Origin of the sequence: Ktedonobacter robiniae (genome assembly GCF_016587375.1) — a bacterium.
GTDB lineage: Bacteria > Chloroflexota > Ktedonobacteria > Ktedonobacterales > Ktedonobacteraceae > Ktedonobacter > Ktedonobacter robiniae.
On sequence record NZ_BNJG01000003.1, the window covers coordinates 1495096 to 1610438 of the forward strand.

Here is a 115343-nt window from a genome sequence, read left to right on the forward strand (position 1 = left end):
CGCCAACGGCGAAAATTATTGGTCAAACAATGCGAGATGCTCAGAATACGCTGTTGCACCAGGGGGTGGTGCTGGTAGCGCTTAAGCGCGACGGATCTATATTGAGCACTCCTACACAGCGCCTGGTCATCACCAGGGGAGATAGCGTGGTCGTTATTGGCAAGTTAGCGCAGATAACCGCCTTTTGCCACAAACACATGGGAGCAGCCCAGAAGCAGGTATTCCAGGAGGAGTAGCCAACCAGTTTTTCGCAGCTTGACAAACGCATCCATTACTAGTTATGATATTTATGTTGATTTTATTGATCAACAATATCATATTAAAGGGCAAGGACGTGTCGCGTTTCTGCCTATCGGTGTAACGGCTAAGATCTTATTCCGAAACCTCCCCATTCGGGGACACGGCAACGTCACTGGCATGCCTAGGGCTTCCCCATTCGGGGACAAGCGCGCTCAGGGTTTCGGATAAGTAGTAAGCGAAAGGAGTAAGGATGCGCTTCTCCCTCTTCTATAATTTTGATGTCCACCCTGAGCAGGTGACAACGACACTCTATCAGGAGGTCGAGGCTCAGGCGATTGCTGCGGATATATCGGGTTTTGATGCTATCTGGCTGGCGGAGCACCATTTTGCAGCCTATGGGCGTATGCCCTCGTCGCTACTGTACCTGGCCCATCTCAGCGGTTTAACGCAACATATTGAACTGGGGACAGCGGTTGTGGAGGCGTCTTTGTATAATCCCTTGCGCCTGGCCGAGGATGTGGCGCTCTTAGATGAGCTTTCTGGTGGGCGCCTCCGCCTGGGGATTGGTTCAGGGAGTGCGAGGAAGAGCGAAGAGTTCGCCCAATTTGGTGTTCCTCTGGAAGAGAAAACCTCGCGTATGCTTGAGATCGCGGAGACCTTGCGTCAGGCCTTTGATGAAAGGCGTATTGACTTTCAAGGGCGTCATTATCAGTATCGCGATGTCAGCTTGCAGCCTCAATCGCGTCGCGCCGCCTCACAACTTCTCTGGCTCGCGGCCAATGGTTCGACCGCCAGGATTGCGGGCCAGCAGGGATATGGTTTGCTTGTGCCCAGGGTCGGCCAGTTCGAGCAGCATAGGCAATTGATTACTGACTATCGCCAGGTGCTTGCTGGCAAGCGGGGACATGTCTCGGTATTGCGCTTTGTCTTTGTGGCTGAAACGCTTGAGGAGGCTCAGTTCCAGACTAACAAGGCGATTGCGCGCTATGCACAGTTTGACTGTGGTATTACCTGGGATGGACGGACAGATACCAGGGAGTATCAAGATATTTTGCAGCGCTTAAATGTCATCCTTGGTACTCCAGAGCAGGTGGCTCTACAACTACAAGCCTGCCAGGAACAGCTCTCGTTTGAGGAGATCATGTGCCAGGTGCATGCTGCGGGTATAGAGCATGAAGATGCCCTCAAATCGATCCAGTTATTGGGGCGAGAGGTTATTCCCAGCCTCCAGCCTACACCGCCTGTCCGTTCCCAATTGGAAGCAAGCGCAATCAAGCCAAAGAGGCAGAGCCTTCGTCCTAGGCAGCAGCAGCGCCTTTGGGCTTGAACTGAACTTGAATTGCTAGAAGACGCAAAGAGGGCCCATGTATGCAAGAGATCATGAGAGGAGGAGAGTAATGCGAACTATGTCGAGGCAAGTATCCCAGAAAAGAGTCCTCCTGGTAGCATCCGATATTAACTCTGGCTTTGGACTGTCTCAAGCCATTAAAGAGGCAACTCCCTACCAGGTGATCTTTGCGATCAACGTCCTCCAGGCCCTCAAAATTCTGGCGGCGGTCCAACCTCATCTCGTACTGGTAGATGAGCAGCTACAGGGCATAGATGGTGCAAGCTTTATTGACCATATCCACTCATTACTGCCTAAGCAAGGGGTTCCGGTCGTGCTGCTCACAAAAAACTGCTCTCAATATCCTCCCTTTATCGTGAGCGCGACCACGCTCAATATGGCCTGCGATCAAGACTTTCTGGTCCACCATTTGCAGCATGTCCTGGAATATACTCTTGCAATACCACCTCTCAAAGGGTAAAGAAGAATGGTGCCCGAATTTGACAGTAAGCTGTGGCGCATGGTACGGTTTGAACAAGCCACTATAAGGAGGATATTTTATATGCGTTTGCTTACTTTTCAATCGCCCGCCGGGCCACGTTTGGGTATCCAGACCACACGAGGCGTTGTGGATGTCGTGGTCGCGCGCGAGCAGCTGTTTGCGCACTCGACGGAATTTGTGCCAGATACCATTGAGGAGGTATTTGCCACAGGCGAGCGAGGCCTTGCGGCCTTGCGCCATCTGCTCAAGGTAGTAGAGGCTCAGGAGCAGCCGGGGACGTGGCTGCTGGCTGAAGAGTCCCTCCAGTATGGCCTCTGTGTGCCGCGCACTGGCAAGATCATCTGTGTTGGTCTTAACTACAGGCGCCACGCGGCTGAATCGGGCATGGCGGTCCCTGAGAGTCCGGTGCTCTTCCCCAAGTATGCCAATAGCTTCGCCGCCAGCGGTGAGGAGGTTCCCTTACCCGGGAATGCCGTTCAGTATGATTACGAGGCGGAGTTGGCCGTGGTCATTGGGCGGCAGACGCGCTTTGTCGGCGTCGAAGAGGCCCTCTCTTCGGTCCTGGGCTACTGCAATGCCAACGATCTGAGTGCGCGCGAACTCCAGTTCCGCACTAGCCAGTGGCTGCTGGGTAAAGCCCTTGATAAGTTTCTACCCGTGGGTCCCTACCTGGTCACAGCCGATGAAGTCGGTGATCCCCAGCGCCTGGGTATTCGCTGTTGGCTTAATGGAGAGCTGTGCCAGGATTCTACGACCGCCGACATGATCTTCCCCGTGGCCTATATCATTAGTTACTTAAGCCAGTATCTTACGCTGGAACCTGGCGATGTGGTCAGCACCGGCACGCCTGAGGGAGTGCTTATGGGTAAGCAAGATCCACAGTGGCTCAAGCCCGGAGACGAGGTCATTGTTGAGATCGAGAAGCTTGGTCGCCTGGTAAATAGCATGCGCTAATACTCATCCATAAGCATCGAAGTGAATAAATCTGGTCATGCCATTGTTGTGTATCTTTAGAGAAATTGTATCTGAAAAAGACAAAGAAGGATATACATAGATGGCACTACCCCTCTCTGTGCTTGACCTCTCGCCGGTTGAGGCAGGTTCAAATAGCCGCGAGGCACTCCAGAACACCCTCAAACTGGCCCAGCTCACGGATCGGCTGGGATATACGCGCTACTGGCTTGCCGAGCATCATAATAGCAGCATGCTCGCCAGCTCATCCCCTGAGATCATGATTGGACACGTGGCCCAGGTTACCAGGCATATTCGTGTTGGCTCTGGTGGCGTCATGCTACCGAATCACTCACCCCTCAAGGTGGCGGAGAATTTCCGTATTCTGGAGGCACTCCATCCTGGACGTATCGATCTGGGGATTGGGCGCGCGCCCGGCACGGATGGTAAAACGGCGCTGGCGCTACGTCGCTCACGGGCCGCGCTGGGAGCCGATGATTTTCCCGAACAGCTGGCTGAGCTACTGGCCTATGCCGACGAGGGCGAAGAGCTTCCAGCGGGCTATCCCTTTAAGTCAGTCAAGGCGGTTCCCACTGATGTCCCCCTCCCACCCATCTGGCTGCTTGGGTCAAGTGACTATAGCGCGCAGGCCGCGGCCTCGCTTGGCGTTGGCTTCGCCTTTGCGCACCACATCAATCCCGCTTTTGCTGTGCCCGCAATCCAGATGTACCGCGAGCTATTTACGCCCTCTGAACGCTTGCAGGAAGCCAGGGTTATTCTGACTACAACCGTCGTATGCGCGGAGACTGATGAGCAGGCACAGGAACTGTCTGACTCTATGGCGCTGGCCTGGGTGCGTTTGCGTACGGGGCGGCCTGCTCCCCTGCCCAGTCCGGAGGAGGTTCGAGCGTATCGCTATACCGCTATGGAGGAGGAAGTGGTGCGTGAGTATCGCTCGCGGCAGATGATTGGTCGTCCCGAGGTGATACGCGAGAAACTGCTGCGCCTGGTGGGTGAGACGGGTGCGGATGAACTGATGCTCTCTGCTATGGTGTATGGATATGCGAATCGGGCCAGAACATATGAACTGCTGGCCGAGGCCTTTGGACTCTCCGCACCAGTTACGGCAGAAGACGGCCTGACCTGGGAGTAATGCCCTATTTGAGGAGGCGTTGAATAAGGTCTTCTAACTCATCCAGATCAAAGGGCTTGGCGAGGATGGTTTCAACGTGAATGCCTTCGATAGCGCGAGCTGTGCTCACGGCACTGAGCATAATGATAGGAGGCAGGCTCTGCCTCCTATCAGAGGCCTCTTCCTGGAGGGCTTTGACAAAGTCAACCCCATTGAGGACTGGCATCATATAATCTGTAATGATGAGTAGTGGCCAGCGTTCAATGGCCAGCGAGAGCGCCTCCTGCCCATTGTAGGCTAGCACAGGTGTATACCCTAGTTCTGTAACAAACTCGGCTAGTGTCTCGGCAATAGCCACCTCATCATCGACAATGAGAATGGGTGATGTATCGGTTGCGAGATGAGCACGGCCCTGTAACGTCATACACTCCCCCTCTCTGAGGGGGGGCCTGGTAGATTGGCGAAAGGTAGCCAGAATGTCCACTTGCCTCCCTGGTGAGACCCGCTAGCGTGTCCAGGCCGCTCTCCTGAGGAGTCAGGACACGAACGCCTTCAGGCGAGGTAATGATAAATTCGCGCAAATTATGATCATGAGCCGAAAAGCGCATCTTGAGCACAGAGATGACACGATGCAGGCGGTTGTTGACCGCGAGGTGCTGTACCAGGATAACGTTTTCCGCCAGGATAGAAAGTGCGTCTGCGGAGAAATCCACGTCGGTTGAGACAGCCTTGGGGGACTCTTTGAGTGCGAGTAAGGTAATGTCTCTGGATCTTAACATCGCTAGCAGCGCTGCCAGGTAGTTGGAGACGCGATCCTTGCCACTACTCTCTATCACGGCGCGTTCGAGTTCGGCTATGCTGTCAATGACGACGCGTCGTATGTTGTTCTCACTGAGTATGTTGAGCATGGTTGTCGCAACCTGGTCAGGATCAACTTCAACAGGTTCCCAGCGCTGCAATGTCAGGCCGCCACCAGGAGCCAGGGCTGCTCGAAGTTGTTCACCGAGCTGAAAAGACTCCGCTTTGAGCAGAAGCTGTTCACGTGTCTCGCGGAAAGTGAGAAATAAGGCGTTCTCACCCTTTGGAATGCCTGAAAGCGCGAATTGGAGCGCGAGGAGTGTCTTGCCTGTCCCCAGGCTGCCAGTCAGGAGCGTACTGGTCTGGCGAGTCAGGCCTCCTCCCAAGAGCGTATCCAGTTCGAGAAGCCCAAAGGTGACGCGTTCCTTTTTGTGTTCCACGCTTTTCGTGTCGGAACGAGGAAGCTGATGGCTACAGGCTTCAAGGCGAGGATAAACCTGCACTCCATCCTCACTTAGCACCATACTATGTCGACCCAGCATTGGCGCGCGGCCACGTACTTTGAGTATTTCCAGGCTGCGGAAGGCGCGCGTCCCGTTAAGGATGAAATAGAGCCCAATAAGCAAATCGCCGGTGGTCATCTCGGGGAAGAGGGTTGGATCACGCGGATCAGCTTCTGTCGTGATGATCGTTGTCGTTCCGAGCAGGCTCAGGCGTGCGCCCAGGTCATACAACAACTGGCGGCTCGTAATAAAGTCTGGTTCCAGAGCACGAATTGCCTGAAAGCCGTCCAGAACGACCAGGTTTGCGCGCGTCTGCCGGACCGCAGCCACGATATCCTGCGCCGCAGGTGGTTTGCCCTGTGTCAGAAACTGCTGTATGCTAAAGATCTGTACCTCATTACCTACAAGCTCGGGGGCAAAGAAGTTATATGATTGGAGATGACCGAGCAACTTCGTTGTTGGCTCCGAAAGCGCCGTTAAAAGCAGCGCCTTCTGCCCGCGCTTGGCGGCGGCGAACGCGATCTGACTTGCCAGGGTGGTTTTGCCGCTGCCGGGTGAGCCAAGGATAATCGCGAGCGAGCCTTTGGGTAATCCTCCCCCTAACACTGTATCAAGCTGAGGTACGCCTGTTGCTTCAATCATGGTTGACGATGAAGACCAGGTTGGCGTTTGATCCGCATCGGATGATGGTGTACTCACATTTTCCTCTTCTATCATTGCTTGCTACTTGTTAGTATGACACAAAATGTTTGCATTTGACCAGTGTTAATGGCCTACCTCCCAGCTAACTGTTTTCGCTAGTAATGGCGACTATTAGACCCGCCAGCAGTGCCACGCGTTTAGGAATGGGAGGAAGTTTTACATACTCTGTGGCGGTATGAGCACCCGAGCCAATTGCGCCTAACCCATCAATGCTTGGGCACCCTTCGTCCGCCGTCTTACAGCAGTCCGAGGCGCCGCCACGTGTCTCAGGGGCAAAGCGTGTATGCAGAATGTTTTCCGTGATAAACTGTATTTTCTCAGCCATGCCCAGGCTTGCCTCTGTTGCAGCCATAGGAACCATAGAGTCAGGCTCGCTGGTCAATGTTAATTGGACGTCTGGCACAAGCTGATTGCGTAATAATTCGCGCCAGCGTGCCTCGGCGTCGAAGCGGTCTTCAAGGTGCAGGAAGCGGATATCAAACATGATCTGGGCAAAGTCGGACACAATATTGGCGCGTGATCCTCCTTGAATAGGACCCGCGTTAATGGTAAAGCCTGGACGCCAGCCCATAAAGCTTTGGGCCTGGACAATCTGGTGAGCCAGTTCTAGAACTGCATTTCGGCCCTTCTCAGGGCTACTACCCGCGTGCGCCGCTCTGCCCTCGGCGGTAAGGCGATAATGCGCGCATCCCTTGCGCCTGGTCACCACGGTTCCAATGGCGCTTGCGCCTTCCAGCCCAAGTACATACGGTTTCTCATCACGAGCTATCTGCCGTACGAGGCTGGCCTGGTAGCGATTCGAGATCTCCTCGTCGGGCACAGATAAGAAGATCAGCTTCTTGAAATTCCTATAGTCATGTTGCTTGAGGATCTCCAGGGCATAGATCCCCTGAAGTAGCCCGGCCTTCATATCAACGGTCCCCGGACCATAGAATTTATCTTCATCAAGCTGCGTGCGTGTCTGGGCGGAACCTACGGGGTGGACGGTATCGTGGTGGCCAAGGAGGAGGCAGGTGGGAGCGTGAGGATTATCGCCCACAAGGGTGCCAATGAGCGCATTGCCTCGTGCATGTTCTACAATGGTTGTTTGCATCTCAAAGCGCTGGAGGAGAACCGCGAGCTGGTCCGCCATCGTATCCAGACCCTCTTTATGCTCGGAAGGGGAATCAATGAGCGTGAGCCTGTGCAGGTCTTCTGTGAAACGTGGTATCGCCTCTTGCATGTATGCCAGCCCATTTGTGACTACGGTCTGGATGGGATTTGAGGTATCAATGGCATAGCGGGTATCCAGGAAAAACGACTCCGATCTCTCCTCTGGCTGAAGCATGACAACCCCTTTTCACTTAAAAGCACAACAATTCATTAGCGGCTCAGGCATGATTAAGTGTAGCAGAGGATATACTACGATGCAAGAGAGTAGGATTGGGCGTCGCAAGATGTGAGTAAAGATATGGGCGTGGATTAGGGGCATTCGCCCGCAATCCACGCCCATATTTCTTACGCGTTCACCTGTTTGTCGAAGTTCTTGAAGAACTGGTCGAGCATGCCTTTAACGGCGGGCTTGACGATGAGTTCGGGAACAGCAGCGACCTTGCCCGAGAGGCTGGCGTTGGCGTTGTAACTAAGGAGAGTGGTCGCACCCTCTTCGGTCAGGTCGACGGAGCAGCGTGCGCTAACGCTGCCCAGGGAGCTCCGGGGCTCGGCGACAAGCACGAGGTGCGAAGGCTCTACGATATCCGTGGTTTGCAGGAAGACATCATATGAACCATTAAGAATCGCAAAATTGAGTGTGATATTTAGTTTAAGGTAGCGTCCATTGGGGAGATCGACATACTCTGCACTCTGGCAGTTAGGGATACTCTTCTTGAGTACTTCAGGGTTAAGGAGCGCGTTAAAGACGGTAGCACGCGGAGCTGGAATCCGCTGTTCTCCTGTGAAATCCATTCTTATCAATTCCTCGCAATAGATGATACTATATATTTTTGCAGAAAGCGGTTGGCTCTGATCGCCTCGCGCTTTACTTACATTTGCACTCTATTATATGTCTGAACATTTATTTTTATCAATGAGGATGCTAAATAGTACTGTCATAGAGGCAAGGGATGTGGTGGTTTGGCGGAGCCAAACCACCACATCCCTTGCCTCTATGACAGTAGCCGTCAAAGGTTGTGTAACTCGGGTGAATAGTGGGGCGTTCCTGGCGATGGATTCTTCTCCTCAAGATCACCGCTAAGATAGTGCTGGCAGACGGAGCCAACAATCTTGATGAGCTGCTCGTCAGAAATTGTGCTCAGGGCCTCGGTATGCAGCAAACTGCGCATAATATTGACGCCAATAAGCTGAGATAGAGCCAGTTCGGCGCGCAGGTACCCATCGGGTCCGCCAACCTGCTCTGCGATAGGTTGCAAGAATTGCTCGTTTAGAGCCTTGCGGAGGATATCAGAACTATCGTTGCTTGACGCAGAGCGGATCATAATGAGGAGCGGATCGCTGGCGTCCTGCTTGCTCCAATGTGATATATAGTGGTGAATCAGGCTATAACCCAGGCTCATTCCGTCTCCACCGGGAAGCCCACTACAGCCATCGCCTTTATCCAATGTAGCCAGGAAGAGATCTTCTTTTGAACCGAAGTAGCGAATGACCAGCGCGGGATCGATACCGGCTTTAGAGGCGATGTCGCGAATGGTGACGCGCTCATAGCTATCGTGCGCAAAGAGCGTGCGTGCCGCCTCTAAGATGGCCTGGCGTGTCGCGCCCGCGTCGCGCTCGCGACGACAACGACGAAAAGTTTTTTTAGCGGTATCTCGTAAACTCATCTCGACTCCTCATCTTCCTGGACCCGCATGTACCTCTAGCAACTACTCAGTCCCTCTATTTTCATTATCAATCATAACATAGTCAACAGGCGTTGACAAAATAGGATGAGATAGTTTATAGTTTTCTTAGTAAGTCAACAGGTGTTGACAAATGGATATAGTCGGGCCTGAGGGTCCGTAAAGAAGGGCGAATATTTATGTACTGGATTGCGCTTGTCTTGCAGGTATTATTGGGGCTGGCATTTCTCGCGGCTGGTTTCTCGAAGGTAACACATAATAAGCAGATGGTGGAGAACTTTCAGAACCACTATCACTATCCCCTCTGGTTCATGGTCCTGACCGGTGCGCTTGAAATTGTGGCTGCCCTGGGCTTGATTGCGGGCATCTGGGTACCGATTCTGGCTACATTGGGCGCGGCGCTCCTGGTCTGTATCATGTTGGGTGCGGTCCTGACGCATGTTCGCCTGAAGGACGCGATCTCTGGTATCGCTCCAGCGGCGGTCCTGCTCATACTGGCGGTTGCCTTGCTGGCTATTCATCACCCTTTGGCATAAATCAAGTGTTGTGGACGTTGTGGTCGTGGGAGAGCCAGGCCACAACGTTTAGCGATGCGTATCCGAGCGGCGCTCAAGGCGACGAGGGTGCAGGCGCTTCTTCTCCTCAGGAGATACACCATGTGACTCGTCAGCTTCCTGCTTGAGAAAGACCTTTTCCTCAAACTCCTCCAGCAATTTCTCACATTGTTCAATACTCTGTAAGGCCTCATCACGCCTGGCGGCTCCAAACCAGTCGCGCTCAACCGTGCGCTCATACCAGCGCCGAATTTTGTCGAGTTCCTGGCGAATCTCTTCGGCCTCGGCATAGGTAAAGTTCTGGCGAAAAGTCTCGAACTCGATCTCTTTCGTAAAATTTACCTGGCAGTTCTCGATGATCTCGTCGTATTGCAGGTTGCTTTGAGCCAGAAAGCCATCAATGATCTTCTGTTCCTCTTCTTCGGGTAAATTATTTAATGGGAACAGGTGATAGCTCCCTCCCAGTTCCGAGACACGCTCGCAGACCTTCTCCAGCGTCGCGAGCAGCGGCTCAGTATGGGGAAGGATACAAACGCTCTGTTGTAGGTAGAGCGCGCCAGTGCGTTTTAGCTCGCGCCAGATGCCGACGCGAGCTGCCGAAGGTTGGCTTGGTACCTGGTAGATGAGCAGAATATATTGATGAGAATCCACTTTTTCCCCTTTGGGATAAGGAAACGGTGGCGGCGGGCCATGCCCCCGCCACCGTTTCCACACTAAAACTTTAACCTTTAACGATGGCGGCTATACGCCTCGCGGCTCAGGGTAGCGATGAGCACGATCAGCGCGGCCAGGATGAGTATGAAGCCACTAAATGGTCGCAGCGCGGCTAACGCACTTACTGTGTAGATGAGCGCGAGGAGGATGAAGGCGATCAAGATTCCCACAAGGATAATCATATCGCCAACGATAAAATTATATACTGCTTTGATAGCATTGAGAATAGGTCTGAGTACAACCATGTTGCTTTGCCTCCACGTAATGAGAGAAGACTATGAGTGAGCAATGTTGGCGGGCGCGGCCAGTTGGCGCTGGCGTACACTCTTGAGCCAGAAGATGATTGCCAGCGAGGCGAGCAGGTAGAGCGCGGCCAGTATGATCAAGAAGGCGTCCGCGAACGGCCAGGCAAAGCCAAAGCCCTCGGCAGTCCAGAAGGTGCCGAAGGTCGTTAACATGATGCCAACCACAAATTTCAGCGTGTTCTCAGGTACCTTGGTCAACGGAGCCTTGATCAACACTCCAGCAAGGATGACCAGCAGACCCGCCGCGAGAGCTCCAATCGTGGCTGAGGCTATGCCTCCGATCCCTTGCTGAGTGACGGCGTTACTACCGAAGGTAATGACAATAAAGGCCACCTCAAGTCCCTCCAGGAAGACCGACTTGAAGGCCAGGGCGACGGCAGTAGGCTGCAAGCGCTGCGTAATGGCCTGCCCACTCGCCTTTAGCTCAGCCATGGTTTCCTCAAAGATAGCCTCCTCGTCATGAAGCGCCTTCAGCCCGCTATAGCGCAGCAAGGCTTTTTTGAGCCACTTCAAACCAAAGAGTATAAGAATACAGCCGACCGCCAGGCGTAGTGCGTCGAGTGGAACATACTGAACCAGGGTGACGCCAAAGATGGCCACGATAACGGCCAGGGCTGCCACCGCTGCCAGCGTGCCTACGATGGCACTGCGCCAGTTGATGGTGACACCGACGACAAGAACGATAGTGAAGGCCTCAACAAATTCAACCGCTGACGCCAGAAAGGCTGCGATAGTGATGGCCCATTGCATGAGTCAAATCCTCCTCGATAAGCTCCGAGTCTTTGCTTGCTCTGCGATAAAATCAACCAATTTTTCCGGGTAACAACGAGAAGCCAGGGGGCTTCTCTCTATCTATTATGTAACATGTTTTGATTTGTAGCAAGTGTTACACATGAAAGAGGAAGGAGTGTGGTGGAAAGACAGGCTTAGCCCTGTCTTTCCACCACACTCCTTCCTATAGGGTCCATACCAGCATGGACTGCTACCGGCGCTGAACTTTAATTGGGCCGACATTGGTACTCAGGTTGAGGCGCGCCAGGGGCGCATTCCCAACGATTTCGCTGCCGAAATCGTTATCTACCGTTCCCATATTGGTCTTTGCCTTCAGGGCGAAGGCGCTTGTCGAGGGAAGGGTGACATGAACCGTGCCTGCGTTGGTGTGCAGGCGGTAGTCGTACGCTCCACCTAACTCGCCATCGAAGTGGATCGTCCCCGCGTTGGTATCGACATTTGTGTTTCCCGCGAGCTTGACCCCCTCAAGATGAATCGTGCCTGCGTTACTGTGCAGGTCACTGCCTGTCTCAAGTATAGATTGAGAAACGTGAATGGAGCCAGCACTGGTTTTGGCCCTGGCATAACCTTGAATACCCTGTATATGGATGGCTCCGGCCTGGCTATCGAGATGTACCTGGCAGTGTTCGGGGACAAAGATATTCAGGTCCATGTGTCCCGATTTAATGCCCTGTGTGGCAATATTGCGGCTGACAATACTGATGTTGTCTCCCTCTTGCTGGCAATCGAGCACCAGATCTTCGTTTTTGCCAAGCACGCTGCTGATATGCTTGACGGCCTGAACCACGACTTTATCTCCCTCGCCGCGCTGAATACGAATTGGTCCCGCTGGATTATTAATATGGAGTGTGGCTTGTCCGGAGACGGCAAACTGTTGTGGATGCAATGGGGTAGCCCGGTCGAAGCCAAATTTGGCGATAGCAAAAGCAATAGCGATAATACCTATGAGGCCGAAGATTGAGCCAAAGGCACCCGAAAACAGGCCCTGTACGATGCTGGACAATATGACCAGGCCAATGATAAGCAAGACGATTTGCCCGGCTGAAAGGTTGCGCGCCCGGATGAAGGGAAATGCCTGCTGCCCCGCCTGCTGTCCCGTCTCCTGTGCGTATTCATTATAAGTGGAGGCTCCGTTATAGCCCTCCTGGTAGGCGCGCTCCTGACCCGATCCCTCCTCAGGATTGGCCTGCTCAGAGGCAGGCCTGTTATAGCGAGGGTAGGCCTCGTATGAAGCCTGAGGTTGCTCATAGGGATCATTATTGTAGATCTGTTGGCCGCCAGAGGATTGCTCCGGCGGCTGATACATAGATTCCTGGTTGCTCATTAGGATACCTCGCGAATGTCAATGCCGGCCTCAGAGGCGACGATGCGAAAATGCCTGGCCTGTGGGTATTTCTGCACTTTCTCCTGAATGACGCTGTCCAGGCGCTGCTCAATTTCTTGATCGCTCACACCTGGCTGTCCGCCGCAGTTGTTAATATGGGCCTGCCAGCCAAAGATGGTTGCCCCATGCTCCGCGGCATACTCCTCGCCCACGTTATTGGCCGCAGGCACGGCGGAGCCACCGGCATAGGACTCGTGCCAGTAGTCGTTGGAGCTAAGTCCGCTTGCGCGCTCAAAGGCAGCCCGCGTGGCGGCCACGAAGCGCTTATCCATACAGGTACGTAAGAAACCAAAGGTTTTGCTATCGCTCATACTCACTTTTCCTTTTCCATCTATATCGTATGCCTGGGGAATGTACCAGGTAGTAACTGTTCAGTCTGGGTACACTAAGATATACGTACGTTTGAGGGATTAGTCACATCAACATAGCAAGAGAGCCCCGACGAATCTGTCGGAGCTCTCTTGCTGGTTGTCTCCACCCCCAATGGATGTCTCCTGGAGGATGGATTTTAGTGCACTTAGTGCATCTATCGGGTCTAATGCATCAGGACCGGATTTGCGATCTCTTCGCTGCCCGCAACGGCCTCTTGCGTGGCCTGTCCCTGGCTGCTACCGCGTAGCGGCACCTCTTTGAGGAAGAACAGTAGAATGAAGCCAACGATGGTAAGCCCGAGCGAGATCAGGAAGAGGTTATGGATACCCAGCGCTAAGCCATCTTTGACGGCGCCCAGGATCTCGCCGTACACGGTCTTGCCTGCAGGGCCAAATTTGGCGAAGAACGCCTCTGTCTTCGTCTGAGCATCGGTCGAGAGCAGAATGTTAGGGTTATCAAAGCTAGAGAGAAGCTGATCACCCAGGCCGCCGGGAGCGCGGCCACCAATCATGTCGAAGAAGCTCTTCACATCGGTTGATAGCGCATTATGGAAGGCCGGCTTATAGGTGTTGAGCAAGACCGAGCCCAGGGCCGCGCTGGCAACCGAACCACCAATCTGGCGGAAGAAGGTCAACGACGAGGTGGCCTGGCCAATCTTTTTGGCTGAGACCGAGTTTTGCACGATCAGCGTATATAGCGACATGCCGAAGCCAAGGCCGAGGCCAAGCACGATCATGGCGATGATCAAATCTGCCTGTGTGGAGTTGACACCCAGGCGTAGCAACAGGAGCATACCGCCAACGGTGATGATCATGCCTACGAAGGCGATCCATTTGTAGCGGCCAAAGCGCGATACGAGCTGACCCGAAATGACGCTGGCAAGGATCAGTGAGAGCATCAGTGGCGCGAGCAGGAGACCGCTATTAGTGGCGCTGATGCCCAGCACGCCCTGCGCATAGAGCGGCAGGAAGAGGATGCAGCCAAACATCGCGATATTGGTGATCATAGTGATCGCTACCGAGACCGAAAAGACGCTGCTCTTGAACATGCTTGGCTCGATGATAGGCTGCGCGTCGCGCTTCTCAAGCGTGTGTTCATAGACGAAGAAGAGCGTCATGAAGACGAGCGCCACAGCGAAGAGCCCCAGGATCTGCCAGGAGAGCCAGTCGTATTCCTGCCCGGCCCAGGTCAGACCCAGCATCAGGGGAATGGTGCCCGCCATCAGGAGCGCCGCACCAATATAATCGATGCGTGTATCCTTACTCTTGGATCTTAGAGTAGGCATCAGGAAGATCAGTACCAACAGGGCAATGATGCCGATAGGCAGATTGACATAAAAGACCCAGCGCCAGGTTGAGTTATCCGTAATCCAGCCGCCGACCGTTGGCCCGAGGATGGAGGAGAGACCAAAGACGCCACCAGTCACGCCCTGCCACTTGCCGCGCTCGCGTGGTGAGAACAGATCACCCACGACGGCGATGGCGATAGGCATGAGGGCCGCCGCCCCCAGGCCCTGGAAGGCGCGGAAGGCGATCAACTGGTTCATTGACTGCGCGGCGCCACACATGACCGAGCCAGTCAGGAAGAGCACAATACCAATTAAAAAGATAGGTTTACGACCGAACTGGTCCGAGAGCTTGCCATAAATTGGCACCATGACTGTGGAGGCTAGCAGGTAGGCAGTCGTTACCCAGGTGTAGCGATCAAAGCCCTGTAACTCTGAGATGATGCGCGGCATCGCCGTCGCGACAATCGTCTGGTCCAGAGAGGCCAGCAGCATTACAAGCAGCACGCCAGCCATAGTGAGGAGCGTTTCGCGGCGGGTGAAGCGAGGTTGCTCTACATCTTGTACAGGGGACGAGGCTGTGGACTGCATCTCGTCATGAGTTATTGTTTCCATACATACCCTCATATCTATTCTATAGTTATTCCGGCTGATTTTGTGTCATACCATAAAAGCAGAGTATTTTTAATTGTTGTAGTAGCTCGTCTGGCGTTAGATCATGTTCCAGCAAGACGTGATCATGGGCGCGCGGTGAGAAGAGACTAAGCATCATGAAGAGCATGACGCGTGTCGAGACATCCGTGCGAAACTCGCCCACGGCCTTCCCTTCATCCAGCAGTTTACTCACTTTCGAGATCAGGCACTCCCACATTTCGCGAATTGAGCCGTTCTTCTCGTTTACCAGGCGCTTCAGATCGACGCCGGTGTAGGTCGAGGAAAGCAGTTTGGCGCGCCGACCATAGAGACCCTCATGCAGATAGGACATGATGTTCTCTAGCCTGACGCGCGGTGTCAGCTCTGCCTCTAGGATGGCATCAAAGCCTTGTAGAAACTTCTGCATATCACGCGCGAAAATGGTAGCGACCAACTCTTCCTTACTCGGAAAGTGCGTATAGATCGTACCCTTGGCGATACCAACGCGTGTAGCGATCTCGTCCATAGAAGTCTCGTAGTAGCCCTTCTCCTCCAGGACCTCCTCCGCGGTCTGTAATATCAGGTTCTCACGCTCCTGACGTTGTTTTTCTTTTAATGTGAGATGTGGTGTAGGTGTTTGCATAGGTCTATCCAGGTTTCACTGTGTCTTAGATCTTATTCCGAAACCCAACGTCACTGGCGTGCCTAGCGCTTCGCGCTCAGGGTTTTCGGAGAAGTAGTTCTCGGCTATTCAGACGCGTGAGTAATAGTCTGACCACAAAGATGGTTTTTGACCAGTTCATATTTTATGACTACATAGTCATTATTTTACGACAAGGTCACCAATCTGTCAAGAGGAGATTTTTTGCTTGTCAGCACAACCATTTGCCTGTATACTGAAAACTGCATTGGTATATTTAATGGTATTTGTTGGATTGTGAGCTGTAGTTATGGCCGAAGATTTTGAGATCCATCCTGTAGAAATCCACTTGCCTGGCTTGCTGAAAGTTCTGGGTGAACACCTCTATTCCCATCCCCGCGTTGCTGTTCGCGAACTGATCCAGAATGCGCATGACTCCTGCACGCGTCGTCGCCAGGAGGATGAACAACTAGCCGATGAATATGCGCCAAAGATTACTGTACGTATCGATCACGCTTCGCACCAGCTCTTGATAGAGGATAATGGCTCGGGCCTGACGCATAGCGAGATCAACACTTTTCTGGCAACCGTAGGTCGAGGCTATACGCGTGAGTTGCGTGAGCGCCTGGGGAGTGCCCAGCGTGAGGAGGCCCTGGAGTTGATTGGTATGTTTGGCCTGGGTCTGCTCTCTGCCTTTATGATTTCTTCACGCATCGAGATTACGACGCGCAGCTATCAGTCGCCTGAGGAGGCCTGGCGCTGGATTTCGGATGGCGGGCAGAGCTATGCCCTGCGTGCCGCGATGCGCGATGCCATTGGTACCACCGTTCGGCTCGACCTGCGCGAAGACGCCCTCTTCCTGCTGGACGCGAGCATCTTGCGCGAGGTGATAGGAGGCTATGCACAGTTCCTGCCTATCCCTATCACGCTTGGCGACGATCCCGAACCCATCAACCTGCATCCCGCGCCCTGGGCCGAGGAGCTTGAGGAGGGGCCAGGCCGTACCGCGCTCTATAGCGCCTGGGTGGAGGAGCGGGCTGGCTCACGCCCCCTGACAGTACTTCCACTGACAACTATTACTACCTCCGATGGGCGAAGCATTCCGCTGCATGGCGTGCTCTATGTGCCGCCGCGCTCGGTTATCTCGCTCCAGGAATACGGAGATGTGACCATCTATGTGCGCCATATGCTCATTACCGAGCAGGAGCGTGATCTCTTGCCCGCCTGGGCGCGCTTTGTCAGCGGTGTGATCGATTGTCCTGTACTCAATCCAACCGCCAGCCGTGAGTCGCTGCGCCATGACGAGACCTATACCGCGCTCCGCGAGGCGCTGGAGACGTTGCTGCTGGAGCATTTCTCCTACCTGGCTGAGAATGCGCCCTTCGATTGGTCAGCCATTGTGCAGGCCCATAATGACCTGATCAAGGGCTGGGCTGTGCGCTCGGTGGCGCTCTTTCACTATGTCTCGGAGTTGGTAACCTTTAAAACCAGCCGGGGTACGCTGACCATTCCCGAATATCTGCGCGAGAATCCAGGGCGTATCTTCTACTATGAGGACGATGATGGGGTCACGCAGGCCCTGGCCCTCTTTGAGGCCCGCCGCCTGGCCGTAGTGGACGCTCGCTGGTTCGCCGACGTGGCCTTCTTGAAGACCTATGGCCAGGTTTATGGCGTCCCAGTTGAGGAGCTGACGCCCGCCGCCAGTTATCTCTTTACCCCTGTAGAAGACTCTGAGCAGCAGTGGGAGGCCCTGGTAGCCGCCTGCCGCGCCGAGGATCTCCCGGTCAAACTTCTGGCTTATGAGCCTGAGCACTTGCCGATGATCCTGCTCTATCCGCCAGGTGCCGAGCGCCTGCGCCGCGCCCAGCAGAATATGGACCAGGGGCGCTTTGTTGGCCCCATTCGCTCGCTGGTGCGTGGCTATTTAAAGCGCCAGCAGGTCGATGATGCCGTACTCAAGGGTGTGCTCCATCTCAATGTACGCAACCCGCTCCTGCGGCGTGTGCGTGACCTGGGAGTGGAACATCCCCAGTTTCAACCCCTGGTGCGCATCCTGGTTGCCAATGCGCGTATGTTTGCTGGCCAGGGCCTCTCCGCTCACGACGCCATCACCTGTTTTGAGCAGATCAACGGGGCGCTCTCACAGCTGACGGGTCTCGATCTCGCTGCCTCAAATGCTGGCGTGCCCTTGAGCTCCTCCTTGCTCACTGAGCTGGGCCTGCATCCCGAGGCCGCCGGGCGCCTCTGTGCCGCCTGCGAAACTATTGAAGATCTGCTTGCAGCCGATGTGCCTACCCTGGCGGAGAGCACGCGTATTTCCCCGCTGATGCTGGAGACCATCCGCGAAGAGCTAAGCAAACAACCTGAAACCTACGACTCGGAGAAGGATAATTCAGATGGCTAAAGATCCCACCGATATCTGGGCCTGGACGCATGCAGACGAAGAGCGTTTCGCGGCGGAGGATGGTCCAAAGAAGACCATGATCCGCTACTACTACGAGTTCTGGCAACAGTATAAGAACGATGGCGATTCCGCCAACCTGGCGATCAACCAGGCCCTCGACATAGCGCGCTCAACGGGTGACCTGCGTTGGCAGCTTCACTTACGCCACTGGCGGCTCCAGCTCTGGCTGCACCAAAACAATGTCAAAAAGGCCTTGCCCGAGGCCGTGGATCTGCTGACGCTTGCGACCGATGAGCGCGTGCGCGATGTCCCGCAGCGGATTTGTGCCTATCATGATATCGTTGAATGCTATGTTGAGATGGATGCGGCTGGCTATTATGAGGAGATCGTCGAGAACTCGCAGCATATTCTGGCTCAACTTCCTAAGCGTCACTCCTGCGCGACCTGTGCGCGTCTACATATCGCCCAGGCCGCGGCAGATGCTGGGCGTGTTCCAGAGGCCGAGCTATGGCTGAAGCTCTGCGAGGCCAATATCACAGAGGAGCGCTATCCAGAGCTGGTCACTTCCTTTGGCAATAAGTACGAGGCGTTGGAGAAGTGGAAAGAGGCGGAGCGCTATTATCGCGAGTCCATGGATATAGCTCGCAAGCGCGAGAGCATGCCCGATTTTATGAACGCAGTATTAGGGCTGGCGCGTGCCAAGGTTGCCCAGGGCCAGTCTCAGGAGGCTGCCTCGCTGCTCGATAACGTACGCGGAAACCTCAAGTATCGTGGCTCTACTCCTCAACTTGCCCGGCTCTTAGAGGTTGAGGGCCACCTGGGACATGCCTTGAAGAACCCGCAACTTGCCGTCTCGTCCCTGACGCGCTCGGCGCGCATTAACCTGGACGTGGGCCGCTATCGTGCCGCGGCCCTGAATGCCTTAAGCGCCGTCGAAATTGCGCGTGCCTCCAACCTTAAGGAAAAAGAGAGCGAGGAGGCGCTTGAGATCGCGGCCCAGGCCGTAGGCTATATGCCGCCAGCCTCGCGCGATATCTATGAGCGCCTCGCCACGCTTGGTCGTGAACCCATACACGCACCCCTGGAGGAGCCGGGCGCGGTGCCTCTTACTCCTGAGCAAGAGGAGGAACGGCATGCGCGCAAGGAGCTTATGGCCCTGGAGGAGATGCTTCAGCAGAACATGGCATTGGGTGATGCCCGAGGTGTTGCTATCATTCTCTTCCGCCTCTCGCGCTGGTACTACGGCCACAAGGCCCAGCGCGCCGCCGTCGACTACCTGATCTGGAATGCCGCCCTGGAGCGCTGGCTCAAGCTTGCGAGCGAGCAGCGTGAGGATGCAGTAAGTGCGCTCTCAGGCATTCGCGAGGAACTTCCCGCTGGAACAGTCGATGCCGCCCTGGAGGCCGCAGCCGCCTCACTGCCCGAGCAGCTGAAGCCCTTGCTGGGAGAGCAGGTCTCGCCCGTACGCTGGTCCTGGCTCGTGCGCTGCGTTGGGCAGGAGGTACGCGGCGAACCCGTGCTGGAGGAGGAGCCAATCGAGAAAGATGCCGATGAAGGCTTCAACGACTGGCTCGAATATAACGCAGGTACTATCGCGCTTATGCTTCGTTTCTCCCAGAAAGCCAGCTCCAAGGAGCGTGAGCAGTGGGCAAGCGCGCTGGACCAGCAAGGGAACGCTATCTCAAAGCAGGCTCAGGAGCATCCCGTACAGGGCGAGGGTGCTGAGGAGCAGCTACAGGTAACGCTTGCGCTCATTAAGAGCCTCGCCGCCTTGAGTCGGGGAAGCACAGGCGAAGAAGCGCGTGCCCTCGCCCTGCCACCCTTTGACGGGCTTATTGACAGGATTGAGGCCATCTCAAAGTTGCCCATCTGGGAGATGCCCGGCTTCGCACCCCTCGATCTCATGGTCGAGCAGGCTGCACGCGACACTGTACGCGCCCTGACTCGTGTGGATGAGTACCGTAAGGAGCGCCTGCGCCGCCTGGCCTTCCGCCTGCAATTAATGCAATACGACCTGCTCGACGTGCCAGAAGCCGAGGAACTAGAACCCATCGCACACTTCCTCGAAGCCCTGCGCAAACTGCTCCTGAGCGATGGCAAGCGCCTCCCTAAATTTGACGAGCCGCTACCCGAACCCTTCAACGGCCTGCTCGCCGCTACCTTCAAATCCGCCCAGGCTCAAGGTGTGATTGATAACGAAAGCCCCCCCCACTCATAGCTGAGCCAAGGTGTGATTGATAACGAAAATCGCACACTCGTTCATACCTGAGTCAGAAGAGCCAGCGATATGTGGGCGATCAGCCCGCACATAGTTGGCTCTTCTTTATTCTTGCGAGCCACACAGTGGCGAGAATTCACTACACAAACAGGCAGTCGCGGTATTTTGCAAGGCTCCTGCGCGAGAAGAATGCAACAGAGTAACCCACATTGATCTTGGGGGACGAATCAAAGACGCAATGTGTCTTTCGTGAGCAGATCCAATGTATATCGTGAGTGACAACGCGCGCCAGTTCAATTTTTCTCAAAAAATGCGTTATGTTTGGAGGACTTTTGGCGACAGGTAAATAGATCTATGTTACTCTTCTATGAGAAAAATATGGAGACAGCCGTGCCCGAATATACACGAGATACCATCAATGGCCTTCTCTCCGCGCAGGAACACGCGCGGATTGTACGCCTGTGCGCCACTCTCTCTGGCCACCCTGACGCCGCAGAAGATCTCGCTCAGGAGACGTTGCTGGAAGCCTGGAAACATCTGCATGAATTGCGCGATGTCAGCAAACAGGCGCAGTGGCTCGCCGGAATTGCGCGCAATATCTGTCTACGCTGGAGGCGCCAGCGGGCCAAAGAACTGGCTCATCTGCCTCTCCCCTCCCCTCCAGGCGAGGTGGAGCAGCCAGCTTTAGAGGAGGTACTGGCTGACAGCTTTGATGTCGAGGTGGAACTTGAGCATAAAGAACTCGTGGAACTGTTGGACCGTGCCATGGCTCTTTTACCACCCGAGACGCGCACCTTGTTAATCAAGCGCTATGTTGAAGAATCTCCCCTGGCCGAGATAGCCGCGCGCCTGGGTACGAATACAGACACGGCAGCCATGCGTCTTCAACGTGGCAAGCTGGCCCTGCGCAGGGTTCTGACCAGGCACATGCAGCAGGAGATCGCTCCCTATACCTTCACAAGAAGCGGCATATGGGAAGAAACACGCATCTGGTGCACGCTCTGCGGTCGTCGTCGCCTGTTCGGTCAGATCCAGGCAGAGAGTGGCATTTTTACGCTGCGCTGCCCTGCATGCACTCCTGATGGCCAGAAAGTCTACAACTACAATAAGATACCGGGCTTACTCACAAGTATCAAGAGCTATAAGGTTGCTCTCAATCGGGTAATCACCTGGGCAAAGGGCTTTTATGGTCAGGCCATAACCCAACCCACGGTTGCCTGTATCTTCTGTGGCAAAGAGAACCACGTCCAGAGATTTGGCCCTGATACACTTCCCTCCTGGCTCGCCAGCAATAGCCGCTATGGTCTGCATATTCCCTGTTCCTATTGTGCATCGTCCTGCACAACGTTCCTTGAATATCTCCTGCTCATCTCGCAGGATGGCCAGCACTTTCTTACCACCCATCCACGCGTTCGGACCCTTCCGGAAACGCTTATCGAGGTCAACGGGCGCCCGGCTGCTGTGACGCGCATTGAGAGTGTGACCGATAACGCGGCGCTTGAGATTGTCTGCGCATTGGATACGTACGCCATTTTGCAGGTCCATGGAGGGCAGCAATGAACAATCTGGAGGTGGTGACAGAAATCTCACAGGAAAAGCCTGCGCCGCAGCGAGTCATGCCACTTTATGCGCTGTTTGCTGGCAATATCATTTCGTATGTTGGTAACGCTCTGACCGGCCTGGCAGTGCCCTGGTTTGTCCTCCAAACAACGGGGAGTGCAACGCAAACGGCGATGACTGCATTCTGTTCAGCGCTGCCAATGGTCCTCTCTTCGTTCTTTGGGGGCCTCCTTGTTGACCGACTGGGCTATAAGCGGACCAGCATCCTCAGCGACATCGCCAGCGGCGTGAGCGTTGGACTGGTGCCGCTCCTCTACCATACGCTAGGACTCCCTTTCTGGCTGCTCCTGCTGCTGGTTTTTCTGGGTGGCTTGCTCAAGGCACCAGGCATGAATGCGCGCGGGTCTCTTGTCCCCGATCTCGCACGCCTGGCGCGGATGAGGTTGGAGCGTACAAATGCCATTTCTGATGGCTTGAGCCGTGTCTCCAGCTTTCTCGGCGCTCCCCTTGCCGCCATACTGATAAGCTGGCTTGGCGCGAGCAATTTGCTCTGGTTCGATGCACTCTCATTCTTTGTTTCTTCGCTGCTTATCGGCCTGCTGGTCCCCTTTACCCCACCCATACTCGCAGGCTCGGATGCAAAAACCGGAGCCGCTTTGCATCATCTCTGCGAAGGCATCCGCTATATCTCTGGCAATTCGCTCGTGCTCTCGATCATTGTCACTGTCATGATAACGAATCTGCTGGATGCCAGTTTTGGTGCGGTTGTGGCCCCGGTGTATGTCAGGCAGGTCTTTCATAGCCCGCTGCCACTTGGCCTGCTGATGGGCGCTTTTGGGGGCGCTGCTTTTCTCGGGACGCTGATCTTTGGCGCTATCGGTCATACATGGCCGCGCCGCCTGACCTTTGGGATTGGCTTCACCATCGGTGGCGCGCTCCGCTTCTGGATTCTCCTGGTGCCAATCCTGCCCTTGTTGATTGCCTGTAACGCAGTGATGGGTTTTGCCATCGCTCCGGTGAATCCCCTCATCGACACGGTCGCACAGGAGATACTCCCGCAGGAGATGCGTGCACGGGTCTTTGGAGTGGCTTTCGCTGGTGCCATGATGGGTATTCCTCTTGGCGCATTTGTGGGTGGCTTTCTGATCAGCTGGCTTGGCCTCCAACAGACGTTGGTCCTTATGGGCACGTTCTATCTGATAGCAACACTCTCTTTTCTGGTGAACCCTGCTATGAAACAAATGGATCAGTCGAAAAAGGCATAACCTATGACCCAAAGCACCGTTTTTGAGCGAGTGTTCAAAAGCGGTGCTTTGGGTCATGAAAAGTAAGACGCTCCAAAACGGAGAAAGATAACTGCGAATTTACCAATACAGCGGCAACCAGAGACCCACATATGGAACACCCCACAAGGAGACGCACCAGTTCGTTGCGCATTGCGTGGGTTCGACAGGAAAGGCAGGAATGATGGAAACGAGAGAGGTGATGACGACACCACGGCTGGTGCCGCCAGGTCAACGTCAAGCACGGCAGGCGGCCAGGCAGGAGATTGTTCGACAGGTGGAGCTTGGGGCAACGGCCTCAGAGGCACGGAAGCGTTGCTCCGTTCCGATGCATCGTACCACCATGTACCGACTCCTCAAGCGTGTGGAGCGTGAAGGCGAGCACGCATTCGTCGAGAGGCGCCACGGCCACCTGTCAAACTGCGCGGGAACGTCCTCACGTGGATGTTGGATTACTGCCAGAACCACGCGTCTGCCGCAAGCCGCAAGATCCAACGCCTGGTAGCTGAACGCTTTGGTCTCTGTGTGAGTATCAGCCAACTGAACCGCGTGCGCGCCTCCTACAGGCTGAGCCGCCAAGCACCATCGCGAGAAAAAAGCCTAAAACAGGCGTCACCATTGCTTCTGGAACTCATGAACAGGCTGGTGGCTTGCTCTTGTTGGCAGCAGCCACCGAGACTGGGCTCCTGACACAGTTGGAACAGGCGTTGCTACCTCCTCTAGCCTCAGCGTGTCTTCCCCTGGCCAGCAGTGCAGCAGTCCGCCGACGCCTGCTGCTTACGCTCCTGTTTCTGGGAGCGATTGGTTTACAGCGCACCTGGGATCTGCGCGGCTATGCCGCCGACGGCTTGGCGCTCCTCACCGGGCGAATGCGCGCCTATGGGTATCGCTATACCGAAGCCTTCTTGTCGCAAGTCGCCCGTGCCGATGGAGCCGAACGCTTCACCGATGCCCTTGCCTGGTGGACCACGCACCTTTGGCATCCAATAGGTGAAACAGAAGAAGCCGAACATCCCTATGCGCTCACCTGCTATGTGGATGGACATCGCAAGCCCGTCTACATCGACGTGCTCCTTCCGCGCGGACTGATTGGACGGTTGGACGTCGTCCTGGGCTGCCGAGCGCTCCTGTTATTGCATGACGAGCAGGGCCATCCTCTGTTCGTGACCACCCACCGCGGAGATCAGCATTTAACAACGGGAGCTCCCGCGTTTCTGGCACGCTATGAGCAGCATGCAGCACACCGTCAGCTCACACGGATGATCGTGGATCGCGAAGGCATGACCACCGAATTCCTGGCGAGCTTGCACGCCGAGGGACGCAGCGTGGTCACGATCTTGCAGACGAATCAGTATCGAGACCTCTCTTCCTTTTCCGACGTGGGAACCTTTGTGCCGCTCAGCACAAACACGCATGGGCAGGTCATTCGCGAAGTAGCGTCGGCGCGCATTACCTTGCCACGCGAAGACCATCCTGACGCCCCGCTGCACTTACAGGTGGCACTCATCCGCGATTTGCGCCGTCTCGTTCCGGTTCAGCCTGATCCAGAGGAGGCAGAGCTCCCGCCACGTTGGGACACAGACCTGCCACCTGATGAGCGGACCTGGTGGTGCGAGGGCTGGCAAGCCACCGCCGCTCCGGCCAAAGAGACGACAGCCAAACTGATTCCCATTGTGACCATAGAAGAGACCGAGCCTATCGATGCGGTGGAACTCGCCCAGACTTACATTCATCGTTGGCCCGCCCAAGAAAATGTCATCAAGGATTATTTCCGGCCTCTGGGATTAGATACCAACCACGGGTTTGCGAAGGTGACGGTAGAGAACTCGGAGGTCGCCAAACGACGAACCCACCTGGAACAGCGCTTAACCCGCCTCAAGCAGTGGGCACAGAGCGCAGGGAAACACGAGGCTCAGGCCAGCCGACGACAGGAGCGGCTCCGAAAAACCTTCACGAGCCGCAGCAAGGAATTATACCAGGAGCTCTGGGCGTATCAGTGTACCCTGGAAGAGCAAGAGGTGGTCGATTACGTGCTGCGACGGGAGATCAAGGAGCGCAAAGCCGTCGCGGATGCCGAGTTAGAACAGCTCCGCGTCAAAGAATGGCGGGCGTATGGACGATGCAATGCTGAGTTCCGCAAACAGGAACGCTACTGCAAAGAACAACGAGAGGTCTTACATGCATTAGAAGAGATGAAAGCACAAGAGAAAACCATGTATGATTTGGATCACCGGAAGGATCAGGTCATGACCGTGTGTAAAGTAGCGGTGGCGAATCTGGCCATGTGGGTTCGTGATCATTATTTCCCGCCATCTTATGCGCAAGCCACCTGGAAACGCCTGCTCCCTTTCTTTCAGCTTGCCGGGACGATTACGCAGGACGCTCAGACGGTGCGAGTCGAACTGCGTCCATTCAACGATCGGGCACTCAATCGAGACCTGCTCGTTCTGTGTGAGCGGGTCAATCAAGCGTCACCTCGCCTGCCCGATGGGCGCCGCCTCTCGTTTACCATCCGGTCCTCGTGTTGCATTCTTGCTGAGCAGAGGATGGGTAAAATACCGTGACTCCCTGACAAAGTGTGATGGATAGCTATTACATACGCTATGAATGAGTATGCTCCACAATACGCTGGAGCATAGTCTCAACCTCTTCCAGAGGCAGCTCACGCATAATTCTGACTCGAGACTTCAATGCGTCATGCAGAACAGGATACATATTATTGGGCCGCCAGGTGAAGGTCGTAGTCTTCTCGCCAATTAGGAGAACTGGCATACCATCGAAGCGGGGAATCTCATAGAAGCTGGCAGAGCCGGGGAAGAAGGCAAAGGCGTTGAGTTCATAGCCCTCTTCATCCTGCTGTAGCGCGCCAGGATAGTAAAAGGCAAAGCGCTGCTCATCGCTTAGCTCCTCTGCTCGCTGATGATCCTCGGGCGCCAGGTCGCGATTCTGCGCGTAGCGCACGGCCTCGGGATCAACAGGCTTCGCGTTAAGGTAGCCAGGCCCCACATGTTCTAGAAGTGTATACTGCAACAAGGCATAGCAGTGATACATGCGGTCCTGCACACCCTCCAAACGCACCAGGAAGCCACGCTTATCCAGCGGATCGAGAATGAGCAATTCTTTATCATCCAACAGATTCAGCAGCTCTTTGATGTAAACCAGCGGATCATAGCGCTCACTCTGCTCCTCGCATAGCCTCCAGAGATCACTCACAAGCTCACGTATATCCTGGCGTTGCTGCCACTCTTTGCGCTTCTGCTTATCGCGTGAGAGCATCGTCATCGCCGCCAGGAGCGTAAAGTTCAGTGCATAGTGCGCCCGTGTGGCCTCCGGAAAGTGCAGGAAGAGCTCTTCACCGCTCAAATCACGACAGACTTTCCTATAGCTCAGTGCCTGCTGCAACTGGCGTAGCGTAAGCTCCAGGGCCGTCCCAATTGGGAGCGCAACGTCGCCGCCCCGCTCCACCAGCGAGCCACACAGCAGAGCCAGTGCCCCCGCGTGAAAGCCATCCACCTTGGTCAGCAACGGAGCTAGCTCGCGCAACGCCTCGTCAACATCCTGTATCGAACGAATAAAATAGTGCACCTCTTGTCTCGCGAACACCTCCTGGCCCGCCTGCATCTCTTTCAGATCGCTTGGCCGCTCCAGGAAAGCGATAAAGCGTTCCTTTTCCAGCATGAACATCCCTCTATCTAACTGTTTTTCCTCTATCGTACAACATACATACGTCCCACCACGCAAGAAGTAGGAAGTATGAGGGATAGAAAAAAGACCCTGAAGCATCTTCGCTTCAGGGTCCACATGAGGGTAGAGGAATCAGGAATAGTCTAGGGTATGACCACATTCTGGAGGACGATCGGGCCTTTTGTGTAGTCAAGCTCACTGGACTGCTGCACGTTGCTGGGTGTGAGCACATCCATGACCTTAGGTACCGTGGCGGGATCGACCGCGCAGTGGGGATCACTGCTTGCCGTCGCGCAGACGCCAAAGTTGTAGGGCTGGGGCGTCGAGGCGAAGCTGCGTGCCTGGTCAGGGCTGTAGCCGTCCTGCCCGGTCAAAGTGACCGTGAAGCCCCAGCCGGAGCCGGGCTGGCCCAGTGTTGCCTTGGGAACGCTGAAGGTGATGTAGCGTGAGATGGCATTGGCACTGATGTTGATCGTGCCCAACGTTGTCCCGCTAGCGTCGACGTAGCGTTGACCAAAGCCCTGGACCTCTAAGAGCTGGCTCCAGGACGCACCTGGATCGATGCTATAGTTACGCTGCGGATAGGCCGCCGAGGTCGAGGTCTGGCCGGCTCCAGGCTCGTGTACGTAGACGTCGATGAGCTGAGCGCCCAGCGGGCTGCCAAAGGTCGGCGTCAGATCGCGGACCTGCACCTTGAAGATGATGTTGGTGCCATCATCGTAGACGCGGAAGTCCTGCATATCATAAGCGCCTGGATGGAAGTCGCTGGCGGTCGGATAGGCGTAGTTGCCGGGACCGTTATCGTCGTTACTCGGGTCAGTCGTCTCAAAGAGAAGCTTGCCGGGCGTGAAGTCGTACACGATGCTGCGCGTATCATGGGCGGTCGCGCCATCTGGGCTCACTGCAACGATGTTGAGCACTGTGGTTCCGCCTATGACCGCAACTTGCAGTGAGAAGGAGCCATCCGCGCCTGCGGTTGTGCTATAGGTTGTGGTCGCGCTCTGCTGATCGGTGTTGGTGGCGGCAACATAGATCGTGTTGCCGGGTACGGTCGTACCGGTGACCGTGATGGGTGAGCCATTGACCGACGAGAGATTCTGCGGCGTGCTCACCGTGAGCGTGGTCTGACTAGTGTGATTGATAACGTAACGCTTGTAGGTGTTGTCGGGACGTTCAAGCTCCTTCTGCGCCGCCAGGTTGTTGAAGAGGCGCACATAGGAGGCCGAGGCCCAGGTTAGGGGAGCCGCCGAACCAGCGGGCTTCCCGTTCTGGAAGCCGATGGAGGCAACAGTGGGATCGGTCCCGTAGGGCGAGGCCGCCAGGTTGGGCTGCTCCCAGTCTTGCTCAGGGATCAGGCCTACGCCGGAGCCAAACTTACGCAGCGTGTCCAGCAGGGTCGCGGCACTATCGTAGTTGCCGCTTGATACATCGTACTCGCCGCGCTCCTCGGTCAGCAGCGGCCAGAGGTGTCCATTGCCCTGTCCGCTGGGCGCCCAGGGATGACCATCCTTAGAGCCGTCGCCATAGCCATCACCATTGTAGCGATACCAACCACTGCCGCTACTGGTATCAACCTTGATGGTCTTGTCAACGACGTTCAAAGAGTTTTGGATATCGCTATCGCTGGCGGGAAGCAGGCCCAGGCGAACCAGTTCCAGGAAGCCTGCGTCGATAACGGTCCGCTGATCCTGAGTGGGGCCACCATTGCCCAGGTTATAGCTGATGCTGGCATTGGGATCACCAGTCTTAGAGAGGCGGATAAAGTAGGGTTGATCCGAGAGCGAGCCATTGGTCGTCACAGTCCACTTCTTAATTGAGCGCTGCCAGTCGTCGGCCACGCCCAACCAGATTTTGGCGCTCTGTGTATCGCCATTTTTCAGCGCGATATCCGAGGCCGCGACCAGGCCTGTAATCTCGGCGGCAATCGTCGAGGGTGAGTAGCCACCCTGCTCCTCCCAGCGCTCCACGCCAAAGCTCGGACCGTGACTGATCACAAAATTGGCGGCAGGCTTGATATGTTGAGTATAGAGCGCGTCGTCAGTCATATTGAGCTGATAGGCCATCAGAATGGGGTAGCTGGCTTCATCGAGCTGGGTTCCGAAGGAGTCAGGCGCGGTCTTGCCGTTGAGCAGGCTATTGCGTGGCATTGAGCCATCAGCCTGCTGCTGGCGATCAAAGAGATAGTTGACCATCGCGCGCGCCGTCGCCAGATCTCCATCCACATAGAAGCCAGTCCAGGCCTCATAGAGGTCGCGCGCGAAGACCTCGCGATAAGAGCCAAAGTAGCTGTTATTGGGATCACCCGCCGAGACAGCCTGTCCCCAGGGAGAGGCCAGGCTGGCCACCACCGCGCCAGGATAGGTCTTATCCTCCGAGGCTTTGATCACATTCGCATTCAGATAATACTCTTCAAGCAACTGTTTATATTGGTCAGCGGAGAGGTGTGGTTGTTTGATTGCCCGAAGCTTTAGTTGGGCATCGTACTGCACCCATTGCAGGGTATATTGAGCCAGTATTTTATCAAAGTCGCGCTTCAGTGAACTCTCAGCAGCCTTGACTGCGTCGGCCTGGGTCTGCCCGAAGCCCAGGGTAAAAGTCAGGTTACTGCTATGTGAGAGATCAGCCTGTACGGTCTGAACGAGGTTGCCGTTGTTGGCATCCGTATAGAGCGCTGTCAGACTGTGCGACTTGTCCAACTGCGTCAATCCATCGCTCTGTCCATCTACAAAACCGCTGGTCGCCTGGGAGAAGGGCTGAGAGGCATCCAGCGCGCTATAGACCGGCACAGCATAGTCGCGGTTGGCGGCATTGGATTTTGTATTGGTATCGAAGGCGATAGGAACCTGGTGTCCGGTCGAGGTATCGATAGTACCGGAATCGCCTCCGCCGTTGGCAGAGCTGCCTCCACCATTGCCATTGATTGTGGCGTCGTAGCGCAGATAGAGTTTGTAGTCAGAGAGCTTCCCGGTCAGAGGCTGGAAGCGTAGGCGCATCACCACTGTATTGGCGTTGGGATCGGTCAGGTAATCGGTCACGAGGCGATACTTGCCGCTTTTGGCGGTCGCTGTCACGCGACAGGCCAGCTCAGGCCCACTGAGCGCCTGCACACTGTAGTTCATATCGCGTGTTTGCAAGTCCGTGAAGCTGCTGCCATCGGTCACGACGTATTGCAGCGTCTTAACATTGGTATTGTCGATGGTTGGATAATAGACATCGCTCAATACGCCATTGGCGAGCGTAAACCAGACCTTAGAGGTCGTATTGCGAGCGGTTCCCAGGCAGTCTTTGCGCGCCTGGTCAAAGTAGGAGAGCGCGCCTGGACCATCGGGCGCGGAAGAACTGGCGGCTTGAGCGGCCAGAGTTGCCCGTGTTCCCAGGCCAAGCAAGAGGAGCGCGAAGGCCAGACCCAGGAGGGTGCGCCAACGCGAGAAGCGCCGCGTGGGCGTGGCATCCATACCGGTTTTCTGCATTGAAAGCCAATCCTTTTTTGGAACTAAAATATTGATTGTCTACAGATCTAATGAGTACAGCATCTCTGTTTCGCCATCGAAACAGGGGTTTAATGAGCATTTTGAGTATAGCCAGCCATTGATGCGTGCCTTATAGAGCGCTTCAGCTAAACTATGTATTTCATATGGCAAGAGCATATAACACACGCAGAGCTGTAAATATTAGAGGAAGCAATATTTGTGCCAGAATGTGTGCTACACACAAGCGAGTAGGTAATAGAGTATGCAAAAAGGCAGGAATAGCCCTTTGAAGATAGTTTGCAAGTATACTATTGGTCATCAAACTAAAAGGCCTTAAGGTATTTAGGTTCGTGCCAGGCACAAGTGTGTTATCTGTGTAGCACACTTGTACTTGCATTTACACAGAATCTAGGGTTGTAAGAAAAAGGGCATTGCTTCACTTGCACCAGGTATATGAAATCCAAAAATGGGAGCTGTATATATATACATCGTTGCATATGTAAACAGTTCCTATTTACTTTTGAGGGAGGAATGGATTATTTTTAGGGAAAGAATTGTAGATGTGGTGGGAGGAATAGTATTGTGGATATGTTGCGGTGCGAGGTGTGTTTGCAGCAAATTGTGGTGGGGAATTGTGCTTGCTCCACAAGCACAGGAGTAGATAAGGATAGGCAGAGGCCCGCGCTAAGGCTAGATTTCGCGGGAGGCGATCTGTCGGGATGGCACGCTGAGGGCGAGGCCTTTCGCGGGCAGCCAGTGCGTGGCGACCGCTTTCGCGCGGGCCAGGTTAAGCCCAAACTTGTGCCGTTGGGCGGAGATTACTGGGATGGTCCATATCCCGTGGGTCAGCGGGGCGAGTACTGGATTAGCACGGAGGATTATTTAACGGGCACCCTGACTTCAGAGACATTTATCCTCGAAGCCTCTTCTCCCTGGTTTACCTGCCTGCTTGGTGGTAGCGATGTCAAAGACACCTGTAGCATCTCTCTCCTGATCAAGGCCAGCGAGAGTAATAGTTCCCGTCTGAGCAATAGCTATTCCAGAATTTATATAGCCAAAGAAAGCAGCGACTTCTTCCAGGTGTTTCAAGCTACGAGCCGTGGCCATGAGATGATGCGGAGAGTGGTCTTCTATGCCCAGGAGTTCGTGGGTGAGTGGGTCAGTGTGCGTATAAGCGATAGCTCGATCAGCGGGCATATTAATGTCGCTGATGTGCGCTTCTCGGCTGAGGCTCCGTTGACCTTGGAGACGGAGGCGGGCGAAATAGATCCCGATGCGCCTGTGTGGGGCTTCGCCGATCTGCATACGCATCCGATGGCGCACCTGGCCTTTGGGGGTGTTATCTTCTGGGGGCAGCCGGATGGCCCTGTAGATGAGGCCATGGCGAAGTGTGTGAAGGCTCATGGCATCGCCGGTACAGGCATCGCTGGTCGCCGCAGCAGCATTTTGATGTCCTTCTTTGAGCAGATTGGTTATGGCATAAATGTAGGGCACCTGGTTGGTGGCTATCCCCAGTTTGATGGTTGGCCACGCTTTACCACGCTTGTGCACCAGCAAATGTATATCGACTGGATACGGCGCGCTTTTGATGGTGGTCTACGCTTGCTGGTCGCGCACGCGGTCAATAATGAGATGCTGGCGAACAGCTACAATGGGCAGGAGCCATACGATGATAAAAGCGTGGTTGAGCGCCAGATCGAGGCCATGAAAGAACTGGCGGCCCGGCATCATGACTGGATGGAGATAGCCTATACGCCCGCCGAGGCGCGGCGGATTATTCACCAGAACAAACTGGCTATCGTGCTTGGTGTAGAAGTTGACTCGCTGGGGAACTGGAAGCAGCCGCAACTGCCCACGGAAGAGGAGATTAGTGCCTATCTTGCGCACCTTTATCATGATCTCGGCGTACGCCACCTCTTTCCTGTGCATATGGCGGATAATATCTTCTCAGGTTCGGCGATCTATTACGACCTCTTTAGCCTGGTCAATCATTATCTGCATAAAGACTATTTCGCGGTTGAGGATGGCAGTGCCTATGGCATAGAGTATCGCTTGCAGGAAGATCCGGGCCTGGCCATCGATATCGCGCGTGTGACGCAGGGCTACAACCCGCCTTATCGCCAGGTGAGTGGGGGCCATATGAATGGTAAGGGTTTGACTGACCTGGGACACTTCTTATTATGCCAGATGATGAGCCTGGGGATGCTCATAGAGATTGACCATATGTCTCATAAAGCTGTTGAAGCTACACTGGATCTGGTGGAGCAGTATGACTATCCCGTGGTCGCAGGACATACAGGCTTTCGCGAACTGGCTCTGAAGCGCAATGAAGAGACCGCCTGTAATCAGAAATGTGCCAGCGAAGGTCTGAAGACAGCCTTGCAGATAGAGCGTATCGCCAAACTTGGAGGTATCATAGGGCCACTTGCCTGCCAGGCCGATGTGCGCGAAGTCGGCGAGGTCATTCCCAGTTTACAGGGGAAGGTGCGCGGAGACTGCGCAGGCTCATCCAAGTCCTGGGCGCAGGCGTATCTCTACGCCGTCGAGAAAATGGGCGGACGTGGCGTTGGCTTTGGCACCGATACTAATGGGTTTGCCAAGTTTAACGCTCCGCGCTTTGGCCTGAACGCGAGCTACTTTCTGGACTATGATGTGCCGGGCATGGGGCGCGATTCCAGGCGCAGATCCTTGAGGAGAGAGCAGGTCGAGGCGCAGGAGAACGGCGTGCGCTATGATGAGTCTCTAGCTGATACTCATCACTACCGCTTTGAAGGCGTACTTGAGGGCGATGTCTATGATGGCTTACAGCGCGATGTCTGGCAGGCTATTGGCCTGTACAAAGCGGGCTGTGATCCCTGGAAAAGTCCGAATATTCTGAACCATTTTAATCGAGCGGTACACTTTGCGAAGGGTTTCTTCGCCCTGGATGATGTGCAATTAGAGCGGCCAGGCCTCCTCACTGGGAATGAGCCGTGGGAGCAACGCGTTGCCTTCCTGGTGAAAACGGGCCTGGAACCGGGGACGACGGAGCGCGATCCACAGCCAGTCCACGAGATGTACCCCAGGGTAATAGCTATCTGGCGGCGCTGGGAGCAGATGGAGGGAGATAATCCTCCTCTCAAGCGCTGTTATACGGGTGAGCGCGACTTTGATATTAATCTGGATGGCGTTGCGCACTATGGTCTGCTGCCAGATCTGCTCCAGGACCTGAAGAACGTTGGCCTGACGCATGAAGACCTGGTCCCCCTCTTCCGCTCGGCTGAGGATTACATACGAACATGGGAGAAGTGTGAGCGCCGAAGCCGGGCCATAGTTGAGAGCAAAGACAAATGGTGAATTGCTATCTGCCTATTGTGTAGTCATATCTCCAGCCACATTTCATACCTCTGCGAGTACGCAGCGGCGAGGTGCTTCAAACATTCGTAAAGGTAATCATTCTGTGATGATGATACGTGTCTCTTCTGAAGATAGAGCATAAGTGTGTCTGTTACAGAAGGAGACATTATGGATCTGGGTAAAGTAAACGTAGAACTCTGGGAGCGGAGAGTATCTGTAGGGTTAGGTGGGGCATTCGTTTTGGGTGGCATAGTACGCCGCTCCTGGGTTGGAGGGGTGCTAGGCCTGGCTCTGCTCTACCGGGGCCTTAGCGGGCATAGCTACCTCTATGAGCTACTCGGGATCAATACGGCGAACAGGCTCAAAGAGGCAGAAGCCAGGCTCACTGAGCTTGAGCGTTCGATTACCATTCAACGACCCGCTGAAGAGCTGTATCGGCTCTGGAGCGATCCATCTACGCTTTCAAAGATCATGGGAGATAGCGTGGAGGTTACCAGGGGACGGGCGACTATATGCACTGGCGCGTGAGTTTGCCCCTGGAGCGCCATCTGGAATGGGAGACGCATACCGTGGAGAGCCAGCCGGGACGGCTTTTACGCTGGCAATCACTTGAGGGCGCACCAATCTCAAATGATGGAATGATTAGTTTTCATCCTGCTCCCGCAGACTGGGGAACGGTTGCGACCCTGCGCTTTCGCTTTGACACGCCAGGCGGCTCAATTGGGAGCGGCGTGATACATACTCTGGGTATCATGCCAGATATGATCGTGGAGAAAGCGTTGAGGCGCTTTAAGAGCCTGGCCGAAACGGGTGAGATTCCAACACTTGAACACAATCCAGCGGCCCGCGCAACCGCTTACGCACATTAAGGAGAAGAAAGCTATGCGAGCACTCTGCTGGAATGGGGTCAATGATCTCCAGGTAGAGACAGTGCCCGATCCCGAGATTATTAATCCGCACGACGCCATTTTAAGGGTCTCTATGTCGACCACCTGTGGCTCAGATTTGCACTTCATTGATGGCTACATTCCGACAATGCGTAAGGGCGATGTCATCGGGCATGAGTTTATGGGCGAGGTGGTGGAGATTGGTCATGAGGTGAAGAAAGTAAAGAAGGGTGACCGCGTGGTTGTACCCTCCTTTATTGTCTGTGGCGCTTGCTGGTATTGCCAGCACGGCCTCTACTCGCTCTGCGATAATACGAATCCCAACGCCGAGCTTCAAGAGCCCGTGTTGGGCTATCCAACTGCTGGCATTTACGGTTATACTCACGCCTTTGGCGGCTATGCTGGCGCGCACGCCCAGTATATACGAGTGCCATATGCCGACAACGACTGCTTCCGTGTGCCCGAGGGCTTACGTGATGAGCAGGTCATCTTCCTCTCGGACGCCGTACCGACCGGTTTTATGGGGGCGGACTTCTGCAATATTCAGCCTGGAGATACGATCGCGGTCTGGGGCTGTGGTGGTGTAGGCCTTATGGCGATACAGAGCGCCTACCTCCTGGGGGCAGAGCGTGTCATTGGCATTGACCGCTTCCCGGAGAGATTGCAGATGGCGAAGGAAAAGGCTGGCGCTGAAACGATCAACTATACCGAGGTAGATAGCGTTCTCGAAGCGCTCAAGGAGATGACTGGGGGGCGTGGTCCTGATGGCTGCATCGATGCTGTGGGCATGGAGGCACATGGAACCGGGATAGATTATATATATGATCGTGCCAAGCAGGCGCTGCGTTTTCATACGGACCGGGGTGAGTCGCTACGCCAGGCAATCATGGCTTGTCGCAAGGGCGGAACACTCTCAATCCTCGGCGTGTATGGCCTGATGGATAAGTTTCCTATTGGGGTCATTATGAATAAGGGGCTGACGGTACGTAGCGCGCAACAGCACGGACAAAAGTACGTGCCACGCTTGCTGGACTATGTACAGAAGGGCCAGCTCGATCCCTCCTACCTGGCAACGCATCATTTCCCGCTGGAAGAGGCACCGGTTGGGTACGCTATATTCAAGCATAAGGAGGATGGTTGCGTACGAGCCGTCTTTAAGCCCTAGCATTAAATTGGGGGAGACCAACGCTGCTAAACATGCATCTACATATGATCCAGATGTAGACGCATGTTTAGCAGTGTCTATCTCTTCTCTTACTCAGGCTTGAGCCGAGTTCTGTGCCTGTTTTTTGTGGCGCTCTTTGCCTATGCCTTGCGCTTTCTATGTGATAAACACCAGCAATGCCAGGTGCTTAAGCAACTCCGCGTTGATTAATGGCTCCTCCTGGGAATAAATCTGAGTTACCGACGTGTTTTTTCATGGCAGAACAATTTATACAGCCATGAAAAAAAACAGAAGGAGCTTAGATATATGCAGTATCGTCGTCTTGGTAACACGGGTACAAAAGTGAGCAGCGTGGCATTGGGTGGTTGGATCAACTACGGTGAGGGGAAAACAGCTCAGGAGGCGGCACAGCAGGTTATCCGCACGGCGTATGAGAAGGGCATCAACTATTTTGATATCGCGGATGTTTATGGTCGTGGTGAGGCGGAGAAGGAGATGGGAGCGGTTCTGCGTGATTTCCCACGTCATACCCTGGTAATTGCCTCGAAGGTTTTCTGGCCCATGAGCAATGATGTGAATGATCGGGGGCTCTCGCGCAAACATATCATGGAAAGTGTGGAAAAGAGCCTGAAGCGCATTGGTACGGACTACATCGATATCTACTTCTGCCATCGCCCAGATCCAGAGACTCCGCTACTGGAGACGGCGCGTGCCATGGACGACCTGATTCACCAGGGTAAGGTGCTCTACTGGGGAACCTCTATGTGGGAAGGTTCACAGATCGCCGAGGTCTATCAACTTTGCGAACGCTACAACCTCTATGCACCAGTTGTCGAGCAGCCACAGTATTCCATGCTCGAGCGCGAGCGCGTTGAGCGCGAGATTCTGCCAATTATTGAGCCGCGTGGCATTGGCCTGGTTGCCTTCTCGCCCCTGGGTCAGGGCATGCTGACAGGTAAGTATGATAATGGTATTGATGAAGGTACACGCTTCCACCGCGAGACATGGGTACGCGATCGCTTCTTCAACGACGCCAACGTGTCTCGTGTACGCAAGCTCAAAGAGATTGCTGACGAGCTTGGCGCCAGCCGCGCGCAACTGGCACTGGCCTGGGTGCTGCGCAACTCAGGCGTAAGTAGTGCCATTATCGGCGCTACCCGTCCCGAGCAGGTCGAGGACAATGTTCAGGCCATCGACTTCGTCGAGAAACTCGGCGATGAGGTGCTCCAGCGCATTGACGCCATCCTCGCGTAGGCGGAGATGCGCTACTGACGTATGCGCTTACGCCCCCAGCGTAGGCGCATACGTCAGTAGCGCATCTCTATAATTTAATGGCTTTCCAATCGCGTAGGATCTGGTAGTGAACGGGAAAGGCGAGGGGTGGGAGCTCTTCCCAGGCAAAGAAAGCAAATTCGCTTACCTCTTCAGCCTGGATGGCTAAATGGCTGATCTGATTACCAGGCAGTTGCGCGTGAAATGCAGCCACGACGTTCGAGCCTTCCTCTCCACCATAAATACCAATCAACTTGTCTAACTGAATATCAATATTGGCTTCTTCCTTCGCTTCTCGAATGACCGCCTCCTGAACTGTCTCACCAAGCTCTATATAACCTCCACAAAAGTTCCATAGCCCTCTTGCTGGCTCTATATTGCGCTTGAGAAGCAATAGCTTTTCCTCGTATTCGATTACCACTAACGCGACTAACTTTGGCTGTGGATAGTGGACATACTGGCACTCTGGGCAGAAGAGGCGGCGAACATCATGTATCTCTTTCTCGATTAGGGCTGTTGCACAGTGTGGGCAATAGATAAATGTAAGTTGAGGCATACAGGTAGATACTCCTTGTTTGTATGTTGATAAGGTGGCAAGGATCGCTTCTAGATGACTACAGCCTCTTTGTGCGCTGGAGCTGTTCTAGCGCAAGCCCCTTGCCTGTATAAGCAGCAGGATCGTTTGGATCGAGAGCAATGGCCTGGTTATAAGCCACTAGAGCCTCTTCATAGCGCTGAAAATTGCTTAAGATATCCCCTTTATTGATATAAGCAATGGCATAGGTAGGATCGAGGGTGATAGCCTGATTGTAATTAATCAGAGCCTCTTCATGCCTTTGAAGACATTCTAATGCCACCCCTTTGTTGGCATAAACAATAGCAGCATCAGGATCGAGCGCGAGAGCCTTGTCATAGGCATCAAGAGCCTCTTCATATCTCTGAAGGTTTCTCAGGGCAAGTCCTTTGCCATTAAAGACATAGTCAGATGTAGGATTAAGGGCGATGGCCTGTTCATAGGCGTTGAGAGCTTCTTCATAGCGTTGAAGATTTCTTAGAGCATCCCCTTTGCTGGCATATGCATAGGTATTATCAGAATCAAAGGCCATGGCTTGCTCAAAGGCCGCGAGCGCCTCCTCATAGCGCTGAAGGAGGTAGAAGGCATCCCCTTTGCCATTAAAAGCGACAGCGTCATGAGGATCGAGAGCTATCGCCTGTTCAAAGGCAGCCAGTGCCTCTTCGTAACGCTTTACTTCAAGGAAATTTTTGCCCTCGTCTATCCACTGTTGCTTTGTTTCCCTGGCAGTTTGTCTTCCTTGAAAGGAATGTTCAATTGTTCCAGTTATAGGAAGGTGTATTGCTGTAGATTGTCGAATAGTCGATTGCACAAAGGGCTCGCATAGAGCAGCGAGAAAGGCCGAAATATTTGGGTAACGGTCAGCACGTTGCTTCGCCAGCGCTTGTAAAATAGCTGTTTCTGTTGCCGGGGGTATTTGCTGATTGTGTTCGCGCAGAGGTACAGGAGTTGCCGTCAGGTGTTGAAAACCCAGGGCAAAGATACCAGGTGCGGTAAATGGCACGTGTCCAGTGAGCAGCTCGTAAGCGATGCAAGCGAGAGCGTATTGATCGCTCTGTTTACTAATGACACTTTGAAATTGTTCTGGAGCCATGTAGGCAGGTGTACCGCTAATGTCTGCTATATGCTTACTATTGACCGTTGAGAGCATAATAGCAATGCCAAAATCGGCGAGCAGAGCCTCCTTGCGCTCATTAAAAAGAATATTTTCTGGTTTAAGATCTCGGTGAATGATTTGTTGATCGTGGGCATATTGCAACGCTTGCCCTATTTGTTGCAGGAGTGAAAGTGCCTGGGTAAGGGGAAGGAGCTGCTTCTGTTGCCTGAGGAGATAGCGCAAGGAACCGCCAGGAGCATAACGGGTGATCAGATATGGCTGGCTCTCGCTAAAGCCAAAGTCGAGCAAGGGCAAAATATGTGGGTGCTCAAGCTGAGCAAGAAAGTGGGCCTCTTGCGTAAAGTATTTTTGTTCAGTAGAAGATTCTAGATGTGTGTGCAGGAGTTTGATGGCTACTATTCTTCTTTTGAGATGGATATGCTCTGCTCTATAGACGCTCCCAAAAGAGCCGCCACTGATCCTTTCGGTAATTCGATAGTTTCCTATTATCTGGCCTATTTGCGTGCTGGTCTCCATAGTGGCCCACCTGCTTTTTTGAAAATTTATTTATCTCTTTGATATTATGCCTGCCCGATTGGATAATGTTCGTCAATGCATGGAGTGGGTGGCAAGGTGCTTGCGCGTCCCTCAGGGGAAAGCGGCCCAATCCGTGCAGGCGTACCCAGCGTGATCTCGGGCTAGACGTGACTGAAAGTAAAAGTTGCGCACTGTGTAACAATATCACGTAGATGTTGATAATTCTAGTCCAGAGCCTCTGCCTGCTAGATGCGTGTGCACGACTATACAGGAAATTGTGATATGCTGTGCTTTAAAAAACAAGCGGGAGGAAAGCAATGAAACGGAAGCGCGCAGATAGAGGCGATGGCTGGAAGCGTATCCGCAAACATCGGTTTGCGTTACAAGCAAGCGAGACAGAGGCTTTCCAGGGGCATGTGAGCCTGATCTATTTTGATGAGGTGCGAGAGCCACTATGGGTACCCTATGCCGGGCAGAGTATCTGCATAGTAGATGATGGCTACTCCTGGTTACAGATCTTTCCACAGAGTGCCAGGCATGCAGCCACAGTCATGTTTAATGCGCAAGGTGAGGCCGTGCAGTGGTATGTCGACATCTGCAAACGTACATTTATAGATGAGCAGGGGGTATTGTGGTACGAAGATCTGTACCTGGATATCATCTTTCTCCCAGGCGACAAGATTGAATTGATAGATGTTGATGAATTGGACGAGGCCCTGGAGCAGGGCGTTATTTCGGATGATGAGTATAACCTGGCCTGGAATGAGGCCAACGCGCTCTTGACCCAGATTAAAGAGGAGCGCTTTCCCCTGATGCCACTGGCTGAGCAGTATAGAGTTAGTTTGCTGGCGCAGATGCCTCTTGCAAGGGCTTGAGGGTTGCCACATAACTTCTCGCGCCTGCGGCGCTCGTCTGAGTAGTGTGATGCAGGTTGGCGACCTTCGGCCACCAACCTGCATCACACTACTCCATATCCATTTACACAAATATTGTTACGAAAGCTTGCAATTTGGTAAGAGGAAGTACATACTATAAATAGAAGTTGTAATACTTCTTTTCATATAAAAGAGTATGCGTTGTGAGAAGAGAGTAACAATACATTCTAACTATTGTTTCTCCCTATTGCGACTCTCTTCTTCTGGATGAAGGTGGTGGAAGAGTGGAAGATGCATTGAGCGAATCATTTGACCAGGATGTAGCCACAAATGAAGAAGATTTTATCATGACCATTTTCCCCCAGGCATCGGGTGGGCATCCTGAGCCGGGGCAGTCGCCTGGCAATGGGTATAGTCCGCAAAATACGAACACTCAGCCCAATTCTCCAGCCCCTAATGGCTATCCCGGCTATCCTAATTTTCCAGGTCATAATGGGTATCCAGGACCTCAGGGACCCGGCAGATATCCTGGCCCAAGACCGGGGCCGGGAGGGTATCCAGGACCCTACCGTGGCCCCTGGGGCTATCCCGGGCCGCAAGGACCTGGTTGGTATCCAGGCCCCTGGGGTTATCCAGGTCCTCAGTGGCCAAATGGCTCTCCTGGGTATCCACAACCAGGAGGGTATCCAGGACCTCAGGGACCAGGAGGTTATCCTGGCTATCCCGGGCAACAAGGCCCGAATGGTTATCCTGGCTATCCACAGCCAGGACCAGGAGGTTATCCCGGACAGCCAGCCCCTAATGGCTATCCCGGCTATCCCGGGCAACAGCAGTATCCTGGTTCTCCGCAACCGGGAGGGTACCCTGGACAGCCAGGACCTAATGGGTATCCCGGGCAGCCAGGCCAGAGTGGATACCCTGGTCAACAACCGGGACCTGGCCAGCAGTACCCGAATGGCAACCCTGGACAACAGCCAGGCCCCAATGGTCATCCTGGTTCTCCGCAATCGGGACCGGGTGGATATCCTGGTTCACAGACAAAACCACAGAGCCAACACCTGGCAGCGTCTTTGCCTCAGACCCCCTCATCGCCACCACCCGTGTCCCAGACGACTCCACCTCCGCCTCCGCCTCCGATGGTTACTGGAGCTGCAGGCTATGTCTTTAATACGGGACCACAGATTGTTGCTGTGCGGGGCGCGATTGTCTTCAACAACACTGGCCTGTTGACGGCGGGTATTGCGCATAGTACGACGACCAGCCCGGAGAAGATTGCTATTGCAAGTGCTGGACTCTACTTGATTCAGTTCTCGGTATCCGGCTTTGGTCCCAACCAGTTTAGTGTCTTCCTTAATGGAACGAGCGAGATTGTGGGGGCGACCTACGTTTCCGGCGATCAGTATCAGCAGAATACTGGCCTGGCGCTTGTGGTTCTGCCAGCCAATAGCTTCCTTACGCTGCAAAACCGCGCGGATAGCCAGGTATACCTGCAATTTCCTCAGGATGGGCAGCAGCCTTCCTTTGTGAACGCTTCGCTTTTTGTGCAGAAGTTTCCGTAGGAGTTTTGTAATAATGCGGCCCTGATCGTTGGAGACGACCAGGGCCGCATTACTATATTCCGTAGGAGAGTTCGCCTTCGATCAGAACGTCTTCGCCGATGGTCTGTATGTGTACTTGTTGGAGTTGTAGAGCCTCGCGCATGACGGCGAGTCCTTTTCCTCCAAGGGGCGAGAGTGCGGCCTCGCCTCCAACAAGCTTGGGGGCAATGAAGGCCGCGACATGGTCAATACGCTGCTGGTCGAAGGCGCTGCCCAACGTGCTGTTGCCGCCCTCGATGAGCACATGCATCACGCCCTTTTGGGCCAGGGCGGAGAGGGTCGATGTGAGATCCAACTGGCCGGTTTTGTTGCTGGCTACCTGAATGACCTCGACGCCAGTGTCGCGTAGCCGTTGTTGTTGCTCTACCGGGCAGTCTTCTCCCACGATAATGCATGTACCGCTCGCCAGGCCAGGCTGGAGCAGCTTGCTCTGCGCTGGTAGCGCCCCCTGGGAGGCCAGGACGACGCGCAAAGGCCCCTGACGGGGAGCGCGTGCATAGAGGCGCTCCTCGTCCGTGAGGCGTACTGTTAGCAGAGGATCGTCGGCGCGGACCGTGCCAGAGCCGACCAGGATAGCGTCCACGCGGTCACGCAGGTTATGAACCCAACGCCGGGCCGCTGGTCCACTGATCCAGTAGGCATCGCTACTGTGGGTCGAGATCTTGCCATCGAGGGTCATGGCCCATTTGGCGGTCACATAGGGGCGCTGCTGGCGTATAAAGGTGGCGAAAGGGCGGATGATCTCATCTGTCTCCTCGGCCCCGACGCCTACTGCCACCTCGATCCCAGCCTCGCGCAACTGCGCCAGGCCCTGTCCGCTGACCAGGGGATTGGGATCGAGTGAGCTGACGATGACGCGCCGAATGCCAGCGGCCAGGATGGCCCTGGTACAGGGTGGCGTGTGAATCGTGACGCAGCATGGCTCAAGTGTGACATAGAGGTCGGCCCCTCGTGCCAGTTCGCCCGCTTTGTTGAGGGCGTGTACCTCGGCGTGGGGTCCGTAAGGGGGCGAGGTTGCTCCCTGCCCTACGACGACGCCATCGCGCACCACCACGGCCCCTACGGGTGGGCGTGGTGCTGTACGTCCCTCAACCGAGTGCGCGTGAGCAATGGCCAGGCGCATCGCTTCCTGATCGTCCATGTCTTCCTCCTATGAATATTAAGCCTGCTGCCGCTACGTATAATTATAAGTTACAAAGAGGTGAATAAGCGACAGGGGAGGTTGCGGGCGTTGCCCGCAACCTCCCCTGTCGCTTATTCACCTCTTTAGATTTTCTCAATGGCAGCGATGCGCGTCTGGACGTCGCGAATGCGCTCCATATCGAACTTCTCTTTACGGTCAAAGGTATAGATGCCGTTCTGCTCCAGGTAGACGTCGGTGAGCTGAGTGTAGCAGTAACCGAACATCGCGGCATCATCCAGGAGGACGTCGCAGAGGCCCTTGAAGCGGTCATAGAACTCGTCGAGGGACCTGGGCGCGGCACCATAGCCCCAGCTATCTTTGCCTGGCTTAACCTCAGGGTTCCACCAGATGCCACCGAACTCGCTGACAAAGTACGGCTGGTTGCGATATGGGACGGAGATCTCTTGCTCGCGGTGGCGGTTAATGAAGGGCTTATTCTCCCCGGTTCCAGCGTGATTGGCTGCGAATTTGGCTGGGTCCTGCTCGTAGTCATGGCTATCGTAGATGTCAGTCTCGGGAACGCGGTGGCTGTAGCCAGAGGCGTCAAGGACCGGGCGCGTGCTATCCAGGGCCTTGGTGGCCAGGAACATCGCGCGGGTAACGTCATCGAGCACGGTGGTGCGGTCAGAGAGGACCTGCCAAGTCTCATTCAGGGGGCACCAACCCACGATCGAGGGGTGAGAGTAGTCGCGTTCAATCGCTTCTAGCCACTGGGTAACATAGGTCGTGCCAGGCTGCTGGTGATCATTCTCGCGTCCATACCCACCGCAGCCCCAATCGGGGAACTCGCCCCAGACCAGGTAGCCCAGGCGATCCGCATGGTAGAGGAAGCGCTCCTCAAAGACCTTCTGGTGGAGGCGCGCTCCATTAAAGCCAGCGGCCAGGCCGAGCTTGATGTCATGGACCAGGGCCTCATCGCTGGGTGCGGTCATGATACCATCGGGATAGTAGCCCTGGTCGAGCACCAGGCGCTGGAAAACGGTCTGGCCATTGATCTTGACGGCCTTGCCATCGATGGTCACGCTGCGCAGACCTGCGTAGCTGGTCGCGGAATCAACAGTCGTCTCTCCGTTGAGAAGTTCGATCTCCAGGTCATAGAGATAGGGAGACTGTGTGGACCAGTAGTGGAGGCGCTCCTCGGGAATAGGCAGCGTCACCTTGGGAGAGAAATCACGGTCGGCGGGCACACTCACGGTGCAGACCTCGCCCGCGCTATCTTTCAGGCGTACGCGCAGGGTTAAACCCGTGCCCAGGGCGCTCAGAGGCTGGGTCAGGTGGAAGCAGCCATGCGCCACATCGGGAGTAATGCGTGGGCGCTTGAGCGAGACGGCGGGGACTGGCTCCAGCCAGACCGTCTGCCAGATGCCGGTTGTGCGTGTGTATAGGCAGGAGTAGTTTTCATAGCGTTGGGACTGCTTGCCGCGTGGCTGGGGAGGCTGCGCGGTATCACGCGCACGCACAACAATAGTCACATCACTACCAGCCAGCCCAGAGGGGATCTCACAACTAAAGGGCGTGAAGCCGCCGCGATGACGAGCTACCTCGGTACCATTGACCCAGACAGTGGTATCGTAATCAACGGCCTGGAAGTGGAGTAACACGCGTTGCTCACCCCAGGAACTGGGAATGGTTAGGGTACGGCGATACCAGACTGCAGGCATGAAATCGGTGTTGCCGATGCCAGAGAGTTCGGACTCGGGGCAGAAGGGAACGAGGATGCGATTTTGTAGTTCACGCTGCACCAATCCGCGCTCAAGGCCGCTATCACCGGCGTCGATCTCAAACTGCCATTCACCATTGAGGTTAAGCCACTCAGAACGGACAAATTGAGGGCGAGGGTATTCTGGACGAGGTATGCTCATAGGATCTCTCCTTTGTGAAATCGAACTACAGTGTTTCTTCTTTATGGTAGAATACAGCGAAATGAGAGATGAGTCCATGAGTGAATTCCAAATAGACCTTTGTGAAACCCACATCATTGGGTCACATACACATGAGCAAATGGTGGGCAAGCAGGCATGCCAGGCCTTTGCTTTACATAGAATCGGCCTGGTAGGCATATCGCAAGCACAGGCACCATTCCGCTTTGTGCGCCAGCGACCGGCAACCAGCCAGGTGCTACTCTGTCTGGAGGGCTGGGGCATGATCCTGGTAGAAAACGAATGGCGGCGCTGCACACCTGGCACAGCCTATCTCACGCCGCCAGGAGCCTTACATGCCTATCACGCCGTCGAAGAGGTACCCTGGACTGTATGCTGGGTTGCCTATGATGACAGCCTTGAACAGGCAAGCGTTACAGGTGAGAGTCCACGCCAGGTACAGGTCGACCCGCAGCCCCTGGCCACCGTCATCGCGGGCCTCTACCGTGAGTATATGGACCAGGCGGAGCAGGTGGCCATGCAGCAATGGACCGAGCTTATCGCCCTGTATGCCCAGCGCATTATTGGTCCGGAGCGCCAGGAGCGGCGTTTGCAGCAGCTCTGGGAGACCGTGAATAACGATATCAGTAACGACTGGACCGGTGAGGAACTGGCGGCACGGCTGGGGATCAGCGGCGAACAGCTACGCCGTCTCTGTCAGCAGCAACTGGGCCAGAGCCCAATGAAGTACCTGGCCCTCTTACGCATGCGCCGCGCCATGGCCCTGCTTTCTAGCGACTCCTACAGCGTCGAGCAGGTCGCCTGGCGAATAGGCTATAATAACGCCTTCGCCTTTAGCACCGCCTTCAAACGCTATGTTGGCGTCTCCCCCTCCACCTACCGCGAGCAGATAAGGGGATCAGCGAGCCAGTGAGGGGTTGGCGGTGCGCATTTTTCAATCGCTTTTTCCAGTTCTCTATAAAGCCAGCCCCCTTTTTCTTCTTCCCAAGCTTCACGCAAATGCACCAGGGGCAGATAAAGTGAGGATCACAGATCTCCGTTGCCGCCTGGAAAAGTAAGCTGCTGAATAACCCCTCCTCCAGATCATGAAGGAGAGAGTCTAGCATACGAAGATCACGACGACGTGCTAGCCCAACCATTGCCTCTCCCCTGGCCTCAGCATCTTCATCCGTGAGGCGCACAAGTAGGGCTTCGCGTAGAGCGGGCGTGTCGGTCTCTGTCAGTGAGCCTAACCCAAATGTGGCCCAGTTGCGCACCTCTGCATCCATGTCTGTAGAGAGCTCAATCAACGTCTGAATGGCTAAATCATCCTCAAAACCGAGAAGGCCAAAGACGATGCCAGAGCGTACATGATCAGCGGGATGGTTTTTGAGAAGCGCGAGTGGCTTGATTGCCCGTGGATCATCGCGGTGCCCAAGCGCCACTGCGATAGAATTGAGTACATCTGGTTCCTGTTCCTGTTCGAGCATCTTCAACAAAATGGAGACTGTCTCCTCGTGAAATATGGGATGAGGTGTACCCATCTGGCTCAGGATATCAGCTCCTACACACCTCTCGTGTGCATTAGATGAGAGGCAGAGTTTGCATGCGTTGTCAAATATCTCTTTACTGCCACGGGTATGTAGTTCTCTTATCGCTTCCCAGGCATTCTCATCATCTGTTTCGGTGAGAGCCAGGTGAAGCAGTTCTTTATTAGTACATTGATCTATGTGCTTCTCCGGCTGAGGATAGGATGTGCCCATAGTTCCTCCCAGCGATAGCTTGCTCACTAGTAAAACCTTATGTCAAGTATAACGCATTGGAGCAGGGACTCAGAAAACTGCTAGCAGGGATAATTTACAGCATTCTATCTATTGCTCTGGCTGATATGAGAAATCTGAGAAAAGGGCCGCGCTGACCTCTTTGGCATTATTATCGCCATATACAACAATCTCTAACTGATTGGTTGTTTCATACATGCTATCGTGCTCAGATATAACTGGCTTATTATCGACGCTCAAAGCAATGATATTATCAGTGACATCTATTCCTAGCAGATATGATTTCTTGACGGTGGGAAGCTTTCCGGAGTCCATCTGCAAACTTGTTTTGGATTGTCCATCCCAGTGGTAATAGAGCCAAGCTCCATCTTTGCATATATCGAATGATTGATAGCCAGAGAAATTTTGTACATGAACCGCCAAAGAAATGCAAGTATCTTTATTACCTGAGATAAAGGTTGCATTTACTTGCACATGGTAGTTGTGTGGGAAATAGTTATAGTTTGTGAAAGCATCCTGCGTGCTCAATTTATCAGGAACAAAGGTAAACCATTCCCCGTCAACATACTGCATATTTTTCTGTGTCATAAGCAGGCCAATAATGAGGGCGAAGATCATAATGCTGGAGATGATGACGCTCGCGATAGTTAGGCGTTTCCTTTTCTTATTTTTGCGCCACACTACCTCGGCTCGCTCTTTTAGCTCCTGGCGCTGCTGGGGACGTGATGCTGACTCTTGTAGACTGGTGCTACGCTGGTCGAGGATGGCGTTGACCAGGGCGACGAAGAGGGGCAGGTTGGGTCGAGATGTGGCTGCGGGTTCTTTCCATGTATACCATTGAGCAGGAGTTAAGCTCCCATCACTCTTACTAAGAGGACTATAGTAGAGTGAGAGCCTCGTTTGTTCGGAAGTGATATCCCCAATCTGGTGCCAGTACACCGTGGTACCTGCACCATAGATTCCCTTCTGGTTTAATCTGAGATCACCAAAGGTAAGTGTCTCATTCCGTTCATAGCGCGCCAGCATCTCTGGGAGGAGACGGTGGCTCATCTCCTCGGTAATGATATTCATAAGATTCTTATTGCGGCCTATGGTAAGTAAGAGAGGCAGAGAAAAGTTGCTACCATCCTCCTTGATGAGCCTGAATGCCCCTCCAATGGGTGTATAGAGCTCCTGGATTTCATCCCAGCGGATGGCCTCGTCTTGCTTCTTGTAAACTTTGAGCAGCCCATCTGTACAAATATAGAGTCGCGTTCTACTGGCTGAGGCAAAAGGTAGATAGATATTTAGGATGGCGAGCAACGGTGAAATAAGCTGTAAGCTAGATTGCCGGAAGTCATCATGGAGGGATTTCAGCCAAGCATAATTCTCAAGCTGGTTATCAGGTACGGAATTAACATTAGGATAGGTCTGAGAAAGAAAAATAAAGGCTATAAACCCGTATATATGGTACCCCAACATACCGAGCTGGATTAGAAAGAAAATCGCGACAACAATCGTGAAAACTTGAGCGAATTTATTGTTAGAGCGTTTGAGGGGAGTGCCGACGTTATGTTTGACGGCAAGTTCATAGATCTGCGACGGAATGGTGCTCTCCGGTTGCAGCTGATTGATCATGCTTCTCTCCATACATGTGTGATGGGGCTTATCATAGCTCATCTATATAGAGAACGTAAAGAGCTTGCTCCCTCTCAAATGGTGCTTTTCAAAAGTTTGCGCTTGACAGTGGTTTGACGGTCATCTATACGTCTATGAATGCATCCGCTATTGTGACGTTTTTGCGGCACCTCTCTCATATCAGGCGAGGCAGGCGCAGTTTTGAAAGCCCACGCTATCTGCTGAAGTGGTTGCTTATCAGCATAGATGGATAGATGCATAGTTCAGTTACCTTCTGTCCTGGTCAGGCGTGTGCCTTCGGTAAAACATGTTTTGGCGAGCTTTCATCGCGAAAGAGAGGAGCACACATGGCAGCACCATTACAGCAGAGATCGACCTGGACCGCTAATCGCTGGGTCGCCCTGATCATTGGTATTGTGTTTACGATAATTGGACTCGTGGGCTTCTTTATTGCTCCCGGTATGGCGCCACGCAGCGTGCTTGGTTTGGACGTGGATCGTGTGCACAATATTGTGCACCTGGTGACAGGAATCCTGGGGCTTATCGCGGCCTTTACCGGCTGGTCACGCTTGTTTAATCAGATCTTCGGCGTGGTGTACCTGGTGATTGGCCTGGCGGGGCTGGTCTATCCAGCATTTTACTCACATGGTATGCTCTTTGGCGTAATGCATGTTAATGTCGTGGATCATGTGTTTCACCTGGTCGTCGGCGTAATTGCTGCCTATGCGGGCTACTTTGTGCATGACTATAGTCGGGTCGAGGAGCCTTATGCCAGGGAGAGCCAGAGGAGAACCTACTAACCAGCCCTGTCTGATAGATGCGCTGGAGAAGCATACGAGTGCTTTCCAGCGCTCTTTTTGTCTACTGCTACTCTAAGTGCTGAATTTTAAGCACCCAGAGCCTGAAAGAAGGTGTAACAGGACATTGCCTGGTCGAATTGCTTTCCTCTATTCTGTTAATTAAGGTAGGAATGTAGCGTGTTTTTGCGAGCTCAGCCCGCAAAAACACGCTACATTCCTACCTACAAGGCCCACGAAACGGGCCAGAGCTGAATGTGTACCTCATGGAGGAGGCTGTATGACCTTTTTTAGAAAGCTTTTGCAGAAGCGGGGAGGGCTGCTGTTAAAGGTGGCTGGGGGTCTTATTCTTGGAGGCATAGTGCTTGGGGGAGGTGGGTTGATCTATTGTGGCATCATGAGCCACACGGCGCGCGAATTGCCAAAGCCAGGCGGCCCGTATGCGATTGGGCGAACCGTATTTGACTGGGTCGATCAGGCGCGGACCGAGACTTTTGCCCATAAGCCCGGGATCAAGCGAGAACTGATGGTCTGGGTCTGGTATCCCGCGCAGTCAGGCGCAAGCAAAGAGGCAGCAAGTTACCTTCCCTCTACATGGGCGCAGGCCTGGGACCAGTATCATGGCGGTTCTCTCTTTGGAGACTGGCTTATTTCGCGGGCTGAGACTATTCGCGCACATGCATTTGAGAATGTGCCACTTGCCACGAACCAGGCTCGCTACCCAGTGCTGATTTTCTCTCCTGGCATGGGCCTCTTGCCTACGGACTATACTACCCTGATTGAGGACCTGGTAAGCCATGGCTATATTGTCGTAGGCATCGCGCCAACCTATAGCGCCTCCGTCGTGGCCTTCTCCGATGGCCGTGTGGTCCAGGCGACTGACGAGGGAAAAGGCGGCAGCGACTCTGACCCGGCAGACGTTATCAATGTGCATCTCCAGCAGATTGAGAAGGTCTGGGCCGCGGATACAATTTTCGTTATGAATCAACTAGAGCGCTTGAATAGTTCCGGGCAGAGCCTGTTTGCTGGCAGGTTAGATCTGGAGCGCCTGGGCCTCTTCGGGCATTCTTTCGGTGGAGCGACCGCCGCGGAGGTCTGTCACCTGGACGAGCGTTGCAAGGCTGGCATCGACCTGGATGGAAACCTCTTTGGCGATGTTGTGCAGCAAGGGCTTACAAAGCCATTCCTCTTTATGCATCATGGTACTACAGACGATTGTAACGACTGCAAGGACCTGTTTACGCAAGCTCGCTCTGTGCTGAGAACGGTACCCACGGGCGAGAAATACATACTTGGTGTAGAAGGCATGAAACACATGAATTTCTCTGACTTCTCGGTCATGTTTTCGCCCTTTAAGCTTATGGGTATACTTGGTCTCATTGATGGAGCACGAGGATTAAGTATTACCAGTGCTTATGTACGGGCCTTCTTTGACACCTATCTCAACCAGAAGCCTTCGCCTTTATTGCGCGGCCCGGACTCGGCGTATCCTGAAGTACGTTTTGATCAATTGTAGCAGAGGAGCAATGTCGCTATAGCTAATAGTTGTTTTCGCCTACAGAGGCCATATATTCTTGACAGGCTCATCCATCGATTTTAAGATAGACGAGCCTGTTTGGTTGCTATTTATATTAATTTTTTGAGAACATAATTTTAAGAACGTCTTTGGAGAAACATGATGTTTAAGCCGCTCCGTTTTGATCCCATTCTCAAGGCTATTCCAGGGCTGGCCCATCTGCGCCTGACTCCTCACGCGGCGCATAATGCGAAGAAGCATGCGCGCGTGCATGTGGATGAGCAAGTGGAGATAGATCAGGTTCAGGCGACCCCCAGGGGTCTCAAAGAGACGCGTATACGTGAAAATATCCAGAAAGACGTGAAGGTCGAGCGGAAGAAGGGCGAGACGACGACCGAGGTTCATGAGCGCATCACGGAGGACATTAAGGTCAAGAGGGTTGAGCGTGATGGTGCGCCGAGCGAAACGTTGATGCATGTGCATACGACTATCGAGGATGTCACACATATTGAAATGACGCCGCCTCATCCCCCACGCGAGGAGACGCCAATCTACCAGCGCACCCATCATCACCTGGTGCATGTCCTGGACACGCCCTGCGCGATCTGTGGCGTGCGCAATTCAACCCTAAAAGATCCCAAAGAGAATCCCTTTGGCGCTCAGGATCTTGAGACCCATCACTATCCAATTGAGCGGAGCCTGCTGAACGCCTGCGATCCAAAGAAGGTGCATCACATCTTTCCCCAGGTCAAGGATTATGAATCTCTCGAGGATTTCGTTGATTCCGAGGCGAATATGATGGTGTTGTGTGATATCCATCACCGCCATCCCCACTATGGTATTCACCATATTCTGGCGCAGGACTTCTTTGTGCAGCCATTTCTGTATGGTGGCTACGAGGTAGTCGCGGAGGCTGACGAAGTGGAGAAGGTCATGGTAGCCAATGAGCGCGTCATTAAGCGCCATGCCCCCAAGGGACTTGATAACTAAGGTAAAAATAGTGCGAGGCCAGTTGACAGCCTGTGGCTGCCAACTGGCCTCGCACTATTAAGATTATGAGTTGCTTAAGGGGAGGGTAAACCAGAAGGTTGAGCCCAGACCCGGGGTACTGGTAACACCGACGCGTCCACCCTGGCGCTCGATAATTGAGCGGCAGATGAAGAGGCCCAGGCCCAGACTGACCCCGGAACCGTTGCGTACATGAATGCCGGGGGCGCGATAGAAGCGTTCCCAGATTCGTTTCTGCTGTTCCTCATTCAGTCCAGGTCCCTCGTCACGTACAGAGACAGAGACCGCGTTTGACTTCAGGACAACCTCGACGGCGACGGGCTTATCGGTGTCAGAGTATTTCAGCGCGTTGGTCAGGTAGTTGTTAATGACCTGTTGCACGCGCTCGGGATCAGCCTTGATCCGTATTTCAGCCTCCTCAGGCATTATGAGCTGTATCCTACGATCGGGATGCAGCGTGCGTTGGTCCTCGACACAATCCCGAAGGCTCTCGACGAGATTATATAAACGCGGGCGCAGCTCCATGCGGTCGGCGCGCACACGCGAGGCGTCGAGGAGATCATGAACCAGGCGGTTTTGCAGCTCAAGCTGATGCTCGATGCGCTGGAGATTCTTCCGTAGCAGAGACAGCAGATCGCTCTTCTCCTCTACCTGTGGCTGGCTGCCAAGCACGCGCTGTACCTTGCGTTCAGAGACCTGAACACACATCTTTGCTGCTGTAATTGGCGTACGTAACTCGTGTGCTACGACACTGATGAAGTTATCTAGCTCAGCCAATAGGTGCTCTACCTTATGGCGTGCCTGCACCTGCTCGGTAACATTGGAGCCGATGATAATCACACCATCGACGTTCCCATCAGAAGCAAGCATCGGCTGATATGCTACGTTATAGTACTGTTCAACCAGGGAGCCGTCGTTGTGCTGATCGACAAGAACACGATGTTCGACAATCGAATGTTCTTTGCCAGTTGTACCTACTTGTTGAATCACGGGCGTGACTTGAGAGGCATACTCAGGCAGGGCTTCTTGTAAGGTTTTGCCCAGAATCGGGCGCTGACCAAAGGCCTGCCAGGCATTGGGATTAACAAGTTCAACGCGCTGCTCATCTTTGCTCAGGACGATAATGGGAACAGGGGCTTGCATAAGTATACGCGAGAGGTTCGCGCGTGCAGCCTCTGCATCGGCGCGGGCTGTGATGGTCTGCTGATGCGCACGCTGTACCTGTGTGCTTAGCAGGGTTATGCCCAGGCCAACCAGGGCAAGCATAAGCAGGCTATAGAAAGACTCAATCTGCTCAAGTGCCAACGAGATATGCGGCGGCAGGACCAGGAAGCCTAGCAGGAACGTACCCCAGAGTGTCGCAAGCAGGCCTGGAAGCGCCCCCCAGCCCAGAGAGACGATGAGAATGCCTAGCACTACGGGCGCGCTAACAAAGCTTAATTCAGGGGCGATGTCTTTGAGGTAAAAGATGCCCAGAACGGTTAGGAAAGGCAGCAGCAGAGCCAACATATAGCCAGCTAAAGGTCGACGTAGAGGGGCTGGCAGATATGACGGTGTAAAGGTTGAGGCTCCCCAGAACGCATACAGGCTTTTCCAGAAACCCTGATTGTCTGGATTTATGCGCCAAGTGTTCTGCTCAATCGAAGATGCAGGATACTGCGAAACCTGTTCTTGGAGCGTTGAGGTTGATTTTTTGTGCTTGATTGTGTGCATATAAGCCTCCTTCGAGGTTTTAGCCGCTGGAGCACATCACTTTATGTGAGGCTCATAACTGCAAGCACCATGCAGTATATGTGTATAGCCCTTAAAAGGAAGAGACTCTCATAGGAGTTTGTGTTTGAGTTGATAATACCCTTCTCTTATATAAATCGAACGTAATTGTCAAAACTTAAGGTCAGCCAGTAATTTTAGCAAGAGAAAAGGCTTTCCGGTCTCTACAAGCCAGAAAGCCTTTAAGCAGTTTTTGATCTTGGATGAGGAGATTATGCGCCTGCGTAGGTGACGATGAGGTCAGTGATATAGCCAAGCATAAAGCCGACGAAGAGTCCCCACATGATGATCTCGTTGGAGGCCATGCGTTTGGCGACGGCAAGCAGTTCTACGATTACATAGAGAATCGAGCCAGCTGCCAGGGCCAGGAAGAGGATAAAGAGTAAGTCAGACTGGAAGGCCATGCCGACAACGGTGCCCAGGAAGGTCGGGCCACCACCAATGAGCCCAACCAGGGCAATAAACTTCCAGGAGACGGTCTCGTTCGTGAGAGGACCGGCGATGCCAAAGCCCTCCGTCATGTTATGCAGGCCAAAGCCAATGATGAGAATGGCCGCGAGCGAGAGCGCCCCTGTGGCCGCTGACTGACCAATAGCCAGACCCTCAGAAAAGTTGTGCAGGCCGATGCCGATAGCGATCATGAGCGCTAGCAGTTTGGGAGAAGGCGTCCTGGCTGACTTGATCGCTGTCGCCATAGCACCACCTGTCGCCACGGTCTGGGCTTGCTCCGTCTGCGCTGACATGGCGGCTTTGCTCGCGGCAGCCCCAACAAGTGCAGGCGATGCCTCAGCGCTATCAGCCTCGATAATTACGCGTTTGCCAGGCTTGTAGCGCGCTATGATATATTTATTAAAATACACGAGGCCTAGCAGGCCAACCAGAAAACCTACGATCATCAAGAAAGCTTCGAGGAAGACAGTACTGGCACCAGTATGCTTCTGGCTCAGGATTTCCATAGCGCTATTGATGGGCTCTGAACCCTTGCTGATTACGTCATAGAAGAGAAAGACCAGTACGCCCGCTGCCAGCATGCTGGCAAAAGTCTTGAACGACTGCGGGGCTTTTTTGAGAAAGGCCAGAGGGAGACCGAGGTAAATAGTAAGTCCGGCGAAGGCTCCTAGAAGGACAATGGTTCCTGTAGGCACAACTGAATCCTTTCGTCGTGAGTATCTGTCTCTCTTAAAGAGGGCCAGGATTGACACGACATGTATATGTATTTTTGTTTTTCTGCATCGGCAAATAGTGCCAGCAAATATTGACATTAGGGCACGCTAATATCCGACTGCTATGCTTGGGATTTTAGCACTTTATCCCAAAAAAAATCAAGAGGTGAGGAAGGAACAGGCCAAACGTATGAGCGAATATCTTTTTACAGATGTGACGGGCTACACATTCGCCCAGTTAAGCGAGATGCATAATAGTAGCTTTACCGATTATTTCTTTCCTATGCACATGACGCCACAGATGCTTGCAGACTTCTGGCGCATCAATCATATCGATGCCAATCACTCTGTTGCCATGCATAGCACTGAGGGCGAATTTGTAGGTCTGGCACGCCTGGGGGTACGTGGGATGCGTGCCTGGTGTGGAGGATTTGGGATTGCGCCCGCCTTTCGCGGGAGGGGCGTAAGCCATCTCCTGGCTGAGCAGATGGTGCATGTAGCTCGCGAGGCTAACTTTGAGACGCTGCAACTGGAAGTCTTATCTCAGAATGAGCGCGCGATCAAGACTTACAAGAAGGCTGGCTTTGTCGCTCGTCGTCGGCTGCTGGGACTCGAAGTCGCGACCGCGACGCTGCCAGAGGCTGAGTCGCTGCATGTTGAGCGTGTGCCGCTTGAGACGCTGCTGCCCTGGCTGAGCCAGGACGCGGAGCTTCCCTGCTGGGGGCGTGAACTGGCGAGCCTGTTGGCGCTGAGCACTGAGACGATTGTCGCGCCCGGCCCTGGTCGTGGTATGAATGGCCTGGTTATACAGCGCTCTCATGGTGTCACCCGTGTGCAGGCTGCCGTGCTACAGAGCGAACTGACTGACGCGGAGCTGGCGAGCCTCCTGCACGAGGCCGCGGGCGAGCATGCGAAGATTCAGATCTACAACGAACCTGCGAGTAGCGCTCTATATGCGCGCTGTCTCAGGCTTGGCTTCACCGAGTTCTTTAGCCAGCACGAGATGCTGGTACGTCTCTAGAGTTTAATGCAGGCGTAAGCTGAGGCATAAGTTTAGCGAGCGCCTGCGTCCGACTTTTTACCTCAAGCTTACCGCAGATATTGGCCATATGTTTCTTCACTGTCCCCTCACTGATAATTAACTTCGCAGCTATTTCGCGATTGGAAGCTCCTTGCAATAGCAGATCAATGACCTCGTTTTCGCGTTGCGTAAATAGCTCGCGCCTTGCGTGCTTCAGGGTTGGTATAGCCTGGACCACAGGATAATAGTTTGTCAGATTGCCGAGCTGGTTACCCGCCTGGGGTAGGGCAATCATCGCGTTTCCGGTGGCCTGCGTGGCGTAGTAGAGCGCGTTGTTGAGCAGGCCATTTTGTTGATACCAGGTGCAGGCGCGCAGGTAAAGCTCAGGGAGCAGGGAGGCGCTATGCTGGCGCAGGTAGCCACGTAAGACCTCTGAGAACAAAGGCTGATAGCGGAACCAGCCTCTCTGGGAATCTTGCGCTTCAATGAAGATATTATGTCGCGATAAATAGTCGAGCATAGCCTCGCTATTGGCCTGGAGTGAGACCGCGCTGGCGAGCGAGATATCGAAGCTATCTAGAGGTGCAGTTGCCAGTAAGAAGCGCTGTATCTCCTCGGGCTGTTGTAGCAGTACCTCTTCCACCATATAATCGTTGAGATGGCGTTGGGGAAGTGCGCATACCTCCTCTATAGTTCCCCCCTCATGGATAGAAGCTACCAGCAGGTGCAGGGCCGTAATCCAGCCATTGGCGCGGGTTGCCAGGGTGACGTATTGTTCCGTGGTGAGAGGCTGCGCGAGCAGTCGCGGCAGGAGTTGAAGCATCTCCTGCTGCAAGAAGCGCAAATCATCCATATGCAACTCATTCAGGAGCCGTTGCGCGCGTAGCCGGGCCAGGGGTAACTCTGGACGTGTGCGCGAGACGATCACGAGGTGAAGCTGGAGCGGCATCAGCTCAATAAGTGTTGTGAGTGCCTGGTGGATCTCCTGTGCATAGAGCACATGATAGTTATCGAGTACCAGCGTAGCAGGTGTAGCAAGTCCGTCAAGTGCGTGTAGGAGAGTGTGTAGACCCTGCGTCAGAGTCGCATGCGCGCAAAAAAGCTCAATGGATACCAGGTCACTGAGGCCGGGCATAACTTGTTCGAGGGCCGCGATAAAGTGTGACCAGAACCTGATAGCCTGGTTGTCCTCTTTGTCTAGCGAGAGCCAGCTACATGCGCAACCCTGCGAGACTACCTCATTATGCCACTGGCGTAAGAGGGTCGTCTTGCCCCAACCGGCAGGGGCAGAAATAACGGTCAGGCCTGTCTCCAGACTGTTTTGTAGCTTTGCGAGCAGACGGGGGCGAGGCAAAACGTCCCTGGCCAGGGATGGCGTACGCAACTTGGCCTCGAAGAGTTGGTAGTTGTGCTGGCAGGAAGAGTAGGTACAGAGATTAATCGCGATAGAGTTGAGGCGTTCGGCAGTAAGTTCCTGTGGCCTCCCCAGATACATCTTGCGAATTCTGCCCTGTTGCTTGCGATAGGCATACCAGTACCAGCTATTGCGCTGGCGCTCGTGGCGAGCGGTGAAGGAGCCAAAGTGGCTCTTGAAGGTGAAGGACTTGTTCTGAGCATCGGCGAGCCAGGTATACCACTGATGTGAGCCGACTGTGACTCTCGGTGTCGTGTGTTGTGTATAGCCCCGTGGATGGTCTGGTAAATAGTCCTGTAAGTATAAGTGGTCGTCAAAGACCTGTGGTATAGGTTGTCGCAGCATAGCCCGCAACTCCTCATCTATGAAGAATCATGCAATAAAGAGCCTCTCTAACAACCTCAACTGTACCTGATCAAGGGTGCCGGGCACATCCGCATATATGCCTAATTTAATGGTAGAGAAAAAAGTGGAGTGAATACGCATATAAGCTTATATGCGTATTCACTCCACACTCTCTGGGCAAAAGCCCACGGTCCACGTCACCATACCACATATCTTTCGCCCACGGTCCACATCAACATATACCATATGAGGTTTCTCAGGTCAGGTGGTGTTCGAGGGCGTAACGGGTGGCGGCGCTACGGGAGGAGACGCCAATTTTGTTATAAATAGAGCTGAGGTGGGCCTGAACGGTACGCGGGCTGATTACCAGTTGCTCGGCGATCTGGGCGTTGGTAAGGCCAGTGGCGACGGAACGCAGGACCTCGACTTCACGTTCAGTCAGGTCATTAAGGTGGGTGAGAGTCGATGTGGTTGGTTGCGCCTGAGATACCTGAGTGTCAACTGCGGGTTGCTTCTCTTGCGTAAACACCTGTTCTGGAGTCATGTGCTGGCCTTCGAGCCAGGCGGCTTGAAAGCGTGTCTCTCCCAGCTGGGTCTGAGCCTGTGCCAGGGCAAGCTGATAGTAAGCGAGTTCGATAGGCGGAATAGGGGCGCTCATAGCGCTACGCAGGGTAGCTGCGGCCCCCAGAGGCGCGCCGCTTGCTCGGGCTGTCCCTGGGCCACGCAAATTTCGCCCAGGCGCTCCAGGCAGGAGGCGATGAACCAGCGATTGCGAATCTGGATGGAGATCTCCAGACTTTTTACGATTAGGGTTCGGGCTTTCGCCATGTCGCCTCGAAGAAGGGCGAGCATGCCGAGGTCGGCCAGGCGATAGTAATTGGTCTGGATATCGTTTTCGCTATAGCTCTCTTCCAGGAGCCTCTGCGCGGTCTCATAGTCGCCTTCGATCATGTAGAGCAGGGCCATGACACCCAGGGCATCGGCGATCTGACGTCTATCGCTGACTTCGCGTGCAATATTGAGTCCCTCGGTAAAGAGCTGGCGGGCCTGCGTGTTCTGGCCCTCGTTGAGGACGACAAGGCCAAGCTGGATCAGGCGGGGCGAGATAACTTCGCGGTCGTTAATGGCGCGTGAGATCGCCAGGCTCTCCTCCATGTAGGTGCGTGCCGCGTCATAGTTACCGCGATGAGCCTCAACGTGACCTAGCATATTGAGCGAGGCAGCGGTCATGGCATGGTTTTCCAGGCGGCGCATGCTTGCCAGGCTTTCGTTGAGTAAGGTCATGGCGAGTTGCAGGTTACCCTGATTAAACTCGACGCTGCCGAGAGTAAAGAGCTGGGAGGCGATGCCCTCTTCGTTCTCTGTCTCGCGAAAGATTGCCAGGCTCTGCTCCAAAAGCGTCCACGTGGCCTGATCCTCGCCCTTCTGGTGGAGGGCAACCTCGCCTAATGTCCCGAGGTACTGCGCAATCTTATTCTCGTTGCCCAGTTCTCTGGAGACCGCTGAGCTCTCCGCGAACCATGTTTGGGCTGCTGAGTAATCGCCCATATAGAACGTCAGCATGCCCAGGGGAACGAGGACGAAGGCGATACCAACGCGGTCGCCGACCTCGCGATGGATCTTCAGGCTCTCAGTGAGCAACTGGTAAGCAGGAGCATAACTACCCAGGTGCGTTAAAACCTGGCCTAGCTTATTCAGGCGGTAGGCGATACTACGTTTATCTTGCAAGCGCCTGGCGATGGCCAGACTCTCCTCGTAGTAGGTCCGGGCTTTTTCTAGATGATAACCCAGCGCGACGGCCTCCTCGGCCAGAGATGCCAGGACATCGGCGATGGTATAGAGATCCTCCTGCGTGCGCGCGATAGCCAGGCTCTCTTCGAACAGAGCATGACCCTGAAAAGGTGAGGTGCGGGCATAGGAACAGCCGAGTTGATGCAGTGTTGTGGCAATGCCTCTTTGATCCTGTAGCTCGCGATAATAACCCAGGGCCTCTTCTAGCAGCTCGGTTCCGCGCTGGTAGAGACCCTGGCTGTCCGCCAGGACGCCAGCGGCATAGCAGGCACGTGCCAGGATATGCTTTGTGACCCGGGCGGGCTTCATGCTCTGTAAGGCCCTTTCTAACCACTGAAGGCCTTCGCTCTGATGGTTGCGAATGAGCCAGAAGCGCCAGAGCGCGCTCCCTAAGCGTAGTGCCAACTCGCTTTGGGGTTGGGTCATGAGGCGCTGGAGGGCGGCGCGCAGATTATCATGCTCTTGTTCGAGACGCTCAAGCCATTGAACCTGCTGGGCCTGGCGCAGGTGTGGCTCAGCCTCCTCCGCCAGGGCCAGATAGTACATTGCATGGGCATCATAAGCTGTCTGGGCCTCTGCACTGGCTCGGAGCGTCTCCTCACCATATTCGCGAATGGTTTCCAGCATGACCAGGCGTGCCTCTTCGTTGGTGCGCTCAACCATGCGCAACAGATTCTTATCGATGAGTGAGGTGATAGGCGTGAGCGGATCACCTTCATCGGCATCGATGGCCTGGCAGAGATGCTCGACGGCCTCCAGCGTGCAACCGCCCACGAAGACGGAGAGGCTGCGAAAGAGCTTTTGCTCTTGCGGATCGAGAAGCTCATAGCTCCAGGTCAGGGTGGCGCGTAGCGTTTGCTGGCGGAGAGGGAGGTCACGCGCTCCATGCGTAAGAACTTGCAAGCGATGTTCCAGGCGAGCGAGTAGCTTTCCTGGCGGCAGAATTTTGATGCGGGCCGCAGCTAGCTCAATGCCCAGGGGCAGGCCATCGACACGCGTACAAATTTCCGCTATCGTCTGCGCATTCTCAGCCGTGAGTTGAAAATCGGTTTTGACGGAGCGCGCACGCTGGACGAAAAGCGCGACCGCCGCGTTATGCGCGAGGGCCTCAAGGTCAGTCGCAAGTTTTAGATCTGGTAAGGCTAGTGGAGGCAAGGCAAACTCGTGTTCCGCCCGCAGGTGCAGTACCTCTCGACTGGTTACGAGAATTTTCAGAGCCGGGCAGGTCGCGAGCAACTCCGTAATAAGCGGCGCCGCAGCGATGACCTGCTCAAAGTTATCGAGGAGGAGCAGGACATGCTTTTCGCGCAAATAACGTTTGATGCGCTCCAGGAGCGGCATCTCATCGAATTCTACGAGACCCAGCGATTGTGCCAGGGTGGGTATAAATAATTCGGAGGAAGAGGTAGAGGCCAGGGCGATGCGGCGTACACCATCGGAGAATGCAGGTTCGAGCTCTGCCACGACTTGTAGAGCCAGGCATGTCTTACCCACCCCCCCGGGGCCAGTAATAGTAAGTAAACGCATAGCCGGCTCGCGCAGCAACGTGACTGCCGAGGCTATTTCTCGCTCGCGTCCAATAAGGGGCGTTAAGTGAACCAGGAAGATATCTCTGCTCTCTGGTTCAGGTCGCGGCATATTTGTATTTGTGGTTAAGGGTGTTGGTAAGTCGGGCATGAGTGTGCGCCTATAGGGAGATAGCTGTGTGTGTTCATCGATGTCAGATGCTTTTCTGGTTCCCAGGGTTACCTAACGGTACGTATACTATAATACACATCCATAAATATGTCTAGTTACATTATTTCCCGCTTCTCAACAGGGGTTAAGCATATTTTAAGTAGGTGTAGTGGCATGGACTATGGGCTTGCCCGTAGTCCATGCCACTACACCTACTTAAAAAAATAAACCCACAAATACTACTTTTGTTGCCTGCCTTACTGGCTGGTCTCCAGATACACTATGGCTACAAATTCATCGCAGCAGAGATTCTCTTACCAAATCAATGTTGATATTTTTGACTGAGGAGGTTGTATGACTCCCAATGTATTGTCGCGAAGCCTTCGTAAAGGGGGCCACGGCAAAGGCAGGATGGTCCTGTTCTCGCTGGTCGCTATCTTTGCCACGCTGCTCTCAGCATGTGGTGGTGACAACACCAGCAATTCAGGCTCGAAGACGACGACCCTGAATGTTCTGGCCTCGCCCAATGGAAACTTTAAGGCCAGTAACTTCAATCCATTTATCGACCCTAGTAATGGCGCGATGTATGGCGCGCAGGGCATGATCTACGAGACGCTCATCTACATGAATCGCTATGATGGCGGCGTCACCGACATGCTTGCGTCTGATCACAAGCTCGCTGACGACGCCAGTAGTGTGACCTTCACGATTCGTAATGGTGTCAAGTGGAATGATGGCCAGGCATTTTCCGCGGATGATGTCATCTTCACGCTCAATCTCTTGAAGCAGTATCCCGCTCTTGATCAACAGGGTCTCTGGACGAACATTATTAAAGATGTCACAAACCCTGACTCTAACACCATCAAGGTTGATTTCAAGAGCCCCAACTCCATTGCACTCTGGAACTTCTCCCAGCTTTACATCGTTCCTAAGCATACCTGGTCCTCGGTGTCTGACCCGGCAACATATACCAATGATAAGCCAGTTGGTACCGGCCCCTACACTCTGAAGTCCTTTGGCCCACAGGCTTATACCTTGCAGAAGAATACCAGCTATTGGCAGTCGGGCTTGCCAAAGATTGACCAACTGCGCTATCTCGCCACGAGCGATAATACGGCTGCGCAGTTGAAGATCTCTAAGGGTGAGATTGACTGGGCCGGTGTGGGCTGGGATCCCAAGTATGATGCCAGCTTTACCCAGGTTGACCCTCAGCACTATCATCACTGGTTCCCTGGCAACAACACCGTCATGTTGTACCTGAACCTGACACGCGCTCCCTTTAACGATCTCAAGGTTCGTCAGGCCATCAGCCTTGCGATCAACCGTGATGACATTCATGCGAAGGCCGCACTCTATGCCGATCCCGCCAACCCGACGGCTGTGTTGCCCTCTCACAAGGCCTTCCTCTCTTCTGATTATCAGAACGCGAAGTTCTCGCCTGACGCCGCCCAGGCTGAGTCTCTGTTAAAAGAGGCTGGCTACACCAAGGGAAGCGATGGCATCTATCAGAAGAATGGCAAGAAAATCTCCTTCCAGATGATTGTGCCTAGCGGCTGGGCTGACTGGGAGGCCACGCTCGCGGTTATCTCAGATAACCTGAAGGCGATTGGTATTGACGCGAAGCCCAATTCCCTGGCTACACCCGATGTCTACACGGCAGCTCTGAACAAAGGCGACTATGATGCCGCTATCTCCTGGACGGATAAGGGTCCATCTCCGTACTTCACCTTTGTCGACCTGCTGCGCAGCGACAAGACCTGGGGTAATGGCAAGGTGATTGCTGGTGGCTCGACCAACTGGGAGCACTGGCAGGATTCCGCCACCGACAAACTGCTGAATCAGTACCTGGCTTCGGCCGACCCGAATGCGCAGAAACAGGCCATTCAGGGCATCGAGAAGATTATGGTTGATCAGTTGCCGGTTATCCCGCTGGACTACAACGTTGGCTGGTTCGAGTATACGACGAAGACCGCCGTGGGTTGGCCCGACCAGAACAACCCATACGCGTATGGCTCGCCGTTCGATGCACCCGACAACGAGAACATCGTTCTCCATCTGTCGCCAGCAAATAGCTAGGTAGTACAACCTGTAGGGTCCGGTTTGCAGTCCATGCAAGCATGGACCCTACGAGGTATGTATGGTCCTTGTTGGTGACTGAACTTGTAGAGTCCATGCTGACTAGAACACGTAGGGTCCATGCTTGCATGGACTAGAAAAGGGAACCCCCCAATGCGTCATTTGCTCCGCCGCGTAATCTTCTATGTGGCCGCATTGTGGGCCTCGGTTACGATTAATTTTATCCTGCCCAGGTTGATGCCAGGCGATCCGATCCAGGCATACGTCGCGAACTTGCGTGGGCAAGGAAATATTACCGAGGCCACGCTCCAGGCGTTGCGCGTCCAGTTTGGTTTAAGTGATGCGCCTTTGCCTGTTCAGTATTTCCAGTATCTAACAAACCTGCTTCAGGGGAAAATGGGCGTCTCGATCTCGCATTTTCCCTCGCCCGTGCTCTCGGTGATTGCCTCCGATATCCCATGGACGCTGGGCCTGGTTGGTACGGCATCTGTGATTAGTTTTATTCTGGGCACACTTCTAGGTGTGCTTGTCTCCTGGCGTCGTGGGTCCTTGCTTGATACCGTTGCCGCCCCTTTATTGACCTTTTTCTCCGCTATTCCTTATTTCTGGCTGGCGCTTGGACTAATCTACCTGCTTGCCTTCCGCAACAGCTTTTTCCCGCTTGACTCGGGCTATGATACGACGAGCGATATTGGTCCTAGTTGGGATCCGGTCTTTATTGCTGGTGTGATTCAACATGCAATCTTACCCGCCGTCACGATTGTCATTAGTTCTATCGCGGGCTGGATGCTGAGTATGCGTAACTCAATGATTACCACGCTTTCGGAAGATTATGTGCACATGGCGCGTGCCAAAGGACTCTCTGACCGTCGCGTCATGATGGCCTATGCCTCGCGTAACGCCATTCTCCCCAGTATCACCGGTTTTAGTATGTCGCTGGGTTATGTTGTGGGTGGCTCCTTGCTTACGGAGATGGTCTTCTCATATCCGGGGGTTGGCTTCGACCTCTTTAATGCCATCCATCATCTCGATTATAGCCTTATCCAGGGCATCTTCCTGTTTATCGCGCTTGCGATGCTGGCGGCAAACTTCATATCTGAGATCGTATATATGCTTCTAGATCCACGCGTGCGGAATGAGAGGGGCTAACTGATGGGGATAGATCGAGGAACGCCGCCCAATACACAGGGCGTGCTCAATGAACCTGTTGCGCCAGGCATTTTAACAACAGCGAGTCCCGAAACCGTGATTGTGCCCGCGAAGAAGCAGAGCCTCTGGAAGACGTTCGTCTCGGTTGTGACTGTCAATCCACGTATGACGACTGGTTTCTGTATTCTGGGCTTCTTTGTCTTGTTAGGCCTGGTCGGTCCCTTCCTTGCCCATTATAATCCGACCGGGCTTTCAAATGATCTGTTTCAAGGTCCTTCAGCTAAACATTGGCTGGGTACAACGCCACGCGGTGAAGATATCTTCGCACAACTGGCTTATGGTACGCGCTCCTCGCTGTTGATCAGTTTTGTTGCGGCGATTGGCTCAACCTTGCTCTCTATGGTAATAGGCTTGACCGCAGGCTACTTTGGCGGCTGGGTCGATGATGTGCTCTCCTTCCTGACCAACATTTTCCTGGTGTTGCCAGGGCTGCCCCTGGCTATTGTTATCGCGGCCTTTGCCGTGAAGGGAACATGGACGATCATTGCGGTGCTCCTGTTGACGAGCTGGCCCTGGGGGGCGCGTGTCCTGCGCGCGCAGACTCTCTCGATCAGCCAGCGCGAGTTCGTGGGTGCCTCCCGACTCATGGGCGAGAGACCCTGGCGGATCATCTTCTCCGAAATCCTGCCTAATGAGATCGCCATTGTCTCATCCGGCTTTGTGGGCACCTTCATTTATGCTGCTCTGACAGAGGTCGCGTTGGAGTTCCTGGGTCTGGGCGATGCCACGACTCCCACCTGGGGTGTAATTCTGTATTGGGCACAGTCTGAGAATGCGCTGCTCTCTGGTGGCTGGTGGCAATTTGTGCCACCGGGTCTCTGTGTCGCTGTACTATGTGCGGGTCTGGCCTTTATCAACTTTGGGATCGACGAGTTCGCGAATCCAGCGTTGCGTACAGAACGCGGTCTGCGCAAGTTGTTGAGGCTCACAAAGAGGATGAAGGTTGTCGCTTAAATACTCTATCCATGTGTAGCATTGAACCCCTATGCCCACACATGGAGAGACAGGAGCATACATGAGTAGCACAGAACAGATCCAGACGTTATCATCCGCCGACCTGGCCTTAGCAAGGGCCTTTCCAAAGAACTTTGTCTGGGGTGCGGCGACGGCGGCCTATCAGATTGAAGGCGCGACCCAGGAAGATGGACGCGAACCCTCCATCTGGGATATGTTCGCGGCTATCCCGGGCAAGGTGCATCAAGGTGATAATGGTGCTATCGCGAATAACCACTATCACCTGATGCAAGAAGATGTAGAACTAATGTCGCGATTGGGCCTGGGCGGCTATCGTTTCTCTATCGCCTGGCCGCGTATTATTCCCCAGGGGCGAGGCGCCGTCAATGCCGCCGGGTTGGATTTTTATGATCGCCTGGTAGATACATTGCTTACCAAGGGCATTACCCCTTTCGCCACGCTCTATCACTGGGACCTGCCCCTGGCGCTACACCAGGAAGGGGGCTGGACGAATCGCGATACGGCCTACGCCTATGCCGATTACGCTGAGATCGTCGCCCGACGCCTGGGAGACCGCGTGGCTGGCTGGATGACCCTCAACGAGCCGTGGTGCTCGGCCTATCTAGGCTATGGTATCGGCATTCACGCGCCAGGGGAGCAGGACCTGCAACAGGCCATAGATGCCGGCCATCATCTCCTGCTGGCGCATGGCCTGGCCCTGCCGCGCCTGCGCGCTAATAGCGCGCCCAACGCGTCAGTAGGCATTTCACTCAATTTCACCCCCATTTATCCTGCCGATGAGCGTGCTGAGACGCTGCGCGATGCCGAGCGCGCGGACCTCTTCGTCAATCGCTGGTTTATCGAGCCGCTTGCCCGGGGGCAGTATCCTGGTGGCCTCTTTGCGGCCCTGGAAGTTGAGCCCCCCCCTGTCCAGGCCGGAGATCTAGAACTCATCGGAGCACCTATAGACTTCCTGGGCGTGAACAACTACACGCGCGATGTCGTGCGTGGGGGGACCACGCCCGCGCGCGCTGATGAGTCGATTAAGGTAGGACCCGTTCCTGGAGCCTGCTATACCGAGATGGGCTGGGAGATCTATCCCCAGGCCCTGACTGACCTGCTGATCCGCCTGCACCGCGAGTATGGCATGCAGGCCCTGTATATCATGGAGAATGGCGCGGCCTTTAAGGATAGTTGGGATGGCGGCGACCAGGTACATGATCCCCGGCGCGTTGCCTACATGCAGGAGTATATTGGCGCGCTTGCTAGCGCGCTTGAGCAGGGAGCGCCCGTGCGCGGCTATTTCGTCTGGTCCCTGATGGACAATTTTGAGTGGGCTGAGGGCTATGCCAAGCGTTTTGGCATTGTCTATGTCGACTACCAGACGCAGCGCCGGATTATCAAGGATAGTGGCCTCTGGTACAGTGCACTGCTTGAAGCCTGGCGTGCTAATACGGTTTTATAAGCTGCCTATCGTCACAACCAGCCTCCTGAGCGGCGGTGCTTGCCCATATAGCCACATATGCTATGTGAGCAAGCACCGCTTTTTGCTTGTGGTTTCACTTATTCTGTAACCAGGCCTGGAGGATCTCTTCAAAGAGGTCAAAGGCGTCATCCTGGGGAGCGTAGCCGACGAGTTCGCGAGTGCTGTTGATATTCAGGCGTTTCAGGTGGTTATCGGAGATACCGTGAACGATGGCAAAGGGGATATTGGGAGTCTCAATGCAACCACTGAGGAGCTGGTTAAAGTCACGTTCACTAAGAAATACGCTCAACCCACGTGGATCTGGGTATTTATGCATCCACTCAGGAACAACGCCGTTTCTCGTATAAGCGCCAATACGGATTGCGATACTTGAGAGGCCCTCACTATGCGCGAAATAGGTGGCCACAGCCTCACCAAAGCATTTGCTTACCCCATACATATTGCCAGGCCGGACAGGAGTCTCGATGTGCCCCTGTATATCCTCCGCATAGCCTGAGAAAACATGCACGCTGCTGGCTAAAACCACGCGCTGGCATCCCTGGTCTTTAGCGGCACGAAAGATGTTGTAGACGCCCTGGATATTGTTGGGGAGGAGTGACGAGTAAAAATCAGCCTCGGGACTAGGGTCAGCCGCCAGGTGTACCACGATATCGATATCGCGGCATGCCTCCTGGCATGCCAGGGGATCGGCGATATCCAGCGTGATGACTTCGTGCTCCTTTACCAGTTCTTCGGGCAGAGTAAGCGGTGCTTTATCTGCCAGGCGAAACATATACCGCGAGGAGGTGGCAGCGAAAAAGGCTGAGCCAATCTTCCCGGCAGCACCAGTTAACAAAATTCTTGTATGTGACGAGGTTTGATGACTGTCCATGCCGCTTGAAACCTTTCATTTTGGTTCGTATCATATCAGGAGCATACGTATGTGGCAAGCGGTGATAAATCTAGCCTCATGGTACAATGCCAATAGATAAAGGTAGATGCTTATTTCTCGATGTTGAGAAGGAGTATGTTTATGAAGGCCGTTATATGTAAGGCATATGGCCCGCCTGAAAGCCTGGTCGTTGAGGAGCTTGAGCCGTTGCAGGCGGGCGCGGGCCAGGTCGTCGTCTCAGTCAAGGCGTGTGGCGTGAATTTCCCTGATACCCTAATCATTCAAGGGAAGTATCAGTTCAAGCCACCCCTGCCATTTTCACCGGGTAGCGAGATCGCGGGTATTGTGAAAGAGGTTGGACCGGGCGTAGCGTCAGTGAAGGTAGGCGACCCGGTTATCGTCTTCACGGGGCATGGTGGCTTCGCCGAGGAGGTTGTGGCTGAGGCCTCGCAGCTTATTCCCATGCCGCCGCAAGTAGATTTTCCCCTGGCGGCCTCTTTTGTGCTCGCGTATGGCACCTCGCATTACGCCCTCAAAGGGCGAGCGCAGCTTCAGCCAGGCGAGACCCTGCTTGTGCTGGGAGCTGCGGGAGGCGTGGGCCTGGCTGCGGTAGAGCTTGGAAAAGCCATGGGAGCGCGCGTCATCGCCGCCGCCTCCAGTGCGGACAAACTGGAAATATGCAGGCAATATGGCGCGGACGAGGTCATTAACTATACCAGCGAGGACCTGCGTGAGCGTATCAAAACCCTGACGAATGGCGAGGGCGTGGACGTGGTCTACGATCCGGTGGGTGGGGCTTACGCGGAACCCGCGCTGCGTGGCATGGCCTGGGGCGGGCGCTACCTGGTCGTGGGCTTTACCACGGGCGAGATTCCACGCATCCCACTCAATCTCACGCTTCTCAAAGGCTGCTCGATTGTTGGGGTCTTCTGGGGTTCGTTCACAGCCCGCGAGCCGCAGCGCAACCAGGAGTATTTAAGCGAACTCTTTGCCTGGTTGCAAGCTGGCAAGGTCAAGCCCCTGATCTCGGCAAAGTATCCACTTGAGCGCGCCCCCGAGGCACTACGAGATATGATGGAGCGTAAGGTGAAGGGCAAGGTTGTGCTAGTCGTAGAGTAGCGATTCTACTTACGTTTACGTTTACGTGTTTGCGCTGGTCGAGGACCATACACGCGCTCTGCCATGGCCTCGACCAGCTCCATGACGTCTTTGAGTACGGGCTTCTGCTGGAAGAAGAGGACCTCGCTCTCCGTTTCCTGAAAGTCCTCTTCGGTGACGTTCAGACCCTTATAGACCAGTAAGAGCAGGTGCTTGCACTGTGCAGCTTTTACCTTCTCGATTTTGCGCCGCAGGTAGGTGGGGTGCCAGAAGCCAACCAACTCCACAAGGATGCGGCGCGTCTCATCCTGCTCGTCAATAAAGGTGAAGTCGGGTATCATCACAGTATCGCCCAGGAGCAGTACCTCGCTCTCGCGCTCAAGACGCCAGTGCTTGCGTTTCTGGCCGATTTTTTGCTCAAAGTCGTGGGCGAAGTCGGCCTCCAGGCGGCTATCAAAGGGGCCGGAGGCTTTGAAATGTGAGCGGAGCTCAGAGGTGTAGTCCAGGTGGTAACGCAGCTCCTGGCGTGCCTGTGGCGGGTGGACAGAGGCACGTAGGCGCCATTGGTCGCATAAGAGGAGCGCGGGTAGGAAGGCGGCCATCTGCCGCCCGTAGCGTAGCGTCGAAGCGACAAAGGGCGAGATCGGCCCATCCAGCTCAATGCGGTATCCCCCCTCGGGCAGTGCCTCGGCCCAGAACATGAGCTGGAAAAACTTGATAAAATGCCATAAGTCTTTGTAGTTGCTAAAGGCCTCGATGGTAATGTGCGAGGCCCAGTAGAGGACGCCGCGCGCCAGCTCAAGATTATAGCGTGCGAGGAGGCTGGCAGGTGTCCAGGCAGGCCCAGCATCGGTGAGTAGATAGAAGGCATTGCGGTCGGCGAAGAGCATAGAATCGAACTGCCCTGGTTCAATGGCGAGCGTTTGCGCCAGTTCTGTAAGTACCTGTTCGCGGTTGCGGGGGCTGAAGACATCGGGTTGTTTGAAGACGGGGCCATAGGCGAAGGCCTGCTCGCGAATGCTTGCGGGTGGCAGGGGAGTCGCGCGTGGAGTAAAGGTCGCGCCATCCATAAGCACCTTGGCCAGGCCACGCAGGAAGACATAGTCAACCCGTGCGCCCTCATAAAGAGCGAAGGCCTTCTCCAGGGCCTCCTGTGTGCAGCCCACATGTTTGTGTAGGATATCGATTAGCTCTTGCGCCGTCTGTTGCAGTTTGGGATCTTCTGGATCGACCATCTCGACCGAGAGTGTGGTCTCGGAGTGGCGCAGGCGAGGCCGGATCAGCTCACTGGTGAGCATGCTTAATCTCCCTTCCGCACATGACGACGCTGGGCCTTGCCCTCCTCAATCGTCTTACGCACAAGCACCTCAAAAAGTACGGCTTCCCGCTCCTCTTGCTTGCGCAGAATTCTCCCCAGGCGTTGGATGTACTCGCGCTTATTCGATCCGCCGCCCAGTACAATGGCGATTTTGGCCGCAGGTACATCAATGCCTTCATTCAGGACTTTGCTGGTAACAAGTACCTGGTAGGTTCCTTCCTGAAAGGCGTCCAGAATATGTTTGCGCTCGGCGACTCCGGTTTCATGCGAGATAACAGGGATGAGCCATTGCTGCGAGATCATATAAGCTACGGCATTGCTCTCGGTAAAGATCAGGATGCGCTCGCCCGCGTGTTCTCGTAGCAACTCATCAAGCACGACAAATTTACCCTCGCAGTTCCAGGTGATCTCAAGTAAGCGTTGACGTGCCAGTAGTGCCTGGCGCGCCTGGGTATCAAAGGCCGAGAGGCGCATCAGTTCACGCAACCAGTGGGGACCATGGCTGCGACGTAAGCGGCGCTCGCGAATAAAGCCAGTATAGGTGGCATAGGCCGCGTCATAGTCCACACGCTCTTGCTCTGTCAGGTTGACGCGAATGCGCTCCGTTCGGTAGTCGGCCAATTGTTGCCCCACCAGGTCGCGCAGGGGAAGATTATAGATGGTAGGGCCAAGTAGCTCATCGACACGCCAGCGGCCATTGGTCTGCTCTTCTTCTTCGGGATACGTTGCAGTCAAGCCCAGGCGGTAGGGGGCTGGCGTCATCAAGGCGGCCTCGCCCCAGGTACGCGCGGGCAGGTGATGCACCTCGTCAAAAATAAGTAAGCGAAAGGTATTTCCAGATGCAGCGATCAGGTCCCCTGCGGAGTGATAGGTGGTGACGGTAATCGGCTGGAGCAACTTTTCGCCGCTGTAGTAGACGCCGATTTCTGTCTGGAAGGCGTTGACGAGGCGCGCATACCACTGGTGAACCAGGGAGATGGTAGGCACAATAATGACCGTCGAAGCCTTGACCTCATAGATGGCGTGGATTGCCAGGAAGGTCTTGCCCGCGCCCGTGGGTAGGACGATGCTGCCGCGTCGTTCATGTTGCTTCCAGGCCTCCAGAGCGGCTAGCTGGTAGTCATGTGGCTCTCGTGTCTCATGCAGGTTGAGTGCCAGGCGTTTCCAGCGAGGAACGTCATCGCGCACCTGGTGCTCCTGTAGCCACGGGCGGATGGTGGGATAGTGATACGCTTCGCAGCGCCACTGGCCTTTAATGAATTGAAATGGCGGGGGAATGGATGCGTTAGGCTCTACATGTCGCAGCACTAGCGTTCCGCCCTGAAAGAAGATTGACGCGTTCATGCCGCCTAGCATAGCAGCATGAACGCGCTTCGTCCAGAGGGGAAACTTCTCCCTCGTGCCTGCGGCGCTCAGGATAATAAGTGATGAGGTGTCTGATCTGGCTGTGGCGAATGCCACAGCCAGATCAGACACCTCATCACTTATCAATACGATATATTGTAATGTTATATACTTTGAGCAGGGTAAAGGTGATTGTTTGCTGAGGGGGATAGTCAGAGCTTTCAGCTTGAAAGAGAGTATACAAGAAAAGTATGAAATATATACTTGCGAATGTGCCAGGTTTTGGGCATGTAATCCAAAAGGTTGCTGACCACACTCAGAAAATCCTGCAAAGAGCATAGCTTTAGAGCGGAATAGAAGCAAAGAGCGCCACTTTTTTATCTCTTTTAGATAAGGAAGTGACGTTAAATTTACCTATGCTATCTATGGCTTTATCTTTGATTTCCATCTATATTAGTAGAAGCCCCATATTTGATTCACTAATTAAAGAAGAGGTGGAAGTCCTTATGACAGATATTCACCAGGCCACTGATGCCCTTTCTCCATCTGAGATAATCTTGCATCCTCTGGAGTCGCTTACTCTTGAAGAGATTACTGTCGCAGTCGACATAGTGCGTGCTGAGCAGCAACTCAGTGAGGATGTGCGTTTCGTCTCGGTGAACCTGCATGAGCCAGCCAAAGAGATTGTCCTGAACTTTAAGGAGGGCGACGAGATCGCGCGTGAGGCGTTTATAGTGCTACTCGATAAAGCATCTGGGGCAACCTATGAGGCCGTGGTCTCGGTGACGGAGAAGCGCGTGAAGAGCTGGAAGCATATCCCCGGCGTCCAGCCAGCGGTGCTCTTTGAAGAGGTCGTGGAGTGCGAGAAGGTGCTCAAGGCGCATCCCGAGTTTCAAGAGGCCCTGCGCAGGCGTGGCATTACCGACCTGGGCCTGGTGATGGTCGATACCTGGACCGTGGGCAACTATGGCCACGAGGAGGAGCGGACACGGCGTATCCTGCGCTCTCTGGCGTATTTGCGCCACAATCCTACGGATAATGGCTATGCCCGTCCCATTGAAGGCATTATCGCCTTTATCGATGTTAACCAGATGGTGGTTATCCGAGTCGAAGACCACGGCATTGTTCCCGTGCCGCCCGAGGCGGGTGAGTATACGCCTGAGGCTGTGGGAGAGATGCGTACCGATCTAAAGCCTATTCAGATTACCCAGCCCGAGGGGCCGAGCTTTAGCGTGCATGGACACGAGGTACGCTGGCAAAAGTGGCGCTTCCGCATTGGCTTTACCACGCGTGAAGGGCTGGTGCTACATACGCTGGGCTACGAGGACCAGGGCCGGGTACGCCCTATCATGTACCGGGCATCCCTGGCTGAAATGGTTGTACCCTATGGTGATCCAGGCGTCAGCCATTATCGCAAGACAGCCTTTGATGTCGGCGAATATGGTGTGGGTATCCTGGCTAATGCGCTTGAACTGGGCTGCGACTGCCTGGGCTATATCCACTATTTTGACGCGCTCGTTACAGACGGTTTTGGCAATCCTGTACGCTTGCCCAACGCTATTTGTATGCATGAAGAAGATTTCGGTATCCTGTGGAAGCATGCCGATTGGCGCGTGGATCGGACCGAGGTGCGTCGCTCGCGCCGCCTGGCCATCTCCTTTATCGCTACCATTGATAACTATGAGTATGGCTTCTTCTGGTATCTCTATCAAGATGGCAATATCGAGTTCGAGGCCAAATTGACTGGTATCGTGAGCACGGGTGCAGTCCTTCCTGGTGTGAAGCCAAAGTATGGTCAACTGGTTGCGCCCCAGGTCAATGCTCCTATTCACCAGCATATCTTCTGTCTCCGTATGGATATGATGATCGATGGCATTAACAACTCGGTGTACGAGGTCCATACCGAGGCCGAGCCACTGGGACCAGAGAACCCCTATGGGAACGCCTTCTTCGCCAAGTCGACTCTGCTGGCGACCGAGATCGAAGCTCAGCAGACGATTGACCCTTTCTCCGCACGCTACTGGAAGGTCGCCAACCCCAATGTGCAGAATCGCCTGGGTGAATCCGTGGCCTATAAGCTGATGCCGGGCGATAATGCTCTGCCTTTCCTGCATCCAGAGTCAAGCATCATGAAGCGTGCTGGCTTTATCAAGAAAAATCTCTGGGTCACGCCATACCATGAAAAGGAACTCTATCCCGCGGGCGATTATCCTAACCAGCACGCGGGTGGCGAGGGTCTGCCAGCCTGGACCCAGGCCAATCGCTCCCTGGAGAATACGGATGTGGTTCTCTGGTATATTATGAATGCGCACCATGTAGCACGCCCCGAGGACTGGCCCGTGATGCCCGCGACCTACATTGGCTTTATGCTCAAGCCGGTCGGCTTCTTTGATCGCAACCCCTCGTTGGACGTGCCCCCGCCCACCAGCAGCCATGATCACTGTTGTGAGCACTAATCGCCCTTCATACGGCTTGCTACACGGGCCTCGGGTAAGGTGCGTGCGTGGGAAAACGAGCAATGCCCGTTTTCCCACGCACGCACCTTACCCCTGAGCACCGCAGGCGCGAAGGCATTGTATATTGAGGAGTCGCATGGCATAATGAAAGCAGTTCCCCTACATCCGTAGCAGAGTGGCTTCAAGAGGAGGCTGAGCCTGTGAAACTTGTTGATGTCCTCTCACTGCCTGTGCTGGAAGGTACCCGTGTCGTAGCAGGTGAAAGCGGGTTGGAACGCGATGTGCGCTGGGTGCATATTACCGATTTGCCAGATTTTCTGCCCTGGGTGCGCCCGGGACAGTTGCTGCTGACTACGGGCTATGCCTGGCCACGGGAAGAAGCGGATGAGCGAGCTATTGTACGCGCGCTTGCTGAGCATGGCCTTGCCGGTGTCTGCCTGGCGGTCCCTCATTTCTTTGAGCACTTCTCCGAGGCGGCGCGTGAGGAGGCCGACGCGGCCCAATTGCCCCTCCTCGAAATTCCCTGGGATATCCCCTTCGCGCGCATTACGGAAGATGTACATCGCGCTATCCTCGCCGAACAGTACCGGGTTATAGAACACTCTGAAGCTATTCATCGCGCTCTTACACGCGCCGCGCTCCAGGCGGGCAGTTTACAGGATCTCGCCAGGACGCTCAGCAGCCTGATTCAACGTACGATTGCCTTCGTGGATGAAAGCGCCTGTGTTCTGGCGACTGCCGCTTATGAGTCGCAAGAGCCGGGTGTTGTGAAGACTCTGCCCGCGCTTGAACAGAGCCTGCCTGGGTATATAGGCTATCTGGAGAAGCAGGGGTATCTCCAGAAGCTGCGCACGCGCAATGAATCGCTCCCTATCCCTGCCGCTCCAGAGGTTGGCCTGGTCTCTTGTATTATCTGTCCCATTCGCCCCAAAGGCGAACTAGTGGGCTTTGTCTGGATCACCGAGGGCGAGCAGGAGCTGAGCGAGCTTGATGTACGGGCAGCGGAACATGCGGCTATGGTAGCGGCCCTGCATATTACCCATCAACGCGAACTGGTCTCGCTGGAGACGCGCTTTGGCTATACCTTCCTGGACTCTCTGCTGGAGGGTCGCTTTGAAGCAACCCCTCAGGCACTTGAGCGAGCCCAACTGTTAGGTTTCTCGCCCGATAGCAAGTACCGGGTTGGCCTGGTCGTGCTGGATGAGTCGACCCCGTTATCGCGCGAAGGCTTTCTCAGGCGCGAGCGGCTGGTCGTACAACTCAGGCAGCGCCTACGCATTCTCGATACCGCTCCCCTCCTGACTGTCACGCCCAACCAGATTATTTTCCTCCTGCCGGAGCGCTATGCTGGTCAGCGCATCTGGGATGTCTTAAAAGGGAAGGGAATCTCGCTGGCTTTTGGCCTGCCTTATGCTGGAATTGAGGGGGTGCGGCGTAGTTATCGCGAGGTACTTTCCCTGCTGCCGTATATACCGGCCGAAAAGTTCTGCTACTATGAGACACTGCTTCTGCCCCGCGTCCTGGTGGGGGACCAGGACGCGAAGCAGGCTTTTCTTGACATGCTTCTAGGTCGGCTCAAGGAGCAGCGCAATGGCGACGTATTGTGCGAAACCTTGCTGACTTGGGCGCAGACAGGCTTTCACTCTACAATGGTAGCCGAGCGTATGGGGGTACACCCTAAGACCCTGCAATACCGCCTGTCGCGGGCCTCCGATATTACCAGGCTCGATCTCGCGGACCCCGAGACGCGTTTCCGGTTACAGCTTGCCGTTCATCTTTTATCTTTACAAGATAAAAAGACGCTTTAAACTTTATCGCTCAAAGCACTAGTTTTTCTATGTATTTCCATCTATATTCTCAATATACGTCTATCTAAAAGAAAAACCTGCTGTGAGAGCGAGGGAGGTCTCATGCTCAAAGAACAATCTCGTACGGAGACCCTGTTGCAACTCCGTAGGGACCAGGTGCCACGGGGAGTGGCCAACACGCATCCTATTTTTGCCGCGCGCGCACAGGGCGCCCAACTCTGGGATATAGACGGCAATGAGTACATCGACTTTGTGGGCGGTATTGGTGTACTCAATGTCGGTCATAGTCATCCTAAAGTGATCCAGGCCGTGCAGGCCCAGCTAGAGCGTTTGACACATAGCTGCTTTCAAGTTGCCATGTATGAGTCCTATGTGCGCCTGGCGGAGCGCTTGAATGCCCTGGTTCCTGGGGCTGGAGCGAAAAAGACGATTCTCTTGACCACGGGTGCCGAGGCGGTCGAAAACGCGATCAAGATCGCGCGGGCCGCGACAAAGCGACCCGCAGTCATCGCCTTCACGCATAGCTTCCACGGTCGCACCTTGATGGGTATGAGCCTGACAGGCAAGGCCACGGCCTATAAGCAGAATTTTGGCCCCTTCGCTCCCGAAGTCTACCATGCGCCATATCCTTACGATTATCGTGGATGGAATAGCGAGCGAGCGCTAGACGCCTTACGGGAGATGCTGCTGACCGAAGTAACGCCGGAGCGAATCGCGGCGGTGATTATTGAGCCGGTGCTTGGCGAGGGCGGTTTTGTGCCCGCGCCAGTGGAGTTCTTACGTGATCTGAGGCGCATTACGCAGGAGCACGGTATCTTGCTGATCGCCGACGAGGTGCAGACAGGCTTTGGGCGCACGGGCAAGATGTTCGCCATCGAGCATAGCGGCGTAGAGCCTGATCTGGTCGTGCTGGCCAAGAGCCTGGCTGGCGGCCTCCCACTCTCGGCTGTGGTTGGTCGCGCCGAGATCATGGACGCCCCCGAACCAGGTGGCCTGGGTGGCACATACGCGGGCAATCCCCTGGCCTGTGCGGCGGGTCTGGCCGTGCTAGATGTCTTCGAGCAGGAGAATCTGCTTGGGCGCTCGCAACAACTGGCGGAGCGCTTTTCAAGCCAGTGCCAGGCACTGCAGCAGGAGGTCACAGAGATCGGCGATGTACGCGGCCTGGGTATGATGCTTGCTCTAGAGTTCGTGCGCGATCGCGAGAGCAAAGAGCCAGCCCCTGAGCTTGTCGACCAGATTGTAAAGCAGGCACGTGAGCAAGGATTATTGCTGCTTAAGGCTGGTCTCTATGGGAATGTCGTACGCATCCTGGTGCCTCTGGTGGTTGAAGAGCCGCTTATCTCCCGTTCGCTGGAGATCCTGCGTGCCGTGGTAAAAGGAGTCGTGCAGCAGAAATAAACCTCTTGGGGAAGGGAGGGAAAAGTTTTCTTACCAGCTTGGTATAGGTATATACCCTACCACAGGCTCCCAGCGTTGTCGGAGCCTGTGGTAAAGCGCATAGAGTAAACAACGTCGTTTCATATATTCGCGCTTCTGACAGGCCTGATTATCTTCTATTCTTTACACCGAAAGGAACAGACCATGTCACTGGTAGATAACGTCTCGGGTCAATCCGAGGCAAACCTGCAAAAATACGGTTATAAGCAAGAGTTTCGTCGCGACCTCAAACGCTTCGCTTCATTCGCGGTTGGCTTCTCGTTTATTTCCATTACCACTGGTATCTTCTCTACCTATGGCGGCGTTTTAAACTGGGGTGGTCCCTTGGGAATCTGGACCTGGCCCTTTGTCGCGGTTGGTCAATTGTTTGTCGCCCTCGTCTTCGCAGCCCTGGCCTCACGCATTCCTATCGCAGGCTACTCCTATCAATGGATGTCGCGCCTGGCGAACCCCAAAATTGGCTGGCTTATTGGTTGGCTCTCGTTCACCTATCTGATCGTCGTTGTTGTTTCGGTAGACTATGGTATTGCACAGACGATTTTCCCGAGCCTCTTTCACTATACTGAGACGCCGGTCAACGCATGGATTGTGACGGCTACAATTGTCCTGGTGCAGATGCTTCTCATCCTTTTCTCTACTACCTGGTCTACGCGCATCAATAACACGGCCGTTGGTACTGAAGTGATTGGCATCGTGGGTCTGACCTTGCTCTTGTTGATCGTTGGACTGGTGCGTGGTGGTCTGCATCCAGATCACCTCTTTAGCATGGGAGCTGTCCCCGCAACTGGTTACTTTAACTTTGGCACGCTGACAAGCGTCGGACCGTTTATTTTCTCCTTCTTGTTAGGTTCCTATACTATCGTAGGCTTTGAGGCCGCCGCTAACCTGGCCGAAGAGACGGAGAATGCGCACAAAGTCGTTCCATTCTCGATGTGGACCGCCGTGGTCTTAAGCGGCATAGTCGGTATGTTTTTCCTGATTGCTCTGAATCTGGCTTCGGGCGATCTCAAGGCCCTGGCTGGTTCGGCTACTCCGGTCGCCGATATTGTAACTCAGACTCTGGGTACGGTCGTTGGTGATATCTTCTTGATCCTGGTGACCTTTTCGATCTTTGCCTGTGGCCTGGTGATTTTCATTACCGCGACACGCCTGGTATGGGCCATGTCGCGCGATGAGCGCTTCCCAGCCTACCGCGTCTTCCAGCGTGTTGATAACCATACCAGTACTCCTCTGGCCGCTACTATTCTGTGTGGCATCGTGATCGAGATTGTCCTGGCAATCTTCGCCACGCAGACCAATACCCTGACGAACCTGTTCAGCGCCTCCTCGCTACTGCCTGCGATTGTCTATCTGGCGACCGTCATCCTCTATATCAGCACCAGACGCAAACTGCCGAAAGCGCAAGGCTTCAGCCTGGGCGCGTTTGAGTGGCCAGTGATGATCCTGGCGCTGGTCTGGCTAGTCTTTGAGCTGTCCATCTTCCGCGATGCCTCGTTTCAGACGCCCTGGCTCTATTCTCTGGTCATGTTTGCGCTTGGTTTGATCTACTTTATTTACATGCTGGTGAGGCGTCCGCAGGTATTGAAGACGTTGCCGCTGGAGGGAACGTCGATTGAAGAGGGTCCTGGAATCGCCCCTTCTCAGGCGGATTAAGCTTAATATTGATAGAGTCCATTCCTCTTGCCTGGTGCGAGAGGAACAATGCCAGCATGCCAGTCATGTTAAGAGAGTCGCATGCTAGCATTCTCCCTGGAGCTCTGATGCCTCCCGTAGAGGTATTTCTGTCATTTGAAAGGGTAGCAGCTATGACTGAATACAAGATGCTGATCAATGGGCAGTTTGTCAAAAGCAGCACGGGCAAGGTAGTTGATGACCTCAATCCAGCCAGTGGTGAAGTCATCGCCCAGGTTCCTAAGAGTTCGCTTGAGGATATGCAGCATGCGGTTGCGGCTGCCCGTGAAGCGTTCAATGATGGTCGCTGGTCGAATCTGCCTCACGGTGCGCGTGCCGCTACGCTTGAGAAATTGGCCTCATTGGTGGAGGCTCATGCGGGAGAACTGGCCGGACTTGAGTCTCTTGACACTGGTAAGCCCATCAAGCTGGCGCGCGATAGTGATATTCCCTTTGCCATCGATAACTTGCGCTTCTTCGCGGGCGCGGCTCGCCACCTCGCGGGCGTTGCCGCCAGCGAATACTCGGGAGGACATACCAGCGTGATCCGGCGCGAGCCGGTAGGCGTCGTGGCCTCGGTGGCGCCCTGGAACTACCCCTTTATGATGCTAGCCTGGAAGATTGGACCCGCCCTGGCGGCTGGCAATAGTGTCGTCTTCAAACCCTCGCCGGAGACGCCCCTCACCGCCTTGAAGCTGGGTGAACTGGCTCTGGAGGCAGGCATCCCTGATGGTGTACTCAATATCATCACGGATGGTCCTGAGGTTGCTCCCAGCCTGGCGAGCCATCCAGGCGTCAATATGGTCTCGATCACAGGTAGCACGCGTAGCGGTAAATATGTCATGCGCGCCGCCGCCGAAACGGTCAAGCGTGTTCACCTGGAGCTGGGTGGCAAGGCCCCCTTTATCGTCTATGAGGACGCGGATATTGAGGCCAGCGCATATGGCGCAGTGGTCGGCGGCTATGTCAACTGCGGTCAGGATTGTACCGCCGCGACACGCATCTATGTCCACGAAAGCATCTATGACCGCTTTATGGAGTCCTTCTTGGGCAAGGTCAAGCAGATTCGTGTTGGTGATCCAGCCCAGGAGAGCACTGACATGGGATCGCTCATCTCTGCCAGGCAGCGCGATGCCGTTGAAGGCTATGTCGAGCGTGCTCTGCGTGCGGGCGCGAACATCCTGACTGGCGGGAAACGCGCCTCTATCCCTGGCTTTGAGAAGGGCTTCTTCTTCGAGCCAACCGTGATCGCGGAAGATCGGCAGGACGCCGAGATTGTACAGTCTGAAGTCTTTGGTCCCGTGGTGGTCGTGAGTCGCTTCTCGTCTGAGGAGGAGGTCTTGCGCAAGGCGAACGGGGTGGTGTATGGCCTGGCAGCCTCGGTCTGGACGAAAGACATCTACAAAGCCATGCGTGCCAGCAAGGCCCTGCAATTTGGCACCGTGTGGGTCAATGACCATCTCCCCCTGGCCTCCGAGATGCCGCATGGAGGATACAAGGAGAGCGGAATTGGCAAGGACATGTCGCTCTACTCCTTCGAGGAGTACACCCAGATCAAACACGTCATGATCGAACTCTCAGGCGAGGCACGCAAAGGCTGGCACTACACCATCTTCGGCGACCCCATCTAAAAGTGGTAAGGATATGGTGGTGGGCTGGCTCCGCTAGCCCACCACCATATCCTTACCACTAGTTCCGTACAAGTGTATGTCTGCATGAGAAAATGTCATATTTGCGCTGACCAAAAAAGGAGACCATTCGTATGGACACGAGTATCCGCGAAGTCACCACCGAGGCAACTCTACAGGAAAAGAAGAAGCTCCGTAAAGAACTTCGTCTTTTCGACCTGGTCTTTTACACCATCGCCGCCATTATCAATGTAGATACACTTGGCGCGGTCTCTTCCAATGGTGGCCAGGCCTTAACCTGGCTCTTGATCTCCGCAGTCACCTTCCTCATTCCCTATGGCCTGCTGACCGCTGAAATGGGCAGCACCTTCCCGCAAGAGGGAGGAGTCTATGAGTGGTGTAAACTGGCAGGTGGGCGCTTCTATGGTGCCATCGCATCAATTCTCTACTGGATATCTAATCCGCTGTGGGTTGGTGGCACCCTGGCAGTCACCTCTATCGCCGCTATTAAGACCTTCTGGTTCGGCAATCCCGATGTTCTCTGGGGTGGGAGTGCGTTGAGCGACGCGCTTCTGGAGATGGGTGTAGCCCTCGCCTTTATCTGGGGTACGACCTGGTGCGCCATCACCTCGTTGCACGTGGGCAAGTGGTTGGCGCTTCTTGGCTCCTACGCCAAACTGGCGCTCTTCGCCGTTTTTAGTATTCTGGCACTGGTCTTCTTCTTTGGCGATCATTCCTCAGGTGAGCATCTGGGGCTGGGCGATCTCGTACCTACGGGCAATTTAGGTGTGATCTTTAGTGTTATTCTTCCTGTGCTGATCTTTAACTGGGCTGGTTTTGAGACGCAGAACGGAGCAGGCGAGGAGATGCATAATCCTCAGCGAGACATTCCTCGTTCTATCATTCGTGCAGGCATCTGTGTGGCGCTGGCCTATGCCATTCCTATCGCCATCATTCTCTTTACCCTGCCAAAATCACAGCTCTCAAACGCGACAGGTTTCTTGAGTGCCTTTAAAGTGGTTTCTGGCGTGCTTCCTGCCCCGGTAGCTACTGGCCTGGGGCTCCTGGTGGCCCTGGCACTGGTTATCGGTCTGGCCTCCAGTGGTGGTACCTGGCTGATTGGTGCCGATCGCACGTACGCGATTGCCTCACTTGATCGCACTGCGCCTGTCTTCCTGGGACGCTTCAGCAGCAGGTTTGGCACGCCTATAGTTGTCAATACTATGTCGGGCATTGTTGCCACGATTGCCATGGCCGCCGCGATTGTTGTCAACTCATTCTCGAGCGATCCCAATATCGCGACGCTCTTTACCCTGGTGCTTGGTTTCTCCATCTCAACGGCGACGATGGCCTATCTCTTCGTCTTCCCAGCCTTCCTCATCTTGCGCTACAAGTATCCCCAGGTGAAGCGCGTGTACAAGGTTCCAGGAGGTATGGTCGGGGCATGGGTCGTTACAATCCTGACCTTCCTGTACGCGGGAGTTGCGACCTACTTCATCTTGATTCCCACCGACGATACCGTGGCAAACTACAAGGGGTTGACTCGTCTGACGTATGAGTTGACGCAGTTTACGCCGCTGGTGGTGATTCTGCTGCTCGCTATTGTCTTCTTTATATGGGGGCAGAGCGAGAAGCGTAACAAAGACGTAGTGGTTGAACTCAACTTGAACCCTGTCGAAGAGGCCTCGGCTGATGTTTTGAGCGAGCCATCTCAGGCCTAACATTTTGTTTGAGCATGAAAAAAACAGGGAGATGAGGCTAGCCTTGTCTCCCTGTTTTCCATTCCATCTGGGCCTGTTGCAGGTCGATCAGCTCCTGTTCCAGGCGCATAACCTCTTGCTGTAGGCGTTGTTTCTGCTGCTGTGGGCCCAGCAGGCGGAGATCCTCGAACCATTTGTAGCCAAGCCTGAGCAGGCCATGAGGCACAAACGCGGCGGTCTGATAGTATTGTGAGCGCGTATTAGACATGCCACTGGTTACGTGTTTCAGCTCAAGTTTGAGCTGCTTGATCTCAAGCTTGAGCGCGGCGATCTGGTCCTTGTAAGGATCTGCCACGTTCCCGCTACTGTGCCTTCCAGGGGCTTGAGGCGCGTAGGAAGCGATAGCATTAGGTTCCCTGAGTGACGCTCCACAGTTTTCGCAGAAGTGCGCGCCATCCTTCACCTTTTTACCGCAAGCATTACAGTACATACCCGTGTCCTCCTTGAAAAGTAGTATGCATATAAATAGTACGGGTGACCTCTGCTACTGGATGCGCTGCCCTTGCGAGCCAATGTGAAAATGACTGACACTTAACACAACTATGAGATCTCGAGAAAAAACACGGAAGCAATGCGCCGCACATACCTTGAATGTCCAATCAGAAGCCTTGTAGGGTCCAAGCTAGCCTGGACCCTACAAGTAGGGATGCTTATTTAGGGGAAGATGCCCTGTTTGTAATCGCTCAGGATCTCGTTGGCCGCTCGTGCACCCTCCTGAGCCCCTCCTTCCATGAAGCCCTGATAATTGATGGAGCAGTGTTCGCCGCCGAAGTGGATCTTGCCCTGGCGCGCCTTCTCGTATCCGCTAAAGAGGGTGTACTGGCCGACGCGCCAGCAGGAGTAGCTGCCGAGAAGATTGGGATCGCCGGTAGGATAGCTCAAGGTCGCCTTGCCGGTATAGTGAGGACTGATGCCGGGCCATACTGTCTCCAGTTGTGCCAGAAAGGTCTGAGCATAATCCTGAATCTTGGGGTCGCTGCTGGTAGAGTAGGGCGAGGCCGGGTTATACGCGGCGCCGATATTACCGCCCGTGTAATCAACAATGATGCCCGTCGCACCAGGTTGGGCACGCGTCACATCCCAGGTATTCTGGAAGCCTACGTCCGTATAGATATTGCCATTGCTGATCCCCGGCCAAGCCCCGGTACTGTTCCAGTAGCGCGTATCAAACTGCAACTGGAGCTTGGAGTTCGTGCCATAGCCAAGCTGGGTAATGGCCGTTTTCTTGAGGCTGTCAAAACCGGCCTGGCTGTAGTTTAGCGTACGTAGGACGCTGAACGGCAGGGTCAGGATCACGCGGTCGTAGATGGCCGTTTGAGTACCCGTGGGGGATGAGAGCGTCAACGTAATGCTGTCATTAGCGTTGGTCGTGATCGCTGCCATACGCGTGTTGAGCTTCACTGAACTGGTGGGAAGCGCGTTGGCTATAGCCGCTGGAAGTTGCTCATTTCCTCCTACAATGTGATAGCGCTCATTGGATTTGCCAAAGATGCTGAAATTACCCGGTGTGGCCTGGTAGCCGAGTAGATACACCAGGTTGAGAGAGCTTTGATCTCTGGTCTCGCGCCCATACTCGATGTTGTAGGCCGCATCCAGTAGCTGCCCCATATTGGAGGCGTGGCCGCCAGTCACATATTGCTCAATCCAGTCGTAGACACTGGTATTGTCGAGCTGTTGCCCAAAGGCGGTATAGCTATTGTAGAGCGTGGGAAAGGGCGCCTGCTGGATCTGTTCTTGCAAGACATTATGAACCTGCTGGAAGTCACTATCCGCCTGTGATTGGGGATAGTACTTGCCAAAGAAATAATAGGTATCTTCTGAACCATTAGGCTGAGCTGACAACAGGTCAGCCGTTTGTAGGTTAAAGCGTTGCGTGAGTTGCAGGATGGTCTTGTGTGAGCTATCGATTAGCTCAGCGCACCATTCGCTGGTCTGTCCATTTGCCCAGGTTGTGGTGTTGGAGCGCATGCGTCCACCGACGCGGGAAGAAGCTTCATATACAGTAGAGGCATAACCGGCATTCTGGAGCGTCAGAGCGGCGTTCAAGCCAGCGATGCCACCACCAATGATGGCGATGCGTGGCGAACCTACGATATGGGAGCCCGGGGTACTGGTCGCGTGCACCCTGGGAACGGCGAGGTCGGCGAGTGTCAGTCCCGCAACGACGGCGCCTGAGCCTTTGAGAAATTGGCGGCGGTTCAGGTCTGCTCGTCGCTGCTGACGTACCTCCTCGACGGAGACTCCTCTGTCTGAGGCCTCTGCATGTTCACTAACAAGCCTTTGTAGCGCACGCATAAGGGGAGTTCGAGCCATACATAGAATCCTTTCTGTAGTGGCCGTGACAATTAATCGAGGTTGAAAATAAAGTCGTACTCTGAACCCACGGGATTTCCACGTGCGTGCAACCGCATCTCGCCATGCACATTTTTGTAGATACCAGTCCCGCCAGTGATAGCGAGCATAGAGTCGGCGCCACTATCGTAATAAGGCCCCTCGACCGTGATTTGTCCTCCGGTGAGCAGGGTTGTCCAGGTGCATTCATAGGCTGTTCCCACGACTGTGCGTACGCAGTTACCATTATCACTACCGACTTTATGTTTATTGGCGGCATCAAAGACAGGATTAGCGAAGGGAAGCAGGTCGCCCACCGAGTCACCCTTAGGACCGACATCCACAACAGTATCCGTGATGGCATGTTCAACGACGTGTACAACTCTGTCATGCTCAACTCGTGCTGCCTGAACATCCGTGTGTAGTGATGTTAAGCTAACAGCGGCAATAACAAGAGCTAGAAGTGCGGCGATAGAAATGGGGATAAAAAACTTTCTCATGTTGCATCTCCTTGGACGATAATAGATAGGACGGCACTGTACCTATCTGGGATAAAAGCTCTTTACTTGAGCTCGTGAAGGGATGAGCCTGAGAACCGGGCGCGCGGTCATAGCGCGAGCAAGAGTGTAGAGACAGGGCCATACTCATCGGACTTTCCAGATAAACCTGCCTCTATAGAACAGTATAGAGAAGAAAATCGAAGAAAAACAGTGGCACAAGCGATAAATTCGTAATGGACTTTTTATCTAGGTGAGATAGCATTATCTGCAATAAGGATTGAAATCAGTCCTTTGTAGGGTCCATGCTTGCATGGACCCTACAAGATCGACATGCGTCCTTTTAGTCGCTGTCGCATCTCTCTAAACAAAGGGCAAGTTATTTTAGAGCGAAGGGATGTCGTTGCGTATGTTATTGAGGACGGAACAGGTCTGGGAGACCTTTCACGAGCCGTTGGCACGCTTTATTCGTCGACGTGTTGCCTGGAGTTAACATTCACAACTGCATAAAGACACCTGAACAGGTGAATCTGCTCGAGCAAAAGGAGCAAAATCCCAAAACAACAAAGTTACCGGTAAGAGGTGGAAATAAAAAAGAGCAAGGTTGGAGAAGTTTTGCGCCTTCTTCTCTGCTAGACTGTTCTTTGTCGAGCACAGACGTGCCTGCCACTTTCTACTCGGGAGAGGGGCATGATGCACGCTCATGGACTTCCGTTCTGACTCGACAGAGAAGAAAGTAAAAGAGGTAGAAAACATGATTAACGGAATAATCGCGACGGTAGTGTTCGTCCGAGACCTGGCCAGCTGTACGAAGTTTTATCGAGATACGTTCAAACTTCCGTATATGGGGAGTGATGCCAATTCTTCCACTTTCCTTCTGCAAGAACGGCACCTGATCCTGCTCTCGCTCTCAGGTGCCGCAGACCTGCTGGGCGCGGATCCCAATACGTTCAAGATTGATGGAGCTTCTCGCGTTGTTCTGGCTGCCAGTATTGAGGATGTCGACGCCGCATATGAGGTGCTCAAGGCAGAGGGAGTCACGTTCCTCAGACCCCCAACTGACCAGTCCTGGGGGTTGCGCACGGCGCACTTTGCCGATCCAGAAGGCAACCTCTGGGAGATCAATCAACCCATAGAAGCAAAGGTAGAGGGGTAGGCCAAGCCATTCTGTGGCTATCGCGCCAATTGCTCACATTGCATCCTATTTACCAGCTGGGTTCAAGCCTCCAGGCGATACCAGTGGCGGGCGTTGGCGCGCCAGAGCTTCTCGCGGGCCGTGGTCGAGAGCTCGCTGGTCAGGGCATCGAGGGTCTCGACCCAGCGCGTATAGGAGCTTGCTAGGAGCATGACTGGCCAGTCGCTGCCAAATAAGACGCGCTCTTCACCAAATGCGTTGAGGGCATCGTGTATGTAGGGTTTGATATCATCTGGTTTCCAGGTGCTGTGGTTGGCCTCGGTTACCACGCCGCTGATCTTGCAAGCCACGTTGTGATGTCGCGCAAGCTCGTTTAGTTGCTTACGCCATGGTTCGCGTTCTCCCCTGGCGATGGCGGGCTTCCCCAGGTGGTCGAGGATAAAGCGCACCTGGGGACAGTGCTCCACCAGCTGGATGACTTCTGGAAGCTGCTCATGACGAATGCAGAGGTCGAATGAGAAGTTATAGTCTGCCAGGAGTTGAACCCCTTCGAGAAAGTTCGGCGAGAGGCAGAAGCCGAGGGCTTCGCCCTGAACGTTGCGCCGCACACCCTTGATCAAGGGGCCAAGCGTGGTAAGGACCTGTAAGTGTTGTGTTGCTCCTGCTCCAAGTTCGAGAGGAGCAGCGGCTACAATTCCTTGCAGCCGCTTATCCTGTTGTGCCAGCTCTACTACCCAGGAGGCCTCGGCGAGTGCCTGGGCTGGCTCAACCCCTGTCTCGACGAAGACAAAGGCCTCTACCGCTTGTATACTGGTAGCCTGGGTAAATTCAGCGAGGCCATAGTCCTGGTCAAGCGTGGCATCCCCTGCCAGCCAGGAACGTTCAAGCTGGTCACGTTGCCAGAGGTGGACATGGGTGTCTATGAGGGCGAAATCAGGCATGGGTGACATCCTTTACCTTCAGCCAGAGTTCTTCTGGAATGGAATACTGGGCCAGGGCCAGCGTCTGTTCCAGGCGTTCGGGTTTAGAGATACCGACGATAGTGGAGGTAATGCGTGGGTCGCGCAGGGAGAACTGGAGTGCCAGCGCCGCCAGTGGTACTTCATATTCCTGGCAGAGCTTCTCCAGGGCGAATGCCTGTTTGAGCATGTCTTCTGACGCCTGCCCATACATATAGCGTGGGTAGGCTGAAGGCCCCTTGGCCAGGATACCTGAGCCATAGGGAGCGGCATTGACGGCGGCGACTCCATGTGTCTGGCAGACGTCCCAGAAGGGTGAGGCCTCTCGCTCCAGCAGGGTGTAGCGGTTGTGCGAGATCGCGACGCTGAAGAGGTCGGTCTCCACAAAGCTGGTCATCATGTCGATGGGGCCGCCCGCGATACCAATATGTTCTATTACCCCCTCGGCCTGAAGCTGGCGCATAACCTCGACGGGGCCGTCAGGGGCCATGGATTTTTCAAAGCCGATGTGTTCTGGATCATGTAGATAGCAGAGTTGTAGGCGCTCCAGGCCAAGCAGACGTAGGCTACGCTCCACGCTACGGCGTATCTGTGCTCCGCTGAAATCACCACTTGTCAGGTCACGATCAGACTTGGTGGCGAGCACAAAGCCAGCAGGCAAACCGCCAAGCTCGCGCAGGACGAGGCCAATGCGGCGCTCGCTCTCGCCATCACCATATGAGGCGGCGGTATCGACAAAGGGAATGGGGCCGGCAAAGATGGTGCGAATAGTGGTGAGGGCCTGTTCCTCACTTACGGAATAGTCGAAGGTTTCGGGCATATTACCCAGTTCGGCGCAGCCAATGCAGAGCGCGGGTACCTGTAAACCTGTTTTTCCCAGTGGACGTAGTGTAAGCGCGTTTCCCATGGTGCCTCCTATGAATGCGGCGTGCAAAACAATATTAGTCATTTGATTGCATAAATATATAATAACTACTTGGCAGTCCAGCCGCCATCAATGACCAGGGCACTTCCGGTGACGAAGGCCGCCTCCTCTGAGACCAGGTAGAGTGCGGCGGAGGCGATTTCGTCTGGGCGTCCCATGCGCCCAATTGGTTGACGCGCGTGGAGTGACTGGCGTACCTCATCCTCGCGTCCGGGGAAGTTGCGCTGGAGATAGCCTTCTACGAAGGGAGAATGGACAGTGCCGGGACAAATAGCGTTGCAACGAATGCCCTGTTGCACGAAATCAACGGCGATACTGCGGGTCAGAGAAAGCACCGCGCCCTTGCTTGCCGAGTAGGGAAGGCGCTGTTCAACGCCTATCTGGGCCGCGACCGAGGAGATATTAATAATCGTGCCGCCCTTTGGCTCCTGCTTGAGCATCTGGCGCACCGCCTCGCGTGCACAGCGGAAGACGCCCCCGGCGTTGACATTCATCACGCGCTCCCAGTCTTCGTCGCTAGTCTCTAGAATCGTACCCACATGACTGATGCCCGCGTTATTTACGGCGATATCGATACGACCATACTGCCTGACGATAGCCGCGAATGCTTCCTGTACCTGGGAAGTGTTGGCCACATCTAGCTCCTGTGGCTGAGCCTGCCCACCCTCGGCCTTAATCTCCGCTGCGACCCGCTCAGCAGCATCCAGGCGGAGATCAGCGATGATGACCTGCGCGCCCTGTTTGGCGAACAAGCGCGCAATAGCCTCGCCAATGCCAGAACCTGCCCCTGTAATAAAGGCGACTTTATTGTGTAGCGAAAACATCCTTGCCTCCTCTTAGTTCGTATGTTTGGTCATTCAGCAGGCGGCGCTTGACCTCCTGGCGATAGGCCTGATAGACAGAATCAATGTGCTGCTGCATGGCGTGAACTGCCTCTTCTCCCTGGCCGTTACGTAAGGCCTCAAAGACCGCTATATGCTGCTGTGCAGACTCGCGTAAAGAGCCAGGATAGCCGCCTACCGCCAGTTTGACGGCCCAGCGCTGTAAGCTAATAACATTCTTGATCGTTTCGATAAAGAAGGGATTATGTGTGGCCTGGGCTATGGCCTGGTGGAACTGGTTATCGCTGAGAATAAACGTATCGAGCTGCTCTCCTTCAGCGGCTCGCCAGTTCGCGGCGATCAGGCGCTCCAGTTCGCGGAGTTCAGCCAGGGTAATATGTGTAGCAGCCAGGCGTGTAGTAAGCATCTCTTGTTGGCCACGAAACTCGAAAAGCGCCTGTACCTGGTCTGGCTCGACAGCAAGTGAGAGATGCAGGGTACCAGGGGTCTGGCCCGCGACATACACACCAAAGCCCTTGCGTACCCCGACCAGGCCTGTGGCCGTGAGATATTTGACCGCCTCACGGACCACGCTACGACTCACACCGAAGCGCTCGCCCAGGGCCTGCTCCGTAGGTAGGCGCTCGCCAGGTTTGAGCCTGGAGGCCACAATAAAATCAATGATATGCTCCGCAACCTGTTGATATTGGGGGCGATAGGCTGTCTCCAGCCCTGGCCCTCCAGCATTCTCTTCCGCTAGCACGTCGCTGCTCCTCACCCGCTATAGCAAACAGCTATGTCAGTTCAGTCTCGATGCAATGTATGCTCCATACAGCCATTGCTAAGTCTGACTTATATTATTGGTAATGACAGATATATTGAAATAAGTATAACATACGTGGCGAGATTTGCTAAGTGGATAATGAACACCCTCTGTACCATTTTGCGCACTTGACAGCCCAGAATGAGCATGGTATACCCTTTTATGTGCCCTGAAAAAGGAGCATAAGGCCGTGAGATACAAAAACCAGGGTTTTATCCTGGCCTGGCTCTAGTAAGCAAGTACACTTTGTGTGTAGAAACTAGTAGAAATATATCATACTTATTTTTGGCTTCTTGTCTGTAACATGCTATCTGTTAGATTTCGCGTTTATAAGGAGTGTGCGCTTTGGCAGTAAAAATCACAGCTATTCAGGTTCACGATGTGCGTTTTCCCACTTCGCGGAGCCTGGATGGCTCAGATGCAATGAACAAAAATCCCGACTACTCGGCTGCGTATGTCGTGTTGCGCACCGATGAACCCACCGGCCTGGAGGGCCATGGGATGACCTTCACCATTGGCCGAGGTACCGAGGTCGTGGTGGGCGCGATCCAGGCCCTTGCTTACCTGGTAGAAGGGCATGCACTGGAAGAGTTCACTGCCGATATGGGGGCCTTCTGGCGCTCTATTACCGGTGACAGCCAGTTGCGTTGGATCGGGCCAGAGAAGGGGGTTATTCACCTGGCGACCGCCGCGCTGGTCAATGCGGTCTGGGATCTGTGGGCCAAGGTCGAGGGAAAACCGCTCTGGAAGCTGGTCGCGGATATGACGCCCGAAGAACTGGTACGCTGCATTGATTTTCGCTATATTACCGATCTTTTAACTCCTGAAGAGGCGCTTGAATTGTTGCAGCACCAGGCCCCAGGGAAGGCCGAACGCGAGGCCGAGTTGCTGCGTAAGGGTTATCCCGCTTACACTACCTCGGCAGGCTGGTCGGGATATAGTGATGAGCATATGCGAAATCTATGCCGCACCGCTCTGGCAGAGGGCTGGACGCGCTTTAAACTCAAGGTTGGCGTAAGTCCCGAGGACGATGCACGGCGTGCGCGCATCATGCGCGAAGAGATTGGCCCGCAGAACCTCCTGATGATGGACGCGAACCAGGTCTGGGAGGTAGACGAAGCTATAGAGCATATGCGGGACCTGGCACAATTTCAGCCCTGGTGGATCGAGGAGCCAACCAGCCCGGACGATATTCTAGGGCATGCCAGGATCGCCCAGGCGCTCGCACCCATCCATGTCGCGACAGGCGAGCATGTACAGAATCGCATCGTCTTCAAGCAACTGCTACAGGCTGGCGCGATTGGCGTCTGCCAGATTGATGCCTGTCGGCTCGGTGGGGTCAATGAAGTGCTGGCTGTGCTCCTGATGGCAGCCAAATGCGGGGTCGCGGTTTGTCCACACGCGGGCGGCGTAGGGTTGTGTGAATATGTGCAGCACCTCGCCATGCTTGATTATATCGCTATCAGTGGCACCATAGAGCAGCGAATGCTGGAATATGCCGCGCACCTGCATGAGCACTTTTTGCACCCGGTTCGCCTGCAAGGTGGACACTATCTTGCCCCTACTGAGCCAGGCTATAGCATCGAGATGCGCCCAGAGTCATTACAAGAGTACTGTTATCCATCTGGTCCTGCCTGGGCCAGGTAACGGTCGAGAGCAACGTGTACGTATAGAACTTCAACAATAAGGTGGAGGGAATCGATGACTACCATAGATGCGAGTACCAATCAGGCAGTCGTACCAGAGCGCGCACGCTGGTTTACGCATGATCGCTTTGGCCTCTTTATTCACTGGGGAATCTACTCGGCGATTGCACGCTATGGGCGTGGGGGACTGGCTGAATGGTCTAAGAGCATGGACCAGATCAGCGAGGAGGAATACCAGACCTATTTCGAGACCTTCGATCCTGATCTTTACAATCCTTCCACGTGGGCAAAGATCGCGAAGGCGGCGGGCATGAAGTACGCGGTCATCACGACCAAGCATCACGATGGCTTCTGCCTGTGGGATACACAACTGACGGATTATAAGGCTACCAACACACCAGCAGGTCGTGATTTAATCCGCGAGTGGGTAGAGGCTTTTCGTGCTGAGGGCCTGCGCGTGGGTTTCTATTATTCGCTTATCGACTGGCACCATCCTCACTTTCCCCTGGACGGTTTTCACCCTAGGCGCGAAGACCAGGCTGTGAGGACGGAATCAAGGGATATAAGTATCTATCTGGAGTATCTCAGAGGCCAGGTGCGCGAGTTGTTGACGAACTATGGCCCAATTGATGTTATGTGGTTTGACTTCTCCTATCCCGAGAGTGATTGGGGTTGGGCTAAAGGCAAGGGGCGCGATGACTGGCAATCTGATCAACTGCTGGAACTGGTGCGCCAGCTAAGGCCTGATATCCTGCTGAACAATCGCCTCGACCTGCCCGCGGCGGCTGATTTTGTCACCCCTGAACAGGTGCAACCGCGAGGCTGGATCGAGGTCGATGGGCGCCGCGTTACCTGGGAAGCCTGCCAGACGATCACCAGTAGCTGGGGCTATGACCGCGACAATCTGGACTGGAAGTCGCCTGATTTGCTTGCACGCCTGCTTATCGACGCCGTTTCCAAGGGCGGCAATATGCTCTTGAACACCGGCCCCACGGCTCGCGGCGAGATTGATCCACGCTCACAGGTGATTCTAGGAGAACTGGGAGCATGGATGAAGCGCCATGGACCAGCGATCTATGGCGCCAGCGCCAGCTCGTTTGCCGCACCTCCCGATTGTCGCCTGACCCAACGTGGCGACCGCCTGTATGTGCATCTCTTCTCCTGGCCCATGACCCACCTCTTTTTAGAAGGGCTGGCAGGCAAAGTCCGCTTCGCTCGCTTCCTGCACGATGGATCGCGCATCCGTTTTCACGATGGAACACTCGCCGGTAGTCATACCACCCCTTCGGGCGTCACGCCCGATGTGTTGACGCTCGAGCTTCCCAGCCAGCGTCCCGATGTGCTCATCCCAGTGATTGAGCTATATCTGCGCGAAGAATAAAAAAAACTTCAAAAAAAAGCATAGAGAATCGGCACACGCCGATTCTCTATGCTTTTTTTGAAGTTTTTGAAAAATTGTGTTATTTTTTCTTTCTTTTTCGTTTCTACAAGTGTTGAAATGCACATACCGATTCTGGTTGTGGGGAAATGTTGGAAGGGAATATTTCATGAGAATTACAGATCTTATCGCGACCCTTGCGGGGGTCATATCTATTGTCTCGGCCGCCGCTGGCGTCACACAGTTTCTGGTAAACAATAGCCGGAATAAGGGCTTGCAGCAGCGTAAAAGCCTGATCATGCACTGTGTACTCACGGCTATGCTGACAGTCGCCTTTGTGATGAGTGGGGTCGCGGTCTATGCCTTATTTCTGCACCCTCAGGTGACGGTGAACAACCAGGCAGCTATCGCACTTCCAGGCTTGCCAGGACATACTCCTTCGCCTGTAGTAACTGTGATCCAGGAAAATAAGTTCGCCGAAACCTCCATGGTTACAGTGACGCCTACTACATCGTCAATGGTGGGGAGTGATGATATACCCAAAACCTACAGCTTTAACCGCTCGCTGACCTGCCTCACCTCTTGCCAGGCGCAATTGGCTTTGACGCTAATAAAGGTCGTTGTGGATCCGGCTCAACAGAATACTACCTGGTATTTTACAGTGGCCAATAATGGGGCCACCGCCTGTAGTAGTATGTATGCGAGCATGATTATTCAGGGCGGAGCGGGTCAGAAGTTGTCAGGAGGTCCTCCAGGAACATTGACGCAGCATGGCTTCTCACTCGATGCTGGTCAGACGCAGGAACGAGACACAACGGTGTCCCTGATGCCAAAGTCTGGTACACCCTATCTGCTCAAAATCTTGCCCTCCTGTGAGCCAGTCGCAACGAACGCAACCTACCTGGTTGAAACACTGACCTTTAACTGATGTTACTCAGTAATAGAGTCTAGAGCATGAAGCGGGCATTGTGGCTAATTGCCACAATGCCCGCTTCATGCTCTAGACTCTATTATGCCTCAAGGTTGAGCCAGCGAACCTCCTCAGGTGTGAGGGTAATGTTCACGGCCTCGAACGAGGTGCGTGTCTCCGAGAGGGCACGTGGCCCGATCAGGGGGAAGGTTGGGAAGGGCTGGTTCAGCACGTAGGCCAGGGCCAGGGTGATTGGCTGAATGCCGCGCTCACGGGCCATCTGGTTGACGCGCTCCAGACGTTGGAAGTTATCCTCGCTATACCAGCAGCGGACGAGTTCAGGATCGGAGTGATCCTCCGGTTTTGCGCGCCCGGTGAAGAAGCCGCGAGCCTGGCTGGACCAGGGCATCAGGGCCATATTGTGCTCCGTGAGCCAGGCACGAGAACTTGCATCCGAGGCCGAGATGCAGCCTGCCCACACGGGATCGATCATGCGCGCAAGGCTGAAGTTATTGCTGAGGGCGGAAAAGCCGGTCAGTCCATGTTCCGCGGCCCACTGGTTGGCCTCTTGCAGGCGCTCAATGGACCAGTTGGATGCGCCAAAGACACGTATACGTCCGGCCTTCTTCTGCTCGTTGAGGACAGTGATAAATTCGCCTACAGGAATCTCTGGATTGTCGCGATGCATCATATAGATGTCGATGTAGTCTGTGCGCAGGCGCCCCAGGCTGATATCAAGCTGCTTGACGATCCATTCAGGCGTGCAGTATGGCGTGTGTGCGCCCTTGCCGAGGATAACCACCTGCTCGCGAATGCCGCGATTGGCGATCCACTGTCCCAGCAACTTCTCGCAGGCGCCGCCGCCATAAATGAAGGCGGTATCGAAGCAATTGCCGCCGCGTTCGAAGTAGTCGTCCAGCATAACTGAGGCATGCGGCCACTCGGTCTGGTTGTCCACACCCATGACCAGGCGGGAGACGGGCTTCTCCACGCCGGGCAGACTCCCATACTTCATGCTAGCATCCGAGCGGACACGCAGGGGACGCTGGCTTACCGTCAGGGTCTTCCCCTCAGGTTTCTCCGCCTCATAGACGACACCGATGGCCTTGCGCCAGCGGTCAAGCGTCTGAATATTACCAAGCGTGTCCTCCCAGCTCATGGCAGGCGCTTGCAACTGCTCCAGGTAGGCGGCAACGGTATCGGCTTCGTTGCCATACAAGTCTACCTCGCTCTCAACATCGATTCTCTCGCTCTGCCCATTTTTCTCTACGAGCAGGTATGCCTGGCCGCGCTCGGGAAGCCATGGCGACTGGATGGTGATGGATCCCTTGCTGCCAAAGATGCGTACGTTGTTGTCTCCATTTACCTGGATGCCGGTGAAGAGCTGTGCCAGCACGCCACCCGGGAAGCTGAGTGAGGCCACGGTATATTCATCAACGCCTGTGGATCCAACCTGGCCCACGGCGCTCACCTGTGTGGGTTCGACGAAGTCTTTGCCATTGGCGATGCCCGCGACCATGCGTGCCATCGAGACGCAGTAGCAACCAACGTCGAGGATGCCGCCGCCTCCCAGCGCATTGTTGTAGAGTCGGCTCTCGGGATTAAAGCCCGCATTAAAGCTAAAGGTGGCCTGTATCACGCGAATGTCGCCGATCGTTCCCTCCTGTAACAGTTCGCGCAGCTTCTGTGTTTGTGGGTGGCAGCGATACATAAAGGCCTCCATCAGGAAGACCTGGTGGCGCTGGGCCGCCTCCACAATAGCCATCGCCTCGGCATGGTTAAGCGCGATGGGCTTCTCACATAAGATATGTTTCCCGGCTTCCGCGGCGCGGATGGCCCATTGCGCATGCTGAGGATGCGGCGTGGCTATGTAGACCGCCTGAACCTGCTCGTCGGCCAGCAGCTCCTCATAGCTGCTGTAGCAGCGCCCTACGCTCCATTGCGCGCCAAAGGCATCGGCTGCTTCCTGACTACGACTGCCAACGGCGACCAGTGTTCCCGTCTCTGAATTGGCCAGACCTTTGGCGAAGACGCCAGCGATCCTGCCAGTACCCAAAATACCCCAGGCTAGTTTGCTACTCAAAATAGGTTCCTCCTTATTTACTCCTGTCTATACTATAGTCTACAATCTCAGGCTGCTTTCTGCCAGGGCTGGATACACCTTCCTGTCTTGAGTTGACCTTTTGCGCCTACAATACTCAGGAGGGAATAGATGAGCGTATGCCAGCGCCATACGCTCATCTATTCCCTCCTGAGGCGTGCTTGCGAGTGGGGAAAGGGGATGATAGACTTCATTTATTAACTTCAATAGGTTAGCCGGCGCTGCTAAAGCACGCGTCTACATATGAGGCATGATATGTAGACGCGTGCTTTAGCAGCGCCGAGCCGCCCTCTCAAATATATGCATTTCTCATTGATAATTCCCAGGTTGGAGGTAGGATGTCCGATATGGATACACGGTTTTCCTCTGCGCGTGGAGAGGAGGGTGGAAAGCAGGAGATATCTAAAGCACTGCAGAAGGATAAAGAACTACCATATGTGCCCAGTGGGGCGCTGGTCGTCATTATTTTAGGGGCCTTGAGCGCGTTTGGACCGCTCTCAATGGATATGTATTTGCCCTCGCTACCGGCCCTGGCACATGACTTTAGTGCCAGTACCTCCCAGGTACAGATTACCCTGAGTACCTGCCTGCTGGGACTGGCGTCTGGTCAACTTATCGCTGGTCCTCTTAGTGACGCGGCTGGACGTCGACGCCCGCTCCTTATTGGTGTTGCGCTGTACGCGGTCGCCTCTCTCCTGTGCGTTGTCGCCCCCTCGGTATTTACGCTGGCAGTGCTGCGCTTTGTGCAGGGGCTTGCGGGCGCGGCTGGCATTGTTATCTCACGTGCTGTGGTGCGTGACCTGTATTCAGGAGTGGCGGCGGCGCGTTTCTTCTCGCTGCTCATGCTGGTGAATGGCCTGGCACCTATTCTTGCCCCAATCATTGGTAGTCAGTTGTTGCGCTTTACCTCCTGGCGGGGCGTGTTTGTGACCCTGGCGATTATTGGCGTGGTCCTCTTCTTGCTCTCCGCCTTTGGTCTCAAGGAGACGCATTCCGTGGAGCGGCGCCAGACGGGTGGGCTTGCGGCAACACTCTCCGCCTTCCGCGTTTTGTGCTCTGATCGTCTCTTTATCGGTTATGCCCTGGCGGGTGGTCTCTCCTTCGCCGCCATGTTTGCCTATATCTCTGGCTCATCCTTTGTCTTGCAGGATATCTATGGGGTCTCGCCCCAACTCTTTGGGGTGCTCTTTGGTATCAATGCCCTGGGCATCGTCGTAGCCGGGCAGATCAATGGCAGACTCGTAGGTCGCGTCTCGGCGCGAGGGTTGCTTACATGCGGCCTGAGTTCGGTGGCCTTTGGCGGCCTCGCTCTGTTGCTCGTGGCCGTGAGTGGTGTAGGACTGGTTGGCATCCTCCCAGCGTTCTTTATCATCGTAGCCAGCCAGGGCCTGGTTATGCCCAACTCGGCTGCGCTGGGCCTGGCCGATCATCCACGTATCGCGGGTAGCGCCTCGGCCTTGCTGGGGATGTTGCAATACGCGATTGGGGCTCTGGTTGCGCCGCTGGTGGGCCTGGGCGGCGGCAAGACGGCTTTGCCCATGTCCCTGGTTATTGCCTTCTGTGGTGTGGCCTCGCTCAGCGTCTTTCTCCTGCTCTGCCGCACCCGCCAGCACCTCGCCTGAGCCAAGTAGTCGCGTACGCTAGAAGCGGGCCGGGTCTTTTAGTATACCAGGGATAGCACACGAATACATCGTTCTTCTGGGCGGTGTCTTCTTTTTTTGAGTGGTGTATGATCTGCGCCAGTGAAAAAGAAAGGACGCGAAAAAGATGATTCGTATTGGATTGGTTGGTGAGTATAAGCCCGAGGTGCAGGCACATATCGCCATTCCCCAGGCGTTGGCCCTGGCGGCTAATGACCTTGGTTGTCAATATGAGGCGGAGTGGCTGGAGACATCTCTATTTGAGCAGGATGTCGAAGAGAAGCTGGTAGGCTATCAGGCTTTATGGTTTATTCCCAATACTCCCTATGTAAGTATGGATGGAGCTTTGAAGGCTCTACAATATGCGCGCGAGAGGCTGATTCCTACGCTGGGGACCTGTGGTGGCTGCCAGCATATGCTTATTGAGTATGCGCGCAATGTGCTAGGCATCCGTGAGGCGGACCATGCAGAGGAGCATCCCGATGCCGCCGTGCTCCTGATTACGCCGCTAGCTTGCTCTAACACAGGAGTTATTACTACCTGCCATCTCTCTCCTGGCTCGCATGTGGCGAGCATCTATGGAGTAAGCGAGGCCACTGAACAGTATGGTACCTGTAACTACGGACCAAATGCGCAATTCTGGCCGGAGCTTGAGCGGGGCGGTATGCATATCAGCGGTAGAGACCAGCAGGGCGAGGCCCGCATCATTGAGCTTGAGCGGCATCCCTTTTATATCGGTACTCTCTTCCAACCGGAGCGCTCAGCTTTTAAGCAGGTTGTCCACCCTCTCATTCGCGCCTTCCTCCAGGCCGCTAACTAGTTGGTTGTACCTCAGCCACAGATATATTTCTACATAGCGAAGGTTTTGTGACACCAAAGACGCCACAAAACCTTCACTTATTATATTTCTATGTCGGCGACGGAGTCGCGAATCCAGGTGGGGCGGTAGGGGAAGCGCTCGACCTGCTCGCGGGAAGTGACTCCGGTGAGGACCAAAATGGTACGCAGGCCACTCTCAATGCCTGAGATCATATCTGTATCCATGCGGTCGCCAATCATGACAGTCTCCTCGGAATGGGCGTTGAGCTTGCGCAGAGCGGTGCGCATCATCAGTGGGTTGGGTTTACCGATGTAGTAGGGCTTGATGCCAGTAGCGGCGCTGATGAGGGCCGCCACGGCGCCGGTAGCGGGGACGGTCCCGCCCTCACCTGGTCCCATGGGATCGGGATTGGTCGCGATAAAGCGTGCGCCATTCATGATGAAGCGGATGGCCTGGGTGATGCGCTGGAAGCTATAGGTCGTGGTCTCGCCAATCACGACATACTCGGGGTCCTGGTCGGTGATGATATAGTCGATATCGTGCAGGGCCGTCGTCAGGCCGGACTCGCCGATGACATAGGCGCGTCCGCTGGGGCGCTGAGAGTGCAGGAACTGTGCCGTGGCGAGCGCGGATGTGAAGATAGACTCTTTGGGCACATCCAGGCCGATATAGGCCAGGCGTACCTGGAGGTCGCGAGGAGTATATTGTGAGTTATTGGTTAGAATCAGAAAGGGAATTTCCTGGTCACGCAGGCGCTTCACAAACTCTGCTGCGCCGGGAACAATCGTGGAGCCACGCACGAGCACCCCATCCATATCTGATAGATAATTCTTGACGCCTTCCATGTGCTTTCTGCCTTTCGCGCGGGCCAGGGATTAATGTATGAGATTAAGATAAGGACCGTGTATGCCTGGCTCCGCCTCTGTTCTCTTTCTTACATGCTACTATATCTATGCACACCACCCTTACCACATAAAGGATTGTGGTGCGGTCAACTGACCGCACCACAATCCTTTATGTCAAATGGAGAGCGTTATTTGGATTCCTTCTCGTGGTGACCACCAAACTCGAAGCGCATGGCGGAGAGGATCTTGTTGCCATAATCGCCCTCACCGCGCGAGCTGAAGCGCGAGAAGAGCGCGGCGCTGAGAACGTGCGCGGGCATGCCTTCATCGATAGCGGCCTGCACCGTCCAGCGGCCCTCACCCGAGTCGGAGACGCGTCCCTGGAATTGTGAGAGGTTGGGATCTTTGAGCAGGGCATGCGCCGTCAGATCCAGCAGCCAGGAGCCAACCACGCTACCACGTCGCCAGAGCTCAGCGACTTCCGGAACGTCGATGTCGTACTGGTAGAAGCGAGGGTCTATAGGAGCGGTCTCGGCATCGATCTCGTGTGTATTCTTGCCGATGTTAGCCTTCTCCAGAATACCGAAACCCTCGGCGTATGCGGCCATGATGCCATATTCGATACCGTTATGGACCATCTTGACAAAGTGACCGGCGCCATGGGGACCACAGTGGAGATAGCCCTCCTCAGCGGTGCCACCCTTCTGACCGCGTTCCGGTGTAGGTGGCGTGGACTCTTTGCCAGGTGCCAGAGCCTTAAATATGGGATCAAGGTAGGCAACTGTTTCGTCCTCGCCGCCAATCATCTGGCAGTAGCCACGCTCGAGGCCCCAGACGCCGCCGCTGGTACCGCTATCCACATAATGGATGCCATGCTTCTCAAGCATATCGGCTCTGCGAATATCATCGCGATAGTAGGAGTTGCCGCCATCAACGATGATATCACCTTTATCTAGCAAGGGGACGAGTGTCTCCAGTGTAGCGTCGACTGAGGCCGCGGGTACCATAATCCAGATGACGCGCCTTGGCTGAAGCTTGCCCACCAGGTCTTGTAGCGAAGTTGCACCATCGCTGATTGAACCATCCTGAATACGAGCCTGGACTGTTTCCTGGCGTCTGGCATAGCCGACACACTTATGTCCAGCCCTCAAGAGGCGCTTAGCCATATTGGCTCCCATGCGCCCAATTCCAATCATTCCGATCTCCATCGAGATCTCCTTTCAACTGCACGGATTTATGTGTTTGTATGCAGGTTGCAAAGACATTATATCTCTTTATAACTCTTTGCTCTACACGCAATAGCCATTTTTCCCGTTTCATGCTGGGAAAAATGTGCATGCTAAAGTCAAGCTCAGACTACCTTTATAACCTGAGTAACAGAATCTGTTATGTTTTCTAGTCCCATGCGATTATTATAGGCGAGATCTCAAATAGCATAAGGATGTCCTATGAAGCAATTATCGATCACGTCTGCGCAGGTAACGGATGCCGCCCTATATCAACGCTATGCCCCGGTCATTTTCGCCTATCTTCTACGGCAGGTCCCTTCGCGTGAGGACGCGGAGGACCTGCTGGTCGATATATTTCTGGCAACCATGGAGAAAAGCGCATTGGCAAGTATGGATGAGCAGCGTGTCGCCGCCTGGATCTGGACGGTTGCACGCAACAAGGTTGTCGATTATCGCCGTCGTAGCAAGTATCGCGCGAGCATTGAGCTCGCGAAGGTCGAAGATGTGCTCTACGAGAGCGAGGAGCAGGCGCCCGAGCGTATGGCCCTCAAACATGAGGAACGGCAGACGTTACACACTCTCTTGCAAGAATTACCGGAGCTCCAACGTCAAATCGTCCATTTGCGGTTCGGACATGACCTCACCTGTGGTCAAATCGCGACCGTGATTGATAAAAGCGAGGCGGCGGTGCGCATGACGCTGCACCGCACGCTCAAGCTTCTACGCACGCTCTATACCCGTAACGAGAAAGGAGGCACCCTGTGAGTCACGAAGACACATCCTTTATTCCCGAGCACCTGGATCAACAAATCGAGCATCCAGCCGCGTCACTTGCGCCCATCGATCAACACCTGGTACAGGCGTTACGTCAGGAGCACCAGGCAGATGCCCATGCCAATGCCCAATCCTTGCAGCGTGCCTGGGAGCGTCTGGAGAGTATCAAACGCGAGCGCGCTTCACAAGATTATGTTAAAACCGCTTCTCAGCCTTTCTCTCTCCAAGAGATACAACAAAGGAAGCGTAAATTGAAAAAAAAAGATGTAGAGATCTCATCACGGAGCAGCATCAAGCGTACCTTGAGCTTGCTCGTCGCGGTCATAGTTGTCGCAGTCATTGTAGGTAGTGCGGCCTTTGTCTTTAACATGGCTGGCAAAAAGAATGTCGCCCAGACATCCAGTAATACCGCTGGCCAGGTACAGGCAACTGCGACGCCAGTAGTAGACTCTTCGGGCATCTATATTACCTATCTGGCCGATTGGTCTACAACTGCCATCAGTAAACTGGATTCTCATACTCATGCGTCCTTGTGGAGCTATAAGAGCCCTGGCTCTACAGTGAATCCCGCTGTATATGGAAACACCGTGTACGCCAGCGCTATGAACGATGCAACTAATCAACCGCAGCTTATTGCCCTGGATGCCATAACGGGTAAGGTTCGCTGGAGCACCAATCTCAAGCCGGTTCTGGTCAAATTTCAAAAAGAGAGCAGCCCGGCCAACCTGGGTTATCTCACAACTCCCGTGATTGTTGATGGCCAGGTCTATGTATTCAATCGTGCTGGAACAGTCTTCGCGTTCGATGCTAATACAGGCAAGCAGTTGTGGACATATGCGAGTGGGGCCAGTGCGCTTGTCGATGGAACCATTTATGATAGTAGCGCGCCAGTCGTCAGCAAGGGTGTGCTCTATGGAGCGCTGGAGAGGACCTATTTCGCGGTCGATGCTAAAACCGGCAAGCGGATCTGGACCTCTACCATCAATGCGCAAGAGCAGGTGCTTAATGGTGTGCAGGTCACCGATGACACGGTCTATGCCTCTTCTGCGGCCGTAAGCCAGCACCATGGAGGAATGTCGCTGCAAAGCTATGTCTATGCTTTCAATGCGAAGGATGGACAGCAACGCTGGAAGTTCCCCACCCAGAACTGGATCAATGTCGCGCCAGTCGTCGCTGATGGGCATATCTACTTCTTTGAGCGTAATCCCTTTGCCCCGCACTCCACGCTCCACGCGCTAGACGCCCAGGGGCATGAAGTCTGGCACAATGATTATGATACTGATCTTTATGCGCCCATTGCTGGGGGTGGCTATGTCAGCTTCAGCCAGGGAACATATGATCATACCAACGGTAAGATCCTCTCATACTCGTTGTATATACTGGATGGCGCGACCGGGAAGACGAGCTGGGAAAAAGATGTAGTGGCCGATCCCTCAAGTATTAACGAGGGCGTGCTCTACACCCAGGGGGCAAATCGCCAGCTCATCGCCTATGATCTGAAAGACGCCAAGGAACTCTGGCACGGCCAGTACGGCGTTGATCTCGTCGACAAGACGGGGAGCCACAGCGCCTCGGTCCAACTCATAACCGTTATTCCCTAACCTGTCATCACACTCAGGCTTAAGCAAGCATACCCGTCTGGCTTCATACCAGGCGGGCATGCTTGCTTGATTTTTGACCGGAGAAACGTATGTATTAATAAGCAGAACTATTTTTAGGGCGAATAGTAAAGGAAGCGTATATGTTATGTCGGAGCAACAGCCAGGGGAAATACCTACAAAAAATAATAGCGGCTCTACTATAAATGCTCGCGCAGTTCTAGATGCTGTACAAGCAGGACAGATAGAGCAGGCATGGAAGGCTATACGTCCCCAAAAGCGGCGATTTCACGATAATAATATCCTGGTGCTCTTGCCTGAAGGTTTTATTGATTACAACCCTTTGAATAACGATGTTATACGCAGGGTTGTTGTCATTAACTATTCAGAGGTCGAGAGAATGACGGTAACCTTTTCACCACCATTAGGTAATGATTTGCTGTCACTTTTAGGGCTGTTCATGATCAGAAAGATTAACTTGAATACAGAAAACGATATACCGCAACGTTCTGGTAGTTTTGAGTTCACTATTTATCTGAAAAAGGGTATACGTGAGGAATGGTGTCCGCGCCAGCTATTTGGTGAGCCATATGATATTGTCAGGCGCATCACGGATGATTACCAAAGATATCGCCGACTCTATGGTTTAGACGACTAAAACTTTGACGAGATGTCCCCCTCGAGATGTTGCCTGAAGGGAGACATCTCGTGAGAGATAGCTAAAACTTGATGTTGAGCAGGATGAGGAGCCCGAAGAGGGCGATGCCACAGCCGGAGAGGCGGTTGATCCATAAAAGCCAGGTTGCGGTTAAACGCTCACGCAGCAGGCTGACGCCGCTGACGAGGATGAGCCACCAGAGCAGGGAGCCGAGAAATATCGTCAGTGTGATGGCGAGCGCGGAGAGCGGTCCACTCATCGTGCCCAGACCGATGCCCGCGAAGATGAGCGCGAAAGAGAGTATGGTCATGGGATTGGTCAGGGTAAGCAGGAGCGTCGTCACATACGCGCCAGGTAGGTTGGCTGCGGTAGCGCTGTAAGCTGCCTGGCGTGCGGGAGACGTGAGTGCCGTACGGCAGCCCAGGTAGATTAAGAAGATGCCGCCCAGGAGATGAACCCACCAGTTCTGGTTGATGAGCAGGTTGGAGAGCGCGGTCAGGCCAAAGGCGGAGATGCTGGCGTAAAGCCCATCGGCGCTGGCGATGCCCAGGCCCGATACCAGGCCATAGAGATAGCCACGTGTTAACGTGCGCTGAATGCAGAGCAGGCTCATAGGGCCGACCGCTGCGGCGATAGAGATACCAATAAAGAGTGTGCGGAAGAAGGTCACGATATCCATCTGAATACTCCTTGCAAGAGGCTGAAAAAGGGAACAAAAAAACGCCAGACCTCATATCTCAGGTCTGGCGTTGGTTTTAGCCGTTAGCGGCTATGTTGCTCTATGGAGCTGTGGGAGAAGACATGCCCAGAGAACCAGACCTGTATAGGCGCTGGCTCTGTTGCTGTTGAATATATGTGTTTGTGCTAAGAAGTAGCATCACAGGCATGTCTTTACTGGCCGATCCTTTTACCATGTTATGCTTGAGTATAACATAGTTGGCGGGAAAAGTCTGCAACCGTTTTAGCACTTGCCAGGTCTTGACAGTATGTTGTATATACACTATAATAGGGACCAGACAGTATGTTGTATATACACTATAATAGGGACCAGACAGTATGTCTGTGTATACACTTTATATGGAGACCAGGATGATGAGCACCCAGAATGAGACAGCTGATGCCGGCGTGGTTGGCGAGATCACTCGCCATTGCCTGCTCACACGCACGCGCCGCATATCGCGCATCATGACCAATATGTATGATCAGGCCCTTCGGCCTTACGGCGTCAATGCTCCGCAGTTCTCATTGCTCGTGCTCATTGCGAAGCTTGGAGGAGCAAGTCGCGCTGAGATCGGACGTGCCAACTACCAGGAGCGCTCGACCCTGACACGCAATCTCGCGCTTCTCCTGACAGAGGGGTGGGTCGAGGAAATGGTTTCTGACCAAGGCGGTCGAAGCCGTCCACTGGTCCTCTCACAGGCCGGCAAAGAATTACTGGTTTCGGCAGCACCTGCGTGGCGAGCAGCGCAGGTGAAAGCCAAACAGTTGCTCGGCGAGGAAGGCGTGACTGCCATCGTCGGCGTGGCCGACAGCATCCCGCTTGACGAACTCGTGGAGTAAGCCCCCCAAAGCGTTGTATATGCAAGGTACAGTGCAGTAAATGTTGTATACACAACGCACAGTGTAACGAACCCTGTCACATCCACCTTGTGAAAAACGCAGTCCATAATGTTGTATATACAACAAAAAAATAGAACAAAGCCATCATGTCAACTTGAAAGGAACATACCATGAGCACCATCGTGAAAGCCGCCGCCGTGCAGATCAGCCCCGTGCTGTACAGCCGGAAGGGGACCGTCGAGAAGGTCGTGAAGAAGATCCGTGAGCTGGGCAAACAGGGCGTCCAGTTCGCGACCTTCCCCGAGACCGTCATTCCCTACTACCCCTATTTCACCTTCGTACAGTCACCGTACGACATGCTGTTGGGGAAGGAGCATCAGCGTCTGCTTGAAGAGTCGGTCACGATCCCGTCTGCCGAGACCCATGCGATCGGCGAGGCCGCGAAGGAGGCGCGCATGGTCGTCTCGATCGGTGTCAATGAGCGCGATGGTGGCTCGATCTACAATACGCAGCTGCTCTTCAACGCGGATGGGACGCTGATCCAGCGCCGCCGCAAGATCACGCCAACCTATAATGAGCGGATAGTCTGGGGCCAGGGTGACGGCTCGGGCCTGCGCGCCGTCGAGAGCGCCGTTGGGCGCATCGGACAGCTCGCCTGCTGGGAGCACTTCCAGCCACTCGCGCGGTACGCGCTCATTGCCGATGGCGAGCAGATCCACTCGGCGATGTATCCCGGATCGTTTGCCGGCCCGCGGTTCGCGGAGAAGATGGAAGTGAGCATCCGCCAGCACGCCCTCGAATCCGCTTGCTTTGTCGTCAACGCGACGGCGTGGCTCGATGCCGATCAGCAGGCCCAGATCATGAAGGATACGGGGTGTGCGATCGAGCCGATTTCCGGCGGCTGCTTCACGGCCATTGTGAACCCGGAAGGCCAGATCATCGGCGAGCCTCTCATAGCTGGTGAAGGCGAAGTGATTGCAGATCTTGACTTCTCTCTCATCGACTACCGTAAGAGACTCATGGACGCACGCGGTCACTACAGCCGCCCCGAACTGCTCAGCCTGCTGATCGATCGGACGCCCGTGTCGCCCGTCCATGAGCGCACCGCGTACCTGAAGGCTGGGGACTTGCGCGCGACTATCGAGGAGGAGAGAACCATCGAGGTCCTGTAATCTCGCCGTTTGTCCAGCCGGCCACCTGCCGCTCCGGATCCAGCATGGTTGGGGAGACATCAGACATACGGCCCACATCGAGGATCCATCAAGAGGCGTCCTGCCCGGTGACGATCAGGCCCGAGAATACGCCGAAGTCCAAACGCCTCCCAACCCATCTGGACCCAACTACAAAGTAAGGAGTATGACGATGAAATCTACACATGACAGCCCGATCCTTGTGACTGGAGCGGCCGGCAATCTCGGTGCTATCGGCCGCAACCTCACCGCATTGCTGCTCGCCAAGGGGCATAAGGTACGCGCCCTGGTCCGGCGGGAGGATGAGCGTGCCGAAGTGTTGCGCAGGCTCGGTGCCGAGGTTGTACAGGGCGACCTGACGGATCTCGCCTCGATGCACCGCGCGATCGAAGGGTGCGCGCGCATTTATTTCGGCATGTCCGTCTCTGCGGCGTATCTGGAAGCCACGGTCAACACCGCTGCGGTGGCGCGCCACCACGGCGTCGAGGCTTTCGTGAACATGTCGCAGATGACGGTCTCGCAGATGAGCATCACTGAGACCACAGACAGCTCGCAGCAAAAGCTGCACTGGCTGGCGGAGCAGGCACTCTCATGGTCAGGACTGCCAGTCGTCACGGTCCGACCGACGGTCTTCCTCGAAAACTTCTTCCTGCTCTTCGCCGCTGCGAGCGTACGGGAAGCCGACGAGCTGGCGCTGCCGATGGGCAGCGGCAAGACCTCGCCTATCTCAGCTGTCGATGTGGCGCGCGCTGTATCCGTCATTCTTGACGACCCGGTCCCGCACATCGGTCAGGTATACAATCTGACCGGATGTGAGTCAGCAGATCTCGACCACTACGCGCGTGTCTTTTCCGAGGCACTCGGCCGGACGATCCGCTATCGCGACGTGCCGCTCCCTCAGTGGACCGATACGCTTCGGGAGGCAGGGGTGCCTCCTCATGTCGTCAACCATCTCGGGGTGATGGCCGACCTCCATGCGCAGGGGCGTTACGACCGTATGTCTGACGACTTTTTCAAGCTCACCGGCGAGATGCCGACAAGCGTGCACGACTTCGTGAAGCTCCATGCCGCTGAATTCACGCGGCCTGAAACCACAGCTTGAGGGTTCAATGAGCGTGTAGGGACCGGAGGACGCGAATGCGGTATCGTCATCCTTCCCGATTCCAGTCAAATACTGAACAGTTGGGAATAGGCCAAATTCGCGCTTTCCGTAAAAACATCTGGAGACTTCTATGAAACAACGACCCCCATCTAAATGGCTAACCTTGTTCGCCGCCTGTTTTGGGCTGCTGATGCTCTATATCGATCTCTTTATTGTCAATGTGGCCCTGCCGACCATCGGACAGGATTTTCATACCCCACTGAGCACTGTCTCCTGGACCATTTCCGGCTATGTGCTCATGATTGGCGTGCTGCCGATGGGGATCGGTCGCATCGGCGATCTGTGGGGGCAGAAAGCGGTCTATTTGGCAGGACTGGCGATTTTCAGTGGAGCATCTCTGGCCTGTGGCCTGGCATCGACGATTGGAGCCTTGATTGCCTTTCGCGTCATCCAGGGCATTGGCGCGGCGATCATGACGCCCGGCACGCTCTCGATCATTATCCGTGCCTTTCCTCCGCATGAGCATGGTCTGGCGATTGGCATCTATGGAGGCATCTCCGGTCTGGGACTGATTGCCGGTCCAGTCCTCGGCGGATTGCTGGTGCAAGGGGAAAGCTGGCGCTGGATCTTCTTCGTAAATATTCCTCTCGGCATCCTCGCCCTCATGCTGACCGTGCTCTTTGTCCCAGAGGAACGCGAGGTAGGCGAGAGAATACCCGTGGACTGGCTCGGCCTGTTACTCCTCTCCAGCGGCCTGCTCTTCCTGCTCTTTGGCTTGACGCAGGCAGCTGATGAGGGGTGGACAATCAGGGTGGTCATAGGAAGTGGCCTGCTCGAGGTCGTTCTGTTGGTGCTCTTCGTCGTCACCGAACGGCGGGTCCGCTGGCCGCTCATTGACCTGGCGTTGTTTCGCAACGTCCCGTTTGTCATGGGATGTTTGAGTTTCTTCTTCTTCTCAGCCGCGCTCTTTGGATCGCAACCCTATTGGAGCCTGTTCCTGCAAAATACCTGGAGATTCTCTCCGCTGCAAGGTGGTCTAGCTTTTTTACCCGCGACGGGCCTGATTGTCGTACTCACCCCGCTGGCCGGAATCCTCGCGCAGCGAGCCAAAGCCTGGTTAGATGTCTTCCTGATCCTGGCGTTACTGCTGAATGGGCTCAGTTTTCTCTTTGTGATGGTGGCGCTCTCGCTCCAGAGCACCTATGTGAATGGATTGCTGCCAGCGTTTCTCATGCGTGGTCTGGCAATTCCTGTGTTTTCGTCATGTGCTACCCTCACCGTTATGAGTGCCGTTCCCAAGAAGTTGTCAGGGCTGGCATCCGGCACGATCGGAATGGCTCGCAATATCGGCACAGCCTTCGGGGTTGCGGTCCTGAGCCAGGTCTATCTCTTTCATGTCAATGCCACCATTCCCGCGTCTCTTGTCGCCAGCCGGACAGCCGCTGCTCAGTTTCGTGTCCTCGGTCAGGGCGCGAGTCGCCTGGTGCTCGAAAGCAGTATTGTTCAGGGCTTTAAACTGATTGCGCTTGTCTGCCTCCTCCTCTGCTGCGGGGCGGCGATCCTGGTCTTTCTCGTGCGCGCCCAGGCACGCAAAAAAGGGATCACCACGCCTACCCAGGAACAAGAGCCGCGGCTGTCCGTTTCCTCAGAAGGAGAAATCATATGGGATTGATTACTATAGGAGAGGCTCAATATGACTGGGCAAAGGAGAGAGAACAGATGACTACCATACAAGAATTGCAAGAAATCGTCGAGCAATTTGGATTGATTAATCTACATAATGCAATGTTTCATGTTGCTTATCTAACAACCTATTGATATCGTGAGAAGAGAGTATTTTTTCTATCGATTCTAGGAGGAACACATGCACGACCTTCTCGCACGTGCCATTGCCGCACATGGCGGCCTTGATCGCTGGAACACATTCAAGGGGGTAACCGCTACCATCGTCACCGGCGGGGGCTTGTGGCCGATGAAGGGTATCGAGCAGGATCCCAATCCTCGTGAGGAGACGGTCACGCTTCACGAGGAAACTGCGTCCGTCAGCCCGTTCGGCCAGCCGGACTGGCACACCGCTTTCACGCCCGATCGGATCGCGATCGAAACCACCATGGGTGCCGTTGTCAGCGAGCGCCTCGATCCAAGGGCCTCTTTCGTCGGCCACGCGATGAACACGCCATGGGATCCGCTTCAGCGTGCCTACTTCAACGGCTATGCAATGTGGACCTACCTCACGACGCCATTCCTTCTGGCTATGCCCGGCTTCGAGGTCGCTGAAATCGCGCCCTGGCAAGAAGGTGGGGAGCTCTGGCGCGGGTTGCGTGCGCGGTTTCCGGACGCGATCGCCAGCCATAGCAAAGAACAGGACTTCTACTTCGGCGACGATTTCCTTCTGCGTCGGCACGACTACCACGTTGATGTGGCAGGTGGTTTTCCGACGGCGCAATACGTCTCCGACATTGTGGAGGTCGAGGGGCTCCGCTTTCCGGCCAGGCGCCGTGCGTACGTGCGTGGGCCAGGTCTGAAACCGATTCGCGATCTGCTGCTGGTCTCGATCGATCTGAGTCATTTCCGGCTCACGACCTAATGCATTTTCAAGAGGCCCTTTGGTGTATTTTTAACGGAAGAATACAGGCTTCTGGGGAACAACGGAACGGATTTGCACAATAAGGGGATGAAGTATCTTAGGGAGTAGGTCGACAGAGAGCATATCAACCTGACAATGCAATCCTATCACTTAAAGCTGAAGGTTTTGCTGGGGCTCAGTCCGGGAGCCCCAGCTTGCAGCATCAAAGGAAGATGTGTAGCGACAGCGCGATGGGCGATTACCGTGTTTTGTTTTGTAACCAGCGTAATTTATCAGGGTTGGCCACGATGTAGATATTCCGAATGCGCTCGCCTTCAATATCGAGCAGCAGGACGCCGTAGGGACGGCCATCTACATAGCCAACGATGGCGGGCTGGCCATTGACCTCTTCTCTGCGCGACTGCATGATCGATAGCAGCGGGCGTAGACCGGCAATAGAGCCGCGTGCCACCTTGTCGCGTCCGCGAACTCTGTGTCCAAGGCGAACTTTGCCGCCGCTATCGCCGGTGAAGACAATGTCTTCGGTCAGAAGGCTTAGCAATCCCTGCATGTCGCCGCCGTTGCTGGCACGCATGAACTGATCGGTAATGCGTTCCTGCTGCTCAGGGGAAACGTTGAAGCGCGGGCTGCGCTCTCCCAGGTGCTGCTGGGCGCGGTGAAAGATCTGGCGGCAGTTGGCTTCGCTTTTCCCTACAATAACGGCAATTTCGCTATATGGATATTCGAAGACTTCGTGCAGCAAGAACGCCGCTCGTTCCAGCGGCCCAAGCTTCTCCAACATGATCAGAAAAGCGAACGAGAGCGATTCGGCCAGAACGGTTGTATCAACCAGCTCTGGCCGGAGGTCCGTGGCGATTGGCTCCGGCAGCCACGGGCCAACATATACTTCGCGCTGCGCTCTGGCTGAGCGCAGTTGGTTGATGCAGAGCCGCACCACAATAGTCGAGAGGTAAGCTCTGGAAGATTGTACCTCTCTGGCCTCCTGCATCCAGCGCAAAAACGCCTCCTGAACAATATCTTCAGCATCCGTAGCGCTGCCTAACATACGATACGCAATGGAAAAGAGCAGTACCCGGTACTGCTCGAATATTTGTGTGGTGGTTTCAGATGTGTTCACGGCTCTATCTGACCTCTAAGCTTTTACCCTATTTTACCTCCTATCACTTCAGTTAACAACTGGCGCTGCTGCCTCGCGTAGCAACAATTGCGCAACCTGGCGGGCACTACCGAAACTGGGATCAGCTAGGAAGCCCTCACCGATCCAATCGCCAATCAGATAGAGATTGCTCAGGCTCGGTACGCGTGAACCTGGTCGCCCGGCATAGCCGCCGTTCTGGGCTGTGGGAAGCATGCCGATCGCCTCGATGTGCGGCAGGTACATACGCTTGACCAGCACATCACGCCATCCCGGCTGCACGGTATCCAGCAGGTTCTCCAGGTCCCGCTCATCTTCGCGCGGGTCGCCCAGGTGCAGGGGGTCGAGCTGCTTGAACGTATGGATCAGCGCTCCTCCCTGGGGCGCGATCCGTGCGTAGACGGATTGTATCGACATAAAGCGTGGACGCTCCAGGTCCTGCACAACTGTGTAGCGCGGATCTGGCAGGCGACTCAAAGCGACATCCAGGCAGGCCACCCGTGCTGGAACAAGGGGCTCGACAATCTCGCGTAATGGCTGATAATTCCCGCCGTCCACCAGCTTTACCGCGTCGCGGGGGCTGGTCGCGACGATAACTGCCGAGGCACGCACGATCTCATCACTGTGCAAGCGCACACCCACTACCCGGTCCTCTACCCGCTCTACAGCCTCGATGCGGCACCCACTTACAATGCGTGCTCCTGCCTGCGCCGCCGCCGTGCGCAGTTTATCCACCAGCGTTTGCCAGCCGCCGTCAATATACAATATCGGATTCTTGAGCAAGATCTGCGTCCTTTTGATCAGCACATCCGCGCTCACCAGATCAAGTGCCGAGCTATAGACGCCGGTGCAGGCGTTTGCTGCCATGAACTCGCGCACTTGTGGGCGCCTCGTATTGCGCTCCAGCCATTCATGCACGCTTATTGTCCGCCACTCCTCCGGCTTCTGGCCAGCTATCCTGGCAAAGATGCCCATGAGTTCCAGTTTGTCAGCAAAGCTCAAAGCATCGGTTCGCAGCAGCGTTAGCGTATCAAGCGGAGCGATGTGCAGCTTGCCCGCGCGCAGCACGTGCACCTCTCCTGGTCTATGGCCGCTATGGGGAATGCCCAGTTCTCCCAGCACCTCCGAGGCCTCTCCACCCGAGTACAGAGCATGGATGCCCAGGTTAAACGAATATCCGTCATGCATCTGGGTGGTCGCCCGTCCGCCCAGTCTCGCTGACTTCTCAAATACCATCACGTCAATGCCAGCCCGTGCCAGGTAGCACGCCGCGGTCAATCCGGCAAGCCCGCCACCAACGATAATGACATCAGCTTGTTTTGTCTGCGTTTCAACATTCGACTCCATATATGTGTGCTCCTTTTGCAACTATTCAATATAGCGATTTGTTGCACACTAGACAGAACAGGGTTGGCATTTGTGACAAAATACAGGCCAGAATCTCAACACTGACGATTTTTGCCTCGAAGCTTAGCTTCGTGCATTTCGTTGTTGCCACTGTGAGATGTTGTGACACTCCGCATGGGCTAAATCCCAGCAGCTTCTGACACGGCTCCGTAATCGCTTCTGTGAGACATATCCCGTAGGGACTACTCAAAATGGAGGCGTAGTGTGGTCGCCATATCTGAGGGGAGCATACCCATCCGGCGCAATCCCCCCTGGGCGGTGCCAGGCCCGTTGGTGTGATCTCCTTGCCTGGCTTGAGCAATAGATGGTTGCCCTTCGCCTTCGGCATCCTGGGAGATCCCAACACCTGGGTCTTTCGACCCCCTCGTCGCACGTCGCGAACGAGCATGTGGCTTTTCTTTCAACGGTTCTTGGTCGCGCTCGATCAAGCGCTGCCCGATTCTCAGACTGGCATTGCGGTCGGCATGGTCGCGCATCTGGCATTGTGGGCACAGGCAAAGCGCCGCGCCGGGTGTGTATCCCTCAACCGGCTCGCCCTCATTGTAGCGAATGACGGGCGCGTGACAGCGATGGCATTGCCGACTCGTATGGCGCGGATTGACGCGGCAGGTGATGATTCCCCCGGCGTTCCACGCCTTGTACTTTGCATACTTGAAGATGCGCCCTTTCATCCAGTAGGCGCGTTTGAGGTTGCTGCGGCGCGAATACCTCCCTTTTTCCGGGCGCAGGTTGCCCAGATGCTCGAAGACCAGGATGCTTGCTTGCTGCTCGATGGCGAACTGGATAATGCGGGCGCTCACCTGGTGCTCGATGTGCTCATCAAGGTGCCTGATCTTGCGCCAGAGAGCCACATTGTCCTGTTCCCCTTGGGCAATGATGCCCGTCTGAGATCGGTTGCGTGCAATCCGTCCGAGCAATCGCTTCCTAAAGCCCGCTATCGCTGTGCCATTTCCAATGAAGGAAGTGGCCAGGATGGTGCCTTCGACGGTCTGAACGGTGCACACGGCGAGATGCTGGTCGAGGTTCACATCGACCGCGCAGAGACAGGTTTGTTTGAAGGCGATCTGTTCAACCACCTTGGTGGGGGTCTCCAACGCTTTCTCGATGGGAGTATGCAACCACCAGCGGTTGCCCTTGCAAACCAGGGACGGGCTTGCAAGGGCATATCCCTGGGGAAGATCGCGAGGAAGCGTCCCTATTTTGAGCCAGGACCAGCACGAGCCAGTCCACACTTTGAGCATGATGGAGTGGCCTGTGCGTTCTTCCCACAAGCCCGCATAGAAGGGCGCGGATCGGTTCCAGGTGCGCGGCGGGACCGGTGGCCGCTCTCTGAACGGCAGCTTCTTCTTGCCCTTTTTGCATGGTTTGGCCTCGTGTTTCTCTTTGCGAACGCGCCATGTGTTGAGCGAGGAGAAAAAGGCGCGAGCGGAGCCAAGGGCCGCATTGATGGCGGCGCGGCGGAACATCGCGGGAGATCTGGAGCGAGATCGGAGAGGGGCACAAGGGGATGGGGGTTCTTCTCCGTCGCATGGGTGAGATGCTCCAGGGCGGTGAGGGCCTCCTTGTTCTTGAGAGAGAGGATGCCTTCATGGGCCTGGATGACCTCAAAGTAAAAGGCCACGATACGGTTGTAGAGCGCCTGATGCTCTGTAAAGGCGTGGGCGAACTGGGGTGGATACTGCAACGCTTGCCTGATGGTTTTCGTGGCTTTTGCCATGTTTCGTCTGTTTCTCTCAAAAAATAGATTGTGTCTCTTATAGAGTAAACTCCAATACGTTGGAGGTGTCAAACATACGTTCTATATTGTGCTATGCAAGGGCTAAAGCCGGGACACGCCTCACTGCCGCCGTTGAAACGGCACAGTTTGCAGCGGGCTAAAGCCCGTTGCGTCAAGGTGCTCATTAATGCACTAGGGCTGTTGCTCCAGATTGCGCTTCAACCGCTCTAAGTGGCGCTGCGGTAACTGCAGATTGCCTTTGATCCCCGTCAACGGAGTACGCAGCCTACTTTGCACTCGTGTTCTCCATAGGAAAGTCAGGATGTTCTTCATGGGGTCTGGTGATTGCCAACCGTATCGGGGGCCATCACGTCGTCAATTCTAGAGCTGACGACGTGATGACTGGGTATCGTACTAGCAACTTTGCCGTCTTACCTACGCCAGCAACCCCCCATCGACAGTCAGGGATGTGCCAGTAATGTAGGAAGCTGAAGGACCAGCGAGAAAGACGATTGCCGCCGCAATCTCCTCAGGCCGACCGTAACGACCAAGGGCGATGGTTGAGACAATTCCGGGGGAGAACGGGCCATCTGCCGGGTTCATATCCGTGTCTATGGCTCCCGGTTGGACCACATTGACGGTGATCCCCTTGGGTCCAAGGTCTCGTGCCCACCCTCGGGTGTACCCGGCAATGGCCGCCTTCGTTGCGCTATAATCCGCAATACCCGGTATTCCCGTCCGAGAGGCAAACCAGGAACTCACCGAGATGATCCGTCCTCCCTCACCCATCACGCGCGCCGCAGCACGCACTCCCGTTGCCACGCTGGCAAGGTTGACCGCCATCAACCGTTCAAAGGTGGCCTCATCCCTCTGTGGATCGGTTATCTCCCCAAAAGCCAGGATCCCGGCGTTATTGACCAGGATATCAAGGTGTCCAAAATACGCAACAACTTGATCGATCAAGCCTGTAACCTGAACGGGATCAGCCTGATCTGCTCGAAAAGCGATAGCATTCACTCCCAGCTCCTTGAGTTGACGAAGAAGAGTCTCCGCCTTCGTGGCCGAGGACGCGCTGGTATAGCTAATGGCAACATCGGCTCCCTGCTCAGCAAGGGCACGCGCTGTTGCTGCTCCAATGCCACGTGATCCGCCGGTGACCAATGCCACCTTCCCACTCAATGTCTGTGTCATGGTTCTCTGCTCCATTTTGCTCTTTGTATTTTTTGACCTCTCATCGAGAGAATGTATTTCCACCCCTCCAGATGTCAGAACACGTCCTGAAGACTTGGAATAGGACTGAAATGACCTCAGTGCTTCACAAAAAGGGACATATGCCCCTATCAGAAAAAAAGAAAAATCGATACAATAGGCTCGCTTTCTCCTAAAATTTCGAACCGTTGAGAACAGGATCATAGATCTGTATGCTGTCACCAGCGTATATCATCGTGGGTTCCTGTCTCCAGAACCAGGATGAGCACACCAGTCAGCAAGCGCAGGCATCTTCGCCTTTTTTAAAGGGTGCATATACCCCTTTTTGGCAAAAACTAGAGCAATAGCTCCAACACTTCAACTTTTTTCAGTTCAGCAAGCAGGGCTTGCGTCTGCTGCTCGCCGAAGTGGGCCATCACCTGCTTTTGCGCCTGCAGCCAATAGGGATGAGCCTCTATCAGCGCCTGGCGCCCCTGCTCAGTCAGGCGTACCACTCGCGTCCGTCGATCACTCCCCGCTTCAACGGTCACCAGGCCCTGGCTTTCAAGCGGCTTCAACGCACGGGCAAGCGCACTTCGATCCATAGCTAATTTCTCAGCCAGGTGCATCACCGTTTCTTGTTCTGAGAGTGCAATCACCACCAACACGGTATGTTGAG

The 115343-nt window shown here is 54.7% G+C and carries 94 protein-coding genes and 1 pseudogene (2 of these 95 only partly in view); 51 read left to right on the forward strand and 44 right to left on the reverse strand.

The window, feature by feature from the left end:
- From JMJ04_RS39040 to JMJ04_RS39060, 5 genes are all read left to right on the forward strand, one after another.
- Positions 1–236: the final stretch of a potassium channel family protein gene (locus JMJ04_RS39040; RefSeq protein WP_201375759.1), read on the forward strand. 847 nt of this gene lie to the left of the window's left edge; the window shows 236 of its 1083 coding nt (coding positions 848–1083); the start codon falls outside the window, past its left edge; it ends in the stop codon at positions 234–236.
- A gap of 254 nt (positions 237–490) precedes the next feature.
- Positions 491–1567, forward strand: a complete 1077-nt coding sequence (locus JMJ04_RS39045; RefSeq protein ID WP_201375760.1) for an LLM class flavin-dependent oxidoreductase — start codon at positions 491–493, stop codon at positions 1565–1567.
- A 79-nt stretch (positions 1568–1646) separates the two neighbouring features.
- On the forward strand, positions 1647–2048 hold the full coding sequence (locus JMJ04_RS39050; RefSeq protein WP_201375761.1) for a response regulator: 402 nt from the start codon (positions 1647–1649) through the stop codon (positions 2046–2048).
- 81 nt (positions 2049–2129) lie between these two features.
- Entirely contained in the window at positions 2130–3023 is an 894-nt protein-coding gene (locus JMJ04_RS39055; protein WP_201375762.1) for a fumarylacetoacetate hydrolase family protein, read from the forward strand.
- 100 nt (positions 3024–3123) lie between these two features.
- A complete protein-coding gene (locus tag JMJ04_RS39060) occupies positions 3124–4173 on the forward strand; it encodes an LLM class flavin-dependent oxidoreductase (protein ID WP_201375763.1) in 1050 nt (349 codons plus the stop codon).
- Between the two features lie 4 nt (positions 4174–4177).
- Here JMJ04_RS39060 and JMJ04_RS39065 read toward each other — a convergent pair whose 3' ends face one another.
- The 5 genes from JMJ04_RS39065 to JMJ04_RS39085 form a co-directional block, all read right to left on the reverse strand.
- Positions 4178–4576, reverse strand: a complete 399-nt coding sequence (locus tag JMJ04_RS39065) for a response regulator (RefSeq protein ID WP_201375764.1) — start codon at positions 4574–4576, stop codon at positions 4178–4180.
- Positions 4515–6152 (reverse strand): ATPase domain-containing protein, encoded by a 1638-nt coding sequence (locus tag JMJ04_RS39070; protein WP_201375765.1) that lies wholly within the window; start codon positions 6150–6152, stop codon positions 4515–4517. Before JMJ04_RS39070 ends, JMJ04_RS39065 begins: the two co-directional genes overlap by 62 nt.
- Before the next feature lie 85 nt (positions 6153–6237).
- A complete protein-coding gene (locus tag JMJ04_RS39075; protein ID WP_201375766.1) occupies positions 6238–7482 on the reverse strand; it encodes a M20/M25/M40 family metallo-hydrolase in 1245 nt (414 codons plus the stop codon).
- 170 nt (positions 7483–7652) lie between these two features.
- Positions 7653–8099, reverse strand: a complete 447-nt coding sequence (locus tag JMJ04_RS39080; RefSeq protein WP_201375767.1) for an SRPBCC family protein — start codon at positions 8097–8099, stop codon at positions 7653–7655.
- 215 nt (positions 8100–8314) lie between these two features.
- A complete protein-coding gene (locus tag JMJ04_RS39085; RefSeq protein ID WP_201375768.1) occupies positions 8315–8971 on the reverse strand; it encodes a TetR/AcrR family transcriptional regulator in 657 nt (218 codons plus the stop codon).
- A gap of 197 nt (positions 8972–9168) precedes the next feature.
- Here JMJ04_RS39085 and JMJ04_RS39090 point away from each other — a divergent pair, with 197 nt between their 5' ends.
- Positions 9169–9525: a DoxX family protein gene (locus JMJ04_RS39090; protein WP_201375769.1), complete on the forward strand. Its 357-nt coding sequence runs from the start codon at positions 9169–9171 to the stop codon at positions 9523–9525.
- Positions 9526–9573: 48 nt separating this feature from the next.
- Here the strand turns inward: JMJ04_RS39090 and JMJ04_RS39095 are convergent, their stop codons facing one another.
- From JMJ04_RS39095 to JMJ04_RS39125, 7 genes are all read right to left on the reverse strand, one after another.
- Positions 9574–10194 carry a Chromate resistance protein ChrB gene (locus tag JMJ04_RS39095; protein ID WP_201375770.1) on the reverse strand — a complete coding sequence of 207 codons (621 nt, stop codon included), beginning with the start codon at positions 10192–10194 and terminating at the stop codon, positions 9574–9576.
- A 77-nt stretch (positions 10195–10271) separates the two neighbouring features.
- Positions 10272–10502: a hypothetical protein gene (locus JMJ04_RS39100; RefSeq protein ID WP_201375771.1), complete on the reverse strand. Its 231-nt coding sequence runs from the start codon at positions 10500–10502 to the stop codon at positions 10272–10274.
- A gap of 30 nt (positions 10503–10532) precedes the next feature.
- Positions 10533–11312, reverse strand: a complete 780-nt coding sequence (locus JMJ04_RS39105) for a COG4280 domain-containing protein (protein ID WP_201375772.1) — start codon at positions 11310–11312, stop codon at positions 10533–10535.
- 232 nt (positions 11313–11544) lie between these two features.
- A complete protein-coding gene (locus JMJ04_RS39110; RefSeq protein WP_201375773.1) occupies positions 11545–12678 on the reverse strand; it encodes a DUF4097 family beta strand repeat-containing protein in 1134 nt (377 codons plus the stop codon).
- A complete protein-coding gene (locus JMJ04_RS39115) occupies positions 12678–13049 on the reverse strand; it encodes a hypothetical protein (RefSeq protein WP_201375774.1) in 372 nt (123 codons plus the stop codon). The genes JMJ04_RS39110 and JMJ04_RS39115 overlap by 1 nt, the downstream gene beginning before the upstream one ends.
- Positions 13050–13273: 224 nt before the next feature.
- The gene (locus JMJ04_RS39120; protein ID WP_201375775.1) at positions 13274–15010 is read right to left on the reverse strand and encodes an MDR family MFS transporter; all 1737 of its coding nucleotides are present in this window, start codon (positions 15008–15010) and stop codon (positions 13274–13276) included.
- A gap of 25 nt (positions 15011–15035) precedes the next feature.
- A complete protein-coding gene (locus JMJ04_RS39125) occupies positions 15036–15671 on the reverse strand; it encodes a TetR/AcrR family transcriptional regulator (protein WP_201375776.1) in 636 nt (211 codons plus the stop codon).
- 307 nt (positions 15672–15978) lie between these two features.
- Here JMJ04_RS39125 and JMJ04_RS39130 point away from each other — a divergent pair, with 307 nt between their 5' ends.
- From JMJ04_RS39130 to JMJ04_RS47470, 6 genes are all read left to right on the forward strand, one after another.
- Positions 15979–18072: an ATP-binding protein gene (locus tag JMJ04_RS39130; protein ID WP_201375777.1), complete on the forward strand. Its 2094-nt coding sequence runs from the start codon at positions 15979–15981 to the stop codon at positions 18070–18072.
- Entirely contained in the window at positions 18065–20290 is a 2226-nt protein-coding gene (locus JMJ04_RS39135) for a hypothetical protein (protein WP_201375778.1), read from the forward strand. Before JMJ04_RS39130 ends, JMJ04_RS39135 begins: the two co-directional genes overlap by 8 nt.
- Before the next feature lie 390 nt (positions 20291–20680).
- Positions 20681–21850, forward strand: coding sequence for an RNA polymerase sigma factor (locus JMJ04_RS39140; protein WP_201375779.1), 1170 nt, complete (start codon positions 20681–20683; stop codon positions 21848–21850).
- Positions 21847–23115 carry an MFS transporter gene (locus JMJ04_RS39145; RefSeq protein ID WP_201375780.1) on the forward strand — a complete coding sequence of 423 codons (1269 nt, stop codon included), beginning with the start codon at positions 21847–21849 and terminating at the stop codon, positions 23113–23115. Before JMJ04_RS39140 ends, JMJ04_RS39145 begins: the two co-directional genes overlap by 4 nt.
- A 199-nt stretch (positions 23116–23314) precedes the next feature.
- Complete coding sequence (locus tag JMJ04_RS39150) at positions 23315–23638, forward strand: hypothetical protein (protein ID WP_201375781.1); 324 nt, start codon at positions 23315–23317, stop codon at positions 23636–23638.
- Positions 23639–23783: 145 nt separating this feature from the next.
- A complete protein-coding gene (locus JMJ04_RS47470; protein WP_236038893.1) occupies positions 23784–25697 on the forward strand; it encodes a hypothetical protein in 1914 nt (637 codons plus the stop codon).
- A gap of 37 nt (positions 25698–25734) precedes the next feature.
- Here JMJ04_RS47470 and JMJ04_RS39160 read toward each other — a convergent pair whose 3' ends face one another.
- Both JMJ04_RS39160 and JMJ04_RS39165 read right to left on the reverse strand, forming a co-directional pair.
- Positions 25735–26811, reverse strand: coding sequence for a hypothetical protein (locus JMJ04_RS39160; RefSeq protein ID WP_201375782.1), 1077 nt, complete (start codon positions 26809–26811; stop codon positions 25735–25737).
- Between the two features lie 149 nt (positions 26812–26960).
- Positions 26961–30287, reverse strand: coding sequence for a glucodextranase DOMON-like domain-containing protein (locus JMJ04_RS39165; RefSeq protein WP_201375783.1), 3327 nt, complete (start codon positions 30285–30287; stop codon positions 26961–26963).
- A gap of 588 nt (positions 30288–30875) precedes the next feature.
- Between JMJ04_RS39165 and JMJ04_RS39170 the strand changes: the two genes are divergently transcribed.
- The 5 genes from JMJ04_RS39170 to JMJ04_RS39190 all read left to right on the forward strand — a co-directional run bounded on the left by JMJ04_RS39170 (position 30876) and on the right by JMJ04_RS39190 (position 36929).
- Entirely contained in the window at positions 30876–33623 is a 2748-nt protein-coding gene (locus JMJ04_RS39170; RefSeq protein ID WP_236039000.1) for a membrane dipeptidase, read from the forward strand.
- A 168-nt stretch (positions 33624–33791) separates the two neighbouring features.
- Positions 33792–34151 (forward strand): YgaP-like transmembrane domain, encoded by a 360-nt coding sequence (locus tag JMJ04_RS39175; protein WP_201375785.1) that lies wholly within the window; start codon positions 33792–33794, stop codon positions 34149–34151.
- Entirely contained in the window at positions 34136–34492 is a 357-nt protein-coding gene (locus JMJ04_RS39180) for an SRPBCC family protein (RefSeq protein WP_201375786.1), read from the forward strand. Before JMJ04_RS39175 ends, JMJ04_RS39180 begins: the two co-directional genes overlap by 16 nt.
- 13 nt (positions 34493–34505) lie before the next feature.
- Positions 34506–35675, forward strand: a complete 1170-nt coding sequence (locus tag JMJ04_RS39185; protein WP_201375787.1) for a zinc-dependent alcohol dehydrogenase — start codon at positions 34506–34508, stop codon at positions 35673–35675.
- A 306-nt stretch (positions 35676–35981) separates the two neighbouring features.
- Positions 35982–36929, forward strand: a complete 948-nt coding sequence (locus tag JMJ04_RS39190) for an aldo/keto reductase family protein (RefSeq protein WP_201375788.1) — start codon at positions 35982–35984, stop codon at positions 36927–36929.
- Positions 36930–36996: 67 nt separating this feature from the next.
- Here the strand turns inward: JMJ04_RS39190 and JMJ04_RS39195 are convergent, their stop codons facing one another.
- Positions 36997–37503 (reverse strand): NUDIX domain-containing protein, encoded by a 507-nt coding sequence (locus tag JMJ04_RS39195; RefSeq protein ID WP_201375789.1) that lies wholly within the window; start codon positions 37501–37503, stop codon positions 36997–36999.
- A gap of 58 nt (positions 37504–37561) precedes the next feature.
- Positions 37562–39154: a protein kinase domain-containing protein gene (locus tag JMJ04_RS39200; RefSeq protein ID WP_201375790.1), complete on the reverse strand. Its 1593-nt coding sequence runs from the start codon at positions 39152–39154 to the stop codon at positions 37562–37564.
- 317 nt (positions 39155–39471) lie between these two features.
- Here JMJ04_RS39200 and JMJ04_RS39205 point away from each other — a divergent pair, with 317 nt between their 5' ends.
- Complete coding sequence (locus tag JMJ04_RS39205) at positions 39472–40029, forward strand: ribonuclease FAU-1 family protein (RefSeq protein ID WP_201375791.1); 558 nt, start codon at positions 39472–39474, stop codon at positions 40027–40029.
- Positions 40030–40313: 284 nt separating this feature from the next.
- Complete coding sequence (locus tag JMJ04_RS39210; RefSeq protein WP_201375792.1) at positions 40314–41588, forward strand: hypothetical protein; 1275 nt, start codon at positions 40314–40316, stop codon at positions 41586–41588.
- A gap of 52 nt (positions 41589–41640) precedes the next feature.
- Here the strand turns inward: JMJ04_RS39210 and ribD are convergent, their stop codons facing one another.
- Both ribD and JMJ04_RS39220 read right to left on the reverse strand, forming a co-directional pair.
- On the reverse strand, positions 41641–42768 hold the full coding sequence (gene ribD / locus JMJ04_RS39215) for a bifunctional diaminohydroxyphosphoribosylaminopyrimidine deaminase/5-amino-6-(5-phosphoribosylamino)uracil reductase RibD (RefSeq protein ID WP_201375793.1): 1128 nt from the start codon (positions 42766–42768) through the stop codon (positions 41641–41643).
- A gap of 125 nt (positions 42769–42893) precedes the next feature.
- Entirely contained in the window at positions 42894–44672 is a 1779-nt protein-coding gene (locus JMJ04_RS39220; RefSeq protein WP_201375794.1) for a glycoside hydrolase family 2 protein, read from the reverse strand.
- 76 nt (positions 44673–44748) lie between these two features.
- Here JMJ04_RS39220 and JMJ04_RS39225 point away from each other — a divergent pair, with 76 nt between their 5' ends.
- On the forward strand, positions 44749–45603 hold the full coding sequence (locus JMJ04_RS39225) for a helix-turn-helix transcriptional regulator (protein ID WP_201375795.1): 855 nt from the start codon (positions 44749–44751) through the stop codon (positions 45601–45603).
- Here the strand turns inward: JMJ04_RS39225 and JMJ04_RS39230 are convergent.
- Together JMJ04_RS39230 and JMJ04_RS39235 are read right to left on the reverse strand one after the other, a co-directional pair.
- On the reverse strand, positions 45536–46459 hold the full coding sequence (locus JMJ04_RS39230; protein ID WP_201375796.1) for a HEAT repeat domain-containing protein: 924 nt from the start codon (positions 46457–46459) through the stop codon (positions 45536–45538). The genes JMJ04_RS39225 and JMJ04_RS39230 overlap by 68 nt on opposite strands.
- Before the next feature lie 81 nt (positions 46460–46540).
- The gene (locus tag JMJ04_RS39235; protein ID WP_201375797.1) at positions 46541–48067 is read right to left on the reverse strand and encodes a DUF6585 family protein; all 1527 of its coding nucleotides are present in this window, start codon (positions 48065–48067) and stop codon (positions 46541–46543) included.
- A 347-nt stretch (positions 48068–48414) separates the two neighbouring features.
- Here JMJ04_RS39235 and JMJ04_RS39240 point away from each other — a divergent pair, with 347 nt between their 5' ends.
- From JMJ04_RS39240 to JMJ04_RS39250, 3 genes are all read left to right on the forward strand, one after another.
- Positions 48415–48867, forward strand: a complete 453-nt coding sequence (locus tag JMJ04_RS39240) for a DUF4383 domain-containing protein (protein ID WP_201375798.1) — start codon at positions 48415–48417, stop codon at positions 48865–48867.
- 277 nt (positions 48868–49144) lie between these two features.
- Entirely contained in the window at positions 49145–50380 is a 1236-nt protein-coding gene (locus JMJ04_RS39245; RefSeq protein WP_201375799.1) for an alpha/beta hydrolase family protein, read from the forward strand.
- 159 nt (positions 50381–50539) lie between these two features.
- Entirely contained in the window at positions 50540–51370 is an 831-nt protein-coding gene (locus JMJ04_RS39250) for a hypothetical protein (protein ID WP_201375800.1), read from the forward strand.
- A 63-nt stretch (positions 51371–51433) separates the two neighbouring features.
- On the opposite strand, the gene JMJ04_RS39255 is transcribed toward JMJ04_RS39250, so the two are convergent.
- Together JMJ04_RS39255 and JMJ04_RS39260 are read right to left on the reverse strand one after the other, a co-directional pair.
- Positions 51434–53101 (reverse strand): ATP-binding protein, encoded by a 1668-nt coding sequence (locus JMJ04_RS39255; RefSeq protein WP_201375801.1) that lies wholly within the window; start codon positions 53099–53101, stop codon positions 51434–51436.
- Positions 53102–53370: 269 nt separating this feature from the next.
- Complete coding sequence (locus JMJ04_RS39260; RefSeq protein WP_201375802.1) at positions 53371–54303, reverse strand: ZIP family metal transporter; 933 nt, start codon at positions 54301–54303, stop codon at positions 53371–53373.
- 208 nt (positions 54304–54511) lie between these two features.
- Here JMJ04_RS39260 and JMJ04_RS39265 point away from each other — a divergent pair, with 208 nt between their 5' ends.
- Complete coding sequence (locus tag JMJ04_RS39265) at positions 54512–55342, forward strand: GNAT family N-acetyltransferase (RefSeq protein ID WP_201375803.1); 831 nt, start codon at positions 54512–54514, stop codon at positions 55340–55342.
- Here the strand turns inward: JMJ04_RS39265 and JMJ04_RS47475 are convergent.
- The 3 genes from JMJ04_RS47475 to JMJ04_RS39280 all read right to left on the reverse strand — a co-directional run bounded on the left by JMJ04_RS47475 (position 55311) and on the right by JMJ04_RS39280 (position 60569).
- Complete coding sequence (locus JMJ04_RS47475; protein WP_236038895.1) at positions 55311–57101, reverse strand: LuxR family transcriptional regulator; 1791 nt, start codon at positions 57099–57101, stop codon at positions 55311–55313. The genes JMJ04_RS39265 and JMJ04_RS47475 overlap by 32 nt on opposite strands.
- Positions 57102–57357: 256 nt before the next feature.
- On the reverse strand, positions 57358–57759 hold the full coding sequence (locus JMJ04_RS39275; protein WP_201375804.1) for a response regulator transcription factor: 402 nt from the start codon (positions 57757–57759) through the stop codon (positions 57358–57360).
- A complete protein-coding gene (locus JMJ04_RS39280) occupies positions 57756–60569 on the reverse strand; it encodes a tetratricopeptide repeat protein (protein ID WP_201375805.1) in 2814 nt (937 codons plus the stop codon). The genes JMJ04_RS39275 and JMJ04_RS39280 overlap by 4 nt, the downstream gene beginning before the upstream one ends.
- A gap of 354 nt (positions 60570–60923) precedes the next feature.
- Here JMJ04_RS39280 and JMJ04_RS39285 point away from each other — a divergent pair, with 354 nt between their 5' ends.
- The 4 genes from JMJ04_RS39285 to JMJ04_RS39300 all read left to right on the forward strand — a co-directional run bounded on the left by JMJ04_RS39285 (position 60924) and on the right by JMJ04_RS39300 (position 66273).
- Positions 60924–62645 carry an ABC transporter substrate-binding protein gene (locus JMJ04_RS39285; RefSeq protein WP_201375806.1) on the forward strand — a complete coding sequence of 574 codons (1722 nt, stop codon included), beginning with the start codon at positions 60924–60926 and terminating at the stop codon, positions 62643–62645.
- 153 nt (positions 62646–62798) lie between these two features.
- Complete coding sequence (locus JMJ04_RS39290) at positions 62799–63794, forward strand: ABC transporter permease (protein WP_201375807.1); 996 nt, start codon at positions 62799–62801, stop codon at positions 63792–63794.
- A 3-nt stretch (positions 63795–63797) separates the two neighbouring features.
- A complete protein-coding gene (locus JMJ04_RS39295; RefSeq protein ID WP_201375808.1) occupies positions 63798–64808 on the forward strand; it encodes an ABC transporter permease in 1011 nt (336 codons plus the stop codon).
- Between the two features lie 61 nt (positions 64809–64869).
- Positions 64870–66273: a GH1 family beta-glucosidase gene (locus JMJ04_RS39300; RefSeq protein WP_201375809.1), complete on the forward strand. Its 1404-nt coding sequence runs from the start codon at positions 64870–64872 to the stop codon at positions 66271–66273.
- Positions 66274–66367: 94 nt separating this feature from the next.
- Here JMJ04_RS39300 and JMJ04_RS39305 read toward each other — a convergent pair whose 3' ends face one another.
- Positions 66368–67165, reverse strand: coding sequence for an NAD-dependent epimerase/dehydratase family protein (locus JMJ04_RS39305; RefSeq protein ID WP_201375810.1), 798 nt, complete (start codon positions 67163–67165; stop codon positions 66368–66370).
- Positions 67166–67306: 141 nt separating this feature from the next.
- Here JMJ04_RS39305 and JMJ04_RS39310 point away from each other — a divergent pair, with 141 nt between their 5' ends.
- A complete protein-coding gene (locus JMJ04_RS39310) occupies positions 67307–68284 on the forward strand; it encodes an NADPH:quinone oxidoreductase family protein (protein ID WP_201375811.1) in 978 nt (325 codons plus the stop codon).
- Positions 68285–68289: 5 nt separating this feature from the next.
- Here JMJ04_RS39310 and JMJ04_RS39315 read toward each other — a convergent pair whose 3' ends face one another.
- Positions 68290–69561: a DUF790 family protein gene (locus tag JMJ04_RS39315; RefSeq protein WP_201375812.1), complete on the reverse strand. Its 1272-nt coding sequence runs from the start codon at positions 69559–69561 to the stop codon at positions 68290–68292.
- Between the two features lie 2 nt (positions 69562–69563).
- Positions 69564–71042, reverse strand: a complete 1479-nt coding sequence (locus JMJ04_RS39320; RefSeq protein WP_201375813.1) for a DEAD/DEAH box helicase — start codon at positions 71040–71042, stop codon at positions 69564–69566.
- A 389-nt stretch (positions 71043–71431) separates the two neighbouring features.
- Between JMJ04_RS39320 and JMJ04_RS39325 the strand changes: the two genes are divergently transcribed.
- From JMJ04_RS39325 to JMJ04_RS39350, 6 genes are all read left to right on the forward strand, one after another.
- A complete protein-coding gene (locus JMJ04_RS39325) occupies positions 71432–73381 on the forward strand; it encodes a primary-amine oxidase (protein ID WP_201375814.1) in 1950 nt (649 codons plus the stop codon).
- Between the two features lie 200 nt (positions 73382–73581).
- Positions 73582–75189, forward strand: a complete 1608-nt coding sequence (locus JMJ04_RS39330; protein WP_201375815.1) for a PucR family transcriptional regulator — start codon at positions 73582–73584, stop codon at positions 75187–75189.
- A 102-nt stretch (positions 75190–75291) separates the two neighbouring features.
- Positions 75292–76590: a 4-aminobutyrate--2-oxoglutarate transaminase gene (gene gabT, locus JMJ04_RS39335; protein WP_201375816.1), complete on the forward strand. Its 1299-nt coding sequence runs from the start codon at positions 75292–75294 to the stop codon at positions 76588–76590.
- Between the two features lie 183 nt (positions 76591–76773).
- Positions 76774–78282 carry an amino acid permease gene (locus JMJ04_RS39340; RefSeq protein ID WP_201375817.1) on the forward strand — a complete coding sequence of 503 codons (1509 nt, stop codon included), beginning with the start codon at positions 76774–76776 and terminating at the stop codon, positions 78280–78282.
- 152 nt (positions 78283–78434) lie between these two features.
- On the forward strand, positions 78435–79931 hold the full coding sequence (locus JMJ04_RS39345; RefSeq protein WP_201375818.1) for a gamma-aminobutyraldehyde dehydrogenase: 1497 nt from the start codon (positions 78435–78437) through the stop codon (positions 79929–79931).
- Between the two features lie 131 nt (positions 79932–80062).
- Entirely contained in the window at positions 80063–81649 is a 1587-nt protein-coding gene (locus JMJ04_RS39350) for an APC family permease (protein ID WP_201375819.1), read from the forward strand.
- Between the two features lie 37 nt (positions 81650–81686).
- Here the strand turns inward: JMJ04_RS39350 and JMJ04_RS39355 are convergent, their stop codons facing one another.
- The 3 genes from JMJ04_RS39355 to JMJ04_RS39365 form a co-directional block, all read right to left on the reverse strand.
- The gene (locus tag JMJ04_RS39355; protein WP_201375820.1) at positions 81687–82118 is read right to left on the reverse strand and encodes a zinc ribbon domain-containing protein; all 432 of its coding nucleotides are present in this window, start codon (positions 82116–82118) and stop codon (positions 81687–81689) included.
- Between the two features lie 224 nt (positions 82119–82342).
- Complete coding sequence (locus JMJ04_RS39360; protein ID WP_201375821.1) at positions 82343–84001, reverse strand: FAD-dependent oxidoreductase; 1659 nt, start codon at positions 83999–84001, stop codon at positions 82343–82345.
- A gap of 32 nt (positions 84002–84033) precedes the next feature.
- Positions 84034–84519, reverse strand: a complete 486-nt coding sequence (locus tag JMJ04_RS39365; protein ID WP_201375822.1) for an allene oxide cyclase family protein — start codon at positions 84517–84519, stop codon at positions 84034–84036.
- A gap of 751 nt (positions 84520–85270) precedes the next feature.
- On the opposite strand from JMJ04_RS39365, the gene JMJ04_RS39370 reads away from it, so the two are divergent.
- On the forward strand, positions 85271–85672 hold the full coding sequence (locus tag JMJ04_RS39370) for a VOC family protein (protein WP_201375823.1): 402 nt from the start codon (positions 85271–85273) through the stop codon (positions 85670–85672).
- A gap of 62 nt (positions 85673–85734) precedes the next feature.
- Here the strand turns inward: JMJ04_RS39370 and JMJ04_RS39375 are convergent, their stop codons facing one another.
- The 4 genes from JMJ04_RS39375 to JMJ04_RS39390 all read right to left on the reverse strand — a co-directional run bounded on the left by JMJ04_RS39375 (position 85735) and on the right by JMJ04_RS39390 (position 89119).
- Entirely contained in the window at positions 85735–86592 is an 858-nt protein-coding gene (locus JMJ04_RS39375) for an amidohydrolase family protein (protein ID WP_201375824.1), read from the reverse strand.
- Positions 86585–87517 (reverse strand): aldo/keto reductase, encoded by a 933-nt coding sequence (locus tag JMJ04_RS39380; protein WP_201375825.1) that lies wholly within the window; start codon positions 87515–87517, stop codon positions 86585–86587. The genes JMJ04_RS39375 and JMJ04_RS39380 overlap by 8 nt, the downstream gene beginning before the upstream one ends.
- 65 nt (positions 87518–87582) lie before the next feature.
- Entirely contained in the window at positions 87583–88359 is a 777-nt protein-coding gene (locus JMJ04_RS39385; RefSeq protein WP_201375826.1) for an SDR family NAD(P)-dependent oxidoreductase, read from the reverse strand.
- On the reverse strand, positions 88340–89119 hold the full coding sequence (locus JMJ04_RS39390; protein WP_201375827.1) for a FadR/GntR family transcriptional regulator: 780 nt from the start codon (positions 89117–89119) through the stop codon (positions 88340–88342). The genes JMJ04_RS39385 and JMJ04_RS39390 overlap by 20 nt, the downstream gene beginning before the upstream one ends.
- A gap of 405 nt (positions 89120–89524) precedes the next feature.
- On the opposite strand from JMJ04_RS39390, the gene JMJ04_RS39395 reads away from it, so the two are divergent.
- The 3 genes from JMJ04_RS39395 to JMJ04_RS39405 all read left to right on the forward strand — a co-directional run bounded on the left by JMJ04_RS39395 (position 89525) and on the right by JMJ04_RS39405 (position 93131).
- Positions 89525–90826 carry an L-fuconate dehydratase gene (locus JMJ04_RS39395; RefSeq protein ID WP_201375828.1) on the forward strand — a complete coding sequence of 434 codons (1302 nt, stop codon included), beginning with the start codon at positions 89525–89527 and terminating at the stop codon, positions 90824–90826.
- 54 nt (positions 90827–90880) lie between these two features.
- Positions 90881–92206: an alpha-L-fucosidase gene (locus JMJ04_RS39400; protein ID WP_201375829.1), complete on the forward strand. Its 1326-nt coding sequence runs from the start codon at positions 90881–90883 to the stop codon at positions 92204–92206.
- 166 nt (positions 92207–92372) lie between these two features.
- Positions 92373–93131 (forward strand): hypothetical protein, encoded by a 759-nt coding sequence (locus JMJ04_RS39405; protein ID WP_201375830.1) that lies wholly within the window; start codon positions 92373–92375, stop codon positions 93129–93131.
- Between the two features lie 82 nt (positions 93132–93213).
- Here the strand turns inward: JMJ04_RS39405 and JMJ04_RS39410 are convergent, their stop codons facing one another.
- Positions 93214–95196 (reverse strand): aldo/keto reductase, encoded by a 1983-nt coding sequence (locus JMJ04_RS39410; protein ID WP_201375831.1) that lies wholly within the window; start codon positions 95194–95196, stop codon positions 93214–93216.
- 365 nt (positions 95197–95561) lie between these two features.
- On the opposite strand from JMJ04_RS39410, the gene JMJ04_RS39415 reads away from it, so the two are divergent.
- Positions 95562–96836: a Bcr/CflA family multidrug efflux MFS transporter gene (locus tag JMJ04_RS39415; protein WP_201375832.1), complete on the forward strand. Its 1275-nt coding sequence runs from the start codon at positions 95562–95564 to the stop codon at positions 96834–96836.
- 145 nt (positions 96837–96981) lie between these two features.
- A complete protein-coding gene (locus JMJ04_RS39420) occupies positions 96982–97674 on the forward strand; it encodes a CTP synthase C-terminal region-related (seleno)protein (protein ID WP_201375833.1) in 693 nt (230 codons plus the stop codon).
- 80 nt (positions 97675–97754) lie between these two features.
- Here the strand turns inward: JMJ04_RS39420 and JMJ04_RS39425 are convergent, their stop codons facing one another.
- Together JMJ04_RS39425 and gnd are read right to left on the reverse strand one after the other, a co-directional pair.
- Entirely contained in the window at positions 97755–98519 is a 765-nt protein-coding gene (locus JMJ04_RS39425) for an HAD-IIA family hydrolase (protein ID WP_201375834.1), read from the reverse strand.
- Positions 98520–98707: 188 nt separating this feature from the next.
- Positions 98708–99727, reverse strand: coding sequence for a phosphogluconate dehydrogenase (NAD(+)-dependent, decarboxylating) (gene gnd / locus JMJ04_RS39430; protein WP_201375835.1), 1020 nt, complete (start codon positions 99725–99727; stop codon positions 98708–98710).
- A gap of 240 nt (positions 99728–99967) precedes the next feature.
- Here gnd and JMJ04_RS39435 point away from each other — a divergent pair, with 240 nt between their 5' ends.
- The 3 genes from JMJ04_RS39435 (at position 99968) to JMJ04_RS39445 (ending at position 102778) form a co-directional block, all read left to right on the forward strand.
- Entirely contained in the window at positions 99968–100513 is a 546-nt protein-coding gene (locus JMJ04_RS39435) for an RNA polymerase sigma factor (protein WP_201375836.1), read from the forward strand.
- Positions 100510–102123: a PQQ-like beta-propeller repeat protein gene (locus JMJ04_RS39440; RefSeq protein ID WP_201375837.1), complete on the forward strand. Its 1614-nt coding sequence runs from the start codon at positions 100510–100512 to the stop codon at positions 102121–102123. The genes JMJ04_RS39435 and JMJ04_RS39440 overlap by 4 nt, the downstream gene beginning before the upstream one ends.
- A gap of 145 nt (positions 102124–102268) precedes the next feature.
- On the forward strand, positions 102269–102778 hold the full coding sequence (locus tag JMJ04_RS39445; protein WP_201375838.1) for a hypothetical protein: 510 nt from the start codon (positions 102269–102271) through the stop codon (positions 102776–102778).
- Positions 102779–102839: 61 nt separating this feature from the next.
- On the opposite strand, the gene JMJ04_RS39450 is transcribed toward JMJ04_RS39445, so the two are convergent.
- On the reverse strand, positions 102840–103457 hold the full coding sequence (locus JMJ04_RS39450; protein ID WP_201375839.1) for a LysE family translocator: 618 nt from the start codon (positions 103455–103457) through the stop codon (positions 102840–102842).
- 410 nt (positions 103458–103867) lie between these two features.
- Between JMJ04_RS39450 and JMJ04_RS39455 the strand changes: the two genes are divergently transcribed.
- The 6 genes from JMJ04_RS39455 (at position 103868) to JMJ04_RS39480 (ending at position 109217) form a co-directional block, all read left to right on the forward strand.
- Positions 103868–104338 carry a MarR family winged helix-turn-helix transcriptional regulator gene (locus tag JMJ04_RS39455; protein ID WP_201375840.1) on the forward strand — a complete coding sequence of 157 codons (471 nt, stop codon included), beginning with the start codon at positions 103868–103870 and terminating at the stop codon, positions 104336–104338.
- A 170-nt stretch (positions 104339–104508) separates the two neighbouring features.
- A complete protein-coding gene (locus tag JMJ04_RS39460; RefSeq protein WP_201375841.1) occupies positions 104509–105510 on the forward strand; it encodes a nitrilase-related carbon-nitrogen hydrolase in 1002 nt (333 codons plus the stop codon).
- 190 nt (positions 105511–105700) lie between these two features.
- Positions 105701–106630, forward strand: a complete 930-nt coding sequence (locus JMJ04_RS39465; RefSeq protein WP_201375842.1) for an SDR family NAD(P)-dependent oxidoreductase — start codon at positions 105701–105703, stop codon at positions 106628–106630.
- A gap of 130 nt (positions 106631–106760) precedes the next feature.
- Complete coding sequence (locus tag JMJ04_RS39470) at positions 106761–108302, forward strand: MFS transporter (RefSeq protein ID WP_201375843.1); 1542 nt, start codon at positions 106761–106763, stop codon at positions 108300–108302.
- Positions 108293–108448, forward strand: coding sequence for a hypothetical protein (locus JMJ04_RS39475; RefSeq protein ID WP_201375844.1), 156 nt, complete (start codon positions 108293–108295; stop codon positions 108446–108448). Before JMJ04_RS39470 ends, JMJ04_RS39475 begins: the two co-directional genes overlap by 10 nt.
- A 46-nt stretch (positions 108449–108494) precedes the next feature.
- Positions 108495–109217: a hypothetical protein gene (locus tag JMJ04_RS39480; protein WP_201375845.1), complete on the forward strand. Its 723-nt coding sequence runs from the start codon at positions 108495–108497 to the stop codon at positions 109215–109217.
- Between the two features lie 238 nt (positions 109218–109455).
- Here the strand turns inward: JMJ04_RS39480 and JMJ04_RS39485 are convergent, their stop codons facing one another.
- The 3 genes and pseudogenes from JMJ04_RS39485 to JMJ04_RS39495 form a co-directional block, all read right to left on the reverse strand.
- On the reverse strand, positions 109456–110334 hold the full coding sequence (locus JMJ04_RS39485) for an RNA polymerase sigma-70 factor (protein WP_201375846.1): 879 nt from the start codon (positions 110332–110334) through the stop codon (positions 109456–109458).
- A gap of 48 nt (positions 110335–110382) precedes the next feature.
- On the reverse strand, positions 110383–111699 hold the full coding sequence (locus JMJ04_RS39490; protein ID WP_201375847.1) for a phytoene desaturase family protein: 1317 nt from the start codon (positions 111697–111699) through the stop codon (positions 110383–110385).
- A gap of 242 nt (positions 111700–111941) precedes the next feature.
- Positions 111942–113380, reverse strand: a pseudogene (locus JMJ04_RS39495) (zinc ribbon domain-containing protein).
- Here JMJ04_RS39495 and JMJ04_RS47480 point away from each other — a divergent pair.
- Positions 113267–113503, forward strand: coding sequence for a hypothetical protein (locus tag JMJ04_RS47480; protein ID WP_236039020.1), 237 nt, complete (start codon positions 113267–113269; stop codon positions 113501–113503). The pseudogene JMJ04_RS39495 and the gene JMJ04_RS47480 overlap by 114 nt on opposite strands.
- Before the next feature lie 408 nt (positions 113504–113911).
- Here JMJ04_RS47480 and JMJ04_RS39500 read toward each other — a convergent pair whose 3' ends face one another.
- Positions 113912–114667, reverse strand: a complete 756-nt coding sequence (locus tag JMJ04_RS39500) for an SDR family NAD(P)-dependent oxidoreductase (RefSeq protein ID WP_236038899.1) — start codon at positions 114665–114667, stop codon at positions 113912–113914.
- 353 nt (positions 114668–115020) lie between these two features.
- Positions 115021–115343: the 3' portion of a MarR family winged helix-turn-helix transcriptional regulator gene (locus JMJ04_RS39505; RefSeq protein ID WP_201375849.1), read on the reverse strand. 142 nt of this gene lie beyond the right edge of the window; 323 of the gene's 465 nt are visible here — the last part of the coding sequence; the start codon falls outside the window, past its right edge; it ends in the stop codon at positions 115021–115023.

Excerpts from the sequence above, each read along its gene's own strand:
- JMJ04_RS39245 (WP_201375799.1), top strand. The coding sequence starts at position 49,145 with ATGACCTTTTTTAGAAAGCTTTTGCAGAAGCGGGGAGGGCTGCTGTTA.
- JMJ04_RS39175 (WP_201375785.1), top strand. The coding sequence starts at position 33,792 with ATGGATCTGGGTAAAGTAAACGTAGAACTCTGGGAGCGGAGAGTATCT.
- JMJ04_RS39200 (WP_201375790.1), bottom strand. The coding sequence starts at position 39,154 with ATGGAGACCAGCACGCAAATAGGCCAGATAATAGGAAACTATCGAATT.
- JMJ04_RS39100 (WP_201375771.1), bottom strand. The coding sequence starts at position 10,502 with ATGGTTGTACTCAGACCTATTCTCAATGCTATCAAAGCAGTATATAAT.
- JMJ04_RS39450 (WP_201375839.1), bottom strand. The coding sequence starts at position 103,457 with ATGGATATCGTGACCTTCTTCCGCACACTCTTTATTGGTATCTCTATC.
- JMJ04_RS39130 (WP_201375777.1), top strand. The coding sequence starts at position 15,979 with ATGGCCGAAGATTTTGAGATCCATCCTGTAGAAATCCACTTGCCTGGC.
- JMJ04_RS39470 (WP_201375843.1), top strand. The coding sequence starts at position 106,761 with ATGAAACAACGACCCCCATCTAAATGGCTAACCTTGTTCGCCGCCTGT.
- JMJ04_RS39220 (WP_201375794.1), bottom strand. The coding sequence starts at position 44,672 with ATGAGCATACCTCGTCCAGAATACCCTCGCCCTCAATTTGTCCGTTCT.
- JMJ04_RS39400 (WP_201375829.1), top strand. The coding sequence starts at position 90,881 with ATGACTACCATAGATGCGAGTACCAATCAGGCAGTCGTACCAGAGCGC.
- JMJ04_RS39045 (WP_201375760.1), top strand. The coding sequence starts at position 491 with ATGCGCTTCTCCCTCTTCTATAATTTTGATGTCCACCCTGAGCAGGTG.
- JMJ04_RS39160 (WP_201375782.1), bottom strand. The coding sequence starts at position 26,811 with ATGCTGGAAAAGGAACGCTTTATCGCTTTCCTGGAGCGGCCAAGCGAT.
- JMJ04_RS39360 (WP_201375821.1), bottom strand. The coding sequence starts at position 84,001 with ATGGCTCGAACTCCCCTTATGCGTGCGCTACAAAGGCTTGTTAGTGAA.
- JMJ04_RS39190 (WP_201375788.1), top strand. The coding sequence starts at position 35,982 with ATGCAGTATCGTCGTCTTGGTAACACGGGTACAAAAGTGAGCAGCGTG.
- JMJ04_RS39315 (WP_201375812.1), bottom strand. The coding sequence starts at position 69,561 with ATGCTCACCAGTGAGCTGATCCGGCCTCGCCTGCGCCACTCCGAGACC.
- JMJ04_RS39145 (WP_201375780.1), top strand. The coding sequence starts at position 21,847 with ATGAACAATCTGGAGGTGGTGACAGAAATCTCACAGGAAAAGCCTGCG.
- JMJ04_RS39500 (WP_236038899.1), bottom strand. The coding sequence starts at position 114,667 with ATGACACAGACATTGAGTGGGAAGGTGGCATTGGTCACCGGCGGATCA.
- JMJ04_RS39235 (WP_201375797.1), bottom strand. The coding sequence starts at position 48,067 with ATGATCAATCAGCTGCAACCGGAGAGCACCATTCCGTCGCAGATCTAT.
- JMJ04_RS39250 (WP_201375800.1), top strand. The coding sequence starts at position 50,540 with ATGATGTTTAAGCCGCTCCGTTTTGATCCCATTCTCAAGGCTATTCCA.
- JMJ04_RS39120 (WP_201375775.1), bottom strand. The coding sequence starts at position 15,010 with ATGGAAACAATAACTCATGACGAGATGCAGTCCACAGCCTCGTCCCCT.
- JMJ04_RS39425 (WP_201375834.1), bottom strand. The coding sequence starts at position 98,519 with ATGGAAGGCGTCAAGAATTATCTATCAGATATGGATGGGGTGCTCGTG.
- JMJ04_RS39355 (WP_201375820.1), bottom strand. The coding sequence starts at position 82,118 with ATGTACTGTAATGCTTGCGGTAAAAAGGTGAAGGATGGCGCGCACTTC.
- JMJ04_RS39075 (WP_201375766.1), bottom strand. The coding sequence starts at position 7,482 with ATGCTTCAGCCAGAGGAGAGATCGGAGTCGTTTTTCCTGGATACCCGC.
- gnd (WP_201375835.1), bottom strand. The coding sequence starts at position 99,727 with ATGGAGATCGGAATGATTGGAATTGGGCGCATGGGAGCCAATATGGCT.
- JMJ04_RS39380 (WP_201375825.1), bottom strand. The coding sequence starts at position 87,517 with ATGGGAAACGCGCTTACACTACGTCCACTGGGAAAAACAGGTTTACAG.
- JMJ04_RS39050 (WP_201375761.1), top strand. The coding sequence starts at position 1,647 with ATGTCGAGGCAAGTATCCCAGAAAAGAGTCCTCCTGGTAGCATCCGAT.
- JMJ04_RS39060 (WP_201375763.1), top strand. The coding sequence starts at position 3,124 with ATGGCACTACCCCTCTCTGTGCTTGACCTCTCGCCGGTTGAGGCAGGT.
- JMJ04_RS39375 (WP_201375824.1), bottom strand. The coding sequence starts at position 86,592 with ATGCCTGATTTCGCCCTCATAGACACCCATGTCCACCTCTGGCAACGT.
- JMJ04_RS39180 (WP_201375786.1), top strand. The coding sequence starts at position 34,136 with ATGCACTGGCGCGTGAGTTTGCCCCTGGAGCGCCATCTGGAATGGGAG.
- JMJ04_RS39240 (WP_201375798.1), top strand. The coding sequence starts at position 48,415 with ATGGCAGCACCATTACAGCAGAGATCGACCTGGACCGCTAATCGCTGG.
- JMJ04_RS39300 (WP_201375809.1), top strand. The coding sequence starts at position 64,870 with ATGAGTAGCACAGAACAGATCCAGACGTTATCATCCGCCGACCTGGCC.
- ribD (WP_201375793.1), bottom strand. The coding sequence starts at position 42,768 with ATGGACGATCAGGAAGCGATGCGCCTGGCCATTGCTCACGCGCACTCG.
- JMJ04_RS39225 (WP_201375795.1), top strand. The coding sequence starts at position 44,749 with ATGAGTGAATTCCAAATAGACCTTTGTGAAACCCACATCATTGGGTCA.
- JMJ04_RS39275 (WP_201375804.1), bottom strand. The coding sequence starts at position 57,759 with ATGAGCGCCCCTATTCCGCCTATCGAACTCGCTTACTATCAGCTTGCC.
- JMJ04_RS39490 (WP_201375847.1), bottom strand. The coding sequence starts at position 111,699 with ATGGAGTCGAATGTTGAAACGCAGACAAAACAAGCTGATGTCATTATC.
- JMJ04_RS39090 (WP_201375769.1), top strand. The coding sequence starts at position 9,169 with ATGTACTGGATTGCGCTTGTCTTGCAGGTATTATTGGGGCTGGCATTT.
- JMJ04_RS39085 (WP_201375768.1), bottom strand. The coding sequence starts at position 8,971 with ATGAGTTTACGAGATACCGCTAAAAAAACTTTTCGTCGTTGTCGTCGC.
- JMJ04_RS39305 (WP_201375810.1), bottom strand. The coding sequence starts at position 67,165 with ATGGACAGTCATCAAACCTCGTCACATACAAGAATTTTGTTAACTGGT.
- JMJ04_RS39420 (WP_201375833.1), top strand. The coding sequence starts at position 96,982 with ATGATTCGTATTGGATTGGTTGGTGAGTATAAGCCCGAGGTGCAGGCA.
- JMJ04_RS39445 (WP_201375838.1), top strand. The coding sequence starts at position 102,269 with ATGTCGGAGCAACAGCCAGGGGAAATACCTACAAAAAATAATAGCGGC.
- JMJ04_RS39265 (WP_201375803.1), top strand. The coding sequence starts at position 54,512 with ATGAGCGAATATCTTTTTACAGATGTGACGGGCTACACATTCGCCCAG.
- gabT (WP_201375816.1), top strand. The coding sequence starts at position 75,292 with ATGCTCAAAGAACAATCTCGTACGGAGACCCTGTTGCAACTCCGTAGG.
- JMJ04_RS39405 (WP_201375830.1), top strand. The coding sequence starts at position 92,373 with ATGAGAATTACAGATCTTATCGCGACCCTTGCGGGGGTCATATCTATT.
- JMJ04_RS39385 (WP_201375826.1), bottom strand. The coding sequence starts at position 88,359 with ATGTTTTCGCTACACAATAAAGTCGCCTTTATTACAGGGGCAGGTTCT.
- JMJ04_RS39255 (WP_201375801.1), bottom strand. The coding sequence starts at position 53,101 with ATGCACACAATCAAGCACAAAAAATCAACCTCAACGCTCCAAGAACAG.
- JMJ04_RS39325 (WP_201375814.1), top strand. The coding sequence starts at position 71,432 with ATGACAGATATTCACCAGGCCACTGATGCCCTTTCTCCATCTGAGATA.
- JMJ04_RS39135 (WP_201375778.1), top strand. The coding sequence starts at position 18,065 with ATGGCTAAAGATCCCACCGATATCTGGGCCTGGACGCATGCAGACGAA.
- JMJ04_RS39205 (WP_201375791.1), top strand. The coding sequence starts at position 39,472 with ATGAAACGGAAGCGCGCAGATAGAGGCGATGGCTGGAAGCGTATCCGC.
- JMJ04_RS39105 (WP_201375772.1), bottom strand. The coding sequence starts at position 11,312 with ATGCAATGGGCCATCACTATCGCAGCCTTTCTGGCGTCAGCGGTTGAA.
- JMJ04_RS39125 (WP_201375776.1), bottom strand. The coding sequence starts at position 15,671 with ATGCAAACACCTACACCACATCTCACATTAAAAGAAAAACAACGTCAG.
- JMJ04_RS39465 (WP_201375842.1), top strand. The coding sequence starts at position 105,701 with ATGAAATCTACACATGACAGCCCGATCCTTGTGACTGGAGCGGCCGGC.
- JMJ04_RS39150 (WP_201375781.1), top strand. The coding sequence starts at position 23,315 with ATGATGGAAACGAGAGAGGTGATGACGACACCACGGCTGGTGCCGCCA.
- JMJ04_RS39480 (WP_201375845.1), top strand. The coding sequence starts at position 108,495 with ATGCACGACCTTCTCGCACGTGCCATTGCCGCACATGGCGGCCTTGAT.
- JMJ04_RS39285 (WP_201375806.1), top strand. The coding sequence starts at position 60,924 with ATGACTCCCAATGTATTGTCGCGAAGCCTTCGTAAAGGGGGCCACGGC.
- JMJ04_RS39310 (WP_201375811.1), top strand. The coding sequence starts at position 67,307 with ATGAAGGCCGTTATATGTAAGGCATATGGCCCGCCTGAAAGCCTGGTC.
- JMJ04_RS47475 (WP_236038895.1), bottom strand. The coding sequence starts at position 57,101 with ATGCTGCGACAACCTATACCACAGGTCTTTGACGACCACTTATACTTA.
- JMJ04_RS39460 (WP_201375841.1), top strand. The coding sequence starts at position 104,509 with ATGAGCACCATCGTGAAAGCCGCCGCCGTGCAGATCAGCCCCGTGCTG.
- JMJ04_RS39080 (WP_201375767.1), bottom strand. The coding sequence starts at position 8,099 with ATGGATTTCACAGGAGAACAGCGGATTCCAGCTCCGCGTGCTACCGTC.
- JMJ04_RS39055 (WP_201375762.1), top strand. The coding sequence starts at position 2,130 with ATGCGTTTGCTTACTTTTCAATCGCCCGCCGGGCCACGTTTGGGTATC.
- JMJ04_RS39455 (WP_201375840.1), top strand. The coding sequence starts at position 103,868 with ATGATGAGCACCCAGAATGAGACAGCTGATGCCGGCGTGGTTGGCGAG.
- JMJ04_RS39165 (WP_201375783.1), bottom strand. The coding sequence starts at position 30,287 with ATGCAGAAAACCGGTATGGATGCCACGCCCACGCGGCGCTTCTCGCGT.
- JMJ04_RS39280 (WP_201375805.1), bottom strand. The coding sequence starts at position 60,569 with ATGCCCGACTTACCAACACCCTTAACCACAAATACAAATATGCCGCGA.
- JMJ04_RS39370 (WP_201375823.1), top strand. The coding sequence starts at position 85,271 with ATGATTAACGGAATAATCGCGACGGTAGTGTTCGTCCGAGACCTGGCC.
- JMJ04_RS39065 (WP_201375764.1), bottom strand. The coding sequence starts at position 4,576 with ATGACGTTACAGGGCCGTGCTCATCTCGCAACCGATACATCACCCATT.
- JMJ04_RS39350 (WP_201375819.1), top strand. The coding sequence starts at position 80,063 with ATGGACACGAGTATCCGCGAAGTCACCACCGAGGCAACTCTACAGGAA.
- JMJ04_RS39435 (WP_201375836.1), top strand. The coding sequence starts at position 99,968 with ATGAAGCAATTATCGATCACGTCTGCGCAGGTAACGGATGCCGCCCTA.
- JMJ04_RS39295 (WP_201375808.1), top strand. The coding sequence starts at position 63,798 with ATGGGGATAGATCGAGGAACGCCGCCCAATACACAGGGCGTGCTCAAT.
- JMJ04_RS39365 (WP_201375822.1), bottom strand. The coding sequence starts at position 84,519 with ATGAGAAAGTTTTTTATCCCCATTTCTATCGCCGCACTTCTAGCTCTT.
- JMJ04_RS39345 (WP_201375818.1), top strand. The coding sequence starts at position 78,435 with ATGACTGAATACAAGATGCTGATCAATGGGCAGTTTGTCAAAAGCAGC.
- JMJ04_RS47480 (WP_236039020.1), top strand. The coding sequence starts at position 113,267 with ATGGGGGTTCTTCTCCGTCGCATGGGTGAGATGCTCCAGGGCGGTGAG.
- JMJ04_RS39340 (WP_201375817.1), top strand. The coding sequence starts at position 76,774 with ATGTCACTGGTAGATAACGTCTCGGGTCAATCCGAGGCAAACCTGCAA.
- JMJ04_RS39195 (WP_201375789.1), bottom strand. The coding sequence starts at position 37,503 with ATGCCTCAACTTACATTTATCTATTGCCCACACTGTGCAACAGCCCTA.
- JMJ04_RS39290 (WP_201375807.1), top strand. The coding sequence starts at position 62,799 with ATGCGTCATTTGCTCCGCCGCGTAATCTTCTATGTGGCCGCATTGTGG.
- JMJ04_RS39185 (WP_201375787.1), top strand. The coding sequence starts at position 34,506 with ATGCGAGCACTCTGCTGGAATGGGGTCAATGATCTCCAGGTAGAGACA.
- JMJ04_RS39475 (WP_201375844.1), top strand. The coding sequence starts at position 108,293 with ATGGGATTGATTACTATAGGAGAGGCTCAATATGACTGGGCAAAGGAG.
- JMJ04_RS39415 (WP_201375832.1), top strand. The coding sequence starts at position 95,562 with ATGGATACACGGTTTTCCTCTGCGCGTGGAGAGGAGGGTGGAAAGCAG.
- JMJ04_RS39110 (WP_201375773.1), bottom strand. The coding sequence starts at position 12,678 with ATGAGCAACCAGGAATCTATGTATCAGCCGCCGGAGCAATCCTCTGGC.
- JMJ04_RS39170 (WP_236039000.1), top strand. The coding sequence starts at position 30,876 with ATGTTGCGGTGCGAGGTGTGTTTGCAGCAAATTGTGGTGGGGAATTGT.
- JMJ04_RS39115 (WP_201375774.1), bottom strand. The coding sequence starts at position 13,049 with ATGAGCGATAGCAAAACCTTTGGTTTCTTACGTACCTGTATGGATAAG.